The 114,110-nt window shown below is 65.6% G+C and carries 106 protein-coding genes and 4 pseudogenes (2 of these 110 only partly in view); 49 read left to right on the top strand and 61 right to left on the bottom strand.

Annotation, left to right across the window (positions count from 1 at the left end; all coding sequences use genetic code 11):
• From shn_RS28795 to shn_RS28750, 10 genes are all read right to left on the bottom strand, one after another.
• Positions 1–148 carry the 5' portion of a mandelate racemase/muconate lactonizing enzyme family protein gene (locus shn_RS28795; RefSeq protein ID WP_064333958.1) on the bottom strand. The gene continues 1,022 nt to the left of window position 1, outside the view, so only the first 148 of its 1,170 coding nucleotides appear in the window; its start codon is at positions 146–148; its stop codon lies beyond the left edge, outside the window.
• A 7-nt stretch (positions 149–155) separates the two neighbouring features.
• Positions 156–890 (bottom strand): SDR family NAD(P)-dependent oxidoreductase, encoded by a 735-nt coding sequence (locus shn_RS28790; protein WP_064334049.1) that lies wholly within the window; start codon positions 888–890, stop codon positions 156–158.
• Between the two features lie 8 nt (positions 891–898).
• A complete protein-coding gene (locus tag shn_RS28785; RefSeq protein WP_064333957.1) occupies positions 899–2,377 on the bottom strand; it encodes an NAD-dependent succinate-semialdehyde dehydrogenase in 1,479 nt (492 codons plus the stop codon).
• Positions 2,378–2,404: 27 nt separating this feature from the next.
• Positions 2,405–3,451: a tagatose 1,6-diphosphate aldolase gene (locus shn_RS28780; protein ID WP_064333956.1), complete on the bottom strand. Its 1,047-nt coding sequence runs from the start codon at positions 3,449–3,451 to the stop codon at positions 2,405–2,407.
• Positions 3,452–3,462: 11 nt separating this feature from the next.
• Positions 3,463–4,374, bottom strand: a complete 912-nt coding sequence (locus shn_RS28775) for a sugar kinase (RefSeq protein ID WP_064333955.1) — start codon at positions 4,372–4,374, stop codon at positions 3,463–3,465.
• A complete protein-coding gene (locus shn_RS28770) occupies positions 4,371–5,447 on the bottom strand; it encodes an ABC transporter ATP-binding protein (protein WP_064333954.1) in 1,077 nt (358 codons plus the stop codon). The genes shn_RS28775 and shn_RS28770 overlap by 4 nt, the downstream gene beginning before the upstream one ends.
• A gap of 4 nt (positions 5,448–5,451) precedes the next feature.
• A complete protein-coding gene (locus shn_RS28765; RefSeq protein ID WP_245337494.1) occupies positions 5,452–6,450 on the bottom strand; it encodes an alcohol dehydrogenase catalytic domain-containing protein in 999 nt (332 codons plus the stop codon).
• Between the two features lie 5 nt (positions 6,451–6,455).
• Entirely contained in the window at positions 6,456–7,280 is an 825-nt protein-coding gene (locus shn_RS28760; protein ID WP_064333952.1) for a carbohydrate ABC transporter permease, read from the bottom strand.
• 10 nt (positions 7,281–7,290) lie between these two features.
• Positions 7,291–8,166: a carbohydrate ABC transporter permease gene (locus tag shn_RS28755; RefSeq protein WP_064333951.1), complete on the bottom strand. Its 876-nt coding sequence runs from the start codon at positions 8,164–8,166 to the stop codon at positions 7,291–7,293.
• Between the two features lie 71 nt (positions 8,167–8,237).
• On the bottom strand, positions 8,238–9,530 hold the full coding sequence (locus tag shn_RS28750) for a sugar ABC transporter substrate-binding protein (protein ID WP_064333950.1): 1,293 nt from the start codon (positions 9,528–9,530) through the stop codon (positions 8,238–8,240).
• 209 nt (positions 9,531–9,739) lie between these two features.
• Between shn_RS28750 and shn_RS28745 the strand changes: the two genes are divergently transcribed.
• Complete coding sequence (locus shn_RS28745; protein WP_064333949.1) at positions 9,740–10,768, top strand: LacI family DNA-binding transcriptional regulator; 1,029 nt, start codon at positions 9,740–9,742, stop codon at positions 10,766–10,768.
• A 40-nt stretch (positions 10,769–10,808) separates the two neighbouring features.
• Here shn_RS28745 and shn_RS37485 read toward each other — a convergent pair whose 3' ends face one another.
• From shn_RS37485 to shn_RS28725, 5 genes are all read right to left on the bottom strand, one after another.
• Positions 10,809–10,940, bottom strand: a complete 132-nt coding sequence (locus shn_RS37485) for a hypothetical protein (protein ID WP_256388534.1) — start codon at positions 10,938–10,940, stop codon at positions 10,809–10,811.
• A gap of 18 nt (positions 10,941–10,958) precedes the next feature.
• Positions 10,959–11,375, bottom strand: coding sequence for an organic hydroperoxide resistance protein (locus shn_RS28740; RefSeq protein WP_064334048.1), 417 nt, complete (start codon positions 11,373–11,375; stop codon positions 10,959–10,961).
• Positions 11,376–11,508: 133 nt separating this feature from the next.
• On the bottom strand, positions 11,509–12,822 hold the full coding sequence (locus shn_RS28735; RefSeq protein ID WP_064333948.1) for an ATP-binding protein: 1,314 nt from the start codon (positions 12,820–12,822) through the stop codon (positions 11,509–11,511).
• Complete coding sequence (locus tag shn_RS28730; protein ID WP_064333947.1) at positions 12,819–13,559, bottom strand: response regulator; 741 nt, start codon at positions 13,557–13,559, stop codon at positions 12,819–12,821. The genes shn_RS28735 and shn_RS28730 overlap by 4 nt, the downstream gene beginning before the upstream one ends.
• 83 nt (positions 13,560–13,642) lie before the next feature.
• Positions 13,643–14,686, bottom strand: coding sequence for an alpha/beta fold hydrolase (locus tag shn_RS28725; protein ID WP_064333946.1), 1,044 nt, complete (start codon positions 14,684–14,686; stop codon positions 13,643–13,645).
• A 406-nt stretch (positions 14,687–15,092) separates the two neighbouring features.
• Here shn_RS28725 and shn_RS28720 point away from each other — a divergent pair, with 406 nt between their 5' ends.
• From shn_RS28720 to shn_RS28705, 4 genes are all read left to right on the top strand, one after another.
• Complete coding sequence (locus tag shn_RS28720; protein ID WP_064333945.1) at positions 15,093–16,844, top strand: cytochrome c biogenesis protein DipZ; 1,752 nt, start codon at positions 15,093–15,095, stop codon at positions 16,842–16,844.
• Between the two features lie 36 nt (positions 16,845–16,880).
• Positions 16,881–17,636: an alpha/beta hydrolase gene (locus shn_RS28715; protein ID WP_064333944.1), complete on the top strand. Its 756-nt coding sequence runs from the start codon at positions 16,881–16,883 to the stop codon at positions 17,634–17,636.
• A 270-nt stretch (positions 17,637–17,906) separates the two neighbouring features.
• Complete coding sequence (locus shn_RS28710; RefSeq protein ID WP_064333943.1) at positions 17,907–19,877, top strand: PAS domain-containing sensor histidine kinase; 1,971 nt, start codon at positions 17,907–17,909, stop codon at positions 19,875–19,877.
• 129 nt (positions 19,878–20,006) lie between these two features.
• The gene (locus shn_RS28705; RefSeq protein WP_064334047.1) at positions 20,007–21,494 is read left to right on the top strand and encodes a sensor histidine kinase; all 1,488 of its coding nucleotides are present in this window, start codon (positions 20,007–20,009) and stop codon (positions 21,492–21,494) included.
• A gap of 161 nt (positions 21,495–21,655) precedes the next feature.
• On the opposite strand, the gene shn_RS28700 is transcribed toward shn_RS28705, so the two are convergent.
• Genes shn_RS28700 through shn_RS28670 form a run of 7 tightly spaced genes read right to left on the bottom strand, consistent with a single transcriptional unit; the run spans position 21,656 to position 28,996 of the window.
• Entirely contained in the window at positions 21,656–23,023 is a 1,368-nt protein-coding gene (locus shn_RS28700) for an LLM class flavin-dependent oxidoreductase (RefSeq protein WP_064333942.1), read from the bottom strand.
• A 9-nt stretch (positions 23,024–23,032) separates the two neighbouring features.
• Positions 23,033–24,268, bottom strand: coding sequence for an SfnB family sulfur acquisition oxidoreductase (locus tag shn_RS28695; protein ID WP_064333941.1), 1,236 nt, complete (start codon positions 24,266–24,268; stop codon positions 23,033–23,035).
• Between the two features lie 16 nt (positions 24,269–24,284).
• On the bottom strand, positions 24,285–25,532 hold the full coding sequence (locus shn_RS28690; RefSeq protein ID WP_064333940.1) for an SfnB family sulfur acquisition oxidoreductase: 1,248 nt from the start codon (positions 25,530–25,532) through the stop codon (positions 24,285–24,287).
• A gap of 20 nt (positions 25,533–25,552) precedes the next feature.
• Positions 25,553–26,206, bottom strand: a complete 654-nt coding sequence (locus tag shn_RS28685; RefSeq protein ID WP_064333939.1) for a methionine ABC transporter permease — start codon at positions 26,204–26,206, stop codon at positions 25,553–25,555.
• A complete protein-coding gene (locus shn_RS28680) occupies positions 26,187–27,320 on the bottom strand; it encodes a methionine ABC transporter ATP-binding protein (protein ID WP_064333938.1) in 1,134 nt (377 codons plus the stop codon). The genes shn_RS28685 and shn_RS28680 overlap by 20 nt, the downstream gene beginning before the upstream one ends.
• Positions 27,308–28,111: a MetQ/NlpA family ABC transporter substrate-binding protein gene (locus shn_RS28675; RefSeq protein WP_064333937.1), complete on the bottom strand. Its 804-nt coding sequence runs from the start codon at positions 28,109–28,111 to the stop codon at positions 27,308–27,310. Before shn_RS28675 ends, shn_RS28680 begins: the two co-directional genes overlap by 13 nt.
• Before the next feature lie 45 nt (positions 28,112–28,156).
• The gene (locus tag shn_RS28670) at positions 28,157–28,996 is read right to left on the bottom strand and encodes a MetQ/NlpA family ABC transporter substrate-binding protein (RefSeq protein ID WP_064333936.1); all 840 of its coding nucleotides are present in this window, start codon (positions 28,994–28,996) and stop codon (positions 28,157–28,159) included.
• 409 nt (positions 28,997–29,405) lie between these two features.
• On the opposite strand from shn_RS28670, the gene shn_RS28665 reads away from it, so the two are divergent.
• The 11 genes from shn_RS28665 (at position 29,406) to shn_RS28615 (ending at position 39,452) form a co-directional block, all read left to right on the top strand.
• A complete protein-coding gene (locus tag shn_RS28665; protein ID WP_064333935.1) occupies positions 29,406–29,882 on the top strand; it encodes an Hsp20 family protein in 477 nt (158 codons plus the stop codon).
• A gap of 72 nt (positions 29,883–29,954) precedes the next feature.
• Positions 29,955–30,254 (top strand): DUF982 domain-containing protein, encoded by a 300-nt coding sequence (locus tag shn_RS28660; protein ID WP_064334046.1) that lies wholly within the window; start codon positions 29,955–29,957, stop codon positions 30,252–30,254.
• Positions 30,255–30,263: 9 nt separating this feature from the next.
• Complete coding sequence (locus shn_RS28655; RefSeq protein ID WP_064333934.1) at positions 30,264–30,545, top strand: hypothetical protein; 282 nt, start codon at positions 30,264–30,266, stop codon at positions 30,543–30,545.
• A gap of 156 nt (positions 30,546–30,701) precedes the next feature.
• Positions 30,702–31,892, top strand: a complete 1,191-nt coding sequence (locus shn_RS28650) for an MHYT domain-containing protein (RefSeq protein WP_064333933.1) — start codon at positions 30,702–30,704, stop codon at positions 31,890–31,892.
• Between the two features lie 128 nt (positions 31,893–32,020).
• Positions 32,021–32,884 carry a xanthine dehydrogenase family protein subunit M gene (locus shn_RS28645; RefSeq protein ID WP_064333932.1) on the top strand — a complete coding sequence of 288 codons (864 nt, stop codon included), beginning with the start codon at positions 32,021–32,023 and terminating at the stop codon, positions 32,882–32,884.
• 67 nt (positions 32,885–32,951) lie between these two features.
• Positions 32,952–33,452: a (2Fe-2S)-binding protein gene (locus tag shn_RS28640; RefSeq protein ID WP_064333931.1), complete on the top strand. Its 501-nt coding sequence runs from the start codon at positions 32,952–32,954 to the stop codon at positions 33,450–33,452.
• A complete protein-coding gene (locus shn_RS28635; RefSeq protein WP_064333930.1) occupies positions 33,449–35,866 on the top strand; it encodes an aerobic carbon-monoxide dehydrogenase large subunit in 2,418 nt (805 codons plus the stop codon). Before shn_RS28640 ends, shn_RS28635 begins: the two co-directional genes overlap by 4 nt.
• Positions 35,867–36,073: 207 nt before the next feature.
• Positions 36,074–36,952: a MoxR family ATPase gene (locus tag shn_RS28630; protein ID WP_064333929.1), complete on the top strand. Its 879-nt coding sequence runs from the start codon at positions 36,074–36,076 to the stop codon at positions 36,950–36,952.
• Positions 36,949–38,133, top strand: coding sequence for a VWA domain-containing protein (locus shn_RS28625; RefSeq protein WP_064333928.1), 1,185 nt, complete (start codon positions 36,949–36,951; stop codon positions 38,131–38,133). Before shn_RS28630 ends, shn_RS28625 begins: the two co-directional genes overlap by 4 nt.
• An 11-nt stretch (positions 38,134–38,144) precedes the next feature.
• Positions 38,145–38,975 (top strand): XdhC family protein, encoded by an 831-nt coding sequence (locus shn_RS28620; protein WP_064333927.1) that lies wholly within the window; start codon positions 38,145–38,147, stop codon positions 38,973–38,975.
• 12 nt (positions 38,976–38,987) lie between these two features.
• Complete coding sequence (locus shn_RS28615; RefSeq protein ID WP_064333926.1) at positions 38,988–39,452, top strand: carbon monoxide dehydrogenase subunit G; 465 nt, start codon at positions 38,988–38,990, stop codon at positions 39,450–39,452.
• A 170-nt stretch (positions 39,453–39,622) separates the two neighbouring features.
• Here shn_RS28615 and shn_RS28610 read toward each other — a convergent pair whose 3' ends face one another.
• The 9 genes and pseudogenes from shn_RS28610 to shn_RS28570 all read right to left on the bottom strand — a co-directional run bounded on the left by shn_RS28610 (position 39,623) and on the right by shn_RS28570 (position 51,337).
• A complete protein-coding gene (locus tag shn_RS28610; protein WP_064333925.1) occupies positions 39,623–41,380 on the bottom strand; it encodes an ABC transporter ATP-binding protein in 1,758 nt (585 codons plus the stop codon).
• Positions 41,381–41,459: 79 nt separating this feature from the next.
• A pseudogene (fecE, locus tag shn_RS28605) lies at positions 41,460–41,663 on the bottom strand (Fe(3+) dicitrate ABC transporter ATP-binding protein FecE); the annotation flags it as partial.
• Between the two features lie 66 nt (positions 41,664–41,729).
• Positions 41,730–42,836, bottom strand: coding sequence for a mandelate racemase/muconate lactonizing enzyme family protein (locus tag shn_RS28600; RefSeq protein ID WP_064333923.1), 1,107 nt, complete (start codon positions 42,834–42,836; stop codon positions 41,730–41,732).
• A gap of 57 nt (positions 42,837–42,893) precedes the next feature.
• A complete protein-coding gene (locus tag shn_RS28595) occupies positions 42,894–45,026 on the bottom strand; it encodes an alpha-amylase family protein (protein ID WP_064333922.1) in 2,133 nt (710 codons plus the stop codon).
• An 81-nt stretch (positions 45,027–45,107) separates the two neighbouring features.
• Positions 45,108–46,729 (bottom strand): annotated as a pseudogene (locus shn_RS28590) (ABC transporter ATP-binding protein).
• A complete protein-coding gene (locus tag shn_RS28585) occupies positions 46,726–47,643 on the bottom strand; it encodes an ABC transporter permease (protein WP_064333921.1) in 918 nt (305 codons plus the stop codon). Before shn_RS28585 ends, shn_RS28590 begins: the two are co-directional and overlap by 4 nt.
• Positions 47,644–47,652: 9 nt before the next feature.
• Positions 47,653–48,570 carry an ABC transporter permease gene (locus tag shn_RS28580; protein WP_084438624.1) on the bottom strand — a complete coding sequence of 306 codons (918 nt, stop codon included), beginning with the start codon at positions 48,568–48,570 and terminating at the stop codon, positions 47,653–47,655.
• Positions 48,571–48,658: 88 nt separating this feature from the next.
• Positions 48,659–49,744 (bottom strand): PD40 domain-containing protein, encoded by a 1,086-nt coding sequence (locus shn_RS28575; RefSeq protein ID WP_064333919.1) that lies wholly within the window; start codon positions 49,742–49,744, stop codon positions 48,659–48,661.
• A gap of 81 nt (positions 49,745–49,825) precedes the next feature.
• Entirely contained in the window at positions 49,826–51,337 is a 1,512-nt protein-coding gene (locus shn_RS28570; protein ID WP_084438620.1) for an ABC transporter substrate-binding protein, read from the bottom strand.
• 169 nt (positions 51,338–51,506) lie between these two features.
• Here shn_RS28570 and shn_RS28565 point away from each other — a divergent pair, with 169 nt between their 5' ends.
• Both shn_RS28565 and shn_RS28560 read left to right on the top strand, forming a co-directional pair.
• Positions 51,507–52,415 carry a LysR family transcriptional regulator gene (locus tag shn_RS28565; RefSeq protein ID WP_064333918.1) on the top strand — a complete coding sequence of 303 codons (909 nt, stop codon included), beginning with the start codon at positions 51,507–51,509 and terminating at the stop codon, positions 52,413–52,415.
• Positions 52,412–53,320, top strand: coding sequence for a LysR family transcriptional regulator (locus tag shn_RS28560; protein ID WP_064333917.1), 909 nt, complete (start codon positions 52,412–52,414; stop codon positions 53,318–53,320). Before shn_RS28565 ends, shn_RS28560 begins: the two co-directional genes overlap by 4 nt.
• Here shn_RS28560 and shn_RS28555 read toward each other — a convergent pair.
• Positions 53,299–54,033 carry an MBL fold metallo-hydrolase gene (locus tag shn_RS28555; RefSeq protein ID WP_084438618.1) on the bottom strand — a complete coding sequence of 245 codons (735 nt, stop codon included), beginning with the start codon at positions 54,031–54,033 and terminating at the stop codon, positions 53,299–53,301. The two genes, shn_RS28560 and shn_RS28555, sit on opposite strands and share 22 nt — an antisense overlap.
• 214 nt (positions 54,034–54,247) lie before the next feature.
• Between shn_RS28555 and shn_RS28550 the strand changes: the two genes are divergently transcribed.
• On the top strand, positions 54,248–54,445 hold the full coding sequence (locus shn_RS28550) for a hypothetical protein (RefSeq protein ID WP_064333915.1): 198 nt from the start codon (positions 54,248–54,250) through the stop codon (positions 54,443–54,445).
• Here shn_RS28550 and shn_RS28545 read toward each other — a convergent pair.
• The 6 genes from shn_RS28545 to repA form a co-directional block, all read right to left on the bottom strand.
• On the bottom strand, positions 54,403–56,298 hold the full coding sequence (locus shn_RS28545) for a methyl-accepting chemotaxis protein (RefSeq protein ID WP_064333914.1): 1,896 nt from the start codon (positions 56,296–56,298) through the stop codon (positions 54,403–54,405). The two genes, shn_RS28550 and shn_RS28545, sit on opposite strands and share 43 nt — an antisense overlap.
• On the bottom strand, positions 56,295–56,660 hold the full coding sequence (locus shn_RS28540) for a hypothetical protein (protein ID WP_064333913.1): 366 nt from the start codon (positions 56,658–56,660) through the stop codon (positions 56,295–56,297). The genes shn_RS28545 and shn_RS28540 overlap by 4 nt, the downstream gene beginning before the upstream one ends.
• Positions 56,661–57,325: 665 nt before the next feature.
• On the bottom strand, positions 57,326–58,036 hold the full coding sequence (locus tag shn_RS28535) for a hypothetical protein (RefSeq protein ID WP_064333912.1): 711 nt from the start codon (positions 58,034–58,036) through the stop codon (positions 57,326–57,328).
• A 72-nt stretch (positions 58,037–58,108) separates the two neighbouring features.
• On the bottom strand, positions 58,109–59,329 hold the full coding sequence (gene repC / locus shn_RS28530; RefSeq protein ID WP_064333911.1) for a plasmid replication protein RepC: 1,221 nt from the start codon (positions 59,327–59,329) through the stop codon (positions 58,109–58,111).
• Positions 59,330–59,484: 155 nt separating this feature from the next.
• The gene (repB, locus tag shn_RS28525) at positions 59,485–60,459 is read right to left on the bottom strand and encodes a plasmid partitioning protein RepB (protein WP_064333910.1); all 975 of its coding nucleotides are present in this window, start codon (positions 60,457–60,459) and stop codon (positions 59,485–59,487) included.
• A gap of 70 nt (positions 60,460–60,529) precedes the next feature.
• Complete coding sequence (repA, locus tag shn_RS28520) at positions 60,530–61,738, bottom strand: plasmid partitioning protein RepA (RefSeq protein ID WP_064333909.1); 1,209 nt, start codon at positions 61,736–61,738, stop codon at positions 60,530–60,532.
• Positions 61,739–62,185: 447 nt separating this feature from the next.
• Between repA and shn_RS28515 the strand changes: the two genes are divergently transcribed.
• From shn_RS28515 to shn_RS28490, 6 genes are all read left to right on the top strand, one after another.
• Positions 62,186–63,187, top strand: coding sequence for a LacI family DNA-binding transcriptional regulator (locus shn_RS28515; RefSeq protein ID WP_064333908.1), 1,002 nt, complete (start codon positions 62,186–62,188; stop codon positions 63,185–63,187).
• A 173-nt stretch (positions 63,188–63,360) separates the two neighbouring features.
• Positions 63,361–64,395, top strand: a complete 1,035-nt coding sequence (locus tag shn_RS28510; protein ID WP_064333907.1) for a sterol desaturase family protein — start codon at positions 63,361–63,363, stop codon at positions 64,393–64,395.
• A complete protein-coding gene (locus shn_RS28505) occupies positions 64,392–64,703 on the top strand; it encodes a MocE family 2Fe-2S type ferredoxin (protein ID WP_064333906.1) in 312 nt (103 codons plus the stop codon). Before shn_RS28510 ends, shn_RS28505 begins: the two co-directional genes overlap by 4 nt.
• 78 nt (positions 64,704–64,781) lie before the next feature.
• Positions 64,782–65,726: a substrate-binding domain-containing protein gene (locus shn_RS28500; RefSeq protein WP_064333905.1), complete on the top strand. Its 945-nt coding sequence runs from the start codon at positions 64,782–64,784 to the stop codon at positions 65,724–65,726.
• Positions 65,727–65,775: 49 nt separating this feature from the next.
• Positions 65,776–66,981 (top strand): NAD(P)/FAD-dependent oxidoreductase, encoded by a 1,206-nt coding sequence (locus shn_RS28495; protein WP_064333904.1) that lies wholly within the window; start codon positions 65,776–65,778, stop codon positions 66,979–66,981.
• Positions 66,981–67,829 carry a sugar phosphate isomerase/epimerase gene (locus shn_RS28490; protein WP_145926087.1) on the top strand — a complete coding sequence of 283 codons (849 nt, stop codon included), beginning with the start codon at positions 66,981–66,983 and terminating at the stop codon, positions 67,827–67,829. The genes shn_RS28495 and shn_RS28490 overlap by 1 nt, the downstream gene beginning before the upstream one ends.
• Positions 67,830–67,840: 11 nt before the next feature.
• Here the strand turns inward: shn_RS28490 and shn_RS28485 are convergent, their stop codons facing one another.
• The 5 genes from shn_RS28485 to treZ form a co-directional block, all read right to left on the bottom strand.
• A complete protein-coding gene (locus tag shn_RS28485) occupies positions 67,841–68,956 on the bottom strand; it encodes a hypothetical protein (protein WP_064333903.1) in 1,116 nt (371 codons plus the stop codon).
• Positions 68,911–70,170 carry a hypothetical protein gene (locus shn_RS37650; protein WP_064333902.1) on the bottom strand — a complete coding sequence of 420 codons (1,260 nt, stop codon included), beginning with the start codon at positions 70,168–70,170 and terminating at the stop codon, positions 68,911–68,913. Before shn_RS37650 ends, shn_RS28485 begins: the two co-directional genes overlap by 46 nt.
• Positions 70,113–70,490 carry an alpha-amylase family glycosyl hydrolase gene (locus shn_RS37225; RefSeq protein WP_064333901.1) on the bottom strand — a complete coding sequence of 126 codons (378 nt, stop codon included), beginning with the start codon at positions 70,488–70,490 and terminating at the stop codon, positions 70,113–70,115. Before shn_RS37225 ends, shn_RS37650 begins: the two co-directional genes overlap by 58 nt.
• A gap of 33 nt (positions 70,491–70,523) precedes the next feature.
• A complete protein-coding gene (locus shn_RS28470; protein WP_064333900.1) occupies positions 70,524–70,895 on the bottom strand; it encodes a CBS domain-containing protein in 372 nt (123 codons plus the stop codon).
• 123 nt (positions 70,896–71,018) lie between these two features.
• Positions 71,019–72,842, bottom strand: a complete 1,824-nt coding sequence (gene treZ, locus shn_RS28465) for a malto-oligosyltrehalose trehalohydrolase (protein ID WP_064333899.1) — start codon at positions 72,840–72,842, stop codon at positions 71,019–71,021.
• A gap of 203 nt (positions 72,843–73,045) precedes the next feature.
• On the opposite strand from treZ, the gene glgX reads away from it, so the two are divergent.
• Positions 73,046–75,130, top strand: coding sequence for a glycogen debranching protein GlgX (gene glgX / locus shn_RS28460; RefSeq protein ID WP_064333898.1), 2,085 nt, complete (start codon positions 73,046–73,048; stop codon positions 75,128–75,130).
• Between the two features lie 9 nt (positions 75,131–75,139).
• Positions 75,140–76,165, top strand: coding sequence for a DNA topoisomerase IB (locus tag shn_RS28455; protein ID WP_064333897.1), 1,026 nt, complete (start codon positions 75,140–75,142; stop codon positions 76,163–76,165).
• 113 nt (positions 76,166–76,278) lie between these two features.
• Here shn_RS28455 and shn_RS28450 read toward each other — a convergent pair whose 3' ends face one another.
• The 4 genes from shn_RS28450 to shn_RS28435 are packed head-to-tail and all read right to left on the bottom strand — an operon-like array spanning position 76,279 to position 77,441.
• Entirely contained in the window at positions 76,279–76,581 is a 303-nt protein-coding gene (locus shn_RS28450) for a DUF2934 domain-containing protein (protein ID WP_145926086.1), read from the bottom strand.
• Positions 76,566–76,826 carry a DUF982 domain-containing protein gene (locus shn_RS28445; RefSeq protein ID WP_145926090.1) on the bottom strand — a complete coding sequence of 87 codons (261 nt, stop codon included), beginning with the start codon at positions 76,824–76,826 and terminating at the stop codon, positions 76,566–76,568. The genes shn_RS28450 and shn_RS28445 overlap by 16 nt, the downstream gene beginning before the upstream one ends.
• Before the next feature lie 2 nt (positions 76,827–76,828).
• The gene (locus shn_RS28440) at positions 76,829–77,221 is read right to left on the bottom strand and encodes a CBS domain-containing protein (RefSeq protein WP_064333895.1); all 393 of its coding nucleotides are present in this window, start codon (positions 77,219–77,221) and stop codon (positions 76,829–76,831) included.
• A 13-nt stretch (positions 77,222–77,234) separates the two neighbouring features.
• Complete coding sequence (locus shn_RS28435; protein WP_064333894.1) at positions 77,235–77,441, bottom strand: hypothetical protein; 207 nt, start codon at positions 77,439–77,441, stop codon at positions 77,235–77,237.
• Between the two features lie 172 nt (positions 77,442–77,613).
• Here shn_RS28435 and shn_RS28430 point away from each other — a divergent pair, with 172 nt between their 5' ends.
• Both shn_RS28430 and shn_RS28425 read left to right on the top strand, forming a co-directional pair.
• Positions 77,614–77,805 (top strand): DUF3008 family protein, encoded by a 192-nt coding sequence (locus shn_RS28430; RefSeq protein ID WP_064333893.1) that lies wholly within the window; start codon positions 77,614–77,616, stop codon positions 77,803–77,805.
• 21 nt (positions 77,806–77,826) lie between these two features.
• Positions 77,827–78,204: a response regulator gene (locus tag shn_RS28425; RefSeq protein WP_064333892.1), complete on the top strand. Its 378-nt coding sequence runs from the start codon at positions 77,827–77,829 to the stop codon at positions 78,202–78,204.
• A 316-nt stretch (positions 78,205–78,520) separates the two neighbouring features.
• On the opposite strand, the gene shn_RS28420 is transcribed toward shn_RS28425, so the two are convergent.
• Entirely contained in the window at positions 78,521–80,281 is a 1,761-nt protein-coding gene (locus shn_RS28420; protein ID WP_064333891.1) for a penicillin-binding protein 2, read from the bottom strand.
• Positions 80,282–80,496: 215 nt separating this feature from the next.
• On the opposite strand from shn_RS28420, the pseudogene shn_RS28415 reads away from it, so the two are divergent.
• Both shn_RS28415 and shn_RS28410 read left to right on the top strand, forming a co-directional pair.
• Positions 80,497–81,500 (top strand): annotated as a pseudogene (locus shn_RS28415) (DUF1403 family protein).
• Positions 81,501–81,502: 2 nt separating this feature from the next.
• Positions 81,503–82,189 (top strand): SMC-Scp complex subunit ScpB, encoded by a 687-nt coding sequence (locus tag shn_RS28410; RefSeq protein WP_064333890.1) that lies wholly within the window; start codon positions 81,503–81,505, stop codon positions 82,187–82,189.
• 346 nt (positions 82,190–82,535) lie between these two features.
• On the opposite strand, the gene tcuB is transcribed toward shn_RS28410, so the two are convergent.
• Entirely contained in the window at positions 82,536–83,669 is a 1,134-nt protein-coding gene (gene tcuB / locus shn_RS28405; protein WP_064333889.1) for a tricarballylate utilization 4Fe-4S protein TcuB, read from the bottom strand.
• Positions 83,666–85,087 carry an FAD-dependent tricarballylate dehydrogenase TcuA gene (gene tcuA, locus shn_RS28400; RefSeq protein WP_064333888.1) on the bottom strand — a complete coding sequence of 474 codons (1,422 nt, stop codon included), beginning with the start codon at positions 85,085–85,087 and terminating at the stop codon, positions 83,666–83,668. The genes tcuB and tcuA overlap by 4 nt, the downstream gene beginning before the upstream one ends.
• A gap of 383 nt (positions 85,088–85,470) precedes the next feature.
• On the opposite strand from tcuA, the gene acnA reads away from it, so the two are divergent.
• The 4 genes from acnA to shn_RS28380 all read left to right on the top strand — a co-directional run bounded on the left by acnA (position 85,471) and on the right by shn_RS28380 (position 91,596).
• Positions 85,471–88,164, top strand: coding sequence for an aconitate hydratase AcnA (acnA, locus tag shn_RS28395; protein WP_064331898.1), 2,694 nt, complete (start codon positions 85,471–85,473; stop codon positions 88,162–88,164).
• Between the two features lie 114 nt (positions 88,165–88,278).
• Positions 88,279–89,016: a sulfite exporter TauE/SafE family protein gene (locus shn_RS28390; protein ID WP_064333887.1), complete on the top strand. Its 738-nt coding sequence runs from the start codon at positions 88,279–88,281 to the stop codon at positions 89,014–89,016.
• Positions 89,017–89,044: 28 nt separating this feature from the next.
• A complete protein-coding gene (locus tag shn_RS28385; protein ID WP_064333886.1) occupies positions 89,045–90,199 on the top strand; it encodes a 2-methylaconitate cis-trans isomerase PrpF family protein in 1,155 nt (384 codons plus the stop codon).
• Positions 90,196–91,596, top strand: a complete 1,401-nt coding sequence (locus shn_RS28380) for a CoA transferase (RefSeq protein WP_064333885.1) — start codon at positions 90,196–90,198, stop codon at positions 91,594–91,596. The genes shn_RS28385 and shn_RS28380 overlap by 4 nt, the downstream gene beginning before the upstream one ends.
• A 32-nt stretch (positions 91,597–91,628) precedes the next feature.
• On the opposite strand, the gene shn_RS28375 is transcribed toward shn_RS28380, so the two are convergent.
• Complete coding sequence (locus tag shn_RS28375; RefSeq protein WP_064333884.1) at positions 91,629–92,285, bottom strand: GntR family transcriptional regulator; 657 nt, start codon at positions 92,283–92,285, stop codon at positions 91,629–91,631.
• Between the two features lie 103 nt (positions 92,286–92,388).
• Between shn_RS28375 and shn_RS28370 the strand changes: the two genes are divergently transcribed.
• From shn_RS28370 to rraA, 6 genes are all read left to right on the top strand, one after another.
• Positions 92,389–93,513, top strand: coding sequence for an AbrB family transcriptional regulator (locus tag shn_RS28370; protein ID WP_168168988.1), 1,125 nt, complete (start codon positions 92,389–92,391; stop codon positions 93,511–93,513).
• Between the two features lie 118 nt (positions 93,514–93,631).
• On the top strand, positions 93,632–93,889 hold the full coding sequence (locus tag shn_RS36610; protein WP_168168987.1) for a hypothetical protein: 258 nt from the start codon (positions 93,632–93,634) through the stop codon (positions 93,887–93,889).
• Positions 93,807–94,703, top strand: a complete 897-nt coding sequence (locus tag shn_RS28365; RefSeq protein WP_064333882.1) for a LysR family transcriptional regulator — start codon at positions 93,807–93,809, stop codon at positions 94,701–94,703. The genes shn_RS36610 and shn_RS28365 overlap by 83 nt, the downstream gene beginning before the upstream one ends.
• 120 nt (positions 94,704–94,823) lie before the next feature.
• Positions 94,824–95,909: an Ldh family oxidoreductase gene (locus tag shn_RS28360; protein WP_084438612.1), complete on the top strand. Its 1,086-nt coding sequence runs from the start codon at positions 94,824–94,826 to the stop codon at positions 95,907–95,909.
• A gap of 3 nt (positions 95,910–95,912) precedes the next feature.
• Positions 95,913–96,890: a D-2-hydroxyacid dehydrogenase family protein gene (locus shn_RS28355; protein ID WP_064333881.1), complete on the top strand. Its 978-nt coding sequence runs from the start codon at positions 95,913–95,915 to the stop codon at positions 96,888–96,890.
• Positions 96,887–97,381 carry a ribonuclease E activity regulator RraA gene (rraA, locus tag shn_RS28350; RefSeq protein WP_064333880.1) on the top strand — a complete coding sequence of 165 codons (495 nt, stop codon included), beginning with the start codon at positions 96,887–96,889 and terminating at the stop codon, positions 97,379–97,381. The genes shn_RS28355 and rraA overlap by 4 nt, the downstream gene beginning before the upstream one ends.
• A 72-nt stretch (positions 97,382–97,453) precedes the next feature.
• Here rraA and shn_RS28345 read toward each other — a convergent pair whose 3' ends face one another.
• From shn_RS28345 to shn_RS28330, 4 genes are all read right to left on the bottom strand, one after another.
• Entirely contained in the window at positions 97,454–98,512 is a 1,059-nt protein-coding gene (locus tag shn_RS28345; RefSeq protein WP_064333879.1) for an isocitrate/isopropylmalate dehydrogenase family protein, read from the bottom strand.
• Between the two features lie 36 nt (positions 98,513–98,548).
• Positions 98,549–99,655 (bottom strand): 4-oxalomesaconate tautomerase, encoded by a 1,107-nt coding sequence (locus tag shn_RS28340; protein WP_064333878.1) that lies wholly within the window; start codon positions 99,653–99,655, stop codon positions 98,549–98,551.
• Between the two features lie 92 nt (positions 99,656–99,747).
• Positions 99,748–101,712 (bottom strand): tripartite tricarboxylate transporter permease, encoded by a 1,965-nt coding sequence (locus shn_RS28335; RefSeq protein ID WP_084438650.1) that lies wholly within the window; start codon positions 101,710–101,712, stop codon positions 99,748–99,750.
• Between the two features lie 199 nt (positions 101,713–101,911).
• The gene (locus shn_RS28330) at positions 101,912–103,012 is read right to left on the bottom strand and encodes a tripartite tricarboxylate transporter substrate binding protein (protein ID WP_064333876.1); all 1,101 of its coding nucleotides are present in this window, start codon (positions 103,010–103,012) and stop codon (positions 101,912–101,914) included.
• A gap of 175 nt (positions 103,013–103,187) precedes the next feature.
• Between shn_RS28330 and shn_RS28325 the strand changes: the two genes are divergently transcribed.
• Positions 103,188–104,099, top strand: a complete 912-nt coding sequence (locus tag shn_RS28325; RefSeq protein WP_064333875.1) for a LysR family transcriptional regulator — start codon at positions 103,188–103,190, stop codon at positions 104,097–104,099.
• Between the two features lie 72 nt (positions 104,100–104,171).
• On the opposite strand, the gene shn_RS28320 is transcribed toward shn_RS28325, so the two are convergent.
• Positions 104,172–104,852 carry a hydrolase gene (locus shn_RS28320; protein ID WP_064333874.1) on the bottom strand — a complete coding sequence of 227 codons (681 nt, stop codon included), beginning with the start codon at positions 104,850–104,852 and terminating at the stop codon, positions 104,172–104,174.
• Between the two features lie 98 nt (positions 104,853–104,950).
• The gene (locus tag shn_RS28315) at positions 104,951–105,817 is read right to left on the bottom strand and encodes a pirin family protein (protein WP_064333873.1); all 867 of its coding nucleotides are present in this window, start codon (positions 105,815–105,817) and stop codon (positions 104,951–104,953) included.
• Between the two features lie 125 nt (positions 105,818–105,942).
• Between shn_RS28315 and shn_RS28310 the strand changes: the two genes are divergently transcribed.
• The 3 genes from shn_RS28310 (at position 105,943) to shn_RS28300 (ending at position 108,633) form a co-directional block, all read left to right on the top strand.
• A complete protein-coding gene (locus shn_RS28310; protein WP_064333872.1) occupies positions 105,943–106,872 on the top strand; it encodes a LysR family transcriptional regulator in 930 nt (309 codons plus the stop codon).
• Between the two features lie 92 nt (positions 106,873–106,964).
• Positions 106,965–108,065 carry an FAD-dependent oxidoreductase gene (locus shn_RS28305; RefSeq protein WP_064333871.1) on the top strand — a complete coding sequence of 367 codons (1,101 nt, stop codon included), beginning with the start codon at positions 106,965–106,967 and terminating at the stop codon, positions 108,063–108,065.
• A 79-nt stretch (positions 108,066–108,144) separates the two neighbouring features.
• Entirely contained in the window at positions 108,145–108,633 is a 489-nt protein-coding gene (locus tag shn_RS28300; RefSeq protein ID WP_064334041.1) for an Rrf2 family transcriptional regulator, read from the top strand.
• Between the two features lie 51 nt (positions 108,634–108,684).
• Here shn_RS28300 and shn_RS28295 read toward each other — a convergent pair whose 3' ends face one another.
• Complete coding sequence (locus tag shn_RS28295) at positions 108,685–109,101, bottom strand: cupin domain-containing protein (protein WP_064333870.1); 417 nt, start codon at positions 109,099–109,101, stop codon at positions 108,685–108,687.
• Positions 109,102–109,190: 89 nt separating this feature from the next.
• Entirely contained in the window at positions 109,191–109,670 is a 480-nt protein-coding gene (locus tag shn_RS28290) for a carboxymuconolactone decarboxylase family protein (RefSeq protein WP_064333869.1), read from the bottom strand.
• A 126-nt stretch (positions 109,671–109,796) separates the two neighbouring features.
• Between shn_RS28290 and shn_RS28285 the strand changes: the two genes are divergently transcribed.
• The gene (locus shn_RS28285; RefSeq protein ID WP_064333868.1) at positions 109,797–110,702 is read left to right on the top strand and encodes a LysR family transcriptional regulator; all 906 of its coding nucleotides are present in this window, start codon (positions 109,797–109,799) and stop codon (positions 110,700–110,702) included.
• A gap of 67 nt (positions 110,703–110,769) precedes the next feature.
• On the opposite strand, the pseudogene shn_RS28280 reads toward shn_RS28285, so the two are convergent.
• Positions 110,770–110,970 (bottom strand): annotated as a pseudogene (locus shn_RS28280) (PIN domain-containing protein); the annotation flags it as partial.
• Positions 110,967–111,221 (bottom strand): hypothetical protein, encoded by a 255-nt coding sequence (locus shn_RS28275; RefSeq protein ID WP_064333867.1) that lies wholly within the window; start codon positions 111,219–111,221, stop codon positions 110,967–110,969. The gene shn_RS28275 and the pseudogene shn_RS28280, both read right to left, overlap by 4 nt.
• 164 nt (positions 111,222–111,385) lie before the next feature.
• On the opposite strand from shn_RS28275, the gene shn_RS28270 reads away from it, so the two are divergent.
• The 3 genes from shn_RS28270 to shn_RS28260 form a co-directional block, all read left to right on the top strand.
• Positions 111,386–112,000, top strand: coding sequence for a hypothetical protein (locus shn_RS28270; protein WP_064333866.1), 615 nt, complete (start codon positions 111,386–111,388; stop codon positions 111,998–112,000).
• 108 nt (positions 112,001–112,108) lie between these two features.
• Positions 112,109–113,863, top strand: a complete 1,755-nt coding sequence (locus tag shn_RS28265) for an alkaline phosphatase (RefSeq protein WP_064333865.1) — start codon at positions 112,109–112,111, stop codon at positions 113,861–113,863.
• A 72-nt stretch (positions 113,864–113,935) separates the two neighbouring features.
• Positions 113,936–114,110 carry the beginning of a hypothetical protein gene (locus shn_RS28260; protein WP_064333864.1) on the top strand. 290 nt of this gene lie beyond the right edge of the window, so only the first 175 of its 465 coding nucleotides appear in the window; it begins with the start codon at positions 113,936–113,938; the stop codon falls past the right edge of the window.

Here is a 114,110-nt window from a genome sequence, read left to right as displayed (position 1 = left end):
CCGCATCATCCTCCAGCCGCACCAGCACGGCCGGCCGGTCCCTCATCGTGCCGAAGGACGTCGAGACAGGTTTTTCGAGCGGCACGCAGAAGACATGCGCCTCGACGGACCTGATCACAGGGGAACGGGTGGGTCCTGCCTTGCTCATGGCATCCTCACCCCGCAAGGAAGCCGCCGTCGACGGCATAGACCGTACCGGTGGCATAACGCGCAGCCGGCATGGTGAGGAAAACCACGGCGCCCGCCACCTCCTCCGGCTGGCCCCAGCGCTTCAGCGCCGTGCGCGCGGCGATCCGGTCGCGATGCGCGATATCCTTGCGCCCCTCGCTGTTGATCGCCGTCTCGATATAGCCGGGCGCGACGGCGTTGACCCGGATCCCCTCCTCCGCCCAGGCGAGCGCGAGGGCCTTGGTCAGCATCACGACGCCGCCCTTGCTGGCACAATAGGCCGGAAGGCGGGGCAAGGCGGCAAAGGCGTTCATGGAGGCGATGTTGACGATCGAGCCGCGGCTTGCGGCAAGATGTGCGCGAAAGGCCGTGGAGGTGCGGAAGGTGCCGGTCAGGTTGACGTCGAGCACGCGCTGGAAGGTCTCTATCCGGAACTCCTCGTCGCGGGCGAGGATGCCCGCGCAATTGACCAGCGCATCGACCCGCTCGAAGCGGGCGGCGAACGCCGCCACGGCCTCGTCGGAGGTGACGTCCAGGACGTCGAGATCGACGGCCGGAAGGCGCGCCAGGGCGGAGCGGTCGAGCGTGGCACGGTCGTGGCCGGTCGCCACGACCTTCGCACCACGGGCGTGGAACAGCGCGGCAATCGCCGAGCCGATATCCCCCGCGCCGCCGACAACGACGACCTGGAAGCCGGGTGGAAAGGCGAAAGGATCCGTCATCTCCCCCATCAGATGCCTGCCACGGCGACATATTTCAGTTCGAGGAAACCCTCGATGCCGTAAGAGGAGCCTTCCCGCCCCATGCCCGACTGCTTGACGCCGCCGAACGGTGCCATCTCGTTGGCCAGCATGCCGGTGTTGACGCCGACCATGCCCGCCTCCAGCGCTTCGGCGACCCGCCAGACGCGACCGAGGTCACGCGCGTAGAAATAGGAGGCGAGACCGAACTCGCTGTCGTTCGCCATGGCGATGACCTCGTCCTCGTCGCGGAAGGTGATGATGGGGGCGAGCGGCGCGAAGGTCTCCTCCTTCGCCACTTTCATGTCCTGCGTGATGCCGCTCATGACGGTCGGCTCGAAGAAGGTGCCGCCGAGGGCGCTGCGCTTGCCGCCGGCGAGCAGCCTGCCGCCCTTGGCGAGCGCGTCGCCGACATGCTCCTCCATCTTGGCGACCGCCCTGTCGTCGATCAGCGGCCCCTGGCTGACGCCCGTTTCGGTGCCGCGGCCGAGCGTGATCGCCGAGACCTTTTCCAGGAGCCTGGCGGTGAACGCCTCCGCGACGGTCTCCTGGACATAGATGCGGTTCGCGCACACGCAGGTCTGGCCGGCATTGCGGAACTTGGAGATCATCGCCCCCTCGACCGCCGCGTCGATGTCGGCATCGTCGAACACGATGAAGGGCGCATTGCCGCCAAGTTCGAGCGACAGGCGCTTGATGCCGTCCGCCGCCTCCTTCATCAGCCAGCGCCCGACGCCGGTCGAACCCGTGAAGGTGATCTTCGCGACCTTCGGATTGTGGCAGAACTCCATGCCGATCGGCCGTGCCTCGCCGGTGACGACCGAGAACACGCCCGCCGGCACGCCCGCACGCTCCGCCAGAACGGCGAGCGCGAAGGCCGAGAGCGGCGTCTGGGCGGCTGGCTTCAGGATCATGGAGCATCCGGCGGCAAGGGCAGGCCCTGCCTTCCGCGTGATCATCCCGTTCGGGAAGTTCCAGGGCGTGATGGCCGCGCAGACGCCCACGGGCTGCTTGAGCACCATGACGCGCTGGTTGCGGTTCGGGCCGGGAATGATGTCGCCATCGATGCGCTTGGCCTCTTCCCCGAACCATTCCAGATACGCAGCATTGGAGATGATCTCGCCCCTCGCCTCGCCGAGAGGCTTGCCCTGCTCGGCGGTGAGGATATGGGCAAGGTCGTCCGCATTCTCGACGATGAGTTCGTACCAGCGCCGCAGGACGCCGGCCCGCTCCTTGGCCGACCGCCGTGCCCATTCGACTTGCGAAAGGGCCGCCGCGTCGATCGCCTGGCGAACCACCTCCACGCCGAGATCCGGAACACGGGCGATGACCGATCCGTCGAATGGATCCGTGACCGTGATGGTCCTGCCGTCCGCCGCGCCGAGCCAGCGGCCGGCCACATAGGCCTTGTCGGTCAAGAGGGACCGGTCCGTCAGGGCCGGCACCGGCTGCGTCGATCGATCGTCCATGGTCGTTCCTTCCGTCAATGGCCCGTGTCAGGCAGCGGCATAGCTCTTGGCGAAGTCGCCTTCATTGTGGATCTCCTGGAAGGCGGGCGCCGGCGGGGTCCAGCGGGGGGCCTTGGCGGCGGTGAGCGCGCTCAGGCGCTCCACCACGGCCACGCCTTCCTCCGCAAGAGCCCTGGCGACGGCAGCGGTATCCGGGAAATGCGAGCGGATCGCATCGAGCCAGATGGTGCGGCCCGCCAGGAAACCGCCGGCGCCGGCGGCATAGGCATAGTCGAGCACGCGTTCGAACTTTTCCGTCGCCGCGCCGCCCGACAGCAGCACCCACGGAATGCCCGCATCAGCGCAGATCCTGCCGATCGCATCGAATTCCCGCTGGGCGGCAAGGGCAGCCGCGCTGCCGTCGCGCGGCGGCAGGCTGTTGGCGGCAAGCGGGCTTTCGAGTTTCAGGAGATCGACGCCGTATTCGGGCTTTGCGAATTCACGCACGCTCTCGATCACGAGTTCCGGCAGCTTGGTCGGCGATTCGACATAATCCGCCGTATGGCCCGCGGTGCCGAGGAACGGGAACACGAGCAGTTCGAGCACATAGGCGATGTCGTGGCGACGGCAATCCTCGCCGATCTTGCGCACGAACGCCTTCTGGTGCGCCAGAACCTCGGCCGAGGCGTCCGGCCGGTACCATGCGAGCACCTTGACCGCATCGCCACCGAGACGGCGGATCTTCTCGACGCTCCAATCGGCGATGACCCTGGACTTGCGGCCGCCCTCGGTCTCCTCCGTACGGTGATCCTCCAGGGTGACGATCAGGCCGCAGTCCGGCGGCAGCACGTCGATGGCGGCGGGAATGGCATAGTTCGGATCGAACAGCATGGAGCTGCAATGCGGGGCGAGATTTTCGACCAGAAGCCGCTTTGCCGTGATCATGTCGGAGAAGGCGACGTCCGACTTGTCGATGCCGCGCGCCGCCGCGAGCGCTTCGAAGAGCGGCGGACGCTGGTCGAGCGCCACCATGCAGAAGTGGCCGTCCTTGTTGGCGAGACGGGCAAGGCCGCGGGTTTTTCCAAGTGTAAGCATGACGTTTCCTTTCAGGATGATTTCAGATCGTCGAGGGAGGGAATGGCGGCACGGCCGCCGGGCCGTGTGCATTTCAGGGCGGCGACCGCGCTGGCAAAGCCGAGTGCATCGGCAATGCCGAGGTTGGCACCGATCGCGAAGGCATAGGCGCCGTGGAAGGCATCGCCGGCGGCCGTGGTGTCGACGGCATGGACGGCCGGTGCCGGCATGTCGTGCCTGCCGGAACCGTCCTGCCAGACGAGGCCGTCGCCACCGCGGGTGACCGCGACCATCCGGCAGCCGAAGCCCGCCGCCAGCGTCAGCGCCGCGTCCAGGTCCTCTCCGGCGAAACCGCGCAGGCCGGGCTCGGAGAAGACGGCGTGGTCGGTCAACGGAAGCAGGCGTTCGAAGATATCGGCGTCGGCAACGTCACCGTCGAGAACCGTCGGTATGCCGCGGCGCCGCGCCGCGGTGAAAAGCGCCTCCGCGCCCTCCGGCCAGCGCGGATCCGCCAGCACGCAATCGGCAGAAAGGCCGGCAAGCGGAAGCCAGGCGGGATCGGCCGGAGTGCGGCCGCGGAAATTGACGATCTGCCGCTCGCCGCGCGCATCGACGATGACGCCCGAGACGGACGATGCCCCGCCCTCGAAGAGCCGGAACTGGCCGATCTCGACACCTTCGGCCGCAAAGGCCTCCGCCATGAGGCGGCCCGCCTCGTCGTCGCCTGCCCTGCCCCAGAAGGAAACCGCGCCGCCAAGCCTTGCGACGGTCACCGCGGCATTCGCCGCCATGCCGCCCGGTTCGGTCAGGTGCTCGCCCGCGCGGATCTTCTCGCTGCCGCCGGAAAACGGTGTTTCGACCCGCCAGATGCGATCGAGCGCGGAGAGCCCGAGGCAGATGATCGATGGTGCAGCCCCCTCGGGTATGATCGGCGGGCGGATCATCGGATGGCCTTTCCATCCGCGCTGTCGAAGAGATGCGCCTTGCCGGCCTGCGCGGCGAAGGCCAGCCTGTCTCCGACCTTCGGCCTCAGTTCGGGGTTGACGCGGGCAACGGTCCGTACGCCCGCAAGATCGAAATGCGTGAGCGTGTCGGAGCCAAGCGGCTCGACGAGGTCGATCGTGACGGGCAGCGCGCCGGCGACGTCGTCGGCAGGAACGAGATGTTCCGGCCGGATGCCGAGCACCGCCTTGCTCCTGCCGCCGAGCGCGGCCTTCAACCCGTCCGGCACGGGCGCGGCAAGATGCGGCGCGCCTTCGAACACGAAGGTCTCGCCCGAGCGCCGGATGTCGAAGAAGTTCATCGCCGGGGAGCCGATGAAGCCGGCGACGAACTGGTTCGCGGGCGTCTCGTAGACGTCTTCCGGCCGGCCGAACTGCTGGATCTCGCCGCCTTTCAGGACCACGATGCGATCCGCCATGGTCATCGCCTCCACCTGGTCGTGGGTGACGAAGATCATGGTGGTCTTCAGCTCCTGCGACAGCGCCTTGATCTCGGTGCGCACCTGGCCGCGCAGCTTGGCGTCGAGGTTGGAGAGCGGCTCGTCGAACAGGAAGACCTTCGGGTCGCGGACGATCGCCCGCCCCATGGCGACGCGCTGGCGCTGGCCCCCGGACAGCGCCTTCGGCTTGCGCTCCAGGAAGGGCTCGATATGCAGGAGGCCGGCGGCACGGCGCACGCGCTGGTCGATCTCCGCCTTGCTCATGCCGCGCAGCTCGAGCGCGAAGGCCATGTTGTCGTAGACGGTCATGTGCGGATAGAGCGCATAGTCCTGGAAGACCATGGCGATGTCGCGCTTGGAGGCCGGCACGTCGTTGACCTTCGTCTCGCCGATGAAAAGCTCGCCCGAGGTGCACGGTTCGAGACCGGCGATGATGCGCAGGAGCGTGGACTTGCCGCAGCCGGACGGACCGACGAAGACGACGAACTCCTCGTCGGCGATCTCCAGGTCGAGGCCGGGGATGATGGTGAGTTCGCCGAACTTCTTGGCGATGTTCCTGATCGTGATCGAGGCCATGGTGTCACCCAAACGAAAGGACGGGCTTGATGAGCTTGCCTTCGGCGAAGCGGGCGAAATTCTCTGGCAGGTCGTCGAGACCGAAGGCGGCGTCGACGAGCCGGCGATAGCGCTCCTTGTTGGCGCGCAGCAGTTCGACATTCGGCGCGAAGTCGCCGACCGGGAAATAGAAGGTGCGGATCATGTAGAAGTCCTTGCGGCGGAAGATCTTGCCTTCCTCGATGGTCCAGGGCGCGGCGTTCTCCCCGACCAGCATCAGGGCCCCGCGCGGCAGGACCAGCTCTATGCCGAGATTGCGCGCCACATGCGCGCCGGAGCATTCGAAGATCAGCTTGAAGCGCTTCTCGCGCGCGCCGACGGGATGGGCCTTCGCACCGAAGGAAACGGCGATCGCCAGCCGCTCCTCGTTCGGATCGCTGACATGGATGTCCTCATAGCCAAGGCTCGATAGCGCCAGCACCACGCCGAGCCCGACCGGGCCTGCACCGGTCACGAGGACCGGCACAGACCCTTGGGGAGGAACGAGTGGCATGGCGAAGCGAACGGCGTGGGCGGACGTCCCGATCGTGTCGAGCAGCAGCGGGGCGAGATCGTCCTCGATGTCGTCGGGCACCGGCAGGAGGCAGTTTTCGGGCACCGGCACGTATTCCGCATAGCCGCCCGGCCGGTTCCAGCCGATCAGGCTCGATACTTCCAGGCACATCTGCGTGTCGCCCGCACGGCAGGCATCGCAATGGCCGCAATGCACCGGGATGTAGACCGCGCAGCGCTGTCCGTGGCGCGGATGGCCCGGTTGTTCGACGACGCCGAAGATCTCGTGGCCGGCGGTGAACTCCGCCCCCTTGTACCAGAGCTTGAAATCCGAGCCGCAGAGCGCGGTGCGCAGCACCTTGACCAGCACCTCGCCCTGCCCGACGGGCGGCAAGTCCCGGGTTTCGATGGTGATCCTGCGGTCGCCGTGGAAGACGGAGGCGCGCATGCGGGCATTCTTTCTGTCTGTCATCCTGATCATCCCTTGACGGCACCGAGGGTCAGCCCTGCGACGAGCCAACGCTGGACGAGGATCGCGAGCGCGAGCGGCGGCAGCGCGATGAGCGTGGCGGCCGCCATTAGCGAGCCCCACTGGGTGGAACCTTCGCCGACGAAGTTGAAGGCGGCGGCAATCAGCGTCTTCGTGTCGGAGTTCGACAGGATCAGCGAGAAAAGGAAGAAGTTCCACGAGAAGACGAAGGCGAGGATCGACGCGACCGCGACGCCGGAGCCGACAAGCGGCAGGGCGATCCGCCAGAGAATGCGGGTCACCGAGCAGCCGTCCATCTGCGCCGCCTCGAAGACGCTGCGCGGAATGTTGTCGAAGAAGGGAAGCAGCACCCAGATGACGATCGGCATGGTGATCACCGCATGGCTGAGAATCAGCGCCGTGTAAGAGCCGATCAGCCCGACCTCGCGGAACATGATGTACCAAGGCAGCAGGAACAGCGTGCCCGGCGCCATCCGCGCGGCAAGTGTCAGGACGGCCGGCCAGGTGATGCGCGACCAGGAGACGGCGAAGGCGGCCGGGATGCCGAAGGCGAGGCCAAGCAGCGTCGAGCCGATGGTCACCACGAAGCTGTTGACCGCATAGGACAGGAACGGCGTCGTCTGCCACAGCGTGACGTAGTTCTCGAAGGTCGGCTGGAAGAACAGCGTCGGCGGATAGGCCGTCACCTCGAAGGACGGCTTGAAGGAGGAAAGCACCATCCAGACGGTCGGGGCCAGGATAAGGATGCCCGCGACGGTCAGTTGCAGCGTGTTCAGCCAGTGGACCCAGCGGGGGCTCGAATGGTCGTTCATCGTCGTCTCCTTACCAGGCGACCGCGTTGCGCAGGCGGTTGAGCACGAGCACGGCGGCCAGCACGATGGCCGAGAGCGTGATCATGAGCGCGCTGGCATAGCCGATGTTGAAGAACTCGAAGCCGACCCGGAACCCGTAGATGTTGAGCGTGTTCGAGGCATTGCCCGGCCCGCCCTGGGTGGTGATGTAGATGATGTCGAAGAAGCGCAGCAGATCGACGCTCCGCAGCACGGCGGCCGTGACGATGGTCGGCAGCAGCAGCGGCAGGGTGATGCGCCGGAAGATGCGGAACGGAGAAGCGCCGTCGATCTGGGCGGCCTCGTAGACGCTGGGCGGCAGGGACTGCAGCCCGCCGAGAACGATCAGCGCGACATAGGGCGCCCATTGCCAGGTATCGATCAGGGCGATGGTCGGGATCACCCAGGTCGGAGAGGCCAGCCATTCGGAGGCCGGAAGGCCGAGCGACACGAGGATGTAGTTGGCCGCGCCCAGCGAGGGATCGAGAATGACGAGCCACATCATGCCGGCCACCACGGGCGGCATCATGAAGGGCGAGATCAGAAGCGAACGCAAGAGGCCGGACAACCGCTTGGAATGAAACAGCAGCATGGCGAGATAGATGCCGGCGACGAGCTGCAGGACCATGGACAGGGCGTAGAGCGCGAAGGTGACGTAGAGGCCGTTCCAGAACTCGCCGTCGGCCACGAGCGCCGCATAGTTGGCGCCGCCTGCAAAGCTCGCCTCCCCCGTCGACGAGAACGCGTGGAAGCCGAGCCAGATCGTGTAGACCACCGGAAAGGCGATCATGGCGACGGTGAAGAGGACCGCCGGTGCGGAGAGCGCGGCAAGCTGCCGTCCCTGGCTGTTGGTCGAGCCTGGAGTCATTGTCCGGTCCTTCCAGTGGGCGATTGCGTCGGATACCGGGTCCCGCCGAAGCACAGGACCCGGCAGATGCGCTACTTGCGGGCGATCAGGCCGTCGAGCGCGCTGTCGGCGGCGGCGCATGCCTCCTCGACCGACCGCTGCCCGAGAAGCACGTCCTGCACGGCCTGGCCGATATAGTCCCGCGATTCCGGATTGGCGATGATGGGGTAGCCGACCTCGGAAGACCCGTCGGACGCCAGCACGCCGAGCGCCGCCTGCCAGCTCGCCCGCACGGGCGCCTCGGCGATCCAGGCCTTGTACTCCTCCTCGGCGGCGACGGAGGCGCGCGGCGAGGCGACGCCCTGAAGCGCCAGGCGCTTCTGCATTTCCGGGCTGGAGGCCCACTGCACGAAGTACCAGGCCGCATCCTTCCTGGCGCTGCGGCTGGAAATCGCAAGACCCCAGCCGATCGCCGTCGGGACGGTTCCCGCCTCGCCGGCCGGCAGCGGAATCACATCCGTGTCGTTCAGGCGCTCGCCGCCCTCCATGATGGTGCGCAGTTCGTTGGAGGATTCGAAGGCCATCGCCGCCCGGCCGCTGCGATAGAGCGCGGAGATCTGGTAGAAGCTGTAGTTCGCCGCGCCGGGCGGCCCGTATTCGCGCATCAGGTCGCCGTACCAGGCGATGGCCTTCTGGCCCGCCGGCGCGCAGAGGGCCGACTTGCCGTCGACGATGTAGGTGCCGCCCATATTGTGCAGGACGTTGCTGAACGTATAGGCGATCGCCGGCTTCAGGCCACGCGAGGCGAAGGGCGTGACGCCGGCGTCGCACTCCTTGATCTTTTCGGCCGCAGCCCGCACGTCGTCGAGCGAAGCCGGCTTGGCAAGGCCGCATTTCTCGAAGATATCCGTCCGGTAGTAGAGCAGCGGGCCTTCGAGGTTGAGCGGGATGCTGGTCAGCTTGCCATCGAATGTCGCAGCCTTCACGAGAGCGGGGCTCACACCTGCGAAATCGTATTCCGGAGCCACCGAGCCCTGCGTGTAGGCCGAAAGGTCGGCATACCAGCCGGAGGCCGCGAACTGCTGCCCTTCGCGGGAGGCGAGGGTCATGAACACATCGATCTCGTCGCTGCCGGAATTGAGCACGGTGACGAGGCGCTGGCGCATCTGCTGCTCCTGGTAGGAGTCGACCCGCAGGTTGATCCCGGTCAGCGCGGTGAATTCATCCTTGTAGGACAAGACCGCCTGGGACCAGGGATTGTTGTTGGCCAGGAATGAAACCGTTTCACCTTCATGCGCCTTCCAGTCGAAGGCGAAGGCGGAGGTCGCCGTCCCGGCCAGGAGCACGGACAGGACAACAGCAGGGATAGAACGATTTTTCAGCATATCTTCCTCCACAAGGCCGCTTTCAGCGGCAGACCGAGCGCTTCTCCCGAGCGCAATCTCCATGTAACCGGTTACATATTATGTTGCAGGCATCGCTGTCAACACTCAGTCTTCATGAAATTAATGCTGCATTGCAAGGCTATTTCCGTTTGACATTCACAAGCTGATCGTCACACAACAATGTAACGTTACATGATCCAGGCGGTTGCATGACCAGTGAGAAGGAAAAGACAGGCATCCGGGCGGTCGCGAAGCTTTCGGGCGTCTCGACGGCAACGGTCTCGCGCGCCCTCAACAATCCGCAAAGCGTGAGCGAAGACCTGCGCGCCCGCATCCAGCGGGTGATAGACGAGACCGGCTACGTGCCGCACGGCATGGCACGGGCTTTGTCCAGCAACAGGACGCGCACGATCGGCGCCATCATCCCCACCATCGACAATGCCATGTTCGCCCGCGGGATCGAGTCGCTGCAGAAATTCCTCTCCTCGCGCGGCTACATGCTCATTCTCTCGACGAACGGCTACGATATCGATGTGGAGCTGGAGCAGGCACGCAACCTGATCAGCCGCGGCGTCGACGGGCTCATCCTGCGCGGCGACTGTCACCACCAGGCGCTGCGCGACCTGCTGGCGGCCCGCGACGTGCCCTTCATCAATGTCGGCATCTACAATCCGAGCCAGCCGCATCCGAGCATCGGCGTCGACAACGAGGCGGCCGCGCACCGCGCCATGATGCATCTCATCGAGATCGGCCACCGCCGCATCGGCGTGGTCAGCGCGCTCCAGCGCAACAACGACCGCGCCAGCGCGCGAATAAGGGGGTTCCGCCGTGCCCTTGCCGAACACGGGCTGGACCTGCCGGAAGCGTGGCATGTCGAGGTGCGCTACACGCTGGACGATGCGCGGGAAGCCGCGCGGCAGATCCTCATGGCTCCGAGCGTCCCGACGGCCATCGCCTGCGGCAATGACGTGCTCGCCTATGGCGTCATGCTGGAAGCGGAGCGCAGGGGCCTGAAGATTCCCGCCGACCTTTCCGTCGTCGGCTTCGACGACCTCGAATGGAGCCGCCACCTGCGCCCCGCCTTGACGACGCTCCACGTTCCGACGGACCTGACCTGGAAGGGCGCCGGCGAGTATATCCTCGCCCGCCTCGACGGCCACAAGGTTCCCACGCACTACGAGGTGGATTACGCACTCGTCGTGCGCGAATCGACCGCCCCGCCGGCGAGCACCCCGTAGCGATACGCCAAAGGGTGATCGAGCCCGGCCCGCGCGCCGGTCATGGTTGCAGATGGATGACCGACAGCGCGACAAGGCCGGCCAGCGGCGACGGTTCCGGCGAAAAGGCGTCGTAGGCGCAGGGCGCCGCAAGCACGGCACCCGTCAGCAGGCAAGCGAGGATATGTTTCATCGCGCCCTCCCGTGCCCGTCAGGCCAGCGCCAGGACGACATCGATATTGCCGCGCGTCGCCTTGGAATAGGGGCAGATCTGGTGTGCCTCGTCCACAAGCGCGCGTGCAAGCGCAGGCTCGAGGCCGGGCAGGCCGATGTTCAGGCGGGCCTGAAGAAAGTAGGCGTCGCCCGCCGTGCCGAGGTCCACTTCCGCATCGACGACGGTTTCCGCCGGCAGCCGGATCTTGCGCCCGGCGGCGGCGCGGCCGAGCGCTCCGATGAAGCAGGCGGACCAGCCGGCGACGAAGAGCTGTTCGGGATTGGTGCCGGCCCTGCCGCTGCCCGGCGGCGAAAGGCGGACGTCGAGCTGCGCGTCGTCGCTGCGGGCGGCGCCTTCGCGGCCGCCGGTGGTACGGGTCCTGCCGGTATAGAGAACCTTCTCGATCCTGCTCATGGGATGCTCCTTGGTTTGGTCGCCTTCTGCGACGCTGTTGACCGGAGCGTTCTGACGGGCCCACGTATCCGGCATGTTTCCGGAACGCGCGAAAATGTATCGAAACGTAGCCGCCCCGACGTCGCTGTGCTTTTCAGGGCAGCACGATCTCGGCGGCAAGCCCGCCGCCTGGGCGGTTGGAGAGCCGGACCGTCCCGCCGAGCGCGGCGGCGAGCTGCTGGGCGATGGCAAGGCCGAGACCCGTGCCGCCGGTTTCCCGGTTGCGCGACTGCTCCAGCCGGAAGAAGGGCTGCATGGCGGCCTCAAGCTTATCCGCCGGTATGCCCGGCCCGCGATCGAGCACGGCGATGATGGTCTCGCCCCCGCCTCCCCGCCGAACGCCGATTTCGGCGCTGCCGGCATATTTCAAGGCATTGTCGACGAGATTGGCCAGGATGCGGCGGAGCGCATGGGGCTTCGTCGCGACCGTGCCGGACACCATGCCGACGACCTGAACGGCCTTGCCGGTATCCTGGTAGTCGTAGGCGATGCTGTCGATGAAGGAGGAGAGGTCGATGCGCGAGGCCTTCTCGCCATTGCCATGGGCGCTGCGGGCATAGGCGATGCCGTCCTGCACCAGCCGTTCGATTTCCGAAAGGTCGTGCACCAGCTTGTCCCGCTCGGGCGTATCGTCCGCCATGTCGGCGCGCAGACGCATGCGCGTGATCGGCGTCTGCAGATCGTGGGAGATGGCGGCAAGAATCTGTACCCGCTCTTCCAGGTAGTGCACGATGCGCTCGCGCATGGCATTGAAGGCCGTCGCCGCATGGGTGACTTCGCTCGGCCCGCCCTCGTCGAGCGGTAGGCCCGGCCGGTTGGGATCGAGCGCGTTGGCGGCGGCGGCGAGCGTTTCCAGCGGCCGCACCGCCAGCCGCACCGCGTACCACGCGCAGAGCAGAAGCAACGCCATCTGCACGACGAAGACATAGGGCAGCCAGTCCGCCACCGGCATGACGCCGCGCGGCGTGATGTCGATCGTCAACGGGCTTCCGTCGCTGAGCGCCAAATGCGCTTGCAAGCGCGGCACCTCGCCGGGAACGGATTCGACGCGCAGGGGGAACCGGTGGCCGACCGCCTCCTCGATCCGCGCCACGATCTCGGAACTGAGCCGCGAGGTTTCCGGCACGCCGGGCAGGCCCTCCCCCAGCACGAACCGGTAGTTGCCGCGGCCAAGGCGATCGACGAGGCCGGCCCGCTCGCCCGCCGGCAGCCGGTCCAGGACCGCGATCGATGTCGCCACGTCGTTTTCCAGCGTGCCCAGCATCACCGCCTTCGCGGACATGTAGCGCTCCAGATAGAGCACGCTGAAGGACAGGCCGTAGGCAACGGCCAGACCGACGAAGAGGATGAGGAATATCCGGGCGCGCAGGGTGCCCGGCAGCAGGCGGGAGAGACCCGCCGAACTCATGGCCGTGGCTCCGAGATCGCGATGGGAACCGAGAAGACGTATCCTTCGCTGCGCACCGTCTTGATATAGGTGGGCTCGCGCGCGTCGTCGCCCAGCCGCTGGCGCAGCCGGCTGACGAGAAGATCGATGGAGCGGTCGAAGAATTCCGCGTCGCGCCCCTGCGTGAGGTTCAGCAACTGGTCGCGATTGAGCACGCGCTGGGGATGATCGATGAAGACGCGCAGGAGGCGGTATTCCGCGCCGCTGAGCGCGATCTCCGTACCGTCCCGGTCAAGGAGATGGCGACCGACGGTATCGAGCCGCCAGTCGCCGAAGCTCAGGACCTGGCCGGCCTCGCTGATCTGCAGGTTCGGAGGTAGCATGCGCGTGCGCCGAAGCACGGCCTTGATGCGGGCGAGCAATTCGCGCGCCGCGAAGGGTTTCGCGAGATAGTCGTCGGCCCCCATTTCAAGCCCGATGATGCGGTCCATCTCGTCGCTGCGGGCCGTCAGCATCAGGATCGGCGTCGCCTTGTGCTTTCCCGCCCGCAGCTCTCGGCAGAGCACGAGCCCGTCGTCGCCCGGCATCATCACATCGAGCACGATGAGATCGACGGCATTGGCTTCGAGAAAGGCGCGCATCTGGCGGCCATCGGCGGCGATCGTCGTCCTGAGCCCGTTCTTCTTCAGGTAGGACGACAGCAATTCGCGGATCTCTCGGTCGTCGTCGACGATCAGGATATGGTCGATATGCTCCATGGGAACTTCCGAAATCTGTGCGCCAGCCTCACATGTAGACCGTGCGCCGCTGGCCGCGAAGGGGAGAAATGCGGCAACGCGCCTTAAATCCGCGCAACGTCGAGCACGGCCCTGGCGAAATCCTCCGGCGCCTCCTGCGGCAGGTTGTGGCCGATGCCGCCGCCAATCGTGCGATGCTCGTATGGCCCGACGAACTTCTTCGCGTAGACGGCAGGATCGGGATGCGGCGCGCCGTTGGCATCGCCCTCCAGCGTGATCGTCGGGAGGGCAATGGAAGGCGCCTCCGCGAGGCGGCGCTCGTAGGCGTCGTATTGCGCCTCCCCCTTCGCAAGGTCCAGGCGCCATCGATAATTGTGGATGGTGATCGCGACATGATCGGGATTGTCGAAGGCCGCCGCCGAACGCTCGAAGGTCGCGTCGTCGAACATCCAGGTCGGCGACGCCGTGCGCCAGATCAGCCTTGCGAAATCGGCCGTGTGCGCTTCATAGCCGGCGCGGCCCCGCTCGGTCGTAAAATAGAACTGATACCACCAGGCGAGCTCCGCCGCGGGCATGAGCGGTTCGCGGTTGACCGCCTGGCTGCCGATCAGATAGCCGCTCACCGAAACCATGGCCTCGCAGCGCTCCGGCCAGAGCGCGGCCATGATGTTGACGGTGCGCGCGCCCCAGTCACAGCCGGCGACGATCGCCTTTTCGATGCCGAGGGCATCCATCAGCGCGATCATGTCGGCGGCGAACGCGGATTGCTGGCCGTTGCGCGGCGTCTTCTGAGACAGGAAGCGCGTCGTGCCATAGCCGCGCAGATAGGGCACGATGACCCGGTAGCCGGCCGCCGCAAGTATGGGCGCGACATCGACATAGGTGTGGATGTCATAGGGCCAGCCGTGCACCAGGAGCACCGCCCGGCCGCCGGACGGGCCGAGCTCGGCATAACCGATATCGAGCATGCCGGCCCTTGCCTGTCTCAGCGCCGGGAAAGATGCGATCGCCCCGCCCCTGGCGGCGGTGGATGACGCGGCGGACGGCTGTGCGTTCGCAACGGCCGCCAGGCCGAACTCGGCGGCGGCGAGGGTCATGGCGGCAAGGCCGAAGAAACGGCGGCGCTCGGGATTGATCGTGTCGGGCATAGGCTTTCTCCTGCTGGAATGAACATGGCGGGAAGAAAGCCGGCGGCATGTGTCCCGACTGTGTCTCCTGCGGCATCCTTCTGCATGCGGATGTAACATCCGGCCGTCCGGATACATTCTGATACAAATCCGTCCTGGAGCATTTTCGGTGGGGTCCACTCGCCGAACGGTTCATCTCTTTGTTCCTTCAATAAAATATCTGCGCCCGTTTGCCGGAATTGCTCCAGCCGCCTGCCGGGCACGGCGGCACTCGTCGCACATCCCCGGCAACCGGCACCGCCCTACACTTCGGTACAAATCCCCCCGGTCCCGGACACATGCGGGATACGTCCTGCTGGCGATATCGCCCTGCCGGCCGTGCTGCGTCGCCGCCCGGCAACCGGACACCCGTTCAAAGGAAACGACGATGACGCTTCTGATCATTGCCTATCTGGCGGGCGCACTGACCATCCTCAGCCCGTGCATCCTGCCCATCCTTCCCTTCGTCTTCGCTCGCGCGGGGCAGCCGTTCGTGTCGAGCACGCTGCCGATGCTCGCCGGCATGGCGGCAACCTTCACGCTGGTCGCGACGCTGGCCGCGGTCGGCGGCAACTGGGCGATCCATGCCAACGAATATGGCCGCATCGCCGCGATCGGGCTCCTCGCCATCTTCGGCGCCAGCCTGCTCTCCCCCCGCATCGCGAGCATTGCCGCCCGCCCGGTCGTCGACATCGGCAACAGGCTGATGAACGCCTCAGGACGCACCGGCTCGGCCCCGGCAGCCGCCCGCTCGCTGCTGCTCGGCATCGCGACCGGGCTTCTATGGGCGCCCTGCGCCGGCCCCGTCCTCGGCATCGTACTGACCGGCGCGGCGCTCAAGGGGGCCAATCTCGAAACGACGGCGCTCCTGCTCGCCTACGCCGCCGGCGCCGCGACCTCGCTTGGCCTGGCCCTTGCCGCCGGCGGCAAGGTCTTCGCCGGCATGAAGAAGTCCCTCGGCATCGGCGAGCGGGTTCGCCAGGGGCTCGGCGTTGCGGTCCTGACGGGCGTCGCGGCCATCGCACTCGGCCTCGATACGGGCCTGCTGGCACGGCTTTCCTATGCCGGCACCGCATCCTTCGAGCAGGCCGTGCTCGACCGGCTGCGCCCAACACCCCCAAGCGGAGCCGTCACCGTCGCATCCGCGGACAAGACCGGGGTCTTCCAAAGCGGCTTGCCGATCGAAAGGGCGGCCCCCTCGCTCGATGGCGCCGTTACATGGCTGAACTCGCCGCCGCTCACCACAGGGCAACTGCGCGGCAAGGTCGTCCTCGTCGATTTCTGGACCTATTCCTGCATCAACTGCATCCGCACCGTACCCTATGTCCGCGCCTGGGCGGAGAAGTACCGGGATCAGGGCCTTGTCGTCGTCGGCGTGCACGCACCGGAATTCGCCTTCGAGAAGAAGATCGGCAACGTCAGGAAGGCGGCCAGCGACCTGCGCATCACCTACCCGGTCGCGATCGACAACGACTATGCCATCTGGCGCGCCTTCCAGAACAGCTACTGGCCGGCCCATTACCTGATCGATGCCGACGGACAGGTCCGCTACCACCATTTCGGCGAAGGCAACACCGCCGAGACCGAGCAGGCGATCCGCGATCTCCTGCGCGAGGCCGGCGGCAGGATGGCCGAAACCACGCTGGTGAACCCGGACGCGAAGGGCGCCGAGGCGGGTCCCGACCTCCGGAACATCCGCTCCGGCGAAACCTATCTCGGCTATCAGCGCGCAACGAACTTCGCCTCGCCGGAGGGCGTCGCTGCCGACACCACGCAGACCTACACCATCGCCAGCCCCACCCTCAACCGCTGGGGCCTCTCCGGACGCTGGACCATCCACGCCGAGCAGGCGACGCTCGATCAGCCGGACGGCCGCATCGCCTACCGCTTCAGCGCACGCGACTTGCATCTCGTCCTCGGGCCCGCCGCCGACGGCAAGCCTGTCCGCTTCGAAGTGACGATCGACGGCAAGGCGCCGGGCGCCGATCACGGCGCCGATATCGACGCGGCCGGCCGCGGCACGGTCTCCGGAACCAAGCTCTACCAGCTCGTCCGCCAGGCGGGCACGGTGAGGGAGCGCACGTTCGAGATCCGGTTCCTCGACCCCGGCGTCGAAGCCTACGCCTTCACCTTCGGCTGAACCTTCCCTCCCAAACCTGAACCACAGGAGAAAAGCATGAAACGGACCCTTTCCACCCTCGCCCTCGCCCTTGCCGCCAGCGTCATCGCCTTTGCCGCGCAGGCCGCCGACGTGAAGAACATCGTCATTGTCCACGGCGCGCTTGCCGATGGCTCCGGCTGGCGCCGGGTCACCGACATTCTCGTGGGCCGCGGCTTCAACGTCACGATCGTGCAGCAGCCGATCACCTCGCTTGCCGACGACATCGCAGCCACCGGGCGGGTGCTGGCGCTCCAGGACGGGCCGACCCTGCTCGTCGGCCACAGCTATGGCGGCATCGTCATCACGGAGGCAGGCCACGACGAGAAGGTCGCCGGCCTCGTCTATGTCGCCGCCTTCCAGCCGGACAAGGGCGAAAGCCTTCTCGGCCTCGCAAGCTCGAAACCGGCGAGCGCCATGAACATTCGCGAGACCAGGGACGGCAGGTTCCTCTATATCGACCCCGCGACCTTCCCGAACGACTTCGCGGCCGACCTGCCGAAGGACGAGGCGGCCTTCCTCGCCAGGTCCCAGGTCTTCGCCGCCAAGGAAGCCTTTGCCGCGAAGGTCGGCGATCCCGCATGGAGAACCAGGAGGAGCTGGGCGATCGTCGCCACGGCGGATCGCTCGATCCATCCGGACCTCGAACGCGACATGGCCAGACGCGCCGGCAGCGACATCACCGAGATCGACGCCAGCCACGCGGTGTTCGCCTCACAGCCCGAAAAGGTCGCCGAGGTGCTCGAACGCGCGGCAAAGGCCCTCTCCCGTTAAACACGCGGCAGCCGCCGCTTAAGGCTATCAAGGCAAAGGCCGCCGCCAATCTGGAGGGGAGCGGCGGCGGCCTGTCTTGCCGGACGAAAGCCGCCGGATTGAGCTTGCCGCAGACCGGCCTGATTGGCGGGATCGTCATTCTCTGCGATAGGTTCGATCCTGGAACCGGCCTTGCGGGCCGCCAACTCGCGGGAAAGCGAATCCAGGCGACGCCATGGAACCTTTCCACGTCTTCAACGTTCGGTGCAGTTGGCTCTTGAGGGGAAAAACATGCATGGGGAAGAGGCATCGGCGCTTATCGGCGAGGACCGGTACAGGCTGCTGGTGGACGCGATTACCGATTATGCCATCTACATGCTGGACCGGCAGGGCAATATCGTCAGCTGGAATGCCGGGGCGAGCCGCTTCAAGGGATATGAGGCGAAGGAGGTGATCGGGACGCATTTCTCCCGCTTCTATCGTTCCGTCGATCGCGACAAAGGCCTTCCCTCGCTCGCCTTGAAACATGCGGCAGAGGAAGGCCGGTTTGAAGGCGAAGGCTGGCGGGTGCGCAAGGACGGGTCCGAATTTTGGGCCCATGTCATCGTTGATCCCATCCGCGACAACGATGGCAGCCTCATCGCCTTTGCCAAGATCACCCGCGATCTGACCGAGAGGAAGCAGGCGGAGGAGCAGCTTCGCAAATCGGAGCAGCAGTTCCGTCTTCTCGTGCAGGGCGTCACCGACTATGCGATCTACATGATGGACGCGGAGGGCCGCGTTTCGAGCTGGAATTCCGGCGCGGAGCGCATCAAGGGCTACCGGCCTTGCGAGATCATCGGCATGCACTTCTCCCACTTCTTTCCCGAGCAGGACAGGCTTGCCGGCATTCCGGAACAGGCGCTGGAAACCGCCCGCCGGGACGGCCGCTACGAGTCGGAAGGCTGGCGGCTGCGAAAAGACGGGACACGCTTCTGGGCCAATGCCATCATCGACGCCATCCGCGGCGACGACGGCTCGCTGATCGGCTTTGCGAAGGTCACGCGCGACATAACGGAAAAACGCGATGCGCAGCAGGCGCTCGAACGGGCAAGGGAAGAGCTTTTCCAGGCGCAGAAGATGGAGGCGCTCGGCCAGTTGACCGGCGGCGTCGCCCATGACTTCAACAACCTCCTGATGGCCGTCCAGGCGAGTCTCGACCTACTGCAGCGGCGCATCTCGCCCAGCCCGGAGGCACAATCCCTGATTGACAACGCCCTGCAGGCGACGCGTCGCGGGGCATCGCTAACCCAGCGGCTGCTGGCATTTTCCCGGCGTCAGGATCTGGATTTCGCGTCCGTCGATCTCTGGATGCTCATCCGTGGCATGACAGACATGCTGCAGCGTTCCATCGGCCCGGCCGTCGTCGTCGAAACGCATTTCCCCCTGAACCTGCCTTCGGTACGGACCGACCCCAACCAGATGGTGAGCGCTCTCCTCAATCTGGCGATCAACGCGCGGGACGCGATGCCGGAAGGCGGCCGTCTTGTCATTGGCGCGCGGCTTGAAGCCGATGCCGCCGCAATGCATCCCGACCTGCAGGAAGGAGCCTATCTCTGCCTCTATATCCAGGATGAGGGACACGGCATGGATCCCGACACGCTGAGAAACGCAGCATCGCCTTTCTTCACGACAAAGGGCATCGGCAAAGGGACGGGCCTTGGCCTTTCCATGGTACAGGGATTGATGGCGCAGTCCGGCGGAAAGCTCGTGCTCCACTCCACACCCGGCGCGGGGACGACCGCGGAGTTGTGGCTTCCGGTCCTCGACGACGGTGCAAAGGCCGTCGGATCGGCAAGGCAGGAGGGGCCATCCGAGCCGCCGCTTCCGCAAAAGGTCCACTCGCTGTCCGTCCTTGCCGTGGACGACGATCCACTCGTGCTGATGAACACCGTCATGATGCTGGAAGACATGGGCCACACCGTCTGCGAGGCGGGCTCCGGCACCAAGGCCCTGGCGTTTCTGGCCGAGCGCAGCATCGATCTCATCGTCACCGATCAGGCCATGCCGCACATGACCGGCTCCCAGCTTGCCGATATCGTCCGCGAGCGCTGGCCGGGCATCCCGATCATTGTCGCCACAGGCTATTCGCAACTGCCGCCGGAAGCGCGCGCGGATCTGCTTCGTCTGTCCAAGCCATTCAGCGAACGCCAGCTCGAGGATGTCATACGTCGAGCCATGTCCGGCGACGGCCCGCAACCGCGCCCTTCGTACGATAGATGACCGATCTCGTCCGGCTTGACGAAAAACCGGGACATGCCCCATCCTTCCGGCTAAGGTCGACCGACGCATTGGGGGGAAGTGGGGTTGCGCGGGCTGAACATCCATTTCACCTTGGCAAGGGCGGCCGCGATGATCATCATCGCAATGTTCGTCTCGCTGCTCCTCATGCTCGCCCTGTGGCTTACCACAAGCTACCGGGATGCCGTCCGCCGCACCGAGGAGCGAGCCATCGCGGCCTCCAAGATCGTTGCAAGCAACGTGTCCCTGCTCGATTCCCTGGCACGCCAGGCCTTGCAGCGTATCGATGAGACGCTTGGCGAAAACCTCGTGCCGGCCTCCGTCGAGGTGCGCAACATCGACGAGGCGGTGGCAGATCTGCCTGGTCAGGTGAAGGCCTATGTGGTCGACGATACGGGTCTGACCCTCTATTCGACCGACCCCATGGTGAAGCCGATCAGCATCGTCGACCGGCCCTATTTCTCGGAGCTGGCGAAGGGAGCGAAACAGCACATTTCCAGCCTCCTGATCAGCCGCCTCAACGGCGAGCAGATTTTTGCCTTCAGCCGCAGGCTGGAGCGAAACGGGCGCTTCGCCGGCGCCGCCGTCGTTTCCTTCGAGGTCAAGGTCCTCGCCGATGTCTGGGAAGCCGTCGATCTCGGCCCGAACTCCACCGTCAGCTTCGCCCGGTCCGATGGCCAGCTCGTCGCGCGCTATCCGCTTGCGGACGGACCGCTCGACATGAGCAAATACGTGCTGTTCACGGATTACCTGCCCAAGGCCCCGGACGGCACCTACGACGCCATCTCGCCCGTCGATGGCGCCCACCGGATCGTCGCCTATCGGACCGTCGACGGCACCGGGCTCATCGCGCTTGCTTCCGCCGACCACGATTTCGGCATCCAGCGTTTCTGGCGGGATGTGACGGTGGCGATCTCGGTGCTGATCCTGGCAAGCGTCAGCCTTCTTGCCGCGGGCCAGTGGATCCGCCACCTGCGGCAACGCGACGCCGCGCAGTCCCAGTTGCTGAAAAATGCCCTTGCGGACAATCAGCTGCTTCTTCGCGAGATCCACCACCGCGTCAAGAACAACCTGCAGGCCGTTCAGAGCATCATCCAGCTCCAGCGCCTGCCGGCGGACGTCCAGCAATCGCTGGCCGATCGCATCTCCTCCATGGTTGCCGTACACGAGCAGATCTACCGGCATGACGAATTCTCCCGCCTCTGCGCACGCGACCTTGTGGCCTCCGTCGTGGAGAAGCTGGTAAACGCCTATGGCGCGTCCGTCGCCGTGGACTACGACATCGACGAGCTTGCCATTTCGACCGACAATGCGACCCCGCTCGCCCTGCTGACGAGCGAACTTCTGACCAACATCCTGAAATATGCCTTTCCAGACGGCCGCGAGGGCCGGATTTCCATCGCGCTCAAGGCGATCGGGGAACGCCGGGCCCGGCTCACCGTGCGCGACAACGGTGTCGGCTTTGATCCGCAAACGATGCGGCAGGGCATGGGGAGCCGCCTGATCCGGGGTGTCGTCAACCAGTTGAACGGCACGCACACCTTCGACGGAAGCAATGGAACCACATTTACCGCCGAGCTCGATATCGTGGAGCCGTAAGTGTGCCGCAGGCCAGATCGGGGGCTCAGTCAGGCGATCCCTTGACGGCAAAGCGCTACAGTCGTTCAACGGAAGACCCTTCGAGGCCTCGCACCATACGAATTCATCTGCAAATCTGGACGGTTGCCCAAAATTCTGAACCGTCGAGGATCCGGGCAGCTTTACGGCCGGTACGGGCTTTGGCTCCGGAAGGTTGAAGCCGGATGGCTCGCGGGAAGGCGGTCGCCTGCGCCGAAGAGGCGGTCGCGCAGGCTGGATCCGCCGTAGGATGTCTTGTAGCGGCCGCGCTCCTGCAGGACCGGCACGACGAGATCGACGAAGTCCTCATAGCATTCGGGCGTCACGGTGCGGGCCAGGTTGAAGCCGTCGATCTCGCCGTCGTCGATCCAGCTTTCCAGCTCGTCGGCGATCGCCTCCGGCGTGCCGACGAGGAGCGGATAGCGCCCGCCGAGGGCCAGTTCGCCAAGGAGCTGCCTTCTGGTCCACTGCTTCTTCTTCGCAAGCTCGGTCGCCGACTGGATGGCATTCGACGTGCCGTATTCGATCGGATCGTCGAGACCGTAGCGGGAGAAGTCGATGCCCGTGCTCGCCGAGAAATGCGCCAGCCCCGCTTCCGGGCTCGCATAGTTGAGATAGTCGCGATGTTTTTCGCGCGCTTCCTCGTCGGTCCGGCCGGGAATGATGGAAATGCCGATGAAGATCTTGATATCCTGCGGCGCGCGGCCGGCGGCAACGGCTTCCGCCCGCAGCGTGCGCGCGGTCGAAAGGGCGGCCTGCTTGTCCACCGCCGTCACGAAGACGCATTCGGCATGGCGCGCGGCAAAGCGGCGGCCGCGACCCGACGTGCCCGCCTGGTAGAGGACCGGGGTGCGCTGCCGGGAGGGTTCGGCAAGGTGGTAGCCCTCGACACGGTAGAACGGGCCGTCATGCCGGATCGCCCTGACCCTGGCGGGATCGGCATAGACACGCGCCGCCTTGTCCCCGTGCACGGCATCGTCGTCCCAGCTTCCCTCCCAGAGCTTGTAGAGGACGTCGAGATAGTCTTCCGCGCGGTCATAGCGCGTATCGTGCGCCGTCAGCGCATCCTGCCCGATGGCGCGCGCCGCGCTATCGAGATAGCCGGTCACGATGTTCCAGCCGATGCGTCCGTCCGTCAGGTGGTCCAGCGTCGAGATGCGGCGCGCGAAGGTATAGGGCGGCTCGGCATTGGCATTGACGGTGAGGCCGAAGCCGAGATTTTCCGTGACCGCCGCCATGGCCGAAACGAGCATGAGCGGATCGTTGACCGGAAGCTGGATGGATTCCTTCAGCGTCAGGTCGACCGAACGTTGATAGACATCATACACGCCGATGATGTCGGCGATGAAGATGCCGTCGAAGAGACCGCGCTCCAGCGTTTTCGCCAGCGACGTCCAATAGGCGAGCGTCTTGTAGTCGACCGACCTGTCGCGCGGATGCGCCCAGAGGCCGTGATTGATGTGGCCGACGCTGTTCATGTTGAATGCGTTCAGGAGGATCTGCTTTTTCATGTCGGTCCGTCAGATGGCGCCGTGTCGCGGCGGGCGCTTGCCGTTGAGATGGAAATTGCCGACCGCCTGGTACTTCCAGCGGACGGGATCGTGGAGCGTATGCGTGCGGACATTGCGCCAATAGCGGTCCAGGTTGTCCTCGCTTTGCGTCGAGGACGTGCCGGAAAGCTCGAACAGCTTGTCGGCCGCGAGCAGGCCTGCCTTGGTCGTCAGGATGCGCGCCTGCGCAACGGCGATCGACGCACGCGCCACGCTGTCCTCGTCCGGCGCGCGCTGCGCCTCATCGACGAGGACGCCCGCGCGGTCGACCAGCGCTTCCGCCGCGCGCAGCCGCACCCGGACATGGCCGACCTGGTGCAGCGTCAACGGGTCCTCGGAGGCCCTCTCCACGCCGGAATCGAGCCAGGGCCGCGCCCTCTCCCGCACGAAGCGCAAGGTCTCCTCGAAGGCGCCGAGACCGATGCCGAGGTCGATTGCCGCATGCATGATCTGCGCGTGCGGCCCGATCGTCGTCGGCCGGTCGAACGAGGCCTTGAAGGGCACCACCCATTCCGGCTCCACGCGCACGCGGCTGAACGTGACGGAGCCGCTTCCGGTCACGCGCTGGCCGAAGCCGTCCCAATCGTCGATGACCGTCACGCCCGGGGCATTGCGCGGGACGAAGGCAAGATAGGTGACGTCCGAGCCTGCGTCGTCCGCCACCAAGAGCGTCGGAATCCAGTGCGCATAGATGGCGCCGGTGCAGTAGAATTTCTCGCCCTCGACGTACCAGCCGGCGGGATCGCGCACCAGCCTCGTGCGCCGCTTGAAATCCCGCGTGCCGATTTCCGCCAGCGCATTGCCGAGGCGGTCGCCGGCAAGCACCCGGTCGAAGAAGAAGCGCTTCTGCGTCTCCGAGCCGCCGACCCGCAGCACTTCAAGCGCATAGAAATGGTTCTGCGGGATCTGGGCAAGCGAGCCGTCAGCGGCGGCGATGGTGGCGATGACGCGGGCAAGCGTGACCGTCGAGATTTCCGCGCCGCCATAGGCCCGCGGTATGGTCGCGCCCCACAGGCCGCTTGCGGTGTAGCGTTCGAGTTCGTCCCAGGGCAGACGCCGCTCGGCATCGCGTAGGGCCGACTCGCGCGCAAAATCCGCCGCGAGTTGCCGCGCCGTTTCGAGCGCATGCGCGTCGTCCACAATCAGCACGGGCCGCGACCGGGCCGGCGGCGCTTCACGCGTGGTCGGGAAGGCAGTCGAGATCATGCCGGGCGCTCCCCTCTCAGTTCCATTGATGGCGGGCCGGATAGGCGCCGTTGAGGTAGTAGTTGCCGAGCAGGTGATACTTCCATCGCACCGGGTCGTGCAGCGTGTGGACCCGCGCATTGCGCCAGTGCCTGTCAAGGGCATGAGCGGCGCGCGTGGCGCTCGATCCGGCGAGATCGAAGAGCTTTTCGCTCGCTTCGAGCGCGATCTCGGTGGTCAGGATCTTCGCCTCCGCGACGGCGACGGACGCCCTGGCGCTCGTCTGCGCCGTCACCGGCACGGCGTTCAGCTCATCGAGCACGGCGGCGGCGTGATGGAGAAGCGCCTGCGCCGCCTGGTACTCGGTTTCGAGATGGCCGATCTCGTGGATGATCGTCGGATCGTCGGATGCCCGTTCGAGGCCGGAATCCATCCACGGCCGGGTGCGGTCGCGCACGAAGGCTGTCGCGTCGTCGATCGCCGCGCGCGCAATGCCGGAATCGATCGCGGCCTGGATGATCTGCGAGATCGGCCCCCACAGGCCCGGCTTGTCCGCGGCCTGCCAGACCGGCAGCACCTGGATCGGCTCGACCGGCACGGCGTCGAACTCGACCGTGCCGCTCGCCGTCGTACGCTGCCCGAAGGAGGACCAGTCGTCGATCACCGTCACGCCCGGCGCATCGTGGCGCGCCCAGACCTGCACCGCCCGCCCCTCGTCGTCGAGGGCGCGCGTCGGGATCCAGTGTGCGAACAGCGCGCCCGTCGAATAAAAACGCCGGCCGGTGAGGCGCAGGCCGTCGGCGGTCGCGGTGAGGCGCGTCGTCACATGGTTGATCATGTTGCGCCCGCGCTCGGGGCCGGCATTGCCGATGCGCTCGCCCCGCAGGATATCGGCGTAGAAGCGCGTCTTCTGCTCTTGCGAGCCGAGATCCCGCAGCAGGGCAAGGACGCCGAAATGGTTCTGCGGAATCTGCCCGGCCGACGGGTCGGCGGCACAGAGGATTTCGAACACCTTCACCAGCGTGACGAAGGAAAGCTCGGGCCCGCCATACGCCTTCGGCACGGTGATGGCGCCGAGACCGCTTGCGCTGTAGGCCTCGATCTCGTCCCAGGGCAGCAGCCTTTCCCGGTCCCGCTGTGCGGCTTGCGGGTGCAGGACGTCGGCAAGCGCCGTCGCAGCCGCGATCGCTTCCGCATCGGTGGCGATGCGCCGGGCGGATACGGCCGCAGCCGGCCGCCGCGCTGCATCGGATCGGCTTCCGGTCGCTTTTTCGGTCTTGCTCATTTTCGTCTCGTTTCTGTCTGTCAACGGTTGCGCAGCCGGCGCACGGTGTAGTCGCCGGCAAACTGCACCAGCGTGACCATGGCGATGAGCACGATGATGACCGCGATCATGACGGTCGTGTCGAAACGCTGGTAGCCGTAGCGGATCGCCATGTCGCCGAGGCCGCCCGCCCCGACGGCACCGGCCATGGCGGAAGCGCCGATCATCGTGACGACGGTGATCGTGAAGCCGCCGACGATGCCGGGAAACGCCTCGGGCAGCAGCACATGGCGCACGATATGCCATTTGCGGCAGCCCATCGCCTGCGCCGCCTCGATGAGGCCCTTGTCCACCTCGCGAAGGCTGACTTCCGCGATGCGGGCGAAGAAGGGCGTCGCGCTGATCGACAGCGGAACGATCGCCGCCCACACGCCGATCGTCGTTCCGGTCAGGAACCGCGTGAACGGCAGGAGCGCCACCAGCAGCACGATGAAGGGCGTCGCGCGAAAGCCGTTGACGACGGCAGCGACCGCGCGGTTCAATCGCGGCGCCTCGAAGAAGCCGCCAGGCGCCGAGACGACGAGGAAGACGGCGATGGGAATGCCGATGACGAGCGCGATCAGCGCCGAAATGCCGACCATCTGCACCGTATCGAGAAAGGCCAGCCAGAGGCGGTTATACATCGCTGGCGACATGACCGAGAATCCTTGCGCTGCCGACATGGCCCCTGAGGGCGTCAAGATTGCTTTCCGAAACGCCGCGCGCCGCGACGAGCAGGGTGCCCTGGGCGTGCCCCTGGATGCGGTCGATCGTGCCGTGAAGCAGCCGGACCGACGTTCCGAGAGCCGAAGCGAGGCGCGAGAGGTCCGGCCCGGCACTTTCGCCGCCGGTATAATGCAGTTCGAGGACGGCTTCGCCACCGGGGACCGGCTGCGGCTGCAGGCGCGCCGCGATGTCCTCCGGCAGGTCGCGGCTCAACGGCCGCAGGAGCGCGCGCGTCGCATCGTGCTTCGGCGCCCCGAAGACCTGCCAGACGGGACCTTCCTCGGCGATGCGCCCCTGTTCGAGAACCAGCACGTTCTCGCAGATTTCCCGGATCACGCTCATCTCGTGCGTGATGAGGATGATCGTGAGGCCGAGGCTGCGGTTGATATCCTTCAGGAGCTTCAGGATCGAGAGCGTCGTCTCGGGATCGAGCGCGGAGGTCGCCTCGTCGCACAGCAGGATTTCCGGCTTGTGCACGAGGGCGCGCGCGATGCCGACCCTCTGCTTCTGCCCACCCGACAGGCGCGAGGGATAGACGTTGTGCTTGCCTTCGAGGCCGACCAGCGCGAGGACCTCGTCGACCCGTTCGGCGATCTGCTTCTTCGGTACGCCGGCGACGACGAGCGGCAGCGCCACGTTCTCGCGCACGGTCTTGGCCGAGAGCAGGTTGAAGTGCTGGAAGATCATCCCGAGGCGGCGACGCAGCTCCACGAGCGCATCCTCATCGAACCGGCCGATGTCCTGCCCGTCCACGAGAACGCGGCCGGAGGTCGGGGTTTCCAGCCGGTTGATCGTGCGCAGCAGGCTCGACTTGCCGGCGCCGCTGCGGCCGATGATGCCGTAGACGCGGCCCGCCGGGATTTCGAGATCGATATCCTCCAGCGCATTCACCGCACCGGCCGCGGATCGATAGATCTTGCCGAGCTTTTCGAAACGGACGGAACCAGCCCCGGCGGCAGAAGCCACCCGGGTTGCCGTCGCCGCCTTTTCCGTGGCCGCGCCGTGCACCGGTACGGCCGTCGTCTCCACGGTCAATGCAGCCATGACAGTGTGTAGAGCTTGTCGTTGCCGTTATAGGCGTCGTGGATGACCTTCCGGACGGTCTCCGAATTCTGGTAGAGTTCGACCAGCTTCTTCAGCGCCGGGTCATCCTTGCGGTCCTCCTTGACGGTGAAGATGATCGAGAACCGGCGGTCGTCGATACCCGAATAGATGAGGCCCGAGCCGGGATCGAAGAGACCGGATGCGGCGATGAAGTGGGGGTAGCCGAGCGCCAGGTCCACATCCGCCGTGATGCGTGCGAGCTGCGGGCCCTCGACCTCGGTGAATTCGAGGTTACGGGCGTTTTCGACGATGTCGTCCAGCGTGCCGGTGAAGCCGACGCCGTCGCGCAGCTTGATCAGGCCGGCCTTTTCGAGAAGCAGCAGACCGCGTCCCTGGTTGACCGGATCGTTGGCGATCGCCACCTTGCCGCCTTCCGGAATCTCGTCGAAGCTCTTGTGCTTCAGCGAGTAGAGGCCGATGTTCGCCAGGATGCCCGGGCCGATGTCGGTCAGCTTGTAGCCGCGGTCGGCGATGGCATTGTCGAGGAATGGCCGGTGCTGGAAATAGTTGGCGTCGATATCGCCGGCATCGAGCGCCACGTTCGGCGTCGTCCAGTCGGTGAACTCCACGGCCTCTAGCTCGATGCCCGCTTCCTTGGCCTCCGGTATGAGCGCGGAGATGGAATCCGCATAGGCGCCCGGAACCACGCCGATCTTGATCGTGTCGGCCTCTGCCGCCGTTGCGAAAGACAGCGCCAGCGCCGCCACGAATCCGAGAGTATGCAGTCTCATGTAATCGCTTCCCCGTATCGGTTGTTCTGAGTGCCTTGCCGCCGGTCAGTTGACCTGCGCACCTTCCGTCCAGGGAAGGCTGTAGAGCTTGTCGTTGTCGGCGAAGGACTTGTGGATCTGGGCCTTCACCGCGTCGGAGGCCTGGTAGATCTCGACGAAACGCTTGATGAGCGGCGCATCCGCATTGTCCTCGCGCGCCACGAAGCGGATCGCGAAATAGATGTCGTCGATTCCGGTATAGAGCAGCGCCTGGCCGGCGATGTCCGGAAGGCCGGCATTCACGTAGTGCGCCGGATAGCCCTGGGCGAGATCGACGTCTTCGAGCGCGCGGACGAGCTGCGGCCCTTCGATCTCCACGAATTCCAGCTTGCGGGGGTTTTCGGCGACATCGTCCAGCGTGCCGCGGGCGCCGACACCCTCGCGCAACTTGATCAGGCCGGCCCGCTCGATGAGCTGGAGGCCGCGCCCCTGATTGACCGGATCGTTCGCCACGCCGACGCGCGCGCCTTCCGGCAGGTCGTCGAAGCTCTTGTACTTCGAGGAATAGAGGCCGAGGTTTGGCAGGAGGCCGATGGCGACGCTTTTCAGCTTGAAGCCGGTCTCGGCCACCGCATTGTCGAGAAAAGCCTGATGCTGGAAGTAGTTGACGTCGAGATCGCCGGCATTCAGCGCCACATTCGGCGTCGCCCAATCGGTGAATTCGATGACCTTCACGTCGAGCCCCTGCTCGCGTGCCTCGGCCGCCGCCACCTCGACGGAATCGGCAAGAGAACCGGGCGTCACACCGATGGTCAGCGTCTGCGCAAGTGCGAACGTGGTGCTCAGCGAAAACGCGACCGCCGCCTTGCCCAGAAGATCGATCTTTCTCGTCAGCCAGTTTGCCATTGTCTTTACCTCGTGGATCATGTCTGCGGCCGGCAAGGCACCCGACCCGCGGCTCATTCAACGGAATGAACGATAGTTGATAAAATCAATCGAAAAAGTATTCTTTTTTCAATCTTGCGCACGCGCGCGAAAATTCGTTCCGCCGCGGCAGCGTCTTCCTGAGCCCGTTGGACATGAATGAGCATGCCGGAGCGCGATGGGTGCGAACTGGCGGAACCGCGTTGCCTGAACGGTCATCCCGACGGAGACAGGCGATGCCTTGAAGGGCAATTTTTTACTTGCGGGTCTTGAACCCGAAAACCGCAAAAACCAAATCGAACTCCGTCAGCCGCTGACGTCAGGGCTGACCGTGCTGGAAGCGCCGTCTTTCGGCGCTCCGTATCCATGTTGCTTCAAGGAGGATATGGCTATGGCAACATCTTACGACTACGCACCGCTGTTCCGCTCGAGCATCGGGTTTGACCGGATCTTCAATCTCCTGGAAAACGCACAACGCGCACGCTCGATCAGCGACTGGCCGCCCTATGACATCGTCAAGACCGGCGATGACAGCTACCGCATCTCGATCGCTGTCGCGGGCTTCGCGCGGGACGACCTCGACATCACGTTCCAGTCCAATCTCCTGACGGTGACCGGCAAGAAGCAGGAGGCGCCCGCCGATGGCTATCTCCATCGCGGCATCGGCGCCCGGCCCTTCGAACATCGCTTCGAACTTGCCGACCACGTCAGGGTGAATGGAGCTGACCTGAACAACGGCCTCCTGTCGATCGATCTCGTTCGCGAAATCCCCGAGGAGATGAAGCCGCGGAAAATCTCCATCGAGAGCGCACCGGCCCTCGAACAATCGGCGACCTCCGCGCAGATCGAAGCGCAGAAGGCCGCGTAAGACAAACATCATCGAGAAGGGGCGCCGTCGCAACGGCGCCCGTCGACATTCCGGGTTGGGAAGGAGAGCATGATGAAACCCGATATGTTCAAAGAACCCGTATCCATTCTCGTCGGCCTTGGCTTTCCGACGGAGGTCCGTTCGGTCATGGACGCCTATCGCCACCTCGTCGAATGGCCCGCAGCATGGAGAGATGCCGCGCATTCGATTGCCCTCAACGCCTGCAACGCCGCGCTGCGCGGTGAGATCGACGCGGAAACCGCACGCGGATTGTTCGCGGCCTACGCCGAAAAGCATGATCTGCTTGCGCCGGACACCCACCTGATCACAGCATCAGGATCGCGGCGCGACCGGGATCCGCACGTTTGCTGAGGTGCGCCGATGATGGACAACATGGCGAAGCAGGCCGTCCAAGACGTGATGACCATGGGACCCGCCGTTCTGATGCCGCAGAACATCCGGTTTCGGCGCCCCATCGACGTCGTGGATTCGCCCGCCCTCTCCGCTCCCGACAAGCGAACGATCCTCGCGGCCTGGGCGTCCGACTATTACGCCGTCGATTCGAAACCGGCACTGCGTCAGATACCGGGAACTCCCGAGGCCGTTTCGATCGATGACGTGCAGTCTGCACTGCAAGAGCTCGATCGCCGCTACGATCTCTGACCGTCGGCCAATCAGGCGGCCTGCTTTGTTACCTTGGCAAGCCGCGTGATGGCGACCGGGTCGACAATCGCTTGCCAAGCTCTCGAGGAGAGATGTACCCTCGCTTGCACAAGGAGAAAGCCGGCCCGGGGAGGAACGGGTACGGTTGGCACGGCGATGTTCGAGGAACACGATCCGTATCTCGTCGCACTTTCGGTGCTGGTGGCGATACTGGGAGGTTATACTGGCTTCGGCCTTGCGGCGCGGATCCGCAGCTCGGTTCATACCGGCCGGCGGCTGCTTCTTTCCGGAGCAGCCGGTTTTCTGGCGGTCGGCATCTGGACGATGCATTTCGTCGGCATGATGGCGGCGCCGCTGCCGCAGGATGCGGCCTATCTGGTGCTGCCGACGCTCGTCTCCTTCCTCATCTGCGCCCTTGTCGTCGGCATCTCGCTCTATTTCGTCAGCATCGGCGGTCCCTCGCGCATGCGCGTGCTCTGGGCGGCGCTGCTGCTCGGCTTCGGCATCGCCTCCATGCACTATGTCGGCATCCATGGGCTGGCGGGGCCTTTCACCATCCGCCATGATTATCCGATGGTGGCGCTGTCGCTGCTGATCGCCATCGGCGCGGCCTATGGGGGCCTGCGCATCTATATCGCGCGCCATGGCGGCTTGCGGCTGGCACTCAGCGCCGTCGCCTTCGGCATCGCGGTTTCCGGCATGCACTATACCGCGATGTACGGCATGCATTTCGAGCCCGGCACCGCCGGCGGGCACGCCATGGCCATGGACGGGCTCGTCGCCTCGCAGCAGGTCCTGTCGCTGGTCGTGGCACTGCTCTGTTTCCTGGTCGCCGGCGGCTTCCTGCTCCTCCTCGTGCCGGAAGCGCATCTCAAGGCAGAGGCCGAGCGGCCCGATCCGTCCTTTTCCGCCGTCCGGGCGAACAGGGCGGCCCCGCTGGCCGGCCTCGGCCAGCCGGCCCGGCCATTGGTCGCCAAGGTGCCCGTCGACGGGGCGGACGGCATCCGGTTCATCGATACGGCCGATATCCGCAGCATCCGCGCCGATGCGCATTATACGCTCGTCCATGACGGGCAGCGCGAGCGCATGTGCGCCTGGTCGATCTCGGAGATGGAATCGCAGCTCTGTCCCGAGACCTTCCTGCGCGTCCATCGCAGCCATATCGTCGCCGTGCCGCACATCGTGCTGATGCGCAAGGAGGGGGACGGCGCGGTCGTCGAGCTTGGCGGGCCCGTCCCGCACCTCGTTCCGGTGAGCCGGACGAAGATCTCCGAACTGAAGGCGCGGCTGGGCCTCGGCCGGCGCGACGGCCCGCACCGGGACGATGCCATAGGTCAAAGTGCCTGACGCAATTCGTGCGGGCAAGGCCGCCTTTCGTGCAGAAATCCGGCGCTGGTGCCGGAAAGCCGGCCGTCTCCTTGCCTGTCCGCTTCCCAGGGAAAATGCTGATCCCCGGTATATACCGGAGGAGACCCATGATACCCGGCCCGTTCCAGTTCCATCGGCCGCAGTCGGTTGCCGATGCGGTGAAACTGCTCTCCAGCCTCGGGGATGAGGCGCGGCCGCTTGCCGGCGGCCACAGCCTCGTTCCCATGATGAAGCTCCGCCTTGCCACGCCCGAGCATCTCATCGACCTGCACGGCATCGGATCGCTGAAGGGCATCCGGCGCGAGGGCGACACGCTCGTCATCGGCGCCATGACAACCCAGCATGAACTGGTGGCCTCGCCGGAGATCGCGGCGCTCGTGCCGATCGTCAAGGAAACCTCGCTGCAGATCGCCGATCCGCAGGTGCGCTATCGCGGCACGCTCGGCGGCAATGTCGCCAATGGCGATCCGGGCAACGACATGCCGGGGCTGATGATGGCGCTCGGCGCCCGCTACCGGCTGGAAGGGCCGGACGGCGCGCGCGACGTCGATGCCGTCGATTTCTACCAGGGCGCCTATTTCACCGCGCTCGAACCCGGCGAACTCCTGACCGAAATCGCCATCCCGGTTCCGCCATCCGGCCACGGCTACGCCTATGAGAAGCTGAAGCGCAAGATCGGCGACTATGCGACGGCTGCCTCCGCGGTGGTGCTGACGCTCTCCGCCGGCAAGGTCGAGACCTGTCGCATCGGCCTCACCAACCTGTCCGAGACGCCGCTTCTCGCCGAGGACGCCGCCGCCTGCGTGATCGGCACCACGCTCGACGAGGCAACGCTGTCACGGGCCGCCGACCTTGCCCGCGCCGTCATGCAGCCGGCCGCCGACGGGCGCGGCCCGGCCGAATACCGCACGCATGTCGGCGGCATCATGGTCATGCGGGCGCTGAAGCGCGCCGCGACCAGAGCCGCCTAAAGCATTTCCAGGAAAAGTGCGAAGCGGTTTTCCGTCCGGAAATGCGTAAAAACTCTAGGAGGAAACGATGGCAAAGACCCATGTGACGATGCGGGTGAACGGCAGCGAGGTCGAGGGCCTTGTCGAGCCGCGCACGCTGCTCGTGCATTTCATCCGCGAAAATCTCGCCCTGACCGGCACCCATATCGGCTGCGAGACCACCCATTGCGGCGCCTGCACCGTCGATCTCGACGGCATGTCGGTGAAAAGCTGCACCGTCTTCGCCGTGCAGGCCGAAGGCTCCGAGATCACCACCATCGAAGGCATCGCCAATGCGGACGGCACACTCTCGGCCCTCCAGGAGGGTTTCCGCCAGATGCACGGGCTGCAATGCGGTTTCTGTACGCCCGGCATGATCGTGCGCGCCCACCGCCTGCTGAAGGAAAACCCGACCCCGAGCGAAGAGGAGATCCGCTTCGGCATCGCCGGCAATCTCTGTCGCTGCACCGGCTACCAGAACATCGTCAAGGCGATCCAATACGCTGCCGCCAAGATCAACGGCACGGAGTTCACGGAGGCTGCGGAATGAACGACATGACCATCACGCGCGCCGAGCGCGAGGCCAAACTCGAAGGCATGGGCTGCAAGCGCAAGCGCGTCGAGGATATCCGTTTCACCCAGGGCAAGGGCAACTATGTCGACGACGTGAAGCTGCCCGGCATGCTGCACGGCGATTTCGTCCGCTCGCCGCATCCCCATGCCCGCATCAAATCGATCGACAAGGAGAAGGCGCTGAAGGTGCCGGGCGTGCTCGCCGTGCTGACGGCGGAGGACCTGAAGGGCGTCAACCTCGCCTGGATGCCGACGCTCGCCGGCGACGTGCAGATGGTGCTGGCGGACGGCAAGGTGCTGTTCCAGAACCAGGAAGTGGCCTTCGTCGTCGCCACCGACCGTTATGCGGCCGATGACGGCATCAATGCCGTCGAGGTGGAGTACGAGGCCCTGCCGGTCCTCGTCGATCCCTTCCATGCCATGGACGCGGATGCGCCGGTGCTGCGCGAGGACCTCGCCGGCAAGACGGAAGGCGCCCATGGCCCGCGAAAACACCACAATCACATCTTCGAATGGACCGTCGGCGACCGGGACCTGACGGATGCCGCCTTCCGCAAGGCGGAGGTGACGATCAAGGAAATGATCTCCTATCACCGCACCCATCCCTCGCCGCTGGAGACCTGCCAGTGCCTGTGCTCCTTCGACAAGGTGAAGGGGGAACTGACGATCTACGGCACCTTCCAGGCGCCGCATGTCATCCGCACGGTGGTCGCGCTGATCGCCAAGATTCCCGAGCACAAGATCCATGTGATCGCACCGGATATCGGCGGCGGCTTCGGCAACAAGGTCGGCGCCTATCCGGGCTATATCTGCGCCGCCGTCGCGTCGATCGTCACCGGGCGGCCGGTGAAATGGGTCGAGGACCGCATTGAGAACCTTTGCGCCACCTCGTTTGCCCGCGATTACCACATGACGACCGAGATCGCCGCGACGAAAGAGGGCAAGGTGACGGGCCTGCGCGTCCATGTGCTCGCCGACCACGGCGCCTTCGACGCCTGCGCCGACCCGTCGAAATGGCCGGCCGGCTTCTTCAACATCGTCACCGGCTCCTATGATTTCCCCACCGCCCATCTCGCGGTCGATGGCGTCTATACCAACAAGGCGCCGGGCGGCGTCGCCTATCGCTGCTCCTTCCGGGTGACGGAGGCGGCCTATTGCATCGAGCGGGCGATGGATATCCTCGCCCAGAAGCTCGGCATGGACCCGGCCGAACTGCGGCTGAAGAATTTCATCCGCCAGGAGCAGTTCCCCTATCACTCCGCCCTCGGCTGGGAATACGATTCCGGCGACTACCACACCGCCATGAAGAAGATGATGGAGGTGGTGGATTATGCCGGCCTGCGCCGCGAGCAGGCGGCAAGGCGCGCGGCCTTCCAGCGCGGCGAGACCCGCGACATCATGGGCCTCGGCATTTCCTTCTTCACCGAGATCGTCGGCGCCGGCCCCTCGAAGAACTGCGACATCCTCGGCATCGCCATGTTCGACAGCTGCGAGATCCGCCTCCACCCGACCGGCGCCGGCATCGCCCGCATGGGCACGAAAAGCCAGGGCCAGGGCCACGAGACGACCTGGGCGCAGATCATCGCGACGGAGATCGGCATCCCCGCCGACGACATCATGGTGGAGGAGGGCAACACCGACACCGCGCCCTACGGGCTCGGCACCTACGGTTCGCGCTCCACGCCCGTCGCGGGTGCGGCGATCGCCATGGCGGCGCGCAAGGTGAAGGCCAAGGCGCAGATGATCGCCGCCTACCGGCTGGAGGTGCACGAGGACGACCTCGAATGGGATATCGACGGTTTTCGCGTAAAGGGCCTGCCGGAAAAATTCCTCGGCATGAAGGATATCTGCTGGATCGCCTACAATTCGCCGCCGCCCGGCATGGAGCCGGGCCTTGAGGCGGTGAGCTATTACGACCCGCCGAACATGACCTATCCCTTCGGCGCCTATCTCTGCGTCATGGATATCGACGTCGACACCGGCGTCTACAAGGTGCGCCGCTTCTACGCGCTCGACGATTGCGGCACGCGCATCAACCCGATGATCATCGAGGGGCAGGTGCATGGCGGGCTGACGGAGGCCTTCGCGATCGCCATGGGCCAGGAGATCCGCTACGACGAGAACGGCAATGTGGTGACCGGCTCCTTCATGGATTTCTTCCTGCCGACGGCGGTGGAAACGCCCCATTGGGAGACCGACTTCACCGTCACGCCCTCGCCACATCACCCGATCGGCGCCAAGGGTGTCGGCGAAAGCCCGAATGTCGGCGGCGTGCCGGCCTTCTCCAATGCGGTCAACGACGCCTTTTCGTTCCTGGGATCGACGCATATCCAGATGCCGCACGATTTCTGGCGCAACTGGCAGGCGGCGAAGGCCCTTGGCGCGGTGTAGGATTGGTTCGATGCGCAGGTTTCGCCCCTCATCCCGCTGCCGCGACCTTCTCCCCGCAAGCGGGGAGAAGGGGCAGGAGGCTTGGCCTTCCTTCATCTTGTTTAGGGAAAACGGTGCATCGTTCTCCTTCTCCCCGCTTGCGGGGAGAAGGTGCCGGCAGGCGGATGAGGGGCGGCCCTCCCGCCATGCGACGGATGGGGCCACGACATGAACACACTCTCCCGCCCCGAAATCGGCGAGCGTTTGGCGAGCGCCGGCTACATCGCCGACCGCGACCTGTCGGTCGCCCTCTCGCTGATGCAGATGCTCTCCCGCCCTCTACTGCTCGAAGGCGAGGCCGGCGTCGGCAAGACGGCGGTCGCCTATGCCATCGCATCGGTGCACGAGACGGAGCTGATCCGGCTGCAATGCTACGAGGGGCTGGACCAGTCGGCAGCACTCTACGAGTGGAACTACCAGCGCCAGCTGCTGGCCATCCAGGCCCGGCAGGGCGAGGCGGCCGGCGGGCTGGAAGACGCGGTCTTCTCCGAAAAATACCTGATGGAGCGCCCGCTGCTCGCGGCCATCCGCCGGCAGAAGGCGCCGGTGCTGCTGATCGACGAGATCGACCGGGCCGACGAGGAATTCGAAGCCTTTCTGCTGGAACTGCTCTCCGATTTCCAGGTCTCCATTCCCGAACTCGGCACGATCACCGCGGTGACGATCCCGCATGTCGTGCTGACCTCGAACGGCACGCGCGAGCTTTCCGATGCGCTCCGGCGGCGCTGCCTCTATCACCATATCGACTATCCGGATGTCGAGCGCGAGGCGCGCATCATCCTCGCCCGCATCGAAGGGGCCGGCGCGGCGCTCGCCCTGCAGATCGCCCGCATGGTCGAGAACATCCGCAAGGAGGACCTGCGCAAGGTGCCGGGCGTCGCCGAAACGCTGGACTGGGCGGCGGTGCTGGTCGGCCTCGATATCGCCGACCTGAAGGACGATCCCGAAGCCGTGCACGAGACGCTGGCCTGCCTCTTGAAGACCCGCGAGGACAAGGCGCGCTTCCGCCGCGAGGTCACCGAGCGCCTATTGGGGAGGGTGGCATGAGCTGTTGCGGCGCGCCCCTGACCCCGGAGGAATCGAGCGCAGTCGGCCGCCTCGTCGCGGAAAAGCTGTCGGCCTTCCTGAAAACGCTGCGCGACAACGGCTTTTCGGTCGGGCTCGGCGAGGGCCGCGATGCCGCCGCGCTGATGGCCGCTGGCTATGCGGAAAAGCCCGGCCTGTTGCGCTCCGCCTTGAAACATCTGTTTTCCGCCCGCCGCAGCGAATGGGAGCGGTTCGACGGCATTTTCGATGCCTTCTGGCTGGGAAAGCGCGTGCGCAGCCGGAGCGCGGTCTCGGGAAATGCCGGGCCTGGCCTGAAAGCGCTGGAGGACGGCGGGGGGAAGGGCGGCGCGGTTTTGGATCAGGCTCCCGCCGATGGCGGAGAGGGCGCAGGCAGCGGCGAAAGCCGGATGGAGGGCGCCTCGGCGGTCGAGACGCTTTCCCGCATCGACCTCAGGAAACTGTCCGATCCGGCGGACATGGCGCGGGCGCATGATATCGCCGCCGATCTCGCGCGGGCGATGCGCACGCGGCTCACCCGCCGCGATCTCGCGCGTCGACGCGGCTACCGCATCGACCTGCGCCGCACGATCCACGGCAATATCGGCCATGGCGGCGTGCCGCTGGATCTCGTCCAGCGCCGGCGCAAGGAAAAGCCGCTGCGCCTCGTCATGCTGCTCGACGCCTCTGGCTCGATGACGCCCTATACGGGCCTCTTCCTGCGCTTCATGCATGGCGTGCTCGACGCCTTTCGCGAGTCGGAGGCCTTCCTCTTCCACACCCGGCTCGCCCATGTCTCCGACGCCATGAAGGAGCGCGATGCGCAACGCGCCCTCGACCGGCTTTCGATGATGGCGGAGGGCACCGGCGGCGGCACGCGGATCGGCGAGTGCCTCGCCACCTTCAACCGCTGGCATGCCGCCCGCGTCATCCATTCGCGCACCTGCGTAATGATCGTCTCGGACGGCTACGAGACGGGCGATGCCGCACTGCTGGCTCGGGAGATGGCGGCGCTGCGCCGCCGCTGCCGGCGCATTGCCTGGCTGAACCCGATGATGGGCTGGGACGGCTATGCGCCGGAGGCCGCCGGCATCCGCGCCGCCCTGCCGTTCGTCGATCTGCATGCGCCGGCCAATACGCTCGAAAGCCTTGCGGCGCTCGAACCCTATCTTGCGAAACTCTGAGGGAGGTCGCGATGAACGCCCATGTCGATGTGATGGATCTCGCCAACCGCCTCAAATCCGCCGAGGAGGCCTTCGTGCTCGCCACCGTCGTGCGCACCGTCTCGGTGACGGCGGCAAAGGCCGGCGCCAAGGCGGTGATCCGCCCGGACGGCACGATCGTCGCCGGCTGGATCGGCGGCGGCTGCGCCCGCGGCGCGGTGCTGCGCGCCGCCCGCCAGGCGCTCATGGACGGCAAGGCGCGGCTGATCTCGGTGCAGCCGAAGGAGCTTCTGGCCGAACATGGCGTTACGGCCGGCGAATTGCGCGAGGGCATCCAGTTCTCCGCCAACATGTGCCCCAGCAAGGGCACGATGGACATTTTCATCGAGCCGGTATTGCCGCGCCCCGCGCTCGTCGTCTTCGGAGCGAGCCCCGTCGCCGTGGCGGTGGTGGAGCAGGCCGCCCTGCTCGGCTTCCACATCACGCTCGCCGCGCCCGCCGCCGACCGCGCCGAGCCGCCCATGGCGGATGTCGTGGTGGATGGATTTTCCATCGCCGAGCCGCCGGCAGGCAAGATTTTCGCGCTGGTCGCGACGCAGGGCAGCGGCGACCTCGCCGCACTCCAGGCGGCGCTCGCCCTAGAGGCCGAATATTACGGTTTCGTCGGAAGCGGACGAAAGATGGCCGCGCTCAAGGCCGATCTGTCCCGCGCGGGCGTCCCGCCCGAGCGGCTCGACCGGATCAAGGGGCCGGCGGGGCTCGACCTCGGCGCGATCACGCCGGAGGAGATCGCGCTCTCCATCCTCGCCGAAATCCTCGCCATCCGCCGCCGCGACCAGCGCGGCGACGCCACCACACCCTGAAAGGACCATCTCATGGACATGAACGGCAGCGAACGGATCGAAGCCCCGGTGCAAACCGTCTGGCAGGCGCTGAACGACCCGGAAATCCTGCGCCAGTGCATTCCCGGCTGCGAGACGCTGGAAAAGACCTCCGACACCGAGATGACGGCAACCGTCGCGCTGAAGGTCGGCCCGGTAAAAGCCCGTTTCCAGGGCACGGTCCAGCTCCAGAACCTCAACCCGCCGCATTCCTACACGATCAGCGGCGAAGGCAAGGGCGGCATGGTCGGCTTCGCCAAGGGCGGCGCGGATGTGGCGCTCACCGAAGACGGGCCGGATGCGACCCTGCTCACCTATGTCGTCAAGGCCGAGGTCGGCGGCAAGATCGCCCAGCTCGGCAGCCGGCTGATCGATTCCACGGCGAAAAAACTGGCGGCACAGTTCTTTGCCGATTTCACGCAGAAGGTCGCGGGAGCGCAGGAAGCGGTTGCCGGTTGAACCTACCGCCGCAAACCGACAGAAGAGACCGCATCCAGCAGACCGGATAAACGCTCCGGAGTTTCAAAGTAATCCGCAATCTTCGCCAAGTTTGGCTTAACGCGATGTTGGGATGATCCGTCTCTTAAGAGCGGCCTGACTTGTAGTTGGCAAAGGATTGAAAGATCGCTCTACCTCTTGAACGCGAGCGGATGAAACGGTCCGGTATCCGTCTGCGCAGTCTGGAGGTTTCTGTACCGGCCGTTCTTTCGGGCGATGAGGTCGGCATGGCTTCCCTGCTCGACGATGCGGCCGTCGTCGACGACGAGGATGCGATCGGCATTGGCGATGGTGGCGAGCCGGTGCGCAATGACCAGCGTGGTGCGGCCGGCCGAGAGCTCGGCGAGCGACTGCTGGATGGCCCGTTCCGTCTCCGTGTCGAGCGCCGAGGTCGCCTCGTCGAGGATCAGGATCGGCGGGTTCTTCAGGAAGATGCGGGCAATGGCGAGGCGTTGCTTCTGGCCGCCGGAGAGTTTTACCCCGCGCTCGCCGATGATCGTGTCGAGGCCGTCGGCGAGGCTGGCGATCACGTCGTCGAGACGTGCCCGCCCGGCCGCATCCAGGATTTCGGCTTCCGTGGCGTCGAGCCGGCCATAGGCAATGTTCTCGCGGACCGTGCCGGCGAATAGGAACACGTCCTGCTGCACGATGCCGATATTGGAGCGCAGCGACTTCAGCGTCATGTCGCGGATGTCCACGCCGTCTATGGTGATCGCGCCCGATGCGATCTCGTAGAAACGCGGCAACAGCGAGCAGATCGTCGTCTTGCCCGCGCCCGACGGACCGACGAAGGCGATCGTCTCGCCCGCCTTGATCGCAAGGCCGAGCCCGTCGAAGATCGGCCGGTCGTTGCGGTAGCCGAAATGCACATCGCGGTATTCGATGTCGCCGCGCAGCCGGCCGGCGTCCCTTGCCCCGTCGTGGTCCCGGATATCCGGCTCGGTGTCGAGGAACTTCGTGTAGCGTGTAAAGCCGGCAATGCCCTTCGGATAGGTCTCGATGATCGAGTTGATCTTGTCGATCGGCCGGAAGAAGACGTTCACCAGCAGCAGGAAGCCGACGAAGCCCCCGGCCGAAAGCTCGCCACGCGTCACGAACCAGGCGCCCGCCAGCATCACCACCACCTGCACGAAGCGCATGGAGAGGTAGGAGAGCGACATGGAAGCCGCCATCACCTTGTAGGCCTGAAGCTTGGTGACGAGGTAGTTGCGGTTGCTCTCGGCGAAGAGCCGGCGCTCGTGGTCCTCGTTGGCGAAGGCCTGCACGACGCGGATGCCGCCGACATTCTCCTCGATGCGGGCATTGAAATCGGCGACGCGGCCGTAGATCGCGTGCCAGGTCGAGGTCATGCGCGCGCCGTAATGGGTGGTGACGAAGGCGGTCAGCGGCACGATGACGGCGGTGATCAGCGCCAGCGGCACATGCACCCAGAGCATCAGGATGAAGGCGCCGATCAGCGTCATGACGGCGATGAAGAGGTCTTCCGGCCCATGGTGGGCGACCTCGCCGATCTCTTCGAGATCCTTGGTCAGCCGTGCCACGAGATGGCCGGTCTTCTGATTGTCGAAGAAGCCGAAGGAGAGTTTCTGCAGGTGGTCGAAGGCCTTGCGGCGCATCTCCGCCTCGATACGGATGCCGAGCATATGGCCCCAATAGGTGACGATCACCTGCAGGCCTGCATTGACGAGGTAGATCAGGAGCAGACCGATGGCGGCGAGCCCGATGAGATCGAGCCGGCCAGTCGGCAGCAGGCGGTCGATGAAGAGCGTCACGGCGACCGGGAAGGCAAGTTCCAGCAGGCCCGCGGCGACGGCCGAGGAGAAATCCAGCGCGAACAGGGCGCGATGCGGGCGGTAGTAGGCGGCAAAACGTTTCAGGAGATCGGGCATCGGCGGGCAGGCTTTCGGTATCGGTTCTATCTGTTAAGACGATCGAGGTCGCCCTTTCTCCCATATTCGGCGCAGCTTTTCACGGGCCGGGGCGCATTTTCCGTCCCCCCGGCACGACCAGGGGTGTCCCTGAGACGGGATCGTCGATGACGAGGGCGGAAAGGCCGAAGACGGTCGCGACGAGATCTTCGGAAACGATGTCCTGCGGCCTGCCTTCCGACACGGCGGCGTAGCGGCAGACGTGGTTGAGGTCGTGCAGCACGGCGACGATCGTGCGACCTTGGGGCCGTGCCATCCGATGAGACAGAATCCAAGGGCTATGGACAGGACGAGACGGATCGCAAAGCCGTCAGCTTCGCCGTCTTTGCAGTTCGCCATCATGGACGACGAGCCCGAGGCCCGGTCCCGACGGAACCTTGAACATTCCGTTCTCCGGGATCGGGGGATTGGCGAAGACGACGTGCATGCGCGTCGACGGATCGGAGAATTCCGCGGGCTTGGTGTTGTGCATCAGGGTGGCGAGCAGGTGCAGGTTCGCCGCATGGGCGATCGTCGGCTGGGTCTGGTGCGGCACGAGTTCGACGCCGTGGGCAAAGCAGATGGCAGCGCACTGCATCAGGCCGGTGATGCCGCCCATCTTGATGATGTCGGGCTGCACCATGCGCACGCCGGCATTGATCATGTCGACGACCGCCTGCGTTGTATAGGACTGTTCGGCGGCCGAGACGGTAATGTCGAGACGCTGCGCAACCTCCCCCATGGCCCGGACATTGTAGTGCTGGACCGGCTCTTCGAACCAGATATAGCCAAGCTCTTCGAGCGCGCGGCCGACACGGATGGCACCGCCGACGGAATATTGGTTGTTGGCGTCGAAGGCGAGGGAGAAGTCGTCTCCGACCAGCTTGCGCACCGCCTTGGCCTTCGCGATATCGCCGGGGATGTCATGGTCCTGCCGCGTGCGGTCGCCGTCCAAGCGGATCTTGACGGCGGCGGGGCGCTCGGATTTCAGCCGCTCTTCGACAGCCCGCACGGTCTCGTCCACGGTGCGGCCGGCATTCCTTCCGACCGACGAATAGAACGGCAGCTCGGTACGCCACGCCCCGCCGAGAAGCTTGTAGATCGGAAGGTCGAAATACTTGCCCTTGATGTCCCAGAGCGCGATGTCCAGCGCGGCAAGCGCGCCCGTCACCGCACCTTCCGGACCGAGCTTTACATACTTGTGAAGCAGCCTGTCGCAGATGACGGCCTGGTCCAACGCGTCCAGACCGGCCAGCGAACCCGCGAAATCCCGCACGATGGCGAGCGAATGCTCGCCGCCCAGCATCGGGGAGGCCTCGCCGTAGCCGACAAGCCCATCCTGCGTCGTCACGCGCACGATCGCCGTTCTGCGCCCCGGCGGCTCATTCTCGACCCAGGTGACCTGAAAGGCGTCGACCGATTTGATGATGGTGCCCACTTTGGTTCCTTCCTGTCCGTAGTCGTATGGCGTCAGTCGTTCCGAGCCGCGACGCGGCTATCCGAAAAGCATTTCTATGGTTTCCATGGCCTCCAGGCGCGGCAGGGTGAACCGGATGCGATTGCCGTCCAGACGCGTCACGGGGATTTCGCGCTCTGCAAAGACGAGCCGGACGCGATCCCTTCTGAAGGATGACGGCACGTCGACGGTGATTTCGAGATCGTGGAGAGGGATCAGTTCCTCAATGATGCGCCGCTGCCCGGTGTTGAAACTGCCCGGAGCGGAAAAGTTCACGAGCGAGACGACGAGCCGGTCGCTCTTTTCCATGACGGAGAGGTCGATCAGGCCCGGCCCCTTGACGGTCGCGACATCGCGCCAGCCCTCCGCCTGCCTGACTGCGTTGGCGATAAGCCGGAAGAGATCCCTGAAGCCGTAGCGGAAGCCGATCAGGTCCGGCTGCCAGGGGAAATGGATGATGCGGCCCTTGCCGACGCGGCGGTCCACGATCATCGGATAGTCGGTGACGTGATTGATCGTGTTGAATTCCGGCACCGAAATCCCGCTTCCGACCTCCCCTTCCACCGGCGGCACGAGGGTCAGGGGCGCTGGAATGGCCGGCTGGTCGTCGGTGCGCATGAAGGTGATATCGCCGGCCACCGGCAGCAGATCCGTTCCCTCGAACCCGGCCAGCAACGGCGACGACGGGTCGCGGATCGCGGCATAGGCCGCCCGCAGGCTTTTCCAAGTGACGCCGGTTCCCTTCGCGCCGATCAGCCCGCCGAGGAGTGTCGTCTCCCGGGGGGCGCCCATCTCGTCGAAGTCGCCGCTGCGATAGGTCGAGACGAGATGGCCGCCGTTCCGGACATAGGTTTCGAGCGCCGCGCAGGCGGCATCCGACAGGCAGGCGGTGTTCGGAAGCATCACGGCCTTGTAGCGCGCCAGCATCTCCGCCGTGAGGCGGTTGCCGCTGAGGATATCGAAGGCAAGCCGCTGGTCCATCATGGTGTTGTAGGCGCCGCGGAAATGATCGAGGTAGCGGGCGGCCGGGTCCTTGTGGCCGAAATTGTCGAGGCTGTGGCGGGAATAGACGAGGGCGAGATCGGCCACCGGCTTCGCCTCCATGTAGGTGTCCCGGTTGCGGTCGAAGACGGCGAAGGTCTCGCGCAGGCCGTCCAGCCCCCGGTGGTCGAACTGTTCCTTCTGGTAGCCCGTCACATGGATCCACGGCATGACGCCCTGCGCCATGACCTGGCCGGCCCACATCCGGTTCTCCGCGACCGGGACGCGATAGAAGCGCCACCAGGGCAGGAAGTAGCTGGTCGTGATGCCGCCGCCCTTTTCGGGCGCGAGGCTGCGCATGTAGCGCGCTTCGAGGCCCGGCCAGAACATGTTCGCATAGCGCCGCTGCGCTTCCAGCACGATGCCGTCCTGGTGCGGTTCCGTATAGTCGAGGTCCCATCCGCCGACGCGGGAATGATCCCACGATTCCGCGACCTGGCTGAGGGGCATCCAGGCGCAGGAGGGCCGCACGCGCGTCTTCGCGGCCTGAACACGGGCGTTCCATTCCGCGATGCATTCGTAGCGCCATTCGTTGTATTGGCGCCAGACGGGATCGCTCCAGTTCTCGTCGGGAATGGCCTTGCCGGTCTTCGCCCGGAATTTCTGCTGGCAGACGGTGCAGTGGCATTGCGGCGTGTGCCACGGGGAGAACTGGGCGGCGTTCGCCCACAGGCCGTCGAAGGCGTAGCGCGTCAGGATCTCCTCGACGACCCTGATCATGAAGTCGTTGTAGTAGCCGCCGTTCGGGCAGGTGATGAAATGGCCGTGCACCTCGACCGGAGCCCCCGTCTTGTCCTGGGCGAACCATTCCGGCCGCTCGGCGTAGAGGGCGCGGGAGGCCATGCTGGGGTCGATGCGCGCGATGGGCCGGATGCCGCGCTTGGCGAGCGAGGCGATCATCTCCGCGGCGAGGTCCCGCTCGCCGAGGGTTTTGGCGCGGGGATGCAGAGGGATGTCGCTCGGATAGAAGGCCATGATGCCGCCCACCGAAAATCCCAGCGCGTCGAGCGAGAACGACTTGGCGAAATCGGCCATTTCCTCGGTGTTCCAGCTTCCCGCATCGCTCTCGCGAAGCGTCATGATCATCACCAGCGAGGACCGGAGCCAACTGTATTGGGAGTGCGGTGTCATTGAAGTCTCCATTGGAATACGCCGCAAAGCGGAAGCTTCGGGTGGCTTGCGCTGCACGCTGGACGATCGGATGCCGCGCGCCTAGGCGGCCACATGGCTGCCGAGAACAGGATCGGATTGAAGGAGTTCGCGGGTGTAGGGGTGCTGCGGGTCGGTGAAGAGGCTGTCGGTCCTGCCCTGCTCGACGATCTGGCCCTTCCGCATGACGAGAACCCGGTCGGCGAAACTGCGGACCACGGGCAGGTCGTGAGCGATGAAGATGTAGGAGAGGCCGTGCTCGTCCTTGAGGTTCTTCAAAAGCGCGATGATCTGCGCCTGGACGGACACATCCAGCGAGGAGACCGCCTCGTCGCAGATGATGACATCCGGCCGCAGGGCGAGCGCCCGCGCGATGGCGATGCGCTGCCGCTGGCCGCCGGAGAACTGGTGCGGATAGCGCTGGGCGTGCTCCTTCGTCAGGCCGACCTGTTCGAGAAGCGCGCCGACCCGCCCTTTCCATTCCTTTTTCGGCAGGACGTCGCGGTGGATGGCCCAGGGTTCCGAGATGATCTCCTCGACGGTCATGCGCGGGTTGAGGGATGCGGTCGGGTCCTGGAAGACCATCTGGATCTGGCGCTGCAGAACCGTCCGGTCGGCCTCCGTCGGCCGCAGCATGTCGCAGTTCCTGTAGGATGCGGTGCCGCCCGACGCCCTTTCGAGACCGAGCAGCGTGCGGGCGAGCGTCGACTTGCCGGAGCCCGATTCGCCCACGACGCCGAGCGTTTCCCCGCGCGCGAGCGTGAAGGACACCTTGTCGAGCGCCATGATGGCCGGAGACCTCGACGCGCTCGGATAGCCTTTCGACAGGTCCTTGACGGCGATCAGCGGTTCCACCCGCACGCCCTCGGGGCGGATGCCGGAAAACTGTGCTTGCCCGGAACCGCATTCAGCAGATTGCGGGTATAGGCGTGTCGGGGGGCGTTGAAGACCTGGTTCACCGGGCCGGTCTCGACGATCTCGCCGCCATTCATGACCGCGACGCGGTCGGCAAGACCCTCGACGATGCCGAGGTCGTGGGTGATCATCAGCAGACCCATGCCCCGTTCGCGCTGGAGCTCCTTCAGCAGGCGCAGGATGCGGGCCTGGACGGAGACGTCGAGCGCCGTCGTCGGCTCGTCGGCGATCAGGAGGTCGGGATCAAGCGCGATCGCCATGGCGATCATGATGCGCTGCCGCTGGCCACCCGAGAACTGGTGCGGATAATCGTTGAAGCGCGCACGCGCATTCGGCAGTTCGACCCGCTCCAGGAGGTCCAGCGCCCTGGCATTGGCCTCCCGGCGGTCGACGCCGTGGGCGCGGAACGTCTCCGCCACCTGCCAGCCCACGGGATAAACCGGGTTGAGGGCGGCAAGCGTGTCCTGGAAGATCATCGCGATCTTCGAGCCGTTCAACGCCCGCTGCCGTTCATAGGAGGCCTTGAGCAGGTCTTCGCCGCGATAGAGGACCTCGCCGGAGGTGATGCGGCCCGGTGGAATGTCGATCAGGCCCATGAGCGCCGATGAACTGACGCTCTTGCCCGATCCGCTTTCGCCGAGGATCGCAAGCGTCTCGCCACGGTCGATATGCCAGCTTACATTGCGAACGGCCTGGACCGTGCCTTCCTGCGTATGGAATTCGACGGAGAGGTTGCGGATTTCGACGAGATGTTGGTCGTTCCTGGTCATGAAGATTTCTTTCTGGATTCCAGCCGCCAACGCTGCACCGGATCGCCGACGATGCGCAGCCAGTTCGCGAAGAGATTGAGCGACATTGCCGTCAAGGTGATCGCGACGCCGGGCCAGAAGGCGACCCACCAGGCGGTGCTGAGATAGCTCTGCCCCTGGGCGACCATGGCGCCCCAGGTGAAGGCGGGCGGCTGGATGCCGAGACCGAGGAAGCTGAGGCTCGATTCCGACAGCATCACGAAGGCGAATTCGAGCGTTGCGATGGTGATCAGGGTCGGCGTGACGGTCGGGCGGATATGCCGCCAGATGAGCCGGCGCGGCGAGGCGCCCATGATCCGCGCCGCCGTCACGAAGGTCCGTTCGCGGACCTCCAGCACCTCGGCCCGCGTCGTGCGCAGGTAGATCGGAATGCGGGTGATCGCGAGCACGAGGATGACGTTGGCGATGCCGGGCTTGAGGACATAGAGGACGATCAGCGCGAGGAGGAGCGAGGGAAAGCTCATCACGACGTCGGCGACCCGCATGATCACCGCGCTGGTCCAATCGTTGCGGTAGCCGGCGATGAAGCCGAGGAAGGACCCGACGATCAGCGAACAGACGACGGCGGATGCGGCCAGGAGCATCGTGTTCTGCGCCCCGACGATGAGGCGAAGAAGGATCGATCGGCCGAGCGAGTCCGCTCCCAGCACGAAGGCCCAGCCGTATTTGAACGACAGGGGCGGTGCGTTGCGGGCGATGAGGTTGATCTTGTTGGACGAGGCCTCGAAGACCGCCGGCCCGAAAAGGGCGGCGCAGAAGACCAGGAGGAGGAACAGGACCGCCGCCGCCGCGAACTTGTCATGCCATAGCAGCGACAGATAGCGGCGGATGACGGATCGGTTCGGCTGGCCGTTGGATGCGATGGTGGTGTGCATGTTATCGCCTCAGCTATACCGGATGCGCGGATCGAGCAGCGCATAGGAAAGATCGATCGCGATATTGAGAATGAAGATGGCGACTGCGGTGATGATGACGCCGCCCTGCACCATGGCGAAATCGCGATACTGGATCGAGTCGATCATCAGCTTGCCGATACCGGGCAGGCCGAAGATGACCTCGATGACCACGGCGCCGTTGATCATTCCCGTCGCCTGGTCGCCGGCGACGGTGATGACCGGGAGCATTGCATTGCGCAGGGCATGGACGAAGATGATCGTCGTGCTGCGGACCCCCTTGGCCCTCGCCGTCTTCACATAGGCGGACGACATCGCGCTGATCATCGATCCCCGTACGACCTGGGCGATCAGGCCGCAGGGGCGGATGGAGAGCACCATGATCGGCAGGATCCAGTAGACGAAACCGCCGGTGCCGGAGGTCGGCAGCCATCTGAGCCAGACGGAGAAGACGAGCACGGCGACGATCGCCAGCCAGAAATTCGGCAGGCTTGCGCCGGCAAGCGAGATGACGTTGACGAAACGGTCGAGAATGCCGTTGGGCCTCTGGGCGGCGAGCGCCCCCGAGACGATCGCGACGACCAGGGCGAAGAACATGGCGAAGAACGCCAGCAGCAGGGTCGTCGGGAATGCGGCGAACACCAGATCGAGGACCGGCCGATCCTGGCGCAGCGAGGTGCCGAAGTCGAGATGGGCGAGATCCCGGACGAAATGCCAGAACTGCACGATCATCGGATCGTTGAAGCCATGCGCTTCGGAAAAGGCGGCCCTGGCCTCGGCCGAGGCTTCGACCGGCAGGTAGATATCGGCGGGATTGCCGGTCAGCCGCGCCAGGAAGAAGACAAGGACGACAAGTCCCACCATGGAAATGGCGCTGTGCGCCACTCTCGACCCAATATAACCGCGCAAGATGTTCCTCCCTTTCCCTTCATCCATCCATTCCTAACGGGTATCCGCCGGCCCTCCCCGGCCGACGGACACCGTCCCGGATGAAGGCCTACTTGATTTCCGCGAAGGTACCGTCCTTTTTCCGGATCACGGCACGATCTTCCGGCGTCTCCCATTCCTGTGCGTAGTCGCTCTTTTCCCAGGCTTCGAGATCCATCAGGCCGATGCCCATGCCGAAACCCGGTTCGCTCGTATAGGTATTGACCATGAAGGCCAGCCATTTGCCGTCCGGGCTGACATTCGAATTGCTGGCGCGCCAGGGCGCGCGGTCGAAGAAGCGCGTCATGCGCACGCGGCGCCCGGACCCGTCGAGCTTCAGCTTCCACAGATCGATCGGCGGGAACTGGTCGATGAAGTCGCAGGAGGATTCCAGGCAGATATGCTCCTGGTCGGGGAAGATGCCCTCGCATTCGTTGTGGGTGAGCGGTTCGTCGATATAGGTGCGGACATCGAGGGTCTTCAGGTCGATGCCCCGTGTCTGGGTCTTCCAGGTGGTGCTGCGATCGCGCGGGCCGATATATTCGGCCATGATGACTTCCGTGTCGTTGTTGCGGAAATCCTGCGGTTCCGGGCGGCGCAATCCCGTGACGTTCCGGTAGATCGGACGGGTCGCGCCGATCGTCGGCCCATCCGGCCCGTAGTCGATCTCCGACACGTAGCACTCGAAATCCTCGAACTTGCCGAGGCGCGGATCGTGCTCACCATGCCGGGAATAGGTGATGCGGTTGGCGATGGCCGAGACGCCGATGCCTTCGAAGATCGTCAGGCCGAGGGGGCGGGGCGGTGTCTTCGCCTCGCGGTCCATGAACCAGAGTTCCGACTCCACGTAGCGGCTGACGTGATGGTCCTTGAATTCCCTGGGGCCGATCAGAAGATAATCGCCGTTCGGCAGGAAAAGCACCCGCAGGAACGTGTGATGGTCGCCGAGGCCGCCGGTCAGATTGCTAACCTGCCGCGTTTCGAGGTCGATCTCGTGGACGTCGCCATAGGCCTTTTCCACGAAGGCGATGCGCTTTCCATCCGGGGACCAGTAGGGACGCGCACCGTAGTCGCAGAGCTTTTCATGGAATGGCGGCGGGTTGTCCAGGACGTGAGGACCTTCATAGGACTTGTTGTCCCACTTGTAGATAGGCATGCTGGTACCTTCCGTTCGAGCGGATTGCATTGAGTAGAGACGGAGAGGCGGCGTATCCGCCTCTCCCATTCGTCTTGGGGGTTATTTCAGGCTGATCGCTGCAAGTTCGAGCTGGCCGCCGGTGGTGAAATCCGGCTTGAAGCTGACGCGCGGCCCGATGCGCATGTAGCTGACCATGTGGAACAGCATGATATCGGGAACGACCTCCTGCTGGATCGTCCGGTTGGCCTGCTGGAAGAGCGAGCGGCGTTTGTCGCCGGTCGAGACGCTGGCATCATTGAGCACGGCATCGAGTGCCGGGTCGGAGATGTTGGAAAGCGCGCCTTCGGAGGTGTAGTAGACCATCATCGTGAAGAACGCGTCGCCCGCCGTGTTGTCGTGCAGTTCATGCACCATGGTCGGGCCGCGGTCCGTCGGATAGGGCTTGCGGCGCATTGCGGAATGCTGGATCTTGTCCACCATCCGGATCTGCACGTTGAGGCCGACCTCCTGCCAGCTTTGCGTGAGCGTCTGGAGCATCTCATCCAGGTTCGCCTGCATGAACTGGCTGCCGTAGAGGTCGATCGGCGCGTCCACCGGAACGCCGGCGGCCCTGGCCTCCTCGACGAGCGCCTTTGCCTGCTCCGGATCGTAGGGCCAGGGCTTCAGGCCGTCGTCATAACCGCTGACGCTCGGCAGCATGTATTGGCTGGCGGGCAGGGCATCGGCGCTCATGATGCTGCCGACGAAGGCGCTGCGGTCGAACGCCATGTTGAGAGCCTTGCGAACGCGGATGTCGTTCAGCGGTGGCTTGTCCATGAAGATGCGGATGCGGCTCGTATCGGCGTTGAGGTAGCCGACATCCATCTGTGCGTCGACATCCTGCGGGGCGATCTGGAGGCCGAGATCGGCTTCGCCGACCTTGATCATCGATGCACGAAGGGCCGGCTCTTCACGCCAGACATAGGTCGCCTGGTTGACCTGCGGCTTGTCGCCCCAGTAGCCGTCGAAGCGGGTCAGGACCAGACTGCTGGCCGGATCCCAGCTCGTAAAGACATAGGGGCCGGTCCCGACGGGCGATTTCGTAGCTTCCGTGGTGCTGGTGCCCGGCGCCGTCATGCCGATCTGCGACAGCGTGGTCGGCATCAGCGGCATGGGCGTGCTGGTCTTGATCTCGACGGTATAGGGATCGAGAGCCTTCGCCTCGATGGTCGTCTTGGCAAACAGGCGGATGGTGTCGCGGCACTGGAGCTCGGGGCTGAACTGCCGGTTGAGCGCTGCGATCACCGCATCGGCATTGAAATCGGTACCATCCTGGAATTTCACGCCCTGACGGAGGGTAATCTGCCAGGTCTGCGGATCGATCTGCTTCCATTCCGTGGCGAGGTTGGGCTTGATCTCGCTGGTCTCGGGATCCATGCGGGTCAGCGTTTCGACGACATTGGCCTTGAGGACCTGGCCGATATAGCCCGTCGAGTTCATGTGGCATGGTTCGACCACGTCGACGGCGGATGACAGCACGATGGTGATATCGCCGGATTTGTCCTGGGCGTAGGATGGGCTTGCCAGCATGCCGGCCATGCCGAGCCCCAAAATCATTTTGCTGATGTTCACAACGTTCCTCCCTGTTGTTGGCGGATGGGCGCCTCCACGCCCCCCAAAGCTTGGGACGGCTCCTGCGAGCGGGCCGCCTTCACTTTCACAGGGATGCTAAATCTAAACTTTATGATTGATAAGAAGCAAAAAATGCAGTTCATTATGTACTGAAAGTATCGGATGAACCGTGGACAAGCTTCGTGAAATCGAAACCTTCGTGGCGGTGGTCGCCGAGCAGAGCTTTGCCGGCGCTGCGCGGAAACTGGGATTGACGCCGGCCATTATCGGCCGGCGCATCAGCCAGATCGAAGAGCGGCTGGGTGGGGTCCTGCTGGTGAGGTCGACCCGCAAGCTCGACCTCACACCGCAAGGGGAGGAATTCCACAGGCATTGCAAGGTGATACTGACGCGTCTCGAAACCGCCGAACGGCTGGTCTCGGACGGCAGGAAATATGCAACAGGCCATCTGATCCTGTCGGCGCCCGCCGCCTTCGGCCGTCGCCATGTCGCCCCCCACCTTCCGCCCTTCATGCGGGAGAACCCCGACGTGCGGGTTTCCCTCAATCTCAGCGATCATATCACGGATCTGGTTCGCGAGGGCTATGAGGTCGCGATCCGGCTGGGGCCGGTCATCGACACGAGCCTTGTCCAGGTCCGGCTTGCGACCAACCGGGCCGTCCTGTGCGCGGCGCCCGGCTATCTGCGCGAGCGTGGCACCCCGCTCGTCCCGGCCGATCTGGCCCATCACAATTGCCTGGCCTTCAACGAATATGGCGGCCAGCCGCGCGGCTGGCATTTCCTGGTCGACGACCGGCCCGTCACGTTCAGGCCGTCGGGGACGCTCTCGTGCAACGATGGCGAGGTCCTGGCGCAGTGGCTGCGCGAGGGGCGCGGGATCGGCTGGCGCTCGCTTTGGGAGGTGGCTGCCGAACTGTCTTGCGGAGCGCTCGTGACGGTTCTCGACGACCATATGCCGCCGGGCTACGACGTGACCGCCGTCTATCCGGTGCAGCCGCACCTTCCGGCAAAGATCGGCCTGCTCATCGAATGGCTGCGAACCGTTTATGCCCGGCCGGGCTACTGGGAGGCGCCGTGAATCGTTACAAGGAGATGCGGGCCTTTCTCGCCGTCGTCAAGGAAGGCTCGCTGGCGGCCGCCAGCATCAAGGAAGGCATCACCTCCTCCATGCTGGGCCGGTACATCGACAGCCTCGAGCGGCGGCTCGGCATCCGCTTGCTGCACCGCACGACCCGGCACCTTTCCCTGACGGAACAGGGTGTGTTCTTCCTGAAGCACTGTCAGGAACTGGTCACCGAAATCGATGTGCGCGAGGCGGAGATTTTTCCCGATATCGCGCAGGTGACGGGGCGCCTGACCGTTCTCGTGCCGCCGCATTTCGGACGGCATCATGTGGCCGTGCATGCCGGCGCCTTCCTCGCCGCGCATCCGAACGTGCAGCTTTCCTTCAATCTTTCCAACGATTATGCCGATCCGACGACGGCCGAATACGATCTCTGCATCCGCATCGGAAACGTCATCGATCGAAGCTTCGTGACGACGAAACTCCTCAGCAACAAGCGCGTGGTCTGCGCGACGCCGGCCTATTTCGAACGTTTCGGCCGGCCCCGGACGCTGGAGGATCTCGGGCAGCACAACTGCCTTTGCGTCAACCTGCGGGCCGGCTTGCACCGGGAATGGCTTTTTCAGGAGAACGGCAAGCCCGTTTCCGTGAAGGTGGAGGGCACGATCGATTGCAACGATGCCGATGCATTGATCCGCTGGGCCCGCGACGGGCTGGGCCTGGCCTGGCGGTCGACCTGGGAAATCGGCGCCGAGATCGCCGACGGCCGCCTCGTCACCGTTCTCGACGACTATGCGCTGCCCAGCTTCGATATCACCGCCGTCTATCCCCGTGACCGGCCTCTGAAGTCGGCGCGTCTCTTCGTCGAGACGCTGCAGAACGCCTATTCCCAACCGGATTACTGGACCGTCAGGGCGTGAGACTGGCCGCCCGGCACGATCTCGATCCGTTCACGGCAGGTGGAAAGGGAGCGGAACCCGTCACCGGCGCGGGCGAGCGGGACATCGTGGCCAGGGACGATGATGTCGGCCATCGCCAGGATGCGGTCGATGCTTTTCCGCGCGGCTTCGGCATCGAAGGCGCCCGTCAGGGTCACGGCAGTGACTTCACCGCGATGTTTGAGCGCATCCTGCGCAAGCACGACTTGCTTGCCGTCGACGGTCAATGAAAGCGAAATATGCCCACCGGTATGTCCCGGGGTGCAAAGCACGCGAATCCCCGGCAAGACTTCCGGCTCCCCGGACATCAGGCGGAGCTGGGGCTGTCGCAACAGGGTTTCTGCAAGAAACAAGGGGACCGCGGGATCGGCCGCGCCGTGATTTTCAAAATAGTCGCGTTCCGTTTCATGGAGGAGAAATTCGGCCTGCGGGAAGCATTCGGCATTCGCCACATGGTCGAAGTGCAGATGCGAAAGAATGATGGTCTTGATATCGCTGTTTCGAACTCCCCTCGCGGCCAGCGCCCTGAGAAGCCCGGGACGGTCTCCGGCAGCGCCGGTATCGAAGAGCGCATAGCCGGCTGCCGTCCGCAAGAGAACCGTCGTACTCCATCCAAGGAAACCCCGTTCCGTGCGGCCGGGAAATCCGGTTAACAGGGATTCATAGCCAGTTTTCCTTGACGTCTGTGAATTCATCTTACGTTTCTGCCTTTCCGATCGTCAGCTTTCGTGCGCGAAATCAAGCCGAGCCAGCGACTGTTGCAGGCAAGCGTTTCCGTCTGCAAGGCTGGAGGTCTCTGCCGAGCGCTTTTCAGCCGTGCTCGAATATGTTGTGCGAGTCCTCCCTCGTCATCCTCTCTACAACCGGTCGACGGTGTCGAAATGCGGCCACGGGACCACGAGGAGATCTTTGACGACGCTCGAAACGGGCGACGCCGGCAGCGCCTGCCGGCTGATGCCGAACCACATCGACCACCCGGCCGCTCTCGATTCCAGCGTCCGCAAACCCGTCGATCTGGGCCGGGACTTCGAGATATGGCAGGTTCCGGAAATACCGCGGCCCGCTCAGGCCGCCCTTGGCGGCAGTCTCCCGGTCGCCGGGATCTGACACTGCGCACCGGTGGGACGGCCGCCAAGCTGGAACCCGGAAAGCAACTGCTTCAGGTGCTCGGCCTCCGTCGCGAGGCTCCGGCTCGCCGCCGAGGACTGTTCGACGATCGCCGCGTTCTGCTGCGTGCCCTGATCGATGATCGACACGGCATTGTTGACCTCGTGCAGGCCGACGGCCTGTTCGCGCGCCGCTTCGGCAATGGCCGTGACGTGCTGGCTGATCTCCTGCACATTGCCCACGATCGCCTGCAAAGCCGTTCCGGTCTCGCCCACGAGCGCCACGCCGGATTTCACCTGCTGTTCCGACCGGGCGATCAGGGTCTTGATTTCCTTGGCGGCCGTGGCCGAGCGTTGCGCCAGTTCGCGGACCTCCTGCGCGACGACGGCGAAGCCCTTGCCGGCTTCGCCCGCGCGGGCGGCCTCGACGCCGGCATTCAGCGCCAGCAGGTTCGTCTGGAATGCGATCTCGTCCATCATCTCCGTGATCGAGCCGATCTCGCGGGAGGATTGCTCGATCTCGCCCATCGTGGTGATCGCCCTGCGGACAACCGTTTCGGACTGCTCGGCGCTCTGCCGGGATTCGGCAACGAGCCGCCCGGCCTCCGAGGCCCGTTTTGCGGTCGTGCTCACCACGGCGGTGATCTGTTCGAGCGCGGCGGCCGTCTCCTCGATGGACGCGGCCTGCTGCTCGGTGCGCTTGGACAGGTCGGCGGCCGTGTGGCTGATTTCGCTTGCGGCGGCATCGACAGTGACCACATTGCCGCCGACGGCCTGCAAGGTGCTGCACAGCGTCTTGACCGAATGGTTGAAATCCTCGCGTAGCTTGTCCAGCGCGGGAATGAACGGCTCCCTGATCTCACAGGCCAGGTCGCCCGTGGAGATGCGGCCGAGGCCTGCGCCGATCTCGCGCACGGCCCGCACGCGACCCGAAATGTCGGTGGCGAACTTCACGATCTTCACCACCTTGCCGTCCTTGTCGAGGATCGGGTTGTAGGACGCCTGGATCCAGACCTCCCTGCCCGCCTTGCCGATGCGCAGGAATTCCTCGGCGACGAACTCGCCCGCACGCAGCTTCTTCCAGAAATCGGCATAGGCGGCGCTGCGCGCATGGGACGGTTCGACGAAGAGGCTGTGGTGCCGCCCGACGATCTCGCCAAGCTCGTAGCCGAGCGCAGAAAGGAAAAGGTCATTGGCGGTAAGGACCTCCCCGTCTGTGGAGAAGGCGATGACGGCCTGCGAGCGGGAGATGGCTTCGATCTGGCTCTGGGCATCTCGGGCGACCTCCAGCAGATCGGCCGAGCGCCCGGCTTCCTGGCGGGCCTCCTCGCCCTTCTCCACCGCGGAGGCCAGAAGCTTGCGCGTCTGTTCGATCATCCAGACGAGCGCCACCGTTTCGAGGATCAGGATGACCGCATGCAGCATGACCCGCTGGAGGCTTCCGCCGCCGTAGAAGACGAAGGTGTCGAGAAACAGGCCGAGGCCGATGTGGTGGAGCGCGACCAGACCGGCGCCGAGCAGGATCACGCGGACATCGTACATTAGGGCGCTGACCGCAAGCGCTGCGAAGAACATCATGTGAATGTCCGTCTGCCAGGGATGATTGCGGGCAACGATGAGAAGGGCAACGATCTCGGCCACCAGGACGGATACGACCATGAGCCGGAGCGCGTCGCCGTGGCGGGCGAGGAACCAGGTGGCGCCGAGGCCGAGCAGGCCGGCCACGGCAAGTCCGGAGCCGAGGCCAAACGCGCCCTGCAGGAGAAGATCGGTTGCCAGGACGCAGCCCGCCAGGATGGCGATAAAGGCGCAAAGCGCGATGGTGGCGTTCCTGCGGATGTTGTCGAGCGTCATGTGTCACCTGCGCCTGATCTGGATTGACCGTCGACGGACCGGCAGAGGCCGGTCGCCGCAAGCGTGAAGAGCGCGCCACGGGAGCGGACGCGTGATGAAAAATCCGGGTCCTTCGCATAGGCGATGACCACGTTCGAAAAACGGGAAGGACCAACGATCGCCCCGCCGGCCTCGGTGACACGCCGCCAGGCAGCCGCCTCGTCGGTGAGCGGCGGGAACACGACCGCCATCTGCCCGGTCGACGGCGGGGCCAATTCGGCAGCGCCCAGTCCGGTCGCCGTCAGGACAGCCATCGCAACGGCGGGCGCAAAGGCGCGAAGGCCTGTCCCGGCCTTGCTGTCACTGGCTGCCTCGTCCTTCATCCCGCCTTCACCAACCTGCATGAACGGATTGCGATGCTCCCGCGCCGGAAAACGACGCGGCCGTCGACACTCATGCGACGGAGAACATGACGGCATCATGCCGAGCTTCGGGACGCCCGGACGCCGCGTCGGCCGGCAACAGCAGACGGGCCGTCCAGCCTCGAACCGCACCGGCCGACAGCCGATCGTCCTCGACAGGCCCTCGCACCCAGCGGTGTTCGGCTATCTCCCGGATACAGCTTATATCACGACAAGTTAATGTTTTCGTACGCGCGAACCGGCGCCCGGAAATCGCCAATGTTCCAAGACGATCCGCCCTTGGTGCCAGTAGGGATATTGCAGCCAGGGCCGTCTGACGTCGTCGAGAGCCACTTATGCTCCTCAGCGCTGAGCTTCGTCCTTGCGAGCAGTAAGGCCTGTCGTCTCCGTATCAACAATCATGCCTCGCAATGGAACGCCTGGCCGCGGCGCAGCTACGATAGTGCGAGGCTGCAGCTTCGCGGCAGGACCCATCGGGCAAACCTGCGGGGATTACGAGGGAAGAACAGGCGGAGTGTCGTGCGAATCCATGACCACACACCTTATGGAACTGTGCGGTTTATTCCCTTCATTCAGGCCTTAACCGCACGGTGCATCGCATCCCCATAACAACGGATAAGATTGCCTTATCGGTCGTCTTCCTTTTGATGAAGAGGTATCGGTGTGGACGACACGGACGGCAAAAACTTCGCTCCGGGAGCATCAGCGTTACCGTACGGCAACCTGCTATCCAACAGGAAATCCAGGGTCTCGTCCGGGCTTTTGCATTCTCCCCTCTGGGTGGCATCGGACATCGTCCTGTAGGCGCATTTCTCGCCGACACCGACATCATGTAACGCCTGATGCCGGTGCCCCACAGGCTCGAAAAGCAACTGATGCCGGTCGGCATGTCTTATAGTGTAATGGAGATGGGCCTTGCATCTTTCCTGTAAAGTGGACCTTTTCGTCACAAGCCTTCGCCAAAGCCCGGCTCCCCTCCCCCGCGTAACCAGCCACCACAACGGCAGCCCGAAAGCCGCGACAAACCCGTTGTCCGTGAGCACCGTCCCATTCTCTCCGCCAAGAAAGAGCCGAACGTCGCCGGCATCCAGGATGGAGAGCAAGAGCACAGCCGGCCCGCCGAACAAGGTCGAACCCTCAATGAGAGCCGTGCTCGGCTCGAATCGCACCGAGAGCATCATCAAGACCATCGCGCCAAGGCTGAGGACGATGCCGAAACAGACCTGTTCCTGTCGTGGCGCAAGCCGATGGAACCGATCGCTCACATGCATGCAGGCTGAAACCAGCAGCGCACCGCAGGCAAGATTGCCCATAAGGACCTGCCGGATATGAGTCATTCCGCACCTGCTCCACGAAGTTCGCGAAACGAACCTACCGTGCACATGTTAATCCAACATTGACCCGCAGCCTCAACCGACATTCCCGACAGGCACCCCCTTACCGTTCGCCCGGAGCAATGCCATGAGCATTGGGCCGAGCGAGAACTGGCCGCGCGCCGCCTTTCGCGTCAGGTCGCGCAGATAGCCGCCCGGCGAGTTGATATGCCCTGCCCTTTCGAGAATGCAGGCGATCGCGACGGCCGCGTTTTCCGGTCCCATGGTTTCACAGGCCTCCTGATAGGCCGACGGGCTGACGCCAAGCGTGGAGCGGACGACCACCGCCGCCGCCATCAGGTCCCGCCAGTGGGTGATCGCGCCGTCCGGTCCGTACATCCCGATTTCCGGGCATGCCCTCAGCACCATCCCCAGCGGGAACGACCTGACCGGTTCGACAGGGCGTTCCCTGTTGGAAACGGACGGTTTGCCCTGCTCTTTTTCAGAGCAAGGTTCAAGTTCATGGATGGATTCGGATTTTGAATTATGTTTGTGCTGACGGTATTCGGCATCATTGGCGTCGGTTTTTTTTGAAATAAGCTGATCTTCCAGCATATTGACGATCTCTTCCCGCAACAGGGCCAGTTCGTCGAGGCATCCTTCCAGCTCGGTGGCATGCTTTGCGAAACGCAGCCGGGCGACAGCCGCCACATAGTGGTCTTCGATGAGGCCCCAATCGCCTGAAGCCCCCTCCTCCATCCCCGCCGAGATCAGCTTGCGGATATCCCGGCGCATGATGGAGATGCGTTCCCTGACGATCTTCAGGCGTCGGCGTTCCTCGGCCACCTGCTGGGCCATCTGCGCAAGCTCTTCCGAGCGGGCGAGCAAGGGCGCGAGACTGAAGCCGTAAGCCGTCTCTATCGTGCCGTCCCTGCCCTTTCGCGCGTAGCGCTTGCCATTGGGGCTGTCCTGGCGGTGGATGAGGCCCGCCTGAACGAGAAGCGCCAGGTTCTCGCGAAGGGTCGTGCCGGCAATGCCGTTCGCCCGCGCCGAGAGCTGCGCGTTAGAGGGAAACACGATAAGGTTCGCGTCCTCCTTCAATTCCACCTCGGGATGGAACGAAAGAAGCGCGTTGAGAACCGCAAGCGCCCGGTCGCGCAGCCCCATCAGGGATCGCGCATCGCAGGCGTCGCGGTAGATCTTCCACTTGTCGGCGGATTTCCCACGCTTGATATTGGCCGTCTCGAACTGGCCTTTCACCAGCGCAAGCGTCATCGGCCGCCGCCCGAAGGGCGTCGTCACATGTCCACTGTGCATTTCCTTCACCTTCCAAAAGGCAAAAGAAATCTGCTCACCAAAAAGGGTGCCAAAGACTCTTGACTGTGATTCGTGGAAATGCGATTCTCGGAGTGCTTAGTTCTGAGAGAGGCTTCCACGTGGGCAACCGCTTGGGGGCCTTTTTCTTTTGCTGTTCAGTCTCCCTTGTTTTCCTCGTCCAGGAACTGCGCGTAGAGCGCGTCCAGATTGCGCGAAAGAAAGTCACCGAACCGGGCGGCATTCTTCGCCTTCATCGACAGCGAAAAGATCTTGCCGCTGTTCTTGATCTCCGCCAGCACAGCCTTGTCCTGCGGCTCCCACTTGGCCTTGGCCAAAGCGGGCTCTGCCTTCCGGACCGGGCGCGTGCTCTTGTTCAGCGCGGCATAGAGCGCCAGGAAGCGCTCGTCCGGCGCCAGCGCCTGGAAGTCGGCGTCACGGACGATGCTGCGCACCTTGTCATTGTTGGATGCCTTGCCGGCCAGGAGCGAAAGCTCGACCCAGCGCTCCCGGCCGATGCCCGGCGCCGCGCCGATCGCGCGGATGATGTCGGCCGGGATGCGCTCGGTGACGGACATCATCTTGGAAATCGCCGCCGCATTGGCGGCCAGCGCCGAGGAAATGACCTCCCGATCATACCCCAGATCCTCCAGGCGCCGCGCGAAGAGCGCCCGCTCGATGAAGGTCAGGTTGGCGCGTGCGGAGTTTTCCTGGCCCTGCGCGATGACGTGGGTGCGGTCGTCGATCGACTTGACGACCGCCTTGACCTTGCGGCCGAGCTCGCGCGCTGCCCGCAGCCGCCGGTGGCCGAAGACGACCTGGTAGCGCCCGGCCGCCGTCGCATGCGGCCGCACGAGGATCGGCGTATCCTGACCCCGCTCGCGGATCGCCTCGACGAGCTCGCGGAAATCGTCATTGTCCTGTGCCAGGCGATCCTGCACGAAGGAATCGTCGATCAGGTCCGGATCGAACTCGACGACCGCCTCGCCTTCGAGAAAGCGGTCCGCCTGCTTGGCAAGCTCGTCGAGCGAACGCACGAGCGACTTTCCGGCGCCCCGCATCGGATAGGAGGCGGTCACCGTATTGTCATCCGGCAGTGCAGCCAGGCCTTCGAGGAGATTCTTTCTTGCCATCTTGTCAGTTCCGATAGGCCTCAGCCTATTGTTTTTCCTTCAATAAATACCGATTTTGTCAGCCGACAAATCAGCGCCCCCAGGAGCGATGGATGAGATCGGCGATTTCGTCATTGACGGCATCGAGCGATTCCAGCGCGCGATCATAGGTTCCACGGTTCATGGTGGCGCGCTCGACCTCGTAGAGCGTCTGCTTGGTGATGCCGGCGTCGGAGACGGCCGTGGACTTCACCATCTGGTTCTTCAGCATGAATTCGTGGAACATGGTCGACATGAAGCCGACCATCTGCGCCTGCGGCACATCCATCGGCTCGTAACGGGTGATGAGGTAGCGGTACCAGGAGAGATTGACTTCGGCCCCGGCCGCGCGGATCGGCTTCAGGATTCCGCCCAGCATCAGCAGGAACTGGCCCATCGACATGACGTCCAGCATCTGCGGATGGATGGTGATCAGCACGCTGGTCGCAGCCGTCAGGGCCGTCAGCGTCAGGTAGCCGAGCTGCGGCGGGCAGTCGATCACCACGACGTCGTACTTGTCGTCCACCTCGGCCAGCGCCCGCGAGATGCGGGTGAAGAAGGTCTTGCCCTCGTTCGACGACTTGTCCGCCATGGCGAGCGGCGTGTCGTATTCGTATTCCTGCAGGTCGAGATTGGCCGGGACGATATCGAGCCCCGGGAAATTGGTCGGCCGGATGATGTCCGCAAGCGCCTTCTTCTCTCCGTCATAGCGGATGGCATCGTAGATCGACGCCACCTGGTCGAGTTCCGGCTGGAAGCCGTGCAGGGAGGAGAGCGAGGCCTGCGGGTCGAGGTCGACCGCCAGCACCCGGTGCCCGGTCAGGGCGAGATATTGCGCCAGATGCGCCGCGGTCGTCGTCTTGCCGGAGCCGCCCTTGAAGTTGACGACGGCGACCACCTGCAGCTTTTCGCCGTTGCGACGATGCGGCACATACATGCGGCTTTCCGAACGGCCGTGCTGGTCGAGATACCGGCGCAGTTCCAGCATCTGCTCGGCCGTATAGGAGCGGCGACCGGACGGAGAGGTCTGCGGGGAGGGTCCCTTGCCGTCGAGATGCAGCTTCTTCAGGGTGCTTTGCGAAACGCCGACATAATGCGCCACCTCCGCCAGCGAGAACGACCGCAACGTCTTCCTTGCATTCGGCGGGAATCGTTGCACGCTGAGCAGATGCAGCTTCTTCGAGATCAGATCGCCCTGTTCGAGGATCTGGTCCTCGAAATTCACGATGTTGTGCACCGAAGCGCTCGGATTAGCGTTCATGAACGGTCATTCTCTCAGATAACGATTTTCAGCCGTAAAAGGCTACATAAGCGGGATTATGTGCGATTCTCTAGAGGGGACAAGGTTTTTAAGGTTAACAACCCGCCAGCCAATCGCCGTGAGACGGCCGCAAAAGGCTAACACCCTGCCGCAGCATTGCTTTTTCGCCCCATCACAGGCATCTGCTGCAAGCTGTCCGATCCTCCGCAACACCCGCGCACCGCGGCCGCATCAACGTCCCGGCACGCTTGGCGGCCGAATCGGGTTTCATCCTGCCATCTGCGCCGCACTCCGCCGATGCCTTGCAGTTCTGCAGGCTCATCGACAGATTTGTCGAGAATGGGCCTGTTGGAGACAGCGATTTGGTGGTGCATTCATGCGCAAGCCCGCGACAGGCGCAAGGCCTGCGCGGCGAAGCACGGACCGGTTCGAGGAGCCTGCGATACAATGAGCAAGTCCAATTACAAGGACATTGCCCGCCTTGCCGGGGTCGGCACCGCGACGGTGGAGCGGGTGCTGAACGGGCGCGGCGGCGTGCGCCCCGAGCTGGCCGAGAAGGTGGTGATCGCTGCCCGCAGCCTCAACTATCCCCGCACGCTGCCCGATGCACATCGCGGCTTGCTGCGCATCGAGGTCCTGATGGTCCGTCCCGAGACGACGTTCTACCGGCGCCTGTCCAAGGCGTTCGAGCGCATCGCCGCGACACTGGATCCCTTGGTCGTGGTGCATCGCAGCTTCACCGAGGAGATGAACCCGGAGCAGATCGCGCGCCATATCCGCTCGACCGACCTGCCGCGTGCGGGCCTCATCCTCGCCGTGCCCAACAGCCCGCTCATCAAGGCGGCGGTGGAGGCGGTCGTGGCCCAGGGCGTGCCCGTCGTGCATGTCGTCACCCGCGCCTCGGAAAAGACCGGCGCCTTCGTCGGCATCGACAACCAGGCCGCCGGGCGGACGGCCGCCTGGTTCATCGCCCGCATGGCCCGGACAGACGGCCCCGTCGTCGCCCTCTGCCATCCGATCTACCAGGTACACCGCGACCGCATCCGCGGCTTTTCCGATTATTTCGCCGCCCATCCCGGCCCGATCGCCTTCGAATGGCTCGGCTTCACCCGGGACGAGGAGCATTTCAGCGCGGAGACCCTTGCCATCGCGCTGGAGAAATATCCCGGTCTCGTCGGCCTCTACAATGCCGGCGGGGCCAATTCCGCGCTGATCAGCGTGCTGCGTCGCCATCCGCGGGGCAGGGACATCCTGTTCGTCGGGCACGAGCTGACCGATTATACCCGCGTGGCGCTCAGCGAAGGCATCATGGATGTCGTTCTCGACCAGGCGCCGGAAGCGCAGGCCCAGCGCGCGCTCGATCTCGTCCTGCGCCGCATCGGCCTGACGGATGTCGAACCAGACCCGAGCCCCATCCGCTTCATCACCATCACCGCCGAGGGCCTCTGATCTGATTTGATCAAGGAACCGTTCGGCATTCCGGCGAGCGCTTGATAATTTCCAAGTCGGGAGGAAAGCCGGCGTTGCACAAGGCGTAACGCGGCGAGCGGCGCGGCATGCGCTCCTTCCAACAGGGAAATTCCGCGGGTGCCGACGCACCCGCGCGTCCGAGGGAGAGCGCAATGGACGATCTGAAATACGGAACGCGCAACAAGCGTGGGGACTGGGCGCCGAACCAGCCGGTGGAAACCGCGCCGCTGTTTACCTTTCCGCTCCGCTTTCTGGCGATCCTCAAGTGGTTGCCGCACTATTTCTTTCCGTGGAACGCCATCTTCGCAGCCTCTGCCGTTGCCTACTGGGCCTGGGTGGTCCCGCCGGTCGAAACGATGCAGAGCCTCGGCGTCGGCTGGGCCGCCTGGCTCTATGCGGTGAACGCGGTCTGCGTTCTTCTCTTCTACGGCGCCTTCGAATTGCATCTCTATGTGCTCAAGCGGCAGGAAAACCGCTTCAAGTACAACGGAAAGTTCCCCGCCGACCAGAAGAACACGGCCTTCTGGTTCGAGAGCCAGAACCTCGACAACATCCTGCGCACGTTTCTTTCGGGCGTCACCATCTGGACGGCGATCGAGGTCGCCATGCTCTGGGCCTATGCCAATGGCTATGCGCCGTGGTTGAGCTTTGCCAAAAATCCGTGGACGCTGGCACTCGTCGCCCTCGTGGTGCCGATCATCCACGAGTTCCACTTCTTCTGCATCCACCGGCTCATCCACACGCCGTTCCTCTACAAGTGGGTGCATTCGGTCCACCACAATTCGGTGAACCCGTCGCCGTGGTCGTCGCTGTCGATGCATCCGGTCGAGCACCTGCTCTATCTCGGCACCGCCTTCTACCACCTGATCCTGCCGTCGAACCCCGTCCTGATGCTCTACCAGCTCCACTATGCCGGCTTCGGCGCTATCCCCGGCCATGTGGGCTTCGACAAGGTGGAGGTCGGCGAGGAGACGCTGGTCGACAGCCACGCCTATGCGCACTACCTGCACCACAAATATTTCGAGGTGAACTACGGCGACGCCCTGATCCCGCTCGATAAATGGTTCGGCACCTGGCACGACGGCTCGGCAGAAGGCGAGGCCCGCATGCAGGAGCGCTACCGCAGGCGCAAGGAAAAGCTCGCCGCCCGCAAGGCCCGCGCTGAAGCCCAGGGAGCCGCCGAATGACCTGGGTTCAAGCCTGCAAGCTCACCGATATCGAACAGGAAGGCGCCATCCGCTTCGATCATGGCGGCCGCACCTACGCGATCTACCGCGCGCCTGATGACAGCGTCTATTGCACCGCTGGCCTCTGCACCCACGAGGCGATCCATCTTGCCGAAGGGCTGGTCATGGATTTCGAGGTGGAATGTCCCAAGCATTCCGGCGCCTTCGACTATCGCACCGGCGAGGCCCTGCGCCTGCCGGCCTGCGAGAACCTGAAAACCTATCCCGCCGAGGTGATCGACGGAGAGGTTCGCGTCGCCCTCGGCTAGGGCGGCGTGCCGACAAGCAGGCCCGTCGGGCCTCCGGAGTGCGAGCGGGTGGACCGGCACCCACATTGGGAGGATACCATGAAATCCATGTGCCTGGCGGCCGCTCTGGCCGCCTTGATGGGAAGTGCTGCCGCAGCGGAGACGATCGGCGTCTCGATGCAGAGCTTCGACAACAACTTCCAGACCCTCTTGCGCGAGGGGATCGGCGCGCGGGCCGCCGAGGTCGACGGCGTCAGTGTCCAGGTCGAGGACGCCCAGACCGACATCTCCAAGCAGCTCAACCAGGTGAACAACTTCATCGCCGCAGGGGTGGACGCGATCATCATGACGCTGACGGACACCTCCGCCGCCCCCGGCATCAGCGAGGCCGCCGAAAAGGCCGGCATCCCGCTCGTCTATCTCAATCTCGAACCCGACAATGTCGGCGCGCTGCCGCAAAAGCAGGCCTATGTCGGGTCGAAGGAGACCGATTCCGGCGAACTCGGCGCGCAGGCCGCCTGTTCCCTGCTGAAGGAAAAGGGCAAGGCGAGCGATGCGCAGGTCTATATCCTGATGGGCGACCTTGCCCACCAGGCCTCGCGCGACCGTACCTCCTCGTTCAAGGACGCGCTGGCCGCCAGCGACTGCAAGGGCGTCACCATCGCCGACGAACAGTCCGGCGCCTGGACGCGCACCAATGCCATGGACCTGACGACCAACTGGATCACCGCGGGTCAGCCCATCGACGTGGTCTTCGCCAACAATGACGAAATGGCGATCGGCGCGATCCAGGCCCTGAAGGCGGCGGGCGTCTCCATGGACGATGTGATCGTCATCGGCATCGACGCGACGCAGGACGGTCTTGCCGCTATGGCGGCGGGTGACCTCGACGCGACCGTGTTCCAGAACGCCAAGGGTCAGTCGGCAAGCGCGGTGGATGCCGCGGTGGCGCTGGTGCGCGGCGAGGCGATCGAAAAGCAGGTCTGGGTGCCCTTCGAGCTCGTGACGCCGAAGAACATGGCCGACTACGCCAGCCGGAATTGATCCTCCCCGACCGGCGCCCCGGCGCCGGTCCCTTTCCACGGAGACCAGCATGGACGATATCGTCATCATCGGGGCGGGCGAGGCCGGCACCCGCGCAGCCTTCGCCACCCGCGAAGCCGGCTTTTCCGGCGCCGTCACGCTGATCGGCACGGAGCCGCACCTGCCCTACGAGCGTCCGCCGCTCTCCAAGCCGCTGGGCGGAGCCGTGCAGATGAAGACGATCTGCACGTCCGAGGCGCTGGAAGCCGCCGGCATCGCCTATCACCAGGGCCTTGCCGCCATCCGCATCGACGCCGCCCGCCGCAGCATAGCGCTCAGCGACGGCCGGGCATTGCCCTATGGCAAACTCCTGCTCGCCACCGGCGCCCAGCCCCGCCAGCTGGCATGCCCCGGCGCCGAGCGCGCGCTCGACTTCCGCACCTATCGCGATGCCGCGACCCTCTTTTCCCGCGCTGAAACCGGCGGACCTGTCGCTATCATCGGCGGCGGGCTGATCGGCATGGAGCTTGCCGCGGTGCTGCGGGGCAAGTGCATTGCCGTCAGCATCATCGAGGCAGCGCCCAGGCCGCTCGGACGGGCGGTTCCGCCACGCTTTGCCGAAAGGCTGCACGCCCGGCACCGGGAGGAGGGCGTGCATTTTCATCTCGGCCTCGGCATTGCCGAAATCACCCCCGATGCCGTCATGCTTGCCGATGGCAGTCGCGTTCCCGCCGGCACTGTCATCTCGGCCATCGGCGTTCTGCCCGATATCACGCTTGCCGAGAGGGCAGGGCTCGCAACGGCGAACGGCATCCTCACCGACAGCTTCCTGCGCACGAGCGATCCGCATATCTTCGCCGCCGGCGACTGCGCCGCCGTCTCCCAGCCGGGCGGCCGCGCCATTCGGTTCGAGAGCTGGCGCAATGCGCGCAGCCAGGCCGAGACGGCCGCACGGAACATGACCGGCGCCCGCGAGGCCTTTGCCGCCCTGCCCTGGTTCTGGTCCGATCAATACGATCTCGGCCTGCAGGTGGCAGGCCTGCCCCAGCCGGGGCACCAGAGCATCCTGCGACCGGTCGCCGGGGGCGAACTCGAATTCTACCTTGCGGACGGGCGCCTCGTGGCGGCAGCCGGCCTTGGCACCGGCAACGCGGTGGCGAAGGACATCAAGCTGGCCGAGATGCTGATTGCCGCCGGCATCCGTCCCGATCTCTCGGCGTTTGCCGATCCGGCCTTCAATCTCAAGGCGCTTCTCAAGAGCACCCGGGCCGCCTGATGCAGACGCTGCTCGTCTTCCAGTCGCTCTGGGCCATGGAGCGCCGCCATACGGATGGCCATGAACGCAGCCTTGCAGAAAACATCGCGATGATTGCAAGGGCAGGGTTCGACGGTGTCAGCGCGCACTATACCAACCGCACCGATGTCACCCGCCTTAACGAGACACTAGGCGGCACCGGCCTGAAGATCGAAGGCGTCTGCTTCCCGCGCAGCATAGACGACCTGCGCCTACCGCTGGAGCTGGCCGCCGAATTCCCGGTCAGCCATATCAACCTGCAACCCGATATCCGGCCGCGCCGGATCGAGGATTGCCTGCCGCTTCTCGACGGATGGATGCGGCTTGCCGGGGAGGCGGGCATTCCCGTCTATATCGAGACGCATCGCGACCGGATGACCACGGACCTCTATTTCACGCTCGATCTCCTCGACCGGCGGCCCGACCTGCCGCTTCTCGCCGACCTCTCGCATTTCCTGGTCGGCCGGGAGTTTGCCTTTCCGGTCTCGCAGGAGAACCATGCGCTGATCCGGCGCATCCTCGACAATGCCCAGGCCTTCCATGGCCGCATCGCCTCGCGCGAGCAGGTGCAGATCGAAATCTCCTTCCCGCATCACCGTCCCTGGGTCGATCTCTTCCGCTCGTGGTGGGACTACGGTTTCCGCGGCTGGCGCTCCCGTGCGGCCGAGGATGCCGCACTGGTCTTCACCTGCGAACTGGGGCCGAAACCCTATGCGATCACCGGCCGGGACGGCAACGACACGACGGACCGGTGGGAGGAGGCGCTCCAGCTCCGCCGGATGGCGCTCGATCTCTGGGTTGCCAGTGCCGCGCCCGCTCGGGATGGTTAACGAATGCTTACCTACTGGTCCACCGACAGGAGCAGTGCCGCAGGTGCCTTGGCGAAGAGGGGGAAAAGCGGGAGATCCTGGCCGAGCGTGAAAGTGTCTCCATCGAGAACGGAGCGCACGACGCGGCCAACCAGGCGAGAGGGGAGGGCAGCGGCCATCTCGCGCAGGGTCGTATCCTGCAACAGCAGGGTGCCGGGCGCCACCTTTCCGAAGGCGAGCCGGGGAACGGCGACGATCGCGAAGGCCTGCTGCGTGCCGCGCAGGAAGGCAAGCGCACCACCGTCGCCGCCGGAAACGGCGAGGGGCTGGTAAGGGCCCGAGAAGGGGAGGGGGCTCTTCCGTCTTGCTGCCAGCACGGTCGCCGTAAGCCATTGCTTGTAGAGGGGAAAGGCCGCACCGGCGGGTTCGGGCCTTTCGGGGATCGCCATTCCGGCGACATCCAGCATCGCCCGGTTGTCGGGATCGACGAGGGAGAAATCGCAGCGCTCGCTGCCCTGGTAGAGATCGGGAATGCCTGGCGCCGTCAGCTTGATCATCGCCTGGCTGAGGGCATTCACCCGGCCGGCGTCGATGAAGGGGGCAAGTGTCGCGTCGAAATCCCGCAGGAAGGCATCGTGCCGCATGAGACCGTCGATGAAAACGCCGACCATCCGTTCGTATTCGGCATCGGGTTCTGTCCAGTTCGTGGCGAGTTTCGCCTCGCGCAGGGCCTTGGTGGCGTAGAGCCTCATCCGCTCCGCCAGTGCCTGCAGCACAGCGGAATCGCCAGGGGCACCGGAGGGCCAGATGCCGGCGAGCGCCTGATAGATGAGCCATTCCACCTCCGGCTCCGGCACCATTCGCCCATCGAACATGGTGCGCAGGGATGCGTTGAGCGCGCTCCATCGCCGCGTCGCGGCAATCCAGGTGTCCGGCGCTTCGGTCAGCGTGTAAAGCCGGGCGCGGGCATCTTCGCCCCGCTTCGTATCATGGGTCGCGGTTGCCGACAGGCCGTGCGGCATGGTCTCGGCCCGGTGCGCCATGAAGGCATCAAAGGCCGATACGCCACCGATCGCGACACCGGGATCGCCCCCGACCTCATTCAGGGCGATGACGGCGTTTTCCCGATAGAAAAGGGTGTCTTCCACCGCCTTTGCCATGATCGGGCCGCTGAGTTGCTGGAAGCGCCGCCGGAATTCGGCGCGGGAACCTGCTTCGGCAGGATGCGGATCGTCGACCAGAAGGCCGGCCACAAAATCGATCGCGGAACGGAGTTCGTCCCCTCCGCCGCCTCGATCGCGTCCTTGCGTACACCCTGCACCAAGATGCGGTCGCCTTCGGGCACCACGGTCGCCGTCGTATAGGTTCGGTAGACGGGCAGCGCGATGATAAGGGAGCGGATCGCCCCGGCCAGTGCCCCACGGTCGAATTCCAGCCCGTCCGCATCGGCGATCGCCCTTGCAAGGCGCGCGACGCCCGCCACCTCGCCCGCAAAGTTCTCCATCAGCATCTGGCGTTTGGCGCTCCGCCTCTCCTCGGAATAGGAATTCTGCCGGTCCGGCGGTTTCAATGCGGTGAAAGCCTGTTGCAGCCGTTTCTGCCCCCATTCATCGACGAGAACATCCGCAAGCGCCCCGATGAATTCATAACCGGTCGTGCCCTGGACGGGCCAATCCGTCGGGAAGGGTTCCTTCCTCTCCAGGATCTTTTCCGTGATGATGGAGGGCGCGGGGCCGACGGCATCGCGCAGGCGCCTGAGATAGCCGAGAGGATCGGCAAGCCCGTCGACATGGTCGATCCTGAGCCCGTCCAGTATCCCCTCGCGCACCAGCTCGATGATCAGGTGGTGAGTATCTTCGAAGACGCCGACAGCCTCCACGCGCATGCCCACCAGGCCGGCGATCTCGAAGAAGCGGCGATAGCTGAGGTGCCGGCCGGCGGTCTTCCAGTCGGCCAGCCGCCAGGGTTGGGCATCGTGTATTGCATGAAGCCGCGCGGCGTCCCGCGATATCGCCTCCAATCCTTCGGCGATGGCCTCACGATGGCCCGGGGTCGCAAGCACGCCGGACAGGCGGCGCCGGTTTTCCGCCTCGTCCCCGGGCTGGAGGCCGGCGCCGGCCGTGCACAGATCCGCAAGGGCCGGCCACCTCACATCCGCCAGAACCTGCAGATAGCTGTGCGGATGCAGCGGATAGAAGGTCTCGTGATAGCGAAGCGCCAGCACGCCGTCGCGCGGGTCGAGCGCAAGGCTTATCGCCCCGTTTGCCAGCTCCGCGTCGAAGCCGCTGCCGAGAAAGGGAAGCGTCAGGCGCTCGGACCAGTCGATATCGAAATGCCGGGCATATGGACTGTCCGCCCCCATGTCACGACACTCCGCCACCAGGGATTTTCCAGATGGGCGGCCATGTGGTTGGGAACGATATCGAGGATGAGCCCCATGCCGCGGTCGTGCAGGTCGCGCGACAGGCGCCGCAGGCCGTCGAGCCCGCCGAGGCACGGATCGATTTCGTTTGCATGGGTGATGTCATAGCCATGGGTCGAGCCACTGACCGCCGTCATGACGGGAGACGCATAGAGATGGCTGATACCGAGCGCCTCGAGATAGGGCACGAGCCGGCAGGCGGCGGCAAAATCCAGGCCGTTGCGGAACTGGAGGCGATAGGTCGAACGGATCGGGATCAAGACATTGCCTCGCTGGCCGGCGGTGCACAACGGTCAGGTCCGGCGGCGCTTGAAATCCGATTGCGAAACGACACCGGCCAGCCGGTTCTGGCGGTCGAGCACGGCAAGACGGCGCAGATGCAGCGACTGCATGTTGGCCAGCACGCTTTCCGGCTCCTCGTCGTCGAAGCAATAGGTGATGTTGGTCGTCATGACGTCGCTGACCTTGGTGGTTTCCGCATCGAGCCCCGGCGCGACGGCACGCAGGATGATGTCGCGATCGGTAAGCGTGCCGACAAGACCGCTGGCATCCGCCACGGGCAGGAAGGCGATATCCCATTCCGCCATCAGGCTTGCGGCATATTGCAGGGTCTCCTCGGGCCGGACGAGATGGACATTGCGGGTCATGATGTCGCCGATGGGCATGAGGACCTCTTGCTGCGCTTTGACGAGAGCATGTCCGGAAAAAGAAATGTCGCCTCGGCACCGGACTGCGATAAAAACAACGCTCTAAAGCCGCGCCGGCGAACCGGGTCCGACGGCGCTGCTCTAGAAACAGACGAGCGGCACTTTGGTTCCAATGGCGGCTCCACGCGGCGGCTTGCCGGCGCGATCGATGGTGACGGCAATCGCCGGCCCGGCCGCGCCGTCCGCCCCCCGTTCGAAGATCGTCTCTCCGCCGGCCGCCGGCCAGGCCTTGCGTTCAGTCGTCAGGTTTACGCGCAGGCGAAGCGTCCCAGCAGAGAAATGCCAGTCCACGGCAAGAACGCCGTCCTCGGCAGGCAGTATCTGCGGCGCGGCTGCCGCGGAGAGCAGCGGCGCGACATGCGCCTGCCGGAGCCGGATGAGATAGCGCACGAAATCCATCCGCCGCCGGCCATCGGGCGAGGCGGCGCGCGACCAGTCGAGCGTCGAGCGCCGCATCGTCTCCTCCGCGATCGGATCGGGAAGACCGTCCAGGGTCTTGTCCGCCTCCAGCCCGCCGAACTTCTCCGCCTCCTGCTTGCGCCCCTGCCGTACAGCCTGGGCAAGATCGCCGGTGAAATCGGCGAAGAAGAGGAAGGGGCGTTCCTCGCCATATTCTTCGCCCATGAAAAGCATGGGGGCCGGTGGCACCAGCAACAGCATCGCCGTCATGACGTCGAACAGCGCCGGATCGGCAATCTGCGTGAGCCGGTCGCCGAAGGCGCGGTTGCCGACCTGGTCGTGGTTCTGCAGGAAATTGACGTTGACCTGCGGCGGCAGGCGGTCCTGCGGCGCCGGCCCCACCCGGTCCTGGTTGCGATCCGCATGCACGAAGCCCCTGGCCGTCGCCTCACGCAGGAGAGCCGTGGTGTTTTCCGCGAAGGGCGCGTAGTGCCCCTGCCGCTCCCCGGTGGCGACGACATGCAGGGCGTGATGGAACGCGTCGTTCCATCCGGCCGTATAGTGGCGCACCACGCCGCCATCGCGGTTGAGGAGGCTCTTGCGGCTCAACTGATCCTCGACGACGAGATGCACCGGCCGGTCCGGCACGGCCTGCCGGACCGCTTCCGCCATCTCGATGAGGACATGCTTTTCGCTCTCGTCGCTGATCTCCTCGGTCGCATCGAGACGCAGGCCGTCGAACCGGTAGTCGACGATCCATTGCAGAGCATTGTCGATGAAATAGCGGCGCACCGGCTCCTGCTCGAAGGCAAGCGCTGCGCCCCAGGGCGTATGGCGCTCGGGATGGAAGAAGGCCGGAGCGATGCGCGGCAGGATGTTCCCGACCGGGCCGAAATGATTGTAGACGACATCGAGCAGGACCATGATCCCATGGCCATGGGCGGCATCGACCAGCGCCTTGAGGTCATCGGGCGTGCCGTAGGCGCTGTGCGGCGCATAGTGCAGCACGCCGTCATAGCCCCAGCCGCGTCGCCCGGCGAAATGCGCGACGGGCATGATCTCGATGGCGGTGATGCCGACGTCACGGACATGGGCAAGCCGGTCGATGGCGGCACGGAAGGTGCCTTCCGGCGTGAAGGTGCCGATATGCAGCTCGTAGAGCACCGCCTCCTCCCAGGGACGGCCCTTCCAGCCGGGGTTTTGCCAGGCATGGCCGGCATGATCGACGACGATGGACGGGCCTTCGACACCCTTCTCCTGCGCATGCGAGGCGGGATCGGGAATCACGAGACCATCGGGGAGGCGGAAGGAATAACGGTCGCCGGGCCGGGCAAGATCTGTCTCGGCCGTATGCCAGCCTTCACCCGCCGGGCGCATGGCGATCTCGTTTCCTCCGACGAGCAGCGTGACCGTTTCTTCGGCAGGCGCCCAGAGGCGGAATTGCACCCGGCCGTCCTCGATGAGGCTCGGTCCCCAGCGTCCCGGCGTCGACGATGTCTGCGTCATGCGGATCCTCTCGTGGCGTAATAGGGGAGGGAACCGGGCGGCGACGAAAATGTTCCGGAACAAATCGCGCCTTTTCGCATTGCACCATCGTTCTCTTCGCACCCCCGACCGGCACTTCCCAAACCCGTCGCAGGTCGCGATGGAACATCCGCGGCGGCGGTCCGGGCTTCTGGAGCCGCATGCTCGACCGAAGGGGACATCACATGGGCTATTCATTTTCCGAACTCGATTTCATGAAGCCGGAACTCGGCGCCGAATTCACCGGCGAGGGCACGCATTTCGCCGTGTTCTCTGCCCACGCTGAACAGATGGAGCTCTGCCTGTTTTCCGACGACGGCAAGGAGGAGACGGCGCGCCTGCCGCTCCCCAAGCGCGAGGGCGGCATCTGGTCCGGCTATATTGCCGGCCTGAAGCCTGGCACCGTCTACGGCTACCGGGCGCAAGGCCCCTACGATCCGAAGAACGGCCACCGCTTCAATCCGAACAAGCTGCTGCTCGATCCCTATGCCAAGGAGATCATCGGCGAGATAGCCTGGGACGATGCGCTCTACGGCTACCGCATCGGCGATCCGGAGGAAGACCTTTCCTTCGACGATCGCGACAGCGCGCCCTTCATGGTCAAGGGCGTGGTACAGGATCCGGATTTCGACTGGGCGGGCGATGCCGCCATCCGCCGGCCCTGGACCGAGACGATCATCTACGAGGCGCATGTGCGCGGCATGACGATGAACCATCCGGGCGTGCCGGAAGAGCTGCGCGGCACCTTCATGGGCATGGCGAGCGACCCGATCATCGAGCATCTCGTCGACCTCGGCATTTCCGCCATCGAACTCCTGCCGATCCAGTATTTTCCCGACGACCGCCATCTCCTGGAAAAAGGCCTGCGCAACTATTGGGGCTACCAGACTCTCGGCTTCTTCGCGCCGCAGCCGCGTTTCCTCTCCGGCCGTGCCGTCATCGAGTTCAAGACCATGGTGAAACGCTTCCATGCCGCCGGCATCGAGGTGATCATGGATGTCGTCTACAACCACACGGCCGAAGGTTCCGAGCGCGGCCCGACCCTCAGCTTCCGCGGGCTCGACAATCTCAGCTATTACCGCCTGTCGCCGGACGACCGGCGCCACACCTATGACACGACGGGCACCGGCAACACGCTCAACATCGCCCATCCGATGGTGCTCCGCATGGTGCTCGACAGCCTGCGCTACTGGGTCGGCATCATGCATGTCGACGGCTTCCGCTTCGATCTGGCCAGCACCCTCGGCCGCACGCGGCACATCGAGTTCGACCGCCAAGGCACGTTCTTCGATGCGATCCGGCAGGACCCGATGCTTTCCGGCGTGAAACTGATCGCCGAACCGTGGGACGTCGGCGACGGCGGCTACCAGGTCGGCGGTTTCCCGCATCCTTTCCGGGAATGGAACGACAAGTACCGCGACGACGTGCGCCGCTTCTGGAAGGGCGATGACGGCCTCGTTTCGGGGCTTGCGGCACGGCTCACCGGCTCGGCTCCGCAGTTCCACCATTCCGACCGCGGCGCCACCTCGTCGGTCAACCTGATCAGCGCCCATGACGGCTTCACGCTCATGGACACCGTCTCCTATGACGGCAAGCACAACGAGGCCAATGGCGAGGACAACCGCGACGGCCATTCCGCCAACCACTCGCACAATATGGGCGCCGAAGGGCCGACCGAGGACGAGGCCATCCGCGCGGCGCGCGACCGTCGCCGGCGCAACATGATCGCGACCCTGCTGCTCAGCCAGGGCGTGCCGATGCTGCTCGGCGGCGACGAGCTCGGCAACAGCCAGAGCGGAAACAACAACGCCTATTGCCAGGACAACGCGATCGGCTGGACAGACTGGAACGGTCTAGACGATCCATTCCTCAATTTCTGCAAGGGCGCCATCGCCTTCCGCAAGGCCCATCCGGTGCTCCGGCAGGAGCGGTTCCTGACGGGCGAGGCGGGGGAGGGCGGCACAGTCGAGATCGCCTGGTACAAGCCGGACGGCGGCGACATGACCGATGCTGCCTGGACGGACGGCAATCTGCGCACCCTCGGCCTCTTCCTCGCAAAACCGGCCAACGGGGAAGGGGCGGACCAGCTCTTCATGGTCTTCAATGCAGGCGGGGATTGCGACGTCATGCTGCCCGCCGCAAACGGCATCACGGCATGGAAGCGGACGCTCGACACGGGATCGCAAGACGGCGCCTTCACCGAACATCCTGCGGATGGCCCCGTCATGGTCGCCGGCGCAAGCATCGCCGTCTTCGAACCTGCGGGATAACGATCGACCATGGCGCCGGAAAACCTGAAGGAGACCGGTCTCGTCTATGTCAGCGACAGCGAACCGGGCATCCGGCGCCAGCGGACCGGCCGCGGCTTCTGCTATCGCCTGCCCGACGGCGCGCTCCTGCGCGACGCTGCCGTGAAGGCACGCATCACCGCCCTCGGCCTGCCGCCGGCCTACGAGAATGTCTGGATCTGCATCGAGGCCAACGGCCACCTGCAGGCGACCGGCTACGATGCGCGCGGGCGCAAGCAGTATCGCTATCATCCCGACTGGCAGGCGCTGAAGAGCGGCGACAAGTTCGGCCAGCTCATCGCCTTCGGCCGCGCGCTGCCGAAACTGCGACGTGCGGTGAAGCGTGATCTTGAAGGCGAGGCCGGCGCTGTGGACACGATGCTGGCGGCAATCACCGTGCTGCTCGACGAAGCCCAGCTTCGTGTCGGCAACCGGGCCTATGCGGTCGAGAACAAGACCTACGGTGCGACAACACTGCTCAAGCGCCACGTGACCCTTACCGACGGGCGCATCGCGCTGCGCTTCACCGCCAAGGGCGGCAAACGCGTGCGCCGCACGCTGAAGCATCCCCGCCTCCAGCGCCTGCTCGAAGAGTGCGCCGACCTGCCAGGCCGCCAGCTCTTCGTGTGGAAGGACGAGGGTGATCTTGTCCGGCCGATCGATTCCGGCCGGCTCAATGCCTATCTCGCCGAGATTTCCGGCATCGCCATTTCGGCGAAGACCTTCCGCACCTGGGCCGGCAGCCTCGTTGCCTTCGCCCATGCTCGCCATGCGATCGAAGAGGGCAACCGCCCGACGATCAAGGGCATGGCCGACGCGGCGGCGGAAAGCTTGCACAACACGCCGGCCATTGCCCGGTCGAGCTACATCCATCCGGACATCATCGCGCTCGCCGAAAAACCGGAGATCCTCGGCCTTGCGCTGCGGCGCCCCGCGCTCGACATTTCAGGATTGCGGGTGGAAGAGGAACGCCTTCTGCGCTTTCTCGAAACCCGCAAAAGGGCGCAGCAGGGTTAGAGATGCTCGCATTGGAGCATTTCCGCTTTTTTCGAATCGCGAAAATGCCCCAACTCTTCAATTCTAACGCAGTTCCGGACGCAAAACCGCTTCGCACTTTTGCTGGAATTGCTCTAGTGGCGAAGCGCAAGTGCCTCGTCGTCTTTCCGCCGCGGCCGGCGGATCGCGTCGACGGCCTTGCGGGTGGCGTCGTCGGCCTCGTTGGAATTGCGTTTCGTCTTCAGATGCTCGGGCAGGGCGACCCGTTCCAGTTCGGCGCGCTCGCGCGCCGCCTGTTCCCAATGTTCACGATCCTTGCCGTGCGGGCGTCCTTCCGCCTCCCACAGGCCATAGGCGCGCTTGCTGATCCATTCCTGTCGCTCGTCATTCACGATGATGTCCCTTCGGTGGTGGCGGCGATCTATGTCGTCGTCCATGAATTCACGCGGAAACCGGCTTCCTTCGCCGCCTCGATGAAGGCGCGGCGCGCGAAGGCCGGGTCGTCGTCACTCGTCAGCCCCTGCTCGCAGACGCTTCTGGCCATCAGCGCTGCAGGTCCGTCTTCGATCGGCCAATGGTTCTTCAGGCACAGGAGGGCGTCTCGCGTGCTCTGCACGCGAAGCACCTGCCTGCCGCTCTCAAGCACGACGGCCTCATCCCACAGCCGATCGGTCGCAAAGATGGTCATTGCCGTTCCTCCGTCGCGGGTCTTTCGGTGGGAATGTCGACCAGACTGACGATGCCGACGACCCGCCGGTCGTCGTTCACCACCACGAGACGGCGCACACCGAGTTCGCGCATGCGGGCCGCCACCATTGCCGTGTCATCGCCCTCGTTACACACTTCAGGCGACACGGTCATGAATTCGGCAATCGCCATGGAGGTGGAATGCCCCCGCCCGAGGACCGAGACAACGATATCGCGATCCGTGATGATACCGACGATGGCGCCGACGCCCGGCACTTCGACCGGCAGGGCACCCACTTCGGTTTCAAGCATCAGCCGTGCGGCCGACTGGGCGGTGTCATTGGGAGAGACGGTCACGATCTGGGCGGACATCACGTCCTTCACAAGCATGTCCGTCGCCCCTTCACAGCCGTCCGTTGACGAGGCTGCGGCCGTTCGGCGCGGCGGGCACGACCACTTCCTCGTGATCCTGCCGGATGAGCGGCAGATCGACCTGTTGCGGCACGATCACCTGCGGTTCCCAGGAATTGCGGTGTTTGCGGGTGTTCCTCAGGTCGGCCTCGGGGGTGACGGCGGGTTTGCGGGCAAGCGGCTTCTTCTTCTGGCGCACGTTGAACTCCTGCGAACGGGCTTCGTCTTTTCAAGAAACGCAAGCGCGCCCGCTTGGTTCCCAAAAAACCGGAAACCGACATGCCCTGCCGCCGCTAAAACCCGCCGATATCGAGGGAACATTTGGAAGGCCTGCGGGTTTGCTGGGAATATTCCCACAAGGAGGGTGTTCCATGCCTGCAAAATCGAAAGCGCAGCAGAAGGCTGCCGGGGCCGCACTGGCCGCCAAGCGCGGCGACATCAAGAAGAGCGAACTGAAGGGCGCCTCGCGCAGCATGGAAAAATCCATGTCGCAGAGCGAGCTGAAGGAACTCGCTTCAACGAAGCGCAAGGGCAAGCCCGAGCACGCTTCGAAATCCGCCTGACGCGTTGAACGGGAGGAGCCGATGCGCGTTCTGATCGTCGAGGACGAATTCCTGATCGCCAAACTTCTTGAAGACGTGGTGGAAAACGGGGGCCATGAAGCCATCGGCCCGGTGTCGACCGTGGAGCAGGCCCTTGCCTATGCCCCGCGCACCGACATAGCACTGGTGGATCTCAACCTTTCCGACGGAAACAGCGGCCAGCTTCTCGCGCGGCGGCTGATCGACCGCTTCGGCATCGACGTCATTTTCGTGACGGGCGACCCGACATCGGTGCAACAGGGTTTCGACGGTGCGCTGGCGGTGGTGAACAAGCCCTTCCGCGACGAGGAGATCACCGGCGCTCTCACCCTGGCGCTGGACAAGCGAAGCCGCTCCGTCGCCCGCCGCGTCGCGCCCTGACATTGCGGTTCTCAAGCACGCCGAGAAGACGCATAACCTGGCGGGCCATAACCGACATCGGCCGCGACATGCCGAAGCGGCTGGCTCGCCGCCGATTGCCACCGGCGATGCCGATATAGAGAAGGTCGTCTTCGTCGGACGGGGTGAGCAGCGTGACGGGCGTCGTGTTGGCTACCGCGATATGCGCGGCGCCGACCCCGCGCAGCCGCAATATCGATATTGACCTGCATCTCCCCGAGAAAATCGATCGTGGTGCGGACATGGCCGTTATAGGCCGCTTCGATCCTAAGCGCCCCGCGGCAGTAGAACGGCAAACCTAATAATCGACCAGCCGCATCTCCGCCTCCGGCGTGCCAAAGCGCGGCTGAACGCCGAGAAGGGGCGCGACGCGCTGGATTATGGCCTTGATCATCGGCGCCGCGGTGGACGCCGCGGTTCGCCCGCCGTTTTCGCCCGTCCGGGGCGCATCGATGATGGAAAGGACGATGTATCGTGGCCTGTCCATCGGAAAGGCGGCGACGAAGGCGTTGAAATTGATGTTCTTGGCGTAGCGTCCGTTGATGACCTTGTCGGCCGTCCCGGTCTTGCCGCCGACAAGGAAGCCGTCGACCTGCGCGTTTCGGCCCGATCCCCTCTGTCCGTTCCAGTCATAGAGGAAGCGCATGTCCGCGCTCGTCGTTTCCTTGAGGACGCGGGTCGCGAGCGCCTGCGCCTCGTCCTTCGTACGCGGAAGGAAGGTCGGCGGGATGAGGTAGCCGCCATTCACCAGCGCGGCGGCCGCGACGGCGGTCTGCAGGGGCGTAGTGGCAACCCCGTGGCCGAAGGAGATCGTGACGGAATTGATCTTCTTCCATGTGCGCGGCTGGGTCGGCGTCGCGACGCCCGGCATCTCCGTCGCCAGCTTCGACAACAGGCCGAGCCGGGTGAGGAACTGCTGGTGGCCGTCGATGCCGACCATGTCGGCCACCGCGGCGGTGCCGATATTGGAGGAATACTGGAACACTTCCGGGATGGAGAGCGGGCGGTTCCTGCCCCTGAAATCCCGGATGGTGAAGCCGCCCATGCGGATCGGGCGGGAGGCATCGACGACGGAGTTCAGCGTGATCTTGCCCGCATCGAGCCCCATCGCCAGGGTGAAGCTCTTGAAGGTCGACCCCATCTCGAAGGTCGCGTTGCTGATGCGGTTGAACCAGCCTTTCTCATAGTTCCTGTCGACGCTTCCATCCGCCAGGGTGCGGGACGGCGCGTTCGGGTCGTAGTCGGGCACCGAGGCCATGGCCAGCACCTCGCCGGTCTCCACGTCGAGGATGACGGCGCCGGCCGCTTCCGCCTCGTAGTCGGTCATCGCCTTGGCAACGACGTTGCGCACGATGTTCTGGACGCGAAGGTCGATCGACAGCCGGACCGGCGCCAGGTGGGCATCGTCGGTCAGCCCGGCGGCCCGGAGGTCCGCCAGCCCCTGCTGGTCGAGATAGCGCTCCATGCCCGCAAGGCCCTGGTTGTCGACATTGACATGGCCGACAATATGCGAGGCGGTGGCGCCGCCCGGATAGAACCGCCGCTTCTCTGGCCGGAAGCCGATGCCCGGAAGCCCGAGCGCCAGGATCTCGGCCTGCTGCCTGGGCGTCAGTTGCCGCCGCAGCCACTGGAAGGCGCTGGGGGAGCGCAGCTTCCTGTGCGTATCGCCCCAGTCGAGGTTGGGAATGACGAGGGCGAGCTTTTCGACCACTTCGTCGGCATCGACGATGCGGCGGGGATCGGCATAGAGCGAGACCATGTGGAGGTCCGTCGCCAGCAGCTCGCCATTGCGGTCCGTGATGTTGGGGCGTGAGGCGATCGCATGGCCATTGCCGCCGATCGACGCGGAAAGGACAGGCTCGGAAAGGCCGTATTGCAGAAGGCGCCCGCCGATCACCAGATAGACCGCCGAAAAGATCGCGATCATGATCGCCACCCGCTGCCGCGCCTGCTTCCTGCGGCGCGCATTGGTGCGGACGAATGCCTCGCCCCTGGCGTGCCGGCCCCGGTCGAGGACGAAATGCGCGCGGCTCTTCAGTCGGATGACGAACGAGATCATTCCACAGCAATCCAGGCCCTGTCGCCGCAACGAAGGGCGGATCCCTGCGCGCTGACGGGAGGGAGCCTGCATGCAGACGGCCGGGAAACCAAGGAAAGACTGGGCAAGCACCGGCACGCGATTAAATTTGCATTAATATACATTTAAAGTCGTACCAACCGCCTTAACGGTTCATTAGGCGGGCGTCCGACGGGAAAAATCGAAAAGCTGTGCGAATGCGCTGGAAAAAACAGCACAAACCGCACGCGCCATGTAAACTCGCCGACATGGATTCGCGCGCACGCCCACCTGTTCCCGTCGTCCTGCCGCCCACGCATCTGCCCGGCTGGGCGCAGCCGCGCGGCCTGACCCCGGATGAACTCGACGCCGCCTTCGCCGCCGGCATCGCCCTGAAAACCCTGGACGACCTCGTTCGCGCCGAGCCTGTCTGGGCCGGCTGCTGGCGCGCGCGCCAGGCGCTTGCCTGCGCCGTCGCCGCCGTCCGGCTGGCGGGCAGGGGAGAGGACGAGGCGGCCCTGCGCGATGCGGCCCTGCTGACGGCACCGGGCGACGATCCGGGCCCGGCCGGAAAACTCTTCCTCGCTTTTAGCAGGCTCGCCGGCCGCAAGGGCGCCATCACCTCGAAATTCGTCGCCGAGCTTGCCGATCTCTTCGGCCTTGCCTGGGACGCGCGGCTCGGTGCGGCCGTCGATCATGCCGACGCGATCCTCCAGTCGGGTCGCCCGGCGCCCTTCGCCGCGGCCGAGCTCGTGGCCGCCATCCATGCCGAGCGGCCGGACGCCGAAGCCCTCGCCTGGGCGCTCGGCGATGCGATGATCGCGGAAAAGCTCAAATGGCAGCATGCCGTGCCGCTGTTGATGGCCGAACGCCATGGTCCGGCCTTCCGCACGCTCGGGGGAGGGGGCGTGTGCGCCCCGGCGAACCGGGCTTCGAGCGCGCCGTCTGCCTCGCGCTGGCCGAGGGTGCCGGGGCCGCGCTGCGCTCGGCCGGCGAGGTTGCGCGTCGTGCCGAACAGCTTCTTGCCGCCGCGCCGAAGGTGCGCACCAAGGGGGCCGGCGCCGTCATCCGCAAGCTGCTCGACGAGGACGCCATCTCGGCCTCCGCACGCAGCACCAACCTCTCCCGCTGGGCCAGCACGCGGCTGTTCGAGCGGCTGGAAGGGTTCGGCGCCGTGCGTGAACTGTCGGGCCGCACCTCCTTCCGGATCTTCGGGCTGTGACGATGACCGGATCGACCGCTCCCAGGGCACCGCGCGCCGGCAAGGCGAAGACGGAGAAGGAAATCCTCTTCGACCGCGAGCTGGAGGACCTGCCGCCGGACCTGCGCTGGCGGGAATGGATGCTGCGCATCGAGGCCGTCATCTTCGCCTCGGCCGAACCGGTCACACGCGAGACGCTGTCCCGCATCGTCGGCAGGGATTGCAGCATCGACCTCCTCATCGACGATCTCAAGGAAGACCTGCACGGGCGTCCCTACGAGATCGTCGCCGTCGCCGGCGGCTGGCAGCACCGGACGCGCCCACGCTACACCGATGCGATCCGGGCGTCCTCCACGCCCACGCGCGGGGGCGGGGCGCTGCTTTCGGAATTCGAGGCGATGGTGCTGATGGCGGTGGGCTATTTCCAGCCGGTCACGCGGAGCGAACTGTCGAAGATCTTCGGCAAGGAGGTCAGCCGCGACACGATCGGCGCCCTGCGCAATATCGGCTTCATCGGCTCCGGACCGCGCAGCCCGACGCCGGGCGCGCCCTATACCTATGTGACGACCAAACAGTTCCTCTCCGCCTTTGGCATGGAGACGCTGCGCGACCTGCCGGATATCGAGGCGCTGGAAGATGCCGGACTGCTGAGCCGCAAGGAAATGGTCGATGAAACCCTTCCGGCCCCGGCGGATGACGGGGAAGGATGACCGGGCCGGAAATCACCGTCCATTCCTGAGAGGGCGTCCTCACGATCGCTTTTCGGTCGGCTTCATCCCGGCCGGAATGGGGCAGACATAGGGTTTGCCGTCCTTCTTCTCCTTCGAGCTGCCTGATGTTCATGATGCCGGCACCCTGAAGGCAAGATCGATCACGTCGTCGATGCGCTGGAGGACGAAGGCGGCAGCCCTTGCAGCACATTCCCGCCGCTGCCGGAAAGGCCATAAGTTACCGGCATCGCCTGTTCAAGCGCGACGAAGCGCAGGCACCACGAACAAAGCCAGGGTCCGCCGTCGCGAGCCCACCACGGCAACGGCGTCATGGTTCCGATAGGCTTCAGGCTCCGTCGATCTGCCGCTTCTCCTTCGCATAGCGCACCAGCGCGAGGAAGCGGTAGATGCCGTGCACGAACTTGCCATAGGGCATGGTGACGAACAGGCTGAAGACGACACCGAGATGCAGGGCGAGCAGCAGGCCCATGGCTGGCGTGGCGCGCAGGACGAGCAGCAGGAGGCCGGTCAGGCTCGTCAGGAACAGCATGACGAGGAAGGCGACGTCCATGCCGGTGCGCGAACCGTCCTTGAGAACGGGATCGCGCCGCCATTTCGCATGGAGCAGGCCCGCCGGCCCGACGAGGAGCCCGATGCCGCCGAGCGTGCCGAGCACGACCGGGAGATCATAGACGGGGTAGGGGGCTTCGAGGCCGAGAAGGTAGTGGTAGAGCGTCGCCGTCGAGGTCGCGGCAAAACACAGGAGGAAGCCGTAGAACGTCATGTGATGGTAGAGGCGCCGCCGGTCGGTCGGCCGGTCATCCTCGTTCATGCAGCCGACCCCGCCGCCGTCGAGATACCGCAGGCTTCCCGCATCGCGGACTGCCTGCCAGATCGAGGCGGGTTCCCCGAGCGTGCCGGCGGGCTCGCCGATATCCTTCCAGAAATTGCGGATGCCCATCGCCATCGCCACCACGGCATAGGCGAAGGCCGCGCCGAAGAGCAGCGCCATCGCATTGTGCGGCATCAGCTTGTAGAAGGCGCCGGGACCGGTATGCACGCCGAAGAGCACGGCGGGATCGTGCCAGGCGGCAAAGCCGGCAATGAAGAGCGCGACGCTCAGCGCCGCGATCAGACTGATCGCCAAGCCGTTGCGATGGAACAGGCCGGAAAAGGCGCGCGGCCAGGCATAGGCCCGGTAGGAATCGTTGCGCACGATCGCCAGCGTCTTCGGCACGTTCACATCGAATTCGTGCGGCGGCGAGAACTGGCAATCGTGGAAGCAGGCGCCGCAACTGTGACAGAGATTGGCAAGATAGTTGAGATCGCCGTCCGAAAAGGCCCGCCGCATCTCCATGGCCGGAAAGACGGCACAGAGCCCCTCGCAATAGCGACAGGAATTGCAGACCGTCATCAGACGGTCCGCCTCGGCAAGGCTTGCCGTCGCATGGGCCGGCGGGAGGGAGGTGTGGATGTTCATGCGGCCTCCGGGGACTGGCTTGCGGACGAAACGAGACGGGCGGCCTCCCGCCCGGCAATGCGGCCGAAGACGCTGCCGATCGTCATGCCGATGCCGGCGGCATAACCCTGGCCGAGCACGTTGCCGGCCATGATCTCGCCGGCGGCGAACATGTTGGCCGCCGGGTGCCCATCCGCCATCACCATGCGCGCCGCACGGTCCACCTTGACGCCGAGATAGGTGAAGGTGATGCCCGGCCGGACCGGATAGGCATAGAAGGGCGCCGTCTCGATGCGCCGCGCCCAGTGGGTCTTGGCGGGTTCGAGGCCCTCGGTGCGACAGTCGTCGAGGGCGGCATGGTCGAAGGTGCCGGGCCGGACCGCGGCATTGAAACCGGCGACGGTACGCTCCAGCGCAGCGGGTGAAAGGCCCAGCTTCTCGGCAAGTTCGCCGATCGTCTCGGCTTCTACCGGCGGGAAGAGCGAGGGCATGAAGAGTTCGAGCGAGGGCGCGTCGAAGACGATATAGGCGATCTGGCCCGGCTGGGCGGCGACGAGCCGCCCCCAGATGGCATAGCGCTTCGGCCAGACATCCTCGCCCTCGTCATAGAAGCGCTCGGCATGCCTGTTGACGACGATGCCGAAGACGACGCAGTCGAGGCGCGTGATGATGCCGCCGTCGAATTTCGGCGCACGCGCGTCGATCGCGACGGCATGGCACTGGGTGGGATCGCCGATCTGCATCACGCCCCTGTCGATCAGCATCCGCAGCACCGTGCCGCGATTGTAGGGCGTGCCGCGAATGAGGAAGTTTTCGGCAATCTCGCCCCAGCCCTCCTTCAGCCAGTCGATATTCGCCTCGAAGCCGCCGCTGGCCGCGATGAAGGTCTTTGCGCGGATGGAGACGTCCTTGCCCGCATGCCGCACGGTGGCGGAGCGGAACCGCGCGCCCTCGATCGCAAGGTCCACGACTTCGGCGTCATAGACGATCTCGACGCCAAGGCTTTCGGCCGTCCGGTAAAGGGCGTTGAGCATCGCCCGCCCGCCGCCGAGAAAGAAGGAATTGGTGCGCCCGAGGCTGAGCGTACCGCCGAGGGAGGGCTGGAAGCGCACGCCCTGCTCGACGATCCAGGTCAGCATCTCCTTGGATTCGGCGATCATCATGCGCGCCAGGGCCTCGTCCGTCCGGCCGCCGGTCACGCGCAGCAGGTCGTCGAAGAACTCCTCCTCGCTGTAGGGGCCGGAAAGCGTTTCGGTCGCCGCATCGTGCGCGCAGCGCATGTTGCGGGTGTGGCGCGTGTTGCCGCCCCGGTAGAAGCGCGGTGCGCCCTCGGCGACGAGCACCCGCGCGCCGGCCCGCCGGGCGCTGATCGCCGCGCAGAGCGCGGCATTGCCGCCGCCTGCGATGAGCACGTCGTAGTCTGTCGAGCCGTCAAGCATGCCGGAACCGTTTCACTTTGCTGCACCTCACCTGCTTTATTGCACACATTTGTATACAGTCAAGCGGATGACGAGAGGACGGCCGCCGCCGCACGGCATCGATCGGTAAATCGGAAATGAAAACAGGGCCTCGCAATTGGAGAAGCCCCGTTCGCCGAACGGCAGTATGCAAATGGATACATTGATGTAGCGGGCGATGCGGAAATTATCTATAACGCCGGCGACACGCCAGCGGTCGGCGTGAATTTGATGTTCAGCGCCGAACACGGGAGTGAATTCCGGGTACGGACAGCGGAAATGGCCGCACCCGCATCCCGACAGGCGCTTTGGCGCGCGGGCGTTCGTACGTCAGTTTCTGGCGACCAGACGGAACGGGGTATAACGTGTCCAGATCCCTAGACAGTTTCAATTGTCGTTCGACCTTGACGGTGAACGGCACCGACTATGTGTATTACAGCCTGCCGAAGGCCGAGGCGAACGGGCTTGCCGGGGTCTCGAAGCTGCCCTATTCGATGAAGGTGCTGCTGGAGAACCTGTTGCGCTTCGAGGACGGTCGTTCGGTGACGAAGGAGCACATCCTGTCGGTCGCCGCATGGCTTTCCAACAAGGGCACGGTGGAGAACGAGATCGCCTATCGCCCGGCGCGCGTCCTGATGCAGGATTTTACCGGCGTTCCGGCGGTGGTCGACCTTGCGGCGATGCGCGATGCGATGGTCTCGCTCGGCGGCGATCCGGAGAAGATCAACCCGCTGGTGCCCGTCGACCTCGTCATCGACCATTCGGTCATCGTCGACGAGTTCGGCACGCCGACCGCCTTTGCCCGCAACGTGGAGCTGGAATACGCGCGCAACGGCGAGCGCTACCGCTTCCTGAAGTGGGGCCAGCAGGCGTTCAAGAACTTCCGCGTCGTTCCGCCGGGCACGGGCATCTGTCATCAGGTCAATCTGGAATATCTGGGCCAGACGGTTTGGACCAAGGACGAAGACGGCGAGATCGTCGCCTACCCGGATACGTGCGTGGGCACGGACAGCCACACGACGATGATCAACGGCCTCGGCGTGCTCGGCTGGGGCGTCGGCGGCATCGAGGCGGAGGCGGCCATGCTCGGCCAGCCGGTCTCCATGCTGCTGCCCGAGGTCATCGGCTTCAAGCTGACGGGCAAGCTGAAGGAAGGCGTGACGGCGACCGACCTGGTGCTGATGGTCGTGCAGATGCTGCGCAAGAAGGGCGTGGTGTCGAAGTTCGTCGAGTTCTTCGGCCCCGGCCTCGACAACATGACGCTGGCCGACCGCGCGACGATTGGCAATATGGGTCCGGAATACGGCGCGACCTGCGGCTTCTTCCCGGTCGATGCCGAGACGGTCAACTACCTCACCATGTCGGGCCGCGAAGAACAGCGCATCGCGCTGGTCGAGGCCTATTCGAAGGCTCAAGGCATGTGGCGTGACGGCGACGGCTCCGACCTCGTCTTCACCGACACGCTGGAGCTCGACCTCGGCGACGTGGTTCCGGCCATGGCCGGCCCGAAGCGCCCGGAAGGCCGCATCCCGCTGGAGAACATCGCCTCGGGCTTTGCGAGCGCGATGGAGAACGACTACAAGAAGCCGGGCCAGCTCGAGAACCGCTATCCGGTCGAGGGCACGGATTACGATCTCGGCCATGGCGACGTGGCGATCGCCGCCATCACGTCCTGCACCAACACGTCGAACCCGTCGGTGCTGATCGCCGCCGGGCTTCTGGCCCGCAACGCGGTCGCCAAGGGCCTGAAGACCAAGCCGTGGGTGAAGACGTCGCTGGCGCCCGGATCGCAGGTCGTCGGCGAATACCTTGCCAAGTCCGGCCTGCAGGCCGATCTCGACGCGCTCGGCTTCAACCTCGTCGGCTTCGGCTGCACGACCTGCATCGGCAATTCCGGCCCGCTGCCGGGTCCGGTCTCCAGGACGATCAACGACAAGGGGCTGATCGCCGCGGGCGTCCTGTCGGGCAACCGCAACTTCGAGGGCCGCATCTCGCCGGACGTGCAGGCGAACTACCTCGCCTCCCCGCCACTCGTCGTCGCCTATGCGCTGGCCGGCTCCGTGCAGAAGGACCTGACGAGCGAGCCGCTCGGCGAGGACAGGGACGGCAAGCCCGTCTACCTCAAGGACATCTGGCCCTCCTCGCAGGAGATCCAGGCCTTCATCATGAAGTATGTCACGCGCGAGCTCTACGCCTCCAAATATGCCGACGTGTTCAAGGGCGACGCCAACTGGCAGGCCGTGCAGGTGCCGGCGGGCCAGACCTATGCCTGGGACGACCAGTCGACCTATGTGCAGAACCCGCCCTACTTCGTCGGCATGGGCAAGACCGGCTCGGGCCTTTCCGACATCAGGGGCGCGCGGGTGCTGGGCCTGTTCGGCGACAAGATCACCACCGACCACATCTCGCCGGCCGGCTCGATCAAGGCGGCCTCGCCTGCCGGCAGCTACCTGATCGGCCATGGCGTCGGCGTCGCCGACTTCAACCAGTACGGCACGCGGCGCGGCAACCATGAGGTGATGATGCGCGGCACCTTCGCCAATATCCGCATCCGCAACCACATGCTGGGGCCGAACGGCAAGGAGGGTGGCTACACGATCCACTATCCGACGAAGGAGGAGATGTCGATCTACGACGCGGCGATGAAGTACAAGGAGGAGGGCGTTCCGCTCGTCATCTTCGCGGGCGTGGAATACGGCAACGGTTCCTCGCGCGACTGGGCGGCCAAGGGCACCAACCTTCTCGGCGTCAAGGCCGTGATCGCCCAGTCCTTCGAGCGCATCCACCGCTCCAACCTCGTCGGCATGGGCGTCGTGCCCTTCGTCTTCGAGGACGGCACGACCTGGGCCTCCCTCGACCTGAAGGGCGACGAGACCGTCACCATCGAGGGCCTGGAAGGCGACATCAAGCCGCGCGAGAAGAAGATCGCCAGGATCACCTATGCCGACGGCACCGTCAGGGACGTCCCGCTGCTCTGCCGCATCGATACCCTCGACGAGGTCACATACATGAACAACGGCGGCATCCTGCAAACCGTCCTCAGAGACCTCGCAGCCTGACGAAACGACAGGCACCGGGTCGCGACCGATCCGGTGCCCATCCATGCAAGGCGGCGCCGCTGCCGCCGAACGATGCCGTGCCGGGTCTTTCGCCCGGACAATCCCGAGCTATCCATGACCGTTGTTCTCTTCGCCGGCATGACCGTCACGGTGTTCCTGACATCGCTGCTCTCAGGCATTTTCGGCATGGCCGGCGGGATGATCCTGCTCTGGGTCCTCCTGTTCCTCGTGCCCGTCGCGACCGCGATCGCCGTGCATGGCCTGGTTCAGATGGTGTCGAACGGATCGCGGGCCTGGTTCTCGCGCGACTATCTGGACTACCGCATCCTCGCGACCCTCACGGCCGGCCTCTTCAGCGCCGCGATCCTGCTCATCCTCGTCGCCTATCGCCCGAGCCTCATCGTCGTCTCGATCGTCGTCGGCCTGCTGCCGATCCTCGTCTGGCTGCCGCTCGGCAAGCTGGAGCTCGACGCTTCGAAACCGCTGCATGCCTTCACCTGCGGTTTCCTGTCCGGCGGGCTGGCGATCGGCGTCGGCGTGTCCGGGCCGAGCATCGACGTCTTCTTCATCCGCACCAACATGGACCGGCGTACGGTCATTGCCACCAAATCCGCCATCCAGTTCCTCACCCATGCGACCAAGGTGGCCTTCTACTGGGATGCAGCGATGACGCTCTCGTCGGAGGGCTGGTTGGCGATCGCCGCGGCCGTGCCCATCGCCGTATTGGGAACGCGCTCCGGCAACATCATCCTGCACCGCATGACGGATGCCGATTTCCGCGCCTGGACGCGCTGGATCGTGACGGGGATCGGCGCCGTCTATTTCGTCTCGGGGATCATGCAGCTCGCCTGAGGGAAGGCCCGGGCGGGAAGGAGGGAAGATGACACAGATTTTCATACCGGCCGTCTTCTATCGCGGCGGCAGCAGCAAGGGCCTCTTCTTCCATGCCCGGCACTGTCCGCGGGACCCGGCCGCGCTCGAGCGGATGCTGCTCTCGGCGCTCGGCAGCCCCGACCCCTACGGGCGCCAGCTCGACGGCATGGGCGGCGGCACCTCGTCGCTGTCGAAGGCCGTCATCATCGGCCCGCCGACGCACCCGGACGCCGATGTCGACTATACGTTCGCGCAGGTCGCGGTCGACCGCCCGGTCGTCGACTGGGGCGCCAATTGCGGCAACCTCTCCTCGGCCGTCGGTCCCTTCGCGGTCGATGAAGGGCTGGTGCGCGCAGCGGACGGCGAGGCGCTGGTGCGCATCCACCAGGTCAACACGAAGAAGATCATCCATGCCCGCTTTCCCGTGCGCAATGGCAAGGCCGTGACGGCGGGCGATGCCGCCGTGGATGGCGTTGCGGGAACCGGCGCGCCCATCGCGCTCGACTTCCTCGATCCCGGCGGCACGGTGACAGCAGGCCTCCTGCCGACGGGACAGGTCGTCGAGAGGGTCGAGGTCGATGGCCGCATCTTCGAAATGTCGCTGGTCGATGCCAGCAATCCCGTCGCCTTCGTGGCGGCGGAAGACGCAGGCCTCACCGGATCGGAACACCCCGACGCCATCGAGGGCAATCGCGAGGCCATGACGCTGCTCGACCGGCTGCGCCGCGCCGCCGGCGTGCGGATGGGGCTTGGCTCGACGCCGGGTGGCGTCGGCCTTGCCAATCCCAAGATCGCCGTCGTCTCGGCACCCGCCCCCTTCGTGACGCTCGACGGCCGGACCGTCGGCGGCGAGGCGCAGGACATCGCCATCCGCATGCTCTCCATGGAGCGCGCGCACCGGGCGGTGACGCTGACCGGCGCCATGTGCCTTGCCGTCGCCTGCCGGATCGAAGGATCCCTGCCGCACCGGCTCTGCTCCAGGGACGCCGGCACGCAAGCCATCCGGATCGGCCATCCCTCCGGCATCGTCGCGGCCGGCGCAACCGTTTTCCCGCGCGGCGAAGGCTGGCATGTCGAGAGCGGCCGGGTCTACCGCACCGCGCGGCGCCTGATGCAGGGCGAGGTGGCTGTTGCGCCGTTCGACGGGGAGGGGAAGCCATGAGCCTCGGCGCGGCGGAAAGGCCGCTCCGTGACCTCCTCGATACCATCGGCTGGGACGATGCGCCGGTCGAGCGCCTCACCATCGAGGAGCGGCCCAAGGTGCTCGCAACCCCCTGGCCAGTCGCGCCGCTCGCCGCGGCGGTACTCGGCGCCGTGGGGCTGGCCGCCTCGCGCATCCGCGAGCTGAGGACCGGCGAGCGCCCGCGCATTTCGCTGGACATGCGGGAGGCGGAGCTTGCCATGGCGAGCTCCAGCTACCTGCTGGTGGACGGAAAGCCGGCCAAATTCAGCGATCCCTTCACCGGCTTCTATGAGGCGGCGGGAGGGGAATGGGTCTATCTGCACGGCAACTTCCCCCATCTGCGGGACGGGCTGCTCGCCCTCCTCAGCGTTGCCAACGATGCCGATGCGGTGAAGGCGGCGGTGGCCGAACGCCGGGCGGAGGATATCGAGGCCGAAGCGATCCGGCGCGGCCTGTGCGCCGCCCGGGTGCGGGAACGCTCGGCGTGGCTGCGCGAACCGCAGGCCGCGGCCATCGCGGCGCAGCCTCTCGTACATCTCGAACGAAGCGGGGCGGCAGCGGCCGTGCCGCTACCGCCAGGCGGCGAACGGCCGCTTTCCGGCCTGCGCATGCTGGACCTCTCCCGCGTCATCGCCGGCCCCATGGCAGGCCGCACGATGGCCGAGCACGGCGCGACGGTCATGCGCATCGCCAGCCCTCGTCTCCCCTCGATCCCCTCCCTGGTGATCGACACCGGTTTTGGCAAACACGCGGCCTTCGCCGAACTGGACACCGCGGAAGGGCGGGCGTCCTTGCGGGCGCTTGCCGCCGATGCCGATATCGTCCTCGATGCCTACCGGCCGGCATCGCTCCGCGGTCGCGGCTTCGGCCCCGATGATCTCGGCCGTCTCAATCCGCATCTCGTCCACCTCTCGCTGTCCGCCTTCTCGCTGCAAGGCCCCTGGCAGGGGCGCCGGGGCTATGACAGCCTCGTACAGGCGACGACGGGCATGGCGGCGGAGGGACGCGAGGGCAGGGGGCCGGCGCTGCTGCCATGCCAGCCGCTCGACTATCTCACGGGCTACCTTGCCGCCTTCGCCGCCATGCTCGCCCTCATCCGGCGCCATGAGCAGGGCGGGCGGTGGCAGGCGACGCTTTCGCTTGCCGCGACCGCGCACTGGATGTGGCGCATGCGCGATGCCCTGGGTGACGACGCCACGTACCCGTCCGCCAACCCGGACGTCGCCGCCGTGGCGGATCTGCTCGACACGCACGACACCGCCTTCGGCCGTGTCACCGCCCTGCGGCCGGCGCTTCGTTTCGATGGCGCGCGCGCCGGCTGGAGCCGCATGCCCGTACCGCTCGGCAGCGATCCGGCCTATTGGCCCCGATCATGACCGAGGCCCGGGCGGCGGAGCGCCGGCACGCGTCAAGTCTCGGCCCTGGTGATGACGAGGCGGACTTCGAGCGCCGCCTTGATATGGCCAACCGCCGCCTTTTCCGCACCCTCCGGATCACGCCGGCGGATCGCGTCTATGATCGCGACATGCTCGTCCGTCGCCGTCGTCGTGCGGCCCGGCTGGATGAAGGTCGTGTCGGGCAGCAGCGCGATCGTCTCCTGCAGGTCTTCCACCGCCTGGCGGAGGTAGCGGTTGCGGGCGGCGTCGTAGAGGCGCGCATGGAACTGCCGGTTCCACTGTGCGGCGACCTTCGGGGCCTCCGAGGCGGAAAACCGGGCATTGAGCCGCTCCAGATTGGCGATCTCGGCCTCTGTCGCATGGCGCGCGGCAAAGCGGGCGACGACGCCTTCCAGTTCCTCGCGCATCGCATAGAGCTCGAAGATCTGCTGCATGGAGAGGATCGAGACGGCGACGCCGCGGCCGGGCGCCGCCTCCAGCAGGCCCTTTTCCTGCAGGCGGCCAAGCGCCTCGCGCACCGGCGTGCGGCTGACGCCGAGACGGGTCGCCACCTCCTCCTCGCGCAGCGGATCGCCCGGCCGGTAGATGCCGTCGCGGATGGCCGTCAGAATGGCCTGGTAGGTGCTCTGGCCGCGCGTCTTGGAAAGCAGGTCCTTGGATGCGGTCATGACTGGCTCTCCCGTCCATGTGGACTTTCCGGCTACAGAAGGAAAAAGGCGTTGTCCACGGGCTTGTTTAATTGCATGCCATTGGATGCAAAGCAAAAGCGAAATGGTACGACCTTTGTCGAAGCATGAGACCCCACCCCTGAAGACGGCCGGGCACGGCAAGACCGTTCCGCTGCTTCACACCCTGCGCACGCTGGCCATCGGCACGGTCGGCGGCTGGTGCGGCTACATGCTCGGCCTGCCGCTCGGCTGGCTGCTCGGCGCAATGGCGCTGACCATGGTGCTGGCACTTGCCGGCGTGCGTGTGAGCGCCTCGCCGAAGCCGCGCGCGGCCATGATCGCGGTGGTGGGGCTGATGGTCGGCAGCGCCTTCAAGCCGGAGGTGCTGCGCCAGGCGACCGAATGGCCGGTGAGCCTCGCCGCGGTCGCCGTCTATACGGTCATCGTCGCGGCGTTCGGCATCGTCGTGTGCCGCCGCCTCGGCCGGCTCGACCCGGCGACGGCGGCCCTGAGCGGCATGCCCGGCGGCCTCAGCGAGCTGATCTCCATGGCGCCCTCCTTCAAGGCGGATGTGCGCAGCGTGAGCATGGTGCATGCGACGCGCCTCGTTCTCCTGATCACCATCGTGCCGCTGTCGCTCACCCTTTCGGGTGCGCTTGCCGCGCTCACCGGACGCACGGTCGACCGGACGATGCACTGGGCGCTGACGCTCTCGGCCCTCGACGCCGTCGTGCTCGCCGGCTGTGCCATGCTCGGCATCTTCCTTGGCCGCCGCCTCCGCCTGCCGGCGGCGAACCTCACCGGCCCGCTGGTGCTGAGCGCCGCTGCCCACATCACGGGCCTGACGGATGCGGCGGTGCCCGACCTCGTCATCGCCATCGCCCAGGTGGTGATCGGCGCGACGATCGGCCAGCACTTTGCCGGCGTCGCGCGGCGCACCATGCTGAACGGCGTGGTGCTCGGCCTGCTGCTCACCTGTTTCAGCCTCACCATGGCCGCGCTCTTCGCCATCGCCTTCGACCGCTATCTCGACATCCCCTTCGCGCTCGGCCTGCTCGCGCTGGTGCCGGGCGGGTTGCCGGAGATGAGCCTGATCGCCATCTCGCTCAATGCCGATCCGGCCTTCGTGAGCCTGCATCACCTGTGCCGCGTGGTCATCGTCGTCCTGGCGGCGCCGTCGATCCTGCCGCTCTGGTTGCGGTTGTCGGGCGGGGAGGGTAAGGGCTGAAGGCGGGAGGCGGGTGTTGCCGAGGCGCGATGCCCTCCTCGCCAACCGTCGCTACCCGCCAGCAACAGGAACCGATAGGCCATGGATATCGAGCAACCCCCAATCGGTGGACCGTGCCATGATCCTGGTCATCCTTTCCAACATCGCCTCGGCCATCGAGCGCTGCCTCGCCTTCGTCCGGCGCTGCGCGGACTATTCGCTGCACCGTTTCGACGCGCGCCTCATGGCGCGGGTGTACCGCGACTTCGGCCTGGCCGACCCATCCCCGCCGCCGGCGGCATCGGAGGCGCGCCATGCAGCCCTTCGATCCGGTAACGGCGCGCCTCGTCGTCGCGGTCTCCCGGTACGGGTCCATCGGGCGGGCGGCGGAGCATGAGAACATCGCCCCGTCCGCCGTCAGCCGGCGCATCAGCGAGCTGGAGGCCCGGCTCGGCGTCGCGCTGTTCGACCGCTCCCTGCAGGGCGCGCGCCTGACGCCGGCGGGCGAGGTCTATGTCGCCGGCTGCCGCGAGATCCTGCGGCAGGTCGCCGACCTCAACACGCAGATGGTCGATTTCTCGGCGGGCACGCGCGGCTCGCTGCGGCTCGCCTGCACCAGCTCCTCGCTGTCGGGCCGGCTGCCGGAGCTTCTGGCGGCCTATGCGCAGAGCCATCCCGGCATCGGCCTCGACATCCAGGAAATGTCGGCGGCCCTCGCGCTCGCCGCGATGGACGACGGGCAGGCGGACATCGCCTTCGTCGCCGACAACAACGATGTCGCGCGCTTCGAGACCGAGGTCTTCGAGGACGACAACGTGCTCGTCCTGTGCTCGCCGGATCATCCGCTGGCCGCGCGCCTGCAATCGGGAAAGCCGATCAGCTTCGATGCGGTGGCCGAACACGAGGTGGTGGGCATCCACCAGAGCGGCGCGCTCGACCGGTTGCTGAACGAAGCCGCCGCCCGCAGCGGCCGGGCGCTCGGCGAGCGGGTGCGCGTCGAAACCTTCCCGTCGCTTGTGCGGATGGTGGAGGCAGGTTTCGGCATCGGCTTCCTGCGCTCGACGAGCCTGCATCTGCTTGCGGGAACGGATGTCATCAGCGTGCGCCTGTCGGACGCATGGGCGAGCCGAAAGCTGCTTTCCGTGCGGCGCGGGTCGAGCCCGCTCTCCCGGCCGATCCGCGAATTCCTGGCACTGGCCCGCAAACGCTGAGGATCGACGCGGGAAGGCGGAATTCTATCCGGATTTTTTGGATACAATAGTATACATTGGCATCCATGGCTGATAGTCCATGATATCGTGAGCCGCGGGCTTCTGGAGGAGGATGGGCGAATGCAGGCGAAGGATGGAACGATCGTGCATGCGGATGCCGCTCGGCTGGAGGCCGCGGTGGCGGGGATTTTCGCCGGCCTCGACCTCCCCGCGCAGGACGCGGCCACCGTCGCGCATTATCTGGTTCTCGCCGATCTCCGCGGCGTCGGCACCCACGGCATTTCGCGCATTCCCGTCTATGCGGACCGCCTGCGCCGCGGCCTGGTGCGCGCCCGGCCCGATATCCGCGTCTCGCATCCCATGCCCGCCGCCGCGCATGTCGACGGCGATGACGGCCTCGGCTTCGTCGTCGCCCGCCGGGCCATGCAGGAGGCGATCGCCGCGGCGGAGCGGTGCGGCATCGGCATGGCGAGCGTCCGCAACAGCGCCCATTTCGGCATGGCTGCGGCCTATCTCCTGGAGGCGATCGATGCCGGACATGCCGCCTTCGTCTTCACCAATGCCTCGCCCAGCATGCCGGTCTGGGGCGGGCGCTCACCCTTCCTCGGCACCAGCCCCTTCGCCTTCGGCGCACCGGGCGGCGAGGGCTCGCCGCCGATCGTGCTCGACATGGCAACCTCGGTCGTCGCGCGCGGAAAAATCCGCCGGGCGATGCAGACGGGCGAGCCGATCCCGGCCGGCTGGGCGCTCGACGCCGACGGCCGGGAAACGACGGATGCCCGCCGGGCCTATGAGGGCATCGTGCTGCCGCTCGGCGGCCCGAAGGGATCGGGGCTGTCGCTGATGATGGAAGTCCTTGCGGGCGTGATGAGCGGCGCGGCCTATGGCGGCAAGGTCGGCGACCAGTATCGCGATCTCGACCGGCCGCAGAATGTCGGCCACAGCTTCATCGCCTTCCGCCCTTCGCTCTTCCTCGGCGAAGCGGCCTACCGCACGCGCATGGACGACCTCGTCACCCGCGCCCGCGCCTGTCCGCGGGTGGATGACGACCAGCCGATCCTGATGCCGGGCGAGCCGGAGGCGAACCGGATGAAAACACGGCTGGCCGAGGGAATCCCGCTCACCGCGGCCGACCTTGCCATGCTGCGCGAACAGGCGGACCTTGCCGGTCTCTCGATCGACCTCGACACGCTTGGAAGGGCCTGAGCCATGCTGCGGATCGCGATCCTCGACGACTATCAGGATGTGGCGCTCACCCTTGCCGACTGGGCCGTGCTCGGCGACGACTGCGAGATCGTCCGCTTCGACCGCAACCTTGCGAGCGAGGACGAGGCCGCAGCCGCGCTTGCCGGCTTCGACGTGCTGTGCCTCATGCGCGAGCGCATGCCGCTGTCCGCCGCGCTGATCGAGCGGCTGCCGGCGCTGAGGCTGATCGTGGTCACCGGCGCGCGCGTGCGCACCATCGACATGGAGGCCGCCGTCGCCCGCGGCATCACCGTCTGCCACACCCATGCCGGCGAATCCGCCCATGCGACGCCGGAAATCGCCTGGGGGCTTATCCTCTCGCTCGCCCGGTCGATCCCCGAGGAGAACGCCCGCATCCGCGCCGGCGGCTGGCAGCACACGGTGGGAACCGTGCTCGGCGGCAAGACGCTGGGACTGGTCGGACTCGGCAAGCTCGGCGGCCGCATGGTGCCGGTCGCCAAAGCCTTCGGCATGGAGGTGATCGCCTGGAGCCAGAACCTGACGGACGCGCGCGCCGCCGAAGCCGGCGCCCGCCGCGTCGACAAGGAGACCCTGTTCCGCGAGGCCGACGTGGTCTCGCTGCACCTCATCCTCGGCGAGCGCAGCCGGCACACCGTCTCCGCCGCCGAACTCGGCCAGATGAAACAGGGGGCATGGCTGATCAACACCGCGCGCGGCCCGCTGGTCGACGAGGCGGCGCTCATCGCGGCGCTGCGGCAGGGCCGCATCAAGGCCGGGCTCGACGTCTTCGACATCGAGCCGCTGCCGGCCGATCATCCGCTGCGCACCATGCCGAACACCGTGCTGACGCCGCATCTCGGCTATGTCACCGAAGGCGCCTATGCCGCCTTCTACCGCGACACGGTGGACAATATCAGGGCCTGGCGCGACGGTGCGCCCGTGCGGGTGCTCGCCGTACCGAAGACGGAGGAAGGAACGTGACTGATATCATCAAGACGGCGGATCTGGTCGACAGCAACGATGCCGAGGTGCGCTTCTGCGAGATGCAGTGGAAATCCTACGGCCGGCGCAAGGGCTTCCATGGCGAGATCGTCACGCTGAAGACCTTCGAGGACAACCGACTGCTGCGCGCGACGCTGGAGGAAAACGGCACGGGCAAGGTGCTCGTCGTCGACGGCGCCGGCTCGCTGCGCTGCGCGCTGGTGGGCGACCAGATCGCCGCCCTCGGCCAGGCGAACGGCTGGCAGGGCCTCCTGATCAACGGCGCGATCCGCGACAGCGCCGATATCGACGCCATGGATTTCTGCGTGATGGCGCTCGGCCAGGCGCCCAAGAAGAGCGGCAAGACCGGCCACGGCGCCCGCGACGTGCCGCTCGTCTTCGGCAATGTCGAATTTCGCACGGGGGCCTATCTCTATGCGGATGCCGATGGCGTGCTGGTGGCGGATGGACCGGTCCATCCGGCCGACTGACCAGGGCCACGCGAGGAGGCGAAATTGCTGCGGCACCGGGGCAGGCGCACCGGTGCCGTTTTCCTTGCCGGCCTAGCCGAGGGCCGCAACGACCGTTTCGGTGAACTGCGCCGTGCCGAGCGGTCCGCCAAGATCCCGGGTGCGGGTGGCGGCATCGGAAAGGACCCGGTCGATGGTCTCCTCGATGAGGGCCGCGGCTTCGATGTAACGCGCGTCGCCGGCGCGCTCGCCGTGCCAGCGCAGCAGCATCGCGGCCGACAGGATCATCGATGTCGGGTTCGCCTTGTCCTGCCCGGCGATATCGGGTGCCGAGCCGTGCTGGGCCTGCGCGGCGGCATGGTCGGCACCGGCATTCAGCGAGCCGGCGAGGCCGAGGCTGCCGGAGAGCTCGGAGGCGAGATCGGAGAGCGTGTCGCCGTAGAAATTGGTGGTGCAGATGACGTCGTAGCGGCTCGCATCGCGCACGAGCAGCGCCGCCATCGCGTCGATCAGCACCTCTTCGAGCTCCACGTCGGGATAATCGGCGGCGACCTTGCGCACCTCCTTCAGGAAGAGCCCATCGGTCAGCACGAAGGCATTGGCCTTGTGCACCGCCGTCACCTTGCGGCGGCGCGCCCGCGCCAGCGCGAAGGAGGCCCTGGCGATGCGTTCGATCGCCCTTGCCGTCACCTTGCGCATCGAGATCGCCACGTCCTCCGTCGGCATGTATTCGCCGGTTCCGGCAAACATGTTCCGATCGGGATACATGCCCTCCGTCGCCTCGCGCATGATGACGAGGTCCATCTCCGTGCCGCGGTGGAAGACGCCCCTGCGGGTGCGGGCCGGGCGGATGTTGGCGAAGAGGTCGAGCTGGGTGCGGAAGGCGGCCGAGACGTTGATGCCGCCCTTGTCGCGCGACGGATAGTCGAGATGGGAGATCGGACCGAGCAGGGTTCCGTCCATGCCGCGGGCCTCGTCGAGCAGGTCCGCGGGCAGCGTCGTGCCGGTCTTCTCCAGCGAAGCGAAGCCGATGTCGCGCGTCGTGTAGCGGAAACCGAAGGCGAAGCGGCGGTCGACGGCATCCAGCACCGCGACGGTGGCGCCGACGATTTCCGGGCCGATCCCATCACCCGGAAGAACAAGCAGTTTCATGATTCCATAAACTCCAGAAACAGGGGTACCGGTGACTCAGGCCGCAGGGGATGCCGGCAGCAGGGTCGCCGCCGGGACGAAGATATTGCCCTGCATCAGCTTGCGCGCGGTGCGCACCACCCCCCCGCTGATGATCTCGACTTCATTGCCATACGGCTTGCTCGTCATGGCGACATCGATGAGACCCGTCGGATGCTCGATGATCACGGTGCAATCGTCCCCCTCCGGTCGTTCTGCAAGGCCATCCGCCACGGTGCCGGGCACCAGCACGCAGGAGGAGACGCAGAGGCCGCCCGTCACCGCGAAGGCCGCATGGGTCTTGTGCGGCACGAAATAGCGCGCGGCGACGTTCCCGCCCTCCCGCGGCGCGGCCAGCATCGCCATTTTCGGCACCACCTTGCCGGTGACGTCGCCCAGGCCCATGCGGCGGCCGGCCTCCATGCGCATCGCTTCCATGCGCGTGAAGAAGGCCCTGTCGGCATCGAGTTCGGCGGCGCTCTCGTAGCCCGCCTTGCCGACATCGGCGGCGCGCACGATCATCATCGGCACCGCGACGTCGATGAGCGTCACATCGATCCCCTCGATTTTCTCCATCGGCTTGCCGGTGGGCAGCAGCGCACCGGTCTTCGAGCCGACGATATCCATGAAATTGAGCCGGATCTCCGCCGCCGTGCCCGGCACGCCGTCGATGCGGGCATCGCCCTCGTAATTGACGGCACCATCAGGCGTCTCGACGACCGCCTCGATGCGACTCTGGGTGTTGATGTCGTAGATGACGACGCTGGTCTTCTCCCCGCCGACCGGCACCATGCCCGTCTCGATGGCGAAGGGGCCGACGCCGGACAGCATGTTGCCGCACGAAGGCGAGGTGTCGACGATCGCCTTGTCGACGGAGACCTGGGCGAAGAGATAGTCGACATCGACCCCCTCGCGGCTCGACGGGCCGACCATCGCGACCTTGCTCGTCAGCGTATCCGCGCCGCCGAGGCCATCGATCTGGCGGATATCGGGCGAGCCCATCGCCGCCAGCAGGACGCGCGCGCGGATCTCGGGATCCTGCGGAATATCCTGCATCTTGAAGTAAGGCCCCTTCGACGTTCCGCCGCGCATGAGGATGCAGGGGATGGGATGTTGTGCTGGCATGATGCCCTCGCTGAGTGATGTAGACAATTGGATGCAATTGCACACCTTGAAAACCGGCGTGCGAACCCCGGCGTCGCCGCCGGGGCCGAGGGTCAGCGCAGCGGCCAGACCAGCTGGTCGTAGAACTGGTTCTGCAAGAGGCCGCCCGGCAGGTTCATGTGCAGGATCGATGTCAGCAGCAGCACCAGGCCGACGGCGGCGGCGGTCAGCACCAGCGTCTGCAGCCAGCTCGACCTGGCGACGATCTTGAGGAAGGCGACGAAGAAGCCGATCAGCGCCAGCGTGAAGCCAACGAGGCCGATGGCCGCGACGAAGCCGACCAGCCAGCCGACGAAGCGCCAGAGGCTGCCGCTGGTCGTGCCGTCATCGAGATCGAAGTTCATGTTGCCGGCCGTGCCGTGTCCCGTGGCTCCCCGGACCTGCCAGACCAGCACGGTGGCGGCCGTCAGCAGACCCACCATGCCGACGGCGATCGGGAAGACGGCATCGAGGAACGAGTTCTCCGCACCTTCGACGATGGTGAAGACGAAGAAGGCGACGGCGATGGTGGTGAAGACGACCTGCGGCCAGAGGTTCCTTGCAGCGGCGGTCTCGTCCTCCTCGCGCTCGAACTCGATGTCGGTGGTGATGCCGCCAGGAACGGCCTCCTCCTTCTGGCGCATGCGCGAGCGGCTGGTGAACCAGAGCGAGGCGACCGTGACGAGCGCGATGACGATGGCGATCGGGCGCAGCGGGAAGCCGTAGCCGTAGAACTGCACCGCCTGGTAGAAGTAGGTCTCGACCTGGCCGGCAAGCACGAAGCCGATGAGGAAGGCGGGGCGCGGCCAGCCGAAGCGCTTGAGGAAGATGCCGGTGAGCGCGACGACCAGCAGTGCCACGATATCCTCGAACGACCGGGTCGACTGGAAGGCGCCGAACACGATGATGAGGATCATGAAGGGTGCGAAGAGCACGAAGCGGATGGTCGTCAGCCGCGCGATGCTGGGCGACAGGGCGATGCAGGCCGCAGTGCCGACGACATTGGCGAGCGCCAGCGTCCAGACGACCGTATAGGTGAGGTTGAGGTCGCGGTTCGGGTCGGCCATGCCGGGGCCGGGCTGGAGCCCGATCAGGATCATCGCCGCCAGGAAGATCGCCATGGAGCCGGAGCCGGGGATGCCGAAGAGAAGGGTCGGGATGAGGTTGCCGCCGGCGCAGGAATTGTTGGCCGCCTCCGGGCCGATGACGCCGCGGATATCGCCCTTGCCGAACTGCGACTTGTCCTTGGCGGTCTGCACGGTGTGGCCGTAGGAGATCCAGTCGGAGACGCTGCCGCCGAGGCCGGGCATCAGGCCGACGCAGGCGCCGATCGTCGAGCAGCGCAGCGTCAGCCACTTCTCCCGCCAGGTATCGCGCACGCCGTCCAGCCAGCCGCGGCCGAGCTTGCCCGTGCTCGAAATGCTCGAATTGCCGCGCAGCAGATCGAGCACTTCCGGCAGGGCGAAGATGCCGAGGCCGATGATGGTGATCTCAAGGCCGCTCATCAGGTAGAGCGAGCCGAAGGTCATGCGCTCGCCGCCATTGGCCGGCGCCGTGCCGATCGCGCCGAAGGCGAGGCCGAGCGTGCAGGCGGCGATGCCCTTCGCCAGGCTGCTGCCCGAGAGCACGCCGACCATGGAGAGGCCGAAGATCGCCAGCATGAAGAGTTCCGCCGAGGTGAAGCTCAGGATGAGCGGCCGGGCGACAATGACGATGCCGGTGAGACAGAGCGCGCCGAAGAGGCCGCCGATCATCGAGGCCGAGAAGGAGGCGCTGAGCGCGCGGGCCGCTTCCCCCTTGCGGGCGAGCGGAAAGCCGTCGAGCACGGTCGCCTGCGAGGCGGACGAGCCGGGAATGCCCATGAGAATGCAGGAGAAGGTATCGGAGGTCGGGATGACCGCCAGGAGACCGACCATCATGGCGATCGCCGCGGTCGGTTCCATGCCGTAGACGAAGGGCAGCAGCAGCGACATGCCGGCAATGCCGCCGAGGGCCGGCAGGATGCCGACGACAAGCCCGACCGCGACACCGATCATCATGTAACCGAGATGGTGGGGGGTCAGCAGGTTGTGGAGCGAAGTGACGAAGACATCGATCACTGTGGCTGTCCTTTCGATAGCAACAGGTGCGAGACGGCGCGGGTGCTCCGGCCTCGTCAGTGTCGGCAGATGGCTGTTCGGGCCCGGTGGCTGCGGGCGGGCGTGCCCGCCGCCCTGCGGCGGCGGGGGGCGCTTCCGGTCAGAGTTTGACCTGATATTCCGTCGTCAGGAAGTTGCGCACCCATTCGCGCGCTTCCGGCTTGATCGACGTCGCCACCGCATAGAGCTTCTCGATATCGCCGCCGACGGCCTGCGCGTAGTCGCCGAGGACATCGGCCTTGGCCTTCTGCAGCTCGGGATCGGCCACCGCGTCGGCAAAGGCCTTGCGGTAGGTCGCAACGATGTCGTCCGGCGTGCCTTCCGGCAGCATGCAGGGTTTCTGGGCCGCAAAGCCGGAACCGAAGAAGGCGAGATAGGCGTCGTATTCCACCCCGGACGGTTTCTGGCCGTGCATCATCTCGTAGGCTTCGACGAAATGCGGCAGGTCGGGGAAGGTCGGGTCGCGCGCGACATTGCCCTCCGCGTCGAGAACGCCCCAGGAGAACATCGGCACCGCCGTGCCGGCCTCGACGAGCGGGGTGACGTTGGTGAGGTAGGCCGACGAGGTCTGGTAGTCGATCGTCGCTTCGCCGCGCTCGAAGGCAAGCCGCCCGTCGCCGCGCCCCTGCATGCCGAAGACATGGCGGACATTGAGGCCGAGCAGGCGAAAGGCGAGCATCGGCACGAGGTCGAGCGAGGTCGCGCCCTGGCTGCCATAGACCAGTTCCTGGTCCTTGATCTTGCCAAGGTCGGCCGGTGACTTCACCTCGAATTTGGCGGGCAGATAACAGACGCCGCCGGTGGGCGAGACGAGCACGGGGATCAGCTTGGCATAGTCATAGCGCACGCGCGGATCGCCGAGCAGGAACGGGAACTGCGTCGAGCCGGACGTGCCGAGGATGGCAAGCCCATCCGGCCGGGCGCGGGCGACGAACTCGTTCGAGCCGGTGATCGATCCGCCGCCCGGCACGTTGCGCACGACGACATTGGGGTTGCCCGGCAGATATTTCGACAGGTACGGTGCGAAGAAGCGAGCCCAGACATCCGAGCCGCCGCCCTCGGAGAACGGCATCCACCATTCCACCGTCTTGCCGGCGAAATCGACGGATGCCTGAGAAAAGGCGGGGCGCGCTCCCACAAGCCCCAGAGCCGCGGCAGCGGAGCCGGCGGCCAGCAGTTGACGACGCGTGAAATCAGCCATGTTTTTTCCTCCCACGATGGCAATGCGTTCAAATGTATACAAAGGTACACATGAAAGTTGGAAACGCCAAGCCCAGGATCGCCCCGGGCAGACATCATCCCTGCTTTCTCCCTTGAGGGATATGCGCCACCTGGATTATTAAGTTAAGTGCAAAATTTTGGATCACTGATGCACAATGCGCATTAATTGCGAAATCCTTGACCTTCGGGCCTTTCTCGCTGTGGTGGAGCTGGAGAGCTTCCACCGGGCGGCGGAAGCACTCAACCTGTCGCAGCCGGCCCTCAGCCGCCGCATCCAGAAGCTGGAAGCCTCCATCGGCGCCCCGCTGCTCGAGCGCACCACCCGGCACGTCTCCCCGACGGCGCTCGGCCTCGAATTGATGCCGCTCGTGCAGCGCATGCTGGAGGAGTTCGACGGCTCGCTCTTTGCCGCCCGCGACCGGGGGCTGCGGCGCAGCGAGCTGGTGACGATCGCCTGCCTGCCGACGGCGGCCTTCTATTTCCTGCCGACCGTCATCAAGCAGTTCAACCAGGAATATCCCGACATCCGCTTCCGCATCCTCGACCTGACGGCGACCGAGGGGTTGCAGGCCGTCTCACGCGGGGAGGTGGAGTTCGGCATCAACTTCATGGGAACGTCGGATCCCGATCTCCTCTTCGACCGGATCGCCGAGGACCCGTTCGTGCTGGCAGCGCGGCGCGACCATCCGCTGGCGGCGCGGCAGGAGGTCGGCTGGACGGACCTTGCGCCCTACCGGCTGATCACCGTGCACCGCTCCAGCGGCAACCGCACCATGCTGGACGCGGCGCTGGCGCGCGCCAATATCGAGCTGCGCTGGTCCTACGAGGTGACGCACCTGTCGACGTCCCTCGGCCTGGTGGAGGCGGGCCTCGGCATTTCCGTGCTGCCGCGCACGGCAACCCCGGGGCCTGACCACCCCATCATCGTCACGCGGCCGCTGGGCGCTCCCCGGATTTCCCGAACCATCGGCATCGTACGCCGCCGCGCCGCCACGCTCTCGCCTGCCGCCGAACATTTCCGGCGCATGCTGGTGGGAACCTGGCAAGGCGCCGGGGCCGGCGGCTGAGGGCACCCCATCGAAACGAAGAAAGCGGCGCGAACCGGGTCGCGCCGCCTGCATGCTCCTGTCCGGCTTCGCTCAGGCCCGGGCGGAGTCGAGCTGTTCGTGGTTCTTCTCGACGTCCTGCGCCTTGAGGTAGCTTTCGATCAGCAACTGATAGGCCGGGAAGATCTTTGTGTAGATGTTCGCCCATTCCTGCGCGTCGTCGCGGTGCCACGTCTTCTGCAGCTCGGAGGCGACGGCTGCCGTATCCATCGGCACGACGCCGGCCTGCACGACGCGGGCAAGGGTGATCTCCTGCGCCATCTTGGAATAGGTGCCGGACGCATCGACCACGGCGAACACCTTGTAGCCGTCATGGGCCGCGCTGATCGCCGGAAAGGCCATGCAGACGCTGGTGATCGTGCCGGCAATGATCAGGGTCTTGCGGCCTGTCGCCTTGACGGCGGCCACGAAGTCCGGGTTGTCCCAGGCGTTGATCTCGCCCTTGCGGGCCACATATTTGGCATGCGGGGCGTTTTCATGGATTTCCGGGATCAGCGGGCCGTTCGGGCCCTGCGGTACGGAAGCGGTGGTGATGACCGGCATCTTCGACAGCGTCGCCATCCGGGCGAGCGCGGCGGCATGGTTGCGCAGGACCGGCATCGGCATGTCGGCGACGGTCTGGAACAGGCCGCTCTGGTGGTCGATCAGCAGCATGACGGCGTCGTCGGCATCGATGACCGGGCGCTGGCCGTTGAAGTTTGCGGGGGTGCTCATGTCATTTCTCCTTGCTTGCGGTTGCGGGGTGGGGGAGGGGCCGGAGACAATCCGGCCCGGTTTGCCTCAGGCGAGAGCCGCCGGGGACAAGCTTGGGATCAGGCGGCGATCGTGCCGAACCTGCCGGCGCGGAAGTCTGCAAAGGCCTGCTGCAATTCTTCCGGCGTGTTCATGACGAAGGGACCGCGCATGGCGACCGGCTCGCCGAGCGGCGTACCGCTCAGCACCAGGACCGTCGCGTCGCTCTCGGTCTCAAGGCTGAAGGCGCCGCCTGTACGCTCGAGCAAGACGAACTGGCCGCCGCGGGCCACCGAGGTGCCGTTCACAAGAACGGAGCCGCGCAAGACGACGAGCCCGGCCGTGTGGCCCTCGGGCAGGTCGAGCGAGACGTCCTTGCCCTGGTTCAGCCTGAGGTCCCAGAGGTCGATCGGCGAGAAGGTGCGGGCCGGTCCCTTGTGGCCTTGATAATCGCCGGCGATCACCCGCAGGCGGCCGGCCTCACCGGCAAGCGCGACGGCGGGGATGTCGCGGTCGAGCAGCGACTGGTAGCCGGGCGCCGCATTCTTGTCCTTCGCCGGCAGGTTGACCCAGAGCTGGACCATGTCGAGCGTGCCGCCCTGACGGGTGAAGGCCGGAGAATGGAACTCCTCGTGCAGGATGCCGGCGGCGGCGGTCATCCACTGCACGTCGCCGGGGCCGATGACACCGCCCGCACCGGTCGAGTCGCGGTGTTCGACCTCGCCCTCATAGACGAGGGTCACGGTCTCGAAACCGCGGTGCGGATGGGCGCCGACGCCGCGCGGCCGGTCGGTCGGCGGAAAGGCGGCCGGGCCGGCGTGATCGAGGTGCAGGAATGGGCTGACATGCTCGCCGAGCGTCGCATAGGACAGCATCGAGCGGACCGGAAAACCATCGCCGACCCAGTGCCGGGCGGGACTGCTGTAGATGCCGAGGATCTTTCTCATGGGGTTTGGCTCCTTGGGATTTGCCGTTGGGCAATCTGTTGAGCCCAATATACGGCCGCACCAAACCTGGCAGTAGACGGCAATTTCATGCTAGCGTGTCCTGAATTCAGGACAATGGAGCCCCGATGCAGGACCTCAACGACTTCCGCTTCTTCGTCGACGTGGTCGAGCAGAACGGCTTTTCCGCCGCCGCCCGCAAACTCGGCATGCCACGCTCGCGGCTCAGCCGCCGCATCGGCCTCCTGGAGGAAAGCCTCGGCGTCCGCCTCGTACAGCGCTCCACGCGGCAGTTCACGGTGACCGAGATCGGCCAGGAATTCTATCGCCATTGCCTGGCGATGGTCGTGGAGGCGGAGGCCGCGCAGGAGGTGATCGAGCGCATGCGCGCCGAACCGCGCGGCACCGTGAAGGTCAGTTGCCCGTCTTCCGTCATCTACTTCCAGGTGGGCGAGATGATCGCGCGCTTCATGGCGAAGCACCCCCATGTCCATGTGCAACTGGAGAGCACCAACCGGCGCGTCGATGTCATCAAGGAAGGCTTCGACGTCGCCATCCGCGTACGTTTCCCGCCGCTCGGCGACAGCGACCTCGTGGTGCGCAGGCTCGCCGAAAGCACCCAGCGCCTCGTCGCGAGCCCCGGCCTGGTGGAAGGCTGCTTCTCCCGACCCCTCGTTCCGGCGGACCTGACGGTCATGCCGAGCCTTTCCTGGGGACCGTCCACCGGCGGGCACGAATGGCGGCTGGAAGGACCGCAGGGCGCGACGGCGACCGTGCCGCACGATCCGCGGCTGGTGACGGAGGACATGGTGGCGCTGCGCCAGGCCGCGCTTTCCGGCATCGGCGTCTGCCAGTTCCCGACCATGGTCGTGCAAGAGGACCTGGCGACCGGGCGGCTCATCGACATCCTGCCGCAATGGGCGCCGCGCAGCGGCATCATCCACGCCGCCTTCCCCTCCCGCCGCGGGCTTTTGCCCTCCGTGCGGGCCCTCATGGACTATCTTGCGGGCGAATACGCACTCTTGAGCAAGGCCGAGCAGCGCGCGCACACTGCATGACCATTCCGGACAGCCCCGGTTTCCTGCGGGGCGGCAATGGGGTATCGGAAAGCTCGGGCAGCCGAAGAACGGGGATCGATTTGCCATCCGCAATGTCAGCGAACGAGACGGGCCTGCGCGCCGCCATCAAGATCGACATCGTGGTGATCGGCGCCGGCCAGGCCGGGCTGTCCTCGGCCTACCATCTGCTGAAACTCGGCCTCAAGCCGGGCCGCAATTTCATCGTGCTCGACAGGAACGAGAAACCGGGCGGGGCCTGGCAGCATCGCTGGCCCTCGCTGACGCTGAGCACCGTCAACCGCGTGCACGACCTGCCGGGCATGGGCTTTTCCGAGGTGGTGCCGGCGGAGCAGACCGAGGCCAGGGCCTCCGTGGCGGTGCCCGACTATTTCGCCGCCTACGAGGAACGGTTCCGGCTGCCGGTCTATCGCCCGGTCACGGTCAAGGTGGTCTGCGACCGCTTCGAGCGGCTGCGGGTCGAGACGGATCGCGAGGCCTTTTCCGTCCGCGGCCTCATCAATGCCACCGGAACCTGGGAGACCCCGCAGATCCCCGACTATCCCGGTGCCGCGCTGTTCCAGGGCCGGCAGCTTCATTCTCGCGACTACCGGACGGCCGATGAATTCGCGGGCCAGCATGTCGTCATCGTCGGCAGCGGCATTTCCGCGCTCCAGCATCTCGACGAGATCTCTAAGGTGACGACGACGAGCTGGGTCACGCGCCGCGAACCGCAGTTCCGCGACACGCCGTTCACCCCGGAAGACGGCCGCGCGGCCGTCGCCATCGTCGAGGACAAGGTGCGCAACGGCCTGGTCCCGGGCTCTGTCGTCTCCGTCACCGGCATTCCCTGGACACCGGCACTGCGGGCCGCCGCCGCGCGCGGTGCGCTGAAGCGTCTGCCGATGTTCAGCGAGATCACCGCCCACGGCGTGCGCTGGCCGGACGGCACGGAGCAGAGGGCCGACGTCATCCTCTGGGCAACCGGCTTTCGCAGCTCGCTCGACCATCTCGCCCCCCTGCAGTTGCGCGGGGACAAGGGCGGCATCGTCATGGCCGGTCGTCTCGCCACGCAGGTCGGGAAGGACCCGCGCATTCATCTCGTCGGCTACGGCCCCTCCGCCTCCACCATCGGTGCCAATCGCGCGGGCGCGGCGGCAGCGCGGGAGCTTGCGACCTATCTCGGCCTGCCGTGAACCGCGGCGAGCCAGCCGAGCGCGTTTACAGGCGCCGATAATACGGATATACATTATCCGTATTCCAGGAATGGGTTCGATGATCCTCAAGAGCCAAGTCGAATGGGCGCTGCACTGCTGCGCCATTCTCGCCGGACTTCCGAGCGGGCGCTATCTCTCCACCAAGGCGCTGGCCGAGTTCCATGGCCTGCCGAAGGAGTATCTGTCCAAGGCCTTGCAAAGCCTGTCACAGGCAAAACTGGTCGAGTCCACGCTTGGACCGAGCGGCGGCTACCGCCTGGCCCGGCCACCGGCCGATATCAACTTCCTGGATGTCGTCGAGGCTGTCGAGGGCAGGGAGCGCACCTTCGTCTGCAACAATATCCGCGCCAACAATCCCTGTCGTCCGCAGGGGTATTGCGAAGCAGGTCCCTGTGCGATCGCCCGCATCATGTGGGAGGCGGACGAAGCCTGGCGCACCCGGCTTCGCGGCGTCAGTCTGGCTGATCTCATGGGGACGCTGGAAAAGGATATTCCGCCGAGCCTGCGGCAGAGCAGTTTCGAATGGGTCCTGAAGCGGGCCGGCTGAGGAGCACCATGGCGAAAGGCCGGGCCGTGAGCCCGACCTTGCCGAAAGCCGTCACTTCAGCGGATAGACGAGTTCCTTTTCACCGGTATCGACGACGAAGACCGCAAGCAACCGGGCGGGTTCCGTCTGGCTGTCATTCGCGCTCACGCCGTGCCGGTCGCCCGGCATTTCGGAGAAGTTTTGCCCGGCGCGATAGACCTTGACCGGACCGTCATTGACCTGGCTTCGGATCGCGCCTTCCAGAACGGTCGCATAGATGAATGCCGAGGAAAGATGGGTGTGCCCCTCGGAAAAGCCGCCGGGCCTGTATTCGACGAGCACGCCGCGAATGCTTTTGCCGGGGACATTGGGAAGTTCGTGCTCGTAGACGAGCGTCACCTTCGAGGTTTCGCCGGCCATGGACGCACCGGAGGCGGCTGTGAGAAACGTTGCCGCGAGCATAGCGGCAAGGAGGAACGACCTGGTCATGTTGCGGGCTCCATGTGTTCGAACGGGGGGGAAGCGCTGCCTCTCCCTTCGCGGCGCGACCCGCGCCGCGGTTCTGGTGGTGACTGCGGTTAATCGAGGCCGGCCTTGTCGAGGCCGTAGAGCTTGTCGGCCGATCCCGGCACGGACTTGAACGCGACGCTGACGCGGTTCCAGGCATTGATCGTCATGATCGAGAAGGTCAGGTCCGAGATCTCCTTCTCGGAAAGCTGGCCGCGCACCCGCTCGTAGAGTTCGTCGGGAATGCCGCCTTCCGGCATCCGGGTCAGCGCCTCCGTCCAGGCGAGGGCCGCACGCTCACGGGGGATGAAAAGGTTCGACTCGCGCCAGATGGCCACATGGTGGAGGCGCAGTTCGCTCTCGCCATGGATCCTCGCTTCCTTCACATGCATGTCCACGCAGAAGGCGCAGCCGTTGATCTGCGATGCGCGCAGGTTCACGAGATCACGGATCTTCTGTTCGATGACGCTGTCTTTCAGCGCCATGCTGAGTTCGGAGATCTTCCTGAAGAACTCCGGGGAACGCTGGGCATAGTTCAGTCGCTGGGTCATGTCCGTCTCCGTTAATTAAGGATATAACTTATCCTTATGGATATTTAGTATCCTTAATTGCTGGACTGTAAAGCCGAAACGGCATAAGCTCCGCGCATAAGGCTTATGTCGAATTGTATGAGGGCCATGGATATCGTCTCGGCACTGCGGACATTTCTGCGCGTGGCGGAGACCTCGTCGTTTTCCGCCGCGGCCCTGGACCTCGACCTGACGCAGCCAGCCGTCTCGCGGCAGATTTCCGCCCTGGAGGCCCGGCTCAATGCGCGACTGCTCCATCGCACGACCAATGCGCTGGCCCTGACCGCAGAGGGGGAGCGCATGATCCCCATGGCCCGGCGGGTCCTGGAGGCCGTCGAGGAACTCGGCGACCTCGGCCAGGAGGCCGGGGGCGCGGCCGGCAAGGTGAGGCTCTCCGTACCTGCGCCGCTCGGACTATTTCTCAGCGACAGGATGGCGGCATTCCTTACCCGCTATCCGGGCCTGTCGCTTGAACTGCTGTTCAAGGAGGAGGGCTCGGATCTCGTGCAGGACGGGATTGACCTCGAAGTGCGCCTCGGCCCCGTCTCGGACAACAGCCTGATCTTCCGCCGGCTCGGCTGGACGACCGCCTTCCTCGTCGCGGCGCCCGCCTATCTCGGCCGGCACGGTCTGCCCGCCGTGCCGGACGACCTCGTTTCCCATGATTGCATCTGTTATCAGCGGGCGGGAGACAACCGCATCTGGTCATTTTCCGATGGCGCACACGACATTCCCGTGCGCATCACGCCGCGCCTGATCGCCGATGGTGCCGTCGCGGTGCACCGGGCGACGCTCGCCGGTGCGGGGCTGTCCATCCTCTCCCACATCCTTGCCCTGCCCGATATCGAGAGCGGTGCCCTCGTCCACGTCATGCCCGACTTCCGGCCGACACGGCTGCCGATCAACGTGGTCTATCCCTCCCGCCGCAACGTGCCGCTGCGCGTGCGGGCGGTGCTGGATTTCCTGGCCGAGTCGATCCAGGACGATCCGCTGATGCGGGCGTCGGAAAACTGATGTTCCTATCGCATCACGACGTTGCAACCCGCGATACCAGTGCCTTCGATGCGGCGGGTATCACCGTCATCAATCCATCCAGCGCGGCGGAAAGTTTTTCTCGGCGCTTGCCCGCCGGCAGGGCACCGATGCCGAACATCAATTCCGCGACCGTCACGCTGGTGAGGAAAAGCGTTTCGACGGCCTGCTCGTCCAGCCAGGAACGCACGGCATCGTCGGGGATGGGCTTCATGGCCTCGGAGACGACACTCGTATCGAGAATGATCATTCGAAGCCCATCGTCGTTGCCGGCAGCGTGTCGCGGGCCTCATCGAGCGCGGCGAAATCCTCGTTCGTCAGGCCGAGGCTGCGGCTGCGCTCGGCCAGCGCGCTGCCCAGCCGCAGCCGCGCTTGCGGGCGGACCGCGGCCTCGAGAATGTCGCGCATCTCCGCCTCCGTGCTGCGCCCATGCTGCGCCGCGCGGACTTTCAAGGCACGATGCGTCGCCTCGGAAAGGTTGCGGATTGTAACCGCCGGCATGATGGCAACCTCGCATATGTGATAGCGATGCCATCAATATAAGATCGACGATATCATCCAGTAAGACGATACGGGCGACTACCAACCGGCCCTCTTTGAAAGGGAGACGGCGCCGATGCCTGGGGATAGGATGGCGCACTGTCGTTTGATCCGGGTGGAGTGCCATGCCCCTTCAAAATCGCGTCACGCCCTTCGGCGAGATCGTCGCGCTTCCGCAGCGTGGCCTGTTTACCGGCAATCGTGGCATCATCCATGACCCGGCGACGAAGACGCTGCTTTCGAAACGCTGGGCGTCCAGGGCCTGGCTGATCTGCCTCCGCGACTTCCAGGGCCGCCGGCGGGAGGTGATGGGGGGACGGAGTTGGACCGAATTGTTCTTCCTCGACGAGGCGGTCGCGCTGGCCGCCGGCCACCGGCCCTGCTTCTTCTGCCGCCGGGAGGCCGCGCAGCGCTTCCAGGCCTGCTGGGCATTGGCGAAGGACGAGCCGCCGCCCTCCGCCGGCACGATGGATGCCGTCCTGCACGGCGAACGCCTGGAAGGCCGGCGCAAGCGCCTCCACCCGATCGCCGGACCTCTGGCGGCGCTTCCCGACGGGGCGGTCGTGGCGGCCGAGGGGCACGCCTTCACCCTTCGCGCCGGCCTCGCCCATCGCTGGACCGCCGATGGCTACGCCCCGCCGCGACGCCTCGACAGCGCCGACGCCCTGCTGACGCCGCCCTCGACGGTCGCGGCGCTTCGTTCCGGCTACCGGCCCGTCCTCCACCCGTCGATCGATTGAGGCGCGTCATACGCGACGGTCACAGCATGGTCATCGCGGTGTAATACGCCTGTCATGCAGGCTTTCTATGCGCAGGGAGGTAACGCACCGCTCAAGAGAGGCCCTCCCATGCGTAAACTCATCCTCGCCCTGGCATCGGCAACGATTCTCGCCGGCGCCGCCAACGCCGCAACCGTCTATCCCATCGATCGCGCCACGATCCTCGTCGGCTCGCCGTTCGACTTCAAGGTCGAGTTCGATGCGGTCGTGAAGCCGGAAGACGTGAAGATCACGGTCAACGGCAAGGACTATGCGGAGGTCTTCGGCAAGCCCGCCGAATTCGTCGCGGAAGAGAAGGGCGCCGAGGACGAGGTGCTGGGTTCGGCGCTCATCCTGCGCGGCCTGACGATCGGCACGGCCGGCGACTACACGGTCGAGGTGTCCGCCGGCAGCGAAACGCAGTCGGTCAACTGGGACGTCTACGAGACCGCCGCCCAGCCGAAGGCGAAGAACATCATCTTCCTGATCGCCGACGGCCTGTCCGTCGCCCACCGCACCGGCGCGCGCATCATGTCCAAGGGCATGACCGAGGGCAAGGCGAACGGCCGCCTGGCGATGGACGACATCCCGCCGGTCGCCTTCATCGGCACGTCCTCCACCCATTCGATCGCCACGGACAGCGCCAATACCATGTCGGCCTACATGACCGGCCACAAGTCGCGCGTCAACGCGCTCGGCGTCTATGCCGACCGCACGCCTGCAAGCCTCGACGACCCGAAGGTCGAGACCATTGCCGAGGCACTGCGCCGGAACACCAGGAAGTCCATCGGCATCGTCTCCACCTCGGAACTCCAGGACGCGACGCCCGCAGCGCTCGTCGCCCATACGCGCAAGCGCGCCGACAAGGCCGAGATCGTCGGCATGATGCTCGACGTCAAGCCGGACGTCCTGCTCGGCGGCGGCTCGGCCTACTTCCTGTCCAAGGACGTGCCGGGCTCCAAGCGCAAGGACGACAAGGACTATATCGCCGAGTTCCGTAATGCCGATTATGCAATCGCGACAGACAAGGCCGAGCTCGCCGCGGCCGCCGGATCGAACCAGGAGCGGCTGCTCGGCCTGTTCCACACCGGCAACATGGACGTGACGCTCGACCGCGACTTCCTCAAGAAAGGCACCGTCGACAAGTTCCCGAACCAGCCCGGCCTCGTCGACATGACCAGGGCCGCGCTCGACAAGCTCTCGAAGAACCCGGAAGGCTTCTTCCTGATGGTGGAAGCCGCGTCGGTCGACAAGATGAGCCACCCGCTCGACTGGGATCGCGCGCTCGTCGAGACGATCGAGTTCGACAAGGCCATCGGCGTTGCCCGTGAATTCGCCGAGAAGAACCCGGACACGCTGATCGTCGTGACGGGCGACCACACGCACGGCGTCGCCATCATCGGCACGGTCGACGACGAGAAGCCGGGCGACGTGATGCGCGAAAAGGTCGGCACCTACGACAATGCCGGCTTCCCGAATTACGAGGACAAGGACGGCGACGGCTATCCGGATCGCATCGACGTCTCGCGCCGCCTGTTCCTGGCCGCCAACAACGGCCCGGACCACTACGAGACCTTCCGCCCGAAGCTGGACGGTCCGTTCGTGCCGGCCGTGCAGAACGAGACGAAGGAATATGTCGCCAACGAGGCCTACAAGGACGTGCCCGGTGCAGTCTTCGTGGAAGGCAATATCCCGAAGGAAGACGACACGGGTGTGCATGCCGTCGACGACGTCGTGCTGCAGGCCGTCGGCCCCGGCTCCGAAGGGTTCCGCGGCTACATGGAACAGAGCGACGTCTACCGCGTGCTGGCCGATGCCTTCGCGCTCGGCGTGCCGAAGGACTGACACCAGACCTTGCTGGACAGGCGGCCCGCGCCGCCTGTCCACGCTCCTGCCGACAAAGAAGGAGGCCCGGCCATGACGCAGACGGACCGCGTATCGTTCGAGAGGCGCCGGCTGCTTTGCGCGCTGGCGGCCTTGCCCACCCTCGCCCTTTCCCGCCCGGCCCTGGCCGGCGAGACGCTGGGCTTCAGCGAACTCTACAAGAGCTTCGGCGTGCTCGGCCTCGAATTCTCCGACAAGGTGAAGCGGC

The organism is Shinella sp. HZN7, from assembly GCF_001652565.1.
Lineage (GTDB): Bacteria > Pseudomonadota > Alphaproteobacteria > Rhizobiales > Rhizobiaceae > Shinella > Shinella granuli.
The sequence above is the reverse complement of the archived record's forward strand: the minus strand, read 5'-3'. Positions and strand labels throughout refer to the sequence as shown.

Excerpts from the sequence above, each read along its gene's own strand:
- glgX (WP_064333898.1), top strand. The coding sequence starts at position 73,046 with ATGGGCTATTCATTTTCCGAACTCGATTTCATGAAGCCGGAACTCGGC.
- shn_RS37485 (WP_256388534.1), bottom strand. The coding sequence starts at position 10,940 with ATGAAACATATCCTCGCTTGCCTGCTGACGGGTGCCGTGCTTGCGGCG.
- shn_RS28710 (WP_064333943.1), top strand. The coding sequence starts at position 17,907 with ATGCATGGGGAAGAGGCATCGGCGCTTATCGGCGAGGACCGGTACAGG.
- shn_RS28730 (WP_064333947.1), bottom strand. The coding sequence starts at position 13,559 with ATGGAGCATATCGACCATATCCTGATCGTCGACGACGACCGAGAGATC.
- shn_RS28625 (WP_064333928.1), top strand. The coding sequence starts at position 36,949 with ATGAGCTGTTGCGGCGCGCCCCTGACCCCGGAGGAATCGAGCGCAGTC.
- treZ (WP_064333899.1), bottom strand. The coding sequence starts at position 72,842 with ATGACGCAGACATCGTCGACGCCGGGACGCTGGGGACCGAGCCTCATC.
- shn_RS28365 (WP_064333882.1), top strand. The coding sequence starts at position 93,807 with ATGCAGCCCTTCGATCCGGTAACGGCGCGCCTCGTCGTCGCGGTCTCC.
- shn_RS28535 (WP_064333912.1), bottom strand. The coding sequence starts at position 58,036 with ATGACTCATATCCGGCAGGTCCTTATGGGCAATCTTGCCTGCGGTGCG.
- shn_RS28275 (WP_064333867.1), bottom strand. The coding sequence starts at position 111,221 with ATGCCGGCGGTTACAATCCGCAACCTTTCCGAGGCGACGCATCGTGCC.
- shn_RS37650 (WP_064333902.1), bottom strand. The coding sequence starts at position 70,170 with ATGGGGGCGGACAGTCCATATGCCCGGCATTTCGATATCGACTGGTCC.
- shn_RS28270 (WP_064333866.1), top strand. The coding sequence starts at position 111,386 with ATGCCCCTTCAAAATCGCGTCACGCCCTTCGGCGAGATCGTCGCGCTT.
- shn_RS28440 (WP_064333895.1), bottom strand. The coding sequence starts at position 77,221 with ATGCTTGTGAAGGACGTGATGTCCGCCCAGATCGTGACCGTCTCTCCC.
- shn_RS28305 (WP_064333871.1), top strand. The coding sequence starts at position 106,965 with ATGTCAGCGAACGAGACGGGCCTGCGCGCCGCCATCAAGATCGACATC.
- shn_RS28495 (WP_064333904.1), top strand. The coding sequence starts at position 65,776 with ATGGACGATATCGTCATCATCGGGGCGGGCGAGGCCGGCACCCGCGCA.
- shn_RS28740 (WP_064334048.1), bottom strand. The coding sequence starts at position 11,375 with ATGAGCAGGATCGAGAAGGTTCTCTATACCGGCAGGACCCGTACCACC.
- shn_RS28700 (WP_064333942.1), bottom strand. The coding sequence starts at position 23,023 with ATGAAAAAGCAGATCCTCCTGAACGCATTCAACATGAACAGCGTCGGC.
- shn_RS28515 (WP_064333908.1), top strand. The coding sequence starts at position 62,186 with ATGAGCAAGTCCAATTACAAGGACATTGCCCGCCTTGCCGGGGTCGGC.
- shn_RS28750 (WP_064333950.1), bottom strand. The coding sequence starts at position 9,530 with ATGCTGAAAAATCGTTCTATCCCTGCTGTTGTCCTGTCCGTGCTCCTG.
- shn_RS28595 (WP_064333922.1), bottom strand. The coding sequence starts at position 45,026 with ATGACACCGCACTCCCAATACAGTTGGCTCCGGTCCTCGCTGGTGATG.
- shn_RS28340 (WP_064333878.1), bottom strand. The coding sequence starts at position 99,655 with ATGCCAGCACAACATCCCATCCCCTGCATCCTCATGCGCGGCGGAACG.
- shn_RS28500 (WP_064333905.1), top strand. The coding sequence starts at position 64,782 with ATGAAATCCATGTGCCTGGCGGCCGCTCTGGCCGCCTTGATGGGAAGT.
- shn_RS28665 (WP_064333935.1), top strand. The coding sequence starts at position 29,406 with ATGGCAACATCTTACGACTACGCACCGCTGTTCCGCTCGAGCATCGGG.
- repC (WP_064333911.1), bottom strand. The coding sequence starts at position 59,329 with ATGCACAGTGGACATGTGACGACGCCCTTCGGGCGGCGGCCGATGACG.
- shn_RS28640 (WP_064333931.1), top strand. The coding sequence starts at position 32,952 with ATGGCAAAGACCCATGTGACGATGCGGGTGAACGGCAGCGAGGTCGAG.
- shn_RS28770 (WP_064333954.1), bottom strand. The coding sequence starts at position 5,447 with ATGGCCTCGATCACGATCAGGAACATCGCCAAGAAGTTCGGCGAACTC.
- shn_RS28540 (WP_064333913.1), bottom strand. The coding sequence starts at position 56,660 with ATGAAGGACGAGGCAGCCAGTGACAGCAAGGCCGGGACAGGCCTTCGC.
- shn_RS28690 (WP_064333940.1), bottom strand. The coding sequence starts at position 25,532 with ATGAGCAAGACCGAAAAAGCGACCGGAAGCCGATCCGATGCAGCGCGG.
- shn_RS28620 (WP_064333927.1), top strand. The coding sequence starts at position 38,145 with ATGAACGCCCATGTCGATGTGATGGATCTCGCCAACCGCCTCAAATCC.
- shn_RS28615 (WP_064333926.1), top strand. The coding sequence starts at position 38,988 with ATGGACATGAACGGCAGCGAACGGATCGAAGCCCCGGTGCAAACCGTC.
- shn_RS28355 (WP_064333881.1), top strand. The coding sequence starts at position 95,913 with ATGCTGCGGATCGCGATCCTCGACGACTATCAGGATGTGGCGCTCACC.
- shn_RS28780 (WP_064333956.1), bottom strand. The coding sequence starts at position 3,451 with ATGCTTACACTTGGAAAAACCCGCGGCCTTGCCCGTCTCGCCAACAAG.
- shn_RS28575 (WP_064333919.1), bottom strand. The coding sequence starts at position 49,744 with ATGCCTATCTACAAGTGGGACAACAAGTCCTATGAAGGTCCTCACGTC.
- shn_RS28680 (WP_064333938.1), bottom strand. The coding sequence starts at position 27,320 with ATGGCTGCATTGACCGTGGAGACGACGGCCGTACCGGTGCACGGCGCG.
- shn_RS28675 (WP_064333937.1), bottom strand. The coding sequence starts at position 28,111 with ATGAGACTGCATACTCTCGGATTCGTGGCGGCGCTGGCGCTGTCTTTC.
- shn_RS28760 (WP_064333952.1), bottom strand. The coding sequence starts at position 7,280 with ATGAACGACCATTCGAGCCCCCGCTGGGTCCACTGGCTGAACACGCTG.
- shn_RS28755 (WP_064333951.1), bottom strand. The coding sequence starts at position 8,166 with ATGACTCCAGGCTCGACCAACAGCCAGGGACGGCAGCTTGCCGCGCTC.
- shn_RS28385 (WP_064333886.1), top strand. The coding sequence starts at position 89,045 with ATGACACAGATTTTCATACCGGCCGTCTTCTATCGCGGCGGCAGCAGC.
- shn_RS28295 (WP_064333870.1), bottom strand. The coding sequence starts at position 109,101 with ATGACCAGGTCGTTCCTCCTTGCCGCTATGCTCGCGGCAACGTTTCTC.
- shn_RS28345 (WP_064333879.1), bottom strand. The coding sequence starts at position 98,512 with ATGAAACTGCTTGTTCTTCCGGGTGATGGGATCGGCCCGGAAATCGTC.
- shn_RS28655 (WP_064333934.1), top strand. The coding sequence starts at position 30,264 with ATGATGGACAACATGGCGAAGCAGGCCGTCCAAGACGTGATGACCATG.
- shn_RS28430 (WP_064333893.1), top strand. The coding sequence starts at position 77,614 with ATGCCTGCAAAATCGAAAGCGCAGCAGAAGGCTGCCGGGGCCGCACTG.
- shn_RS28335 (WP_084438650.1), bottom strand. The coding sequence starts at position 101,712 with ATGATGATCGGTGTCGCGGTCGGGCTTGTCGTCGGCATCCTGCCGGCC.
- shn_RS28310 (WP_064333872.1), top strand. The coding sequence starts at position 105,943 with ATGCAGGACCTCAACGACTTCCGCTTCTTCGTCGACGTGGTCGAGCAG.
- shn_RS28360 (WP_084438612.1), top strand. The coding sequence starts at position 94,824 with ATGCAGGCGAAGGATGGAACGATCGTGCATGCGGATGCCGCTCGGCTG.
- shn_RS28585 (WP_064333921.1), bottom strand. The coding sequence starts at position 47,643 with ATGCACACCACCATCGCATCCAACGGCCAGCCGAACCGATCCGTCATC.
- shn_RS28635 (WP_064333930.1), top strand. The coding sequence starts at position 33,449 with ATGAACGACATGACCATCACGCGCGCCGAGCGCGAGGCCAAACTCGAA.
- shn_RS28555 (WP_084438618.1), bottom strand. The coding sequence starts at position 54,033 with ATGAATTCACAGACGTCAAGGAAAACTGGCTATGAATCCCTGTTAACC.
- shn_RS28325 (WP_064333875.1), top strand. The coding sequence starts at position 103,188 with ATGCGCATTAATTGCGAAATCCTTGACCTTCGGGCCTTTCTCGCTGTG.
- shn_RS28715 (WP_064333944.1), top strand. The coding sequence starts at position 16,881 with ATGAAACGGACCCTTTCCACCCTCGCCCTCGCCCTTGCCGCCAGCGTC.
- shn_RS28775 (WP_064333955.1), bottom strand. The coding sequence starts at position 4,374 with ATGATCCGCCCGCCGATCATACCCGAGGGGGCTGCACCATCGATCATC.
- shn_RS28745 (WP_064333949.1), top strand. The coding sequence starts at position 9,740 with ATGACCAGTGAGAAGGAAAAGACAGGCATCCGGGCGGTCGCGAAGCTT.
- shn_RS28610 (WP_064333925.1), bottom strand. The coding sequence starts at position 41,380 with ATGCCCGATCTCCTGAAACGTTTTGCCGCCTACTACCGCCCGCATCGC.
- shn_RS28720 (WP_064333945.1), top strand. The coding sequence starts at position 15,093 with ATGACGCTTCTGATCATTGCCTATCTGGCGGGCGCACTGACCATCCTC.
- repA (WP_064333909.1), bottom strand. The coding sequence starts at position 61,738 with ATGAACGCTAATCCGAGCGCTTCGGTGCACAACATCGTGAATTTCGAG.
- shn_RS28380 (WP_064333885.1), top strand. The coding sequence starts at position 90,196 with ATGAGCCTCGGCGCGGCGGAAAGGCCGCTCCGTGACCTCCTCGATACC.
- shn_RS28765 (WP_245337494.1), bottom strand. The coding sequence starts at position 6,450 with ATGACAGACAGAAAGAATGCCCGCATGCGCGCCTCCGTCTTCCACGGC.
- shn_RS28370 (WP_168168988.1), top strand. The coding sequence starts at position 92,389 with ATGGTACGACCTTTGTCGAAGCATGAGACCCCACCCCTGAAGACGGCC.
- shn_RS28670 (WP_064333936.1), bottom strand. The coding sequence starts at position 28,996 with ATGGCAAACTGGCTGACGAGAAAGATCGATCTTCTGGGCAAGGCGGCG.
- shn_RS28470 (WP_064333900.1), bottom strand. The coding sequence starts at position 70,895 with ATGCCCATCGGCGACATCATGACCCGCAATGTCCATCTCGTCCGGCCC.
- shn_RS28490 (WP_145926087.1), top strand. The coding sequence starts at position 66,981 with ATGCAGACGCTGCTCGTCTTCCAGTCGCTCTGGGCCATGGAGCGCCGC.
- shn_RS28505 (WP_064333906.1), top strand. The coding sequence starts at position 64,392 with ATGACCTGGGTTCAAGCCTGCAAGCTCACCGATATCGAACAGGAAGGC.
- shn_RS28410 (WP_064333890.1), top strand. The coding sequence starts at position 81,503 with ATGACCGGATCGACCGCTCCCAGGGCACCGCGCGCCGGCAAGGCGAAG.
- shn_RS28285 (WP_064333868.1), top strand. The coding sequence starts at position 109,797 with ATGGATATCGTCTCGGCACTGCGGACATTTCTGCGCGTGGCGGAGACC.
- shn_RS28510 (WP_064333907.1), top strand. The coding sequence starts at position 63,361 with ATGGACGATCTGAAATACGGAACGCGCAACAAGCGTGGGGACTGGGCG.
- shn_RS28455 (WP_064333897.1), top strand. The coding sequence starts at position 75,140 with ATGGCGCCGGAAAACCTGAAGGAGACCGGTCTCGTCTATGTCAGCGAC.
- tcuA (WP_064333888.1), bottom strand. The coding sequence starts at position 85,087 with ATGCTTGACGGCTCGACAGACTACGACGTGCTCATCGCAGGCGGCGGC.
- shn_RS28450 (WP_145926086.1), bottom strand. The coding sequence starts at position 76,581 with ATGGACGACGACATAGATCGCCGCCACCACCGAAGGGACATCATCGTG.
- shn_RS28650 (WP_064333933.1), top strand. The coding sequence starts at position 30,702 with ATGTTCGAGGAACACGATCCGTATCTCGTCGCACTTTCGGTGCTGGTG.
- shn_RS28785 (WP_064333957.1), bottom strand. The coding sequence starts at position 2,377 with ATGGACGATCGATCGACGCAGCCGGTGCCGGCCCTGACGGACCGGTCC.
- shn_RS28330 (WP_064333876.1), bottom strand. The coding sequence starts at position 103,012 with ATGGCTGATTTCACGCGTCGTCAACTGCTGGCCGCCGGCTCCGCTGCC.
- shn_RS28320 (WP_064333874.1), bottom strand. The coding sequence starts at position 104,852 with ATGAGCACCCCCGCAAACTTCAACGGCCAGCGCCCGGTCATCGATGCC.
- shn_RS28685 (WP_064333939.1), bottom strand. The coding sequence starts at position 26,206 with ATGTCGCCAGCGATGTATAACCGCCTCTGGCTGGCCTTTCTCGATACG.
- shn_RS28725 (WP_064333946.1), bottom strand. The coding sequence starts at position 14,686 with ATGCCCGACACGATCAATCCCGAGCGCCGCCGTTTCTTCGGCCTTGCC.
- shn_RS28390 (WP_064333887.1), top strand. The coding sequence starts at position 88,279 with ATGACCGTTGTTCTCTTCGCCGGCATGACCGTCACGGTGTTCCTGACA.
- shn_RS28420 (WP_064333891.1), bottom strand. The coding sequence starts at position 80,281 with ATGATCTCGTTCGTCATCCGACTGAAGAGCCGCGCGCATTTCGTCCTC.
- repB (WP_064333910.1), bottom strand. The coding sequence starts at position 60,459 with ATGGCAAGAAAGAATCTCCTCGAAGGCCTGGCTGCACTGCCGGATGAC.
- shn_RS28660 (WP_064334046.1), top strand. The coding sequence starts at position 29,955 with ATGAAACCCGATATGTTCAAAGAACCCGTATCCATTCTCGTCGGCCTT.
- shn_RS28735 (WP_064333948.1), bottom strand. The coding sequence starts at position 12,822 with ATGAGTTCGGCGGGTCTCTCCCGCCTGCTGCCGGGCACCCTGCGCGCC.
- shn_RS28545 (WP_064333914.1), bottom strand. The coding sequence starts at position 56,298 with ATGACGCTCGACAACATCCGCAGGAACGCCACCATCGCGCTTTGCGCC.
- shn_RS28695 (WP_064333941.1), bottom strand. The coding sequence starts at position 24,268 with ATGATCTCGACTGCCTTCCCGACCACGCGTGAAGCGCCGCCGGCCCGG.
- shn_RS28425 (WP_064333892.1), top strand. The coding sequence starts at position 77,827 with ATGCGCGTTCTGATCGTCGAGGACGAATTCCTGATCGCCAAACTTCTT.
- shn_RS28375 (WP_064333884.1), bottom strand. The coding sequence starts at position 92,285 with ATGACCGCATCCAAGGACCTGCTTTCCAAGACGCGCGGCCAGAGCACC.
- tcuB (WP_064333889.1), bottom strand. The coding sequence starts at position 83,669 with ATGAACATCCACACCTCCCTCCCGCCGGCCCATGCGACGGCAAGCCTT.
- shn_RS36610 (WP_168168987.1), top strand. The coding sequence starts at position 93,632 with ATGATCCTGGTCATCCTTTCCAACATCGCCTCGGCCATCGAGCGCTGC.
- shn_RS28290 (WP_064333869.1), bottom strand. The coding sequence starts at position 109,670 with ATGACCCAGCGACTGAACTATGCCCAGCGTTCCCCGGAGTTCTTCAGG.
- shn_RS28645 (WP_064333932.1), top strand. The coding sequence starts at position 32,021 with ATGATACCCGGCCCGTTCCAGTTCCATCGGCCGCAGTCGGTTGCCGAT.
- shn_RS28300 (WP_064334041.1), top strand. The coding sequence starts at position 108,145 with ATGATCCTCAAGAGCCAAGTCGAATGGGCGCTGCACTGCTGCGCCATT.
- shn_RS28790 (WP_064334049.1), bottom strand. The coding sequence starts at position 890 with ATGACGGATCCTTTCGCCTTTCCACCCGGCTTCCAGGTCGTCGTTGTC.
- shn_RS28630 (WP_064333929.1), top strand. The coding sequence starts at position 36,074 with ATGAACACACTCTCCCGCCCCGAAATCGGCGAGCGTTTGGCGAGCGCC.
- shn_RS28705 (WP_064334047.1), top strand. The coding sequence starts at position 20,007 with ATGATCATCATCGCAATGTTCGTCTCGCTGCTCCTCATGCTCGCCCTG.
- shn_RS28265 (WP_064333865.1), top strand. The coding sequence starts at position 112,109 with ATGCGTAAACTCATCCTCGCCCTGGCATCGGCAACGATTCTCGCCGGC.
- shn_RS28315 (WP_064333873.1), bottom strand. The coding sequence starts at position 105,817 with ATGAGAAAGATCCTCGGCATCTACAGCAGTCCCGCCCGGCACTGGGTC.